Genomic DNA, 115343 nt, shown 5'->3' on the forward strand with positions numbered 1-115343 from the left:
TGAGCGGTCACGATGCGCCAGAATGGTCGGTCACGATAGACCAGAATCGGTGGTCACGATCGGCCAGAATACCCATCAGAGATATACAAGTAAATGATGCAGTCGGTACCACGCTCCGTATCGATATCTGGATGGATTATAAAGTGTCGGATGCCCGTAAGAGCATGTTCGCTATAGAGTCCTGGCGTACGGCGCTGAATCAATTAGTACCTGATGTGCTGATGACCCAGACCGGACGTGTACGTTTAGAAAATCTGCTATCTGACCGTGAGAGTATCGCTGAATCCGTATTCGAGGGAGTTCGCACTGAAGCGCTTAAATGGGGTGTTTCTATTGCGTCTCTATTTATTCAGGATGTTCGGGTATTGCCAGATATTTCTCGCCAGCTGTCTAGTCTGGTAGCGGCACAGATAGAAATGAAAAAGTCGCATCTGGAAGAAGAAGGCCGCATCAAAATTCAAGTATTGGACGCACAAACGGAGGTTCGCGTTGCAGAACTTCAGGCGCGCGCTAAATCAATGCACCCTATCGGCGTGGCCCGCGCTTACAGTAAGATGGCAGACCATCCAGGCCTGCTGGAAAGATTTCAGGAGCTGTACCAACTTTCCCTTTTGCCTTCAGGCCGGGTCGTTTCTTTTGTCGGTTTTGAGGGCAGTGAAATTGGCCCACTTGATGCAATGATGATTCCCGTAGAGGACAACGCTGCGAACCACATGGCGCAGGTCTCTAATTACTCTCGCTAAGCACTGCCATACCTGTCGGACCTGCACGGTGTAAAACCTCTGTCCGCCTCTCAGGTTAAAAATAAGAGGCGGACTACCGATAAACCTGAAATGCCGTATAGAGACTTCAAAGTAAGACAAATACTTCGATGCGGTGCTTAGGGCGTCCAATACGAACAGATTTTCTAGCACCTACATGACAAGTTGCCGTCAACAAGAGCAATAACTTAAGCTTTTGCCAGTTCTACCGCAATAGCCGAAGTGATTCGGGCATCTTCAACGCCAATATGCGGTGCAAAACGGCCAACTACCTGACCTTGTCGGTTAATCAAAAACTTTTCAAAATTCCATAAAACCTGTGGCGCTGGTGCCAGATCCAGGTTGTGTTTTTTCATCATCTCAAGAAAATCATCAGCGCCTTCAGTCTCTGGGAATGCCTCAGTTAGTGCAGCATAAAGCGGGTGCTGATCCTCACCGAGTACAGATATCTTGGAGAAAATAGGGAAACTGACACCATAGTTGAGTGAACAAAACTCTGCGATTTCTTTATCGGTTGCCAACTCCTGCTCGCGGAAATTTCCTGCAGGGAAGCCAAGAATAGACAGACCCGCTTCGTGCTTGTCGCGGTACATTTTTTCCAACTCAGCATACTGAGGCGTCAATCCGCATTTGGAAGCTACATTCACCACCAGGACAACCTGTCCCTGATAGTCTGACAAAGAGGCAGAACTGCCATCTGGACGTGAGAGGGGGATCTGCGTCAACGATTGCGTATTGTCCATCTTGTGAGAATCCTTTTTGGCGATTGTAGAGTAATGCTTTACTCAGGTTGAGGATGTCGTACGTGTCTCTGCTGATTTTAGCGCAGAATACCAAAGAGCGTCTTGCTCAGAGCCCTACGGAATAGTCGCCGATAAGGTGCTGGATAAATGGAGAGACTTAAACTGCGAGTGGAATTATGACTCGCCTTCGATGGTCGTTGTCTCATAGGCACATTGCACATAAGTCATGCGCCCACCAGCCAGCATGAGCGCACAAAACATATTCAGATCGACGATTTCTGGAACTGAAAACCATAACGCGAGTTCTGTAAAAACTGCGTCATTGATCGCCATATAATCTCCAGAAAATAATTCGGCATAACGTAACGCAGCGCGCTCCGATGCGTTAAAGCGATCACTGTCACTCGTCAAACAAGCGATGTCATCCTCAGATACGTTGTCAGTTTTGCGCGCTAACTGACAGGCCGTGCAGGTTGTGATAGAGGCGATCCGCAACCGAAACAGTTTCCGTAGGCGGCTGTCGAGCAGTGGATGATTATGTAGCTGATCAAGCGTACTAAGCCATGCCAGCGCAGCGTCTGGTCGGTGGCCCCATACTTGCACCGGGATCGTGGAAATCAGCATTCGACTTGCTTTGCCGCGCTCCCTGGCTTCGCGCAGCGGTTGTGGCAAATCATCCAACGATACCGGTGCAATCCGCGACATCTTTTTCTCTCTCGCTTTACGCCACTCGTTCGATGATCGTCGCCGTACCGTTTCCACCAGCGCAGCGAATGGTTTGCAAGCCAAACCGTGCATTGCGGCGCTCAAGTTCATGCAACGTACTAGCCATAATCCTTGCTCCGCTCGCACCGAGTGGATGCCCCAATGCAATCACCCCACCATTCACATTGAGACGATCATGTGACACACCAAGTTCACGCATCCATATTAACGGCACCGGAGCAAAGGCCTCATTCACCTCAAATAGGTCGATATCGTCCAATGTTAAACCCGCTTTTTCCAATACCTTGCGGGTTGCGGCAATCGGACCGGTCAGCATCAATGTCGGATCTGAGCCGACCGTTGTAACGGCACGAATACGGGCCCGGGCCTTGAGGCCAAGACTCTTCGCTTTATCGGCTGACATGATAAGCAATGCTGCTGCGCCATCCGAAATTTGCGATGCATTACCCGCTGTAATACGGCCGCCTTCTGGACGGAAGCTGGTCTTAGAGTCGTTAATGATGGTGGTCCTGGAGGTTACCTGCGCGGAGACTTCTCGCTAACAATGTTCGTCAGCACACCAATGCCCTCAACTGCTGCTTCTACAACATCCCCCGGATTGAGGAAACGCCCCGTTCCCATCCCAACACCTGCTGGTGAACCGGCGGGAAATTCATCCCGCGTAACGATCCACGGATCGACGCCGGTGGTGGCATCCTGACTTTTAGCGGCGGACAAATCCATACCGATACCGGGAGGCCCGCTATGCTGCAAATCCCGTGCGCTGACATCGTTGCCGACCGTATAACCCAATACGCTCGAAAGCGAATCGTCGTGATCGATCGTATCCGACCCAATCACCACCACCAACTCGACTTCATGATCGAGCTGATCAGTTAAAGGAGGGAACCGAATCTGATCTTGCGCGCCAATCAAAGCGCCATACGATTTCAAAAATGCGAAGGGTTGAGCGGGCGCTTTCAGGCCAAATTCAACCAAATGCTTAGCGTAATTTGCGCCTGCGACCCCGACCCGATTAACGCGCTCAATCGGTGGCAACAGAAGCACCGATGACAACGCCAGCACAGCGCCAGTAAAGCGCAGCGCCGACTGACCTTCCCCTCGCGTAATACGCGGCGCCCACTCGCTGAACTCGCCAGAGATGGGCGTGACAGTGCCCGTGCCCGTATCGACTAACGCCCAAAACGGCGCGCCACTATCCGTGCAGCGGGCGACCTTCATGCTGCTTTTACCAATGGCGTGACACTGCCAATTTTAGCTGGATCCAGATGCAATAACTCGCACGCATTTTTCCAGCGGATTTTGTCCAGTTCCATAGGTGACAATCTCAAACCATCTGTCAGATCATGGCGCACCACGTCGCCACCGCCAAAATTGCTGCCGTAGAGAATACGGTCAGGGCCGATGATATCGACCTTCGCCTGACGCATCGGCACTTCGTGCAATTCGACGTCAAAGTAAAAATTCTTCATGTGCGATAGCAACGGTTTTTTGTTGTACTTAACATCCAGATTTTGGTTGGTTTTTGCCAAACCACCTAGTTGGTAAGGAACGTAACCGCCACCGTGTGTAATGTAATTTTGAGGTTAGGGAAACGATTCAGCACACCGCCGCAAATCAGATTCCAGAAACAACGCGTCTCGTCATACTGCATACCGATGATAGCGGTGGTTTCGTAGTGGTCTTCGTTGGCTTTCTTGCCCCACGTGACTGACTGGTTATAGCCGTGAATAAACATCGGCAAATCCAGGTCGCACAATGTCGACCAGACGATATCCAGTTCCGGCGAATGGAATTCCAGGCCACCAAAGTTGGCGCCACCGGCGACCAGACCTTTAACACCCAGTTCGGTACAAGCACGACGTAATTCGATTGCTGCCGCCTCTGGCGCATTCAACGGAACGTGCGCCGAGAACATCAGACGATCAGGAGCGCGCGAGCAATATTCGGCCAGAACGTCGTTCACCTTACGTGCGAACGGCACTGCGAATTCGGCTTCGGTCCAGTACATGTAGCAATGCGATGGAACTGACACAACCTGCAAATTCTGACCCGCAGCGTCCATACCTGCCAGACGCGTTGTTGGATCGGCCCGGCGTGCCAGATAATCGGCCAACTTTGGTCCGGTGCCTGATCGTACAGCTGCCTTACGTTCTGGTGAACCGAGGCCAAAAATCCAGTCGCCGACGCGTCGTTTGATGTCATCATCTTCATGCTGCTCGAAAAATGGTCCCCAGTGCGGATGTTGGTCGTAATAACCTGGATGCGGTGCGTGCGCATGGAGATCGATAAGCATGTCTCGTGAACCGCTGCTAGTTGAGGAACAGTGCATCGAAGCAAAAAAGCGGAGAGGTTCAGTGCGATGTTGTGGCGTTATACCATCCGTCTGATTGAACACATATTTATTTTATGTTCTATATTTAGCCTTTTGCAGAATTAGTTGCAGTATAGAATAAGTCGTCATAATATAAAAATATGATTAATAATTAATTTGAACATATTTTTAAATTTCGTTTTTATTGATAATTCTTGGCGGTAAGAAATCGTTACGGGCCGGTTAAGGAGATCATCTTTAGGCATGGCATTTTGAGTAAATAGTTTTCATCTTACGTTGCTGGCAATCGGTCCATAATGTGTGCTTGGTTGTATCCGGGACAGCGTTTTTTGGCCGTGATGCAGGTGTTCGAAACAATAACCACGCATATTGGTGAATAAATGGTCATTCATAGTATTGAAGATGAGACCGGTGTCCATTGCGTCGACGTGGCGTTGGACGACAATGGCACTTTTACTTTTAAGGTGTTTCGTAAAGATCCGGAAGATCAGGGAAGATGGACGTTGGTTGCTGATTACGCTAAGACGACGTATGCGACTGAAGCTGAAGCGTTGGCTGTGGCTGGTGGGACAATACCATGGGTGAAAGATGTGCTTAATCTCCGCGGCAAGGATAGCTGATATTCAATGCCGTTTGTGTTTTGTGGTGATTTTGTGGTGTCGTCCGACAGTCGGTTATCTTTTCTTTTTCGTTGAATAGACTGGAAGCTCAGGCGACATTGGTTCGATGAAGAATCCTCGGTTCCTCGGTTTTAATTAACGAAAACCGATGAAGTGAGTGAGGCCGCGCTATCTATGACCCCACAAAAATAGCAAACTTATATCCGTCAAAGCCAGACCTCCCATCAAAGCCCCTTCCCCACCACAATCCCCCGAATCATCGTCCCTAACCGCAATGGCAAAAGCGACTTACCAACATCAGTCGGCACCAATAACTCACTAAGCACGTACCGAACCAGCAATTCACAAGCCAGATCGCGATCTATCTGGGTTGCCAACCGCTTGTCCCAATCATCAAACACAATTTCCAAAACCGATTTGTAACGCTCAACAGCGTCATCAAACATGCGTTGAAAAAAAGCAAAAGCATATTCCGGTGCTACCGCCAACAACCGCCGCACCTTATCCTGCCGTAAAAAATGATCAATATAACCAATCACCGCATTAAACCGATCATCAGGATCGGCATGCAACGTCGCCACTTCAACTAACCGTTGATGAAATTGCGCGCGCTGATGTTCGCTAAATGCATCAAGCAAAGCATCCTGTGAAGAAAAATAGCGATAAAAAGTCCCACGTGAAATACCCGCAACTTCACATACCGCCAGAATCGACACGCGCTCGACGCCCGAGACCAGAATGACCTCCTCAGCGGCTGCAATAATCTGTTGAATAGTCGTAACTGAGCGGCGATTGCGACCGGGCTCACGCGGCGGCGGGACGATTAATGCCACGCTTTTTTTACTTTTCTCGGCCGGTTTTACCACCATTGGTATATTTCCAATGTGTCCTTGTCGCTCTCCGATACTACTGATAAGCCTACCAATACGCTGCGGTAGCTGACGCCGATCACCCTCTCCCAACACTAATAATTCGCTCAGAACATACCGGATAATCATTTCGCAGATTAACTCACGGTCCAACTTTACCCCAAGGCGTGCATCCCACGCGTCAAACACGATCTTTAAGGCATCCTGAAAACGGTCAAGGGAATCAAGGAAAGCATGCTGAAAAAATCCGAACGCGTATTTTGGAGCAACCTGCAATAGGCGGCGTGCCTTGGTCCCTTTTAAAAAATTATCGAGATGGGCCACCAATGCGATGAAGCGCTCATCCGGGTCATCATAAGGCTCGGTCGCGCTAATCAATGCCTGATGGAATACGCCACGCTTATGCTGAGTATAGGCTTCTAAGAGTTCATCCTGAGACGAAAAATACCGGTAGAAAGTGCCGCGAGAGATACCAGCAACTTCGCATACAGTCAGAATAGAAACGCGGTCAACGCCAGATTCAAGAATGACCTGCTCAGTAGCGACCAGAATTTGATCAATGGTTTTTTCTGAGCGACGATTACGTCCAGGTTCATTGGTGGCATCACCGCGTGAGTCTCCTCCAGTTTCACTTCCACCTCGACGCTCATGGCGCAATTCGGTCTGCGCGGCGTCAGGATCAAATTTACTTAGATGGCACGATGCCAGCGGTTGAAGCAAAAAATCACCACCGCGAGAAATTGCGCCGATCAACTGGGTAATCCATGACAACAATTGACGCCGATCGCCTTTTCTCGGAACCAGAAGTTCGCTCAATACATAACGAATCAGCATTTCGCAAACCAATTCACGGTCAATACGAATTCCTAGCTTGGCATCCCACGCATCAAATACGATATCCAGTACTTCCTGAAAGCGATCTACAGAGTCATGGAAAATACGTTTGAAGAAGCCGAATGCGAACTCGGGTGCCACTTCCAGCAGCCGCCGCGCTTTGCTATGTTTGAGGTAATTATCCAGATAGGATATCAGCGCATTGAAACGATCTTCGGGCGTGAGGTAAGGTGCCGTCGCGGCATGCAGCGCAAGATGAAATCTGGCCCGCTTATGCTTGGAGAAAGCATCAAGTAGCTCATCTTGCGATGAAAAATAGCGATAAAACGTGCCGCGTGAAATGCCCGCGACTTCGCAGACGTTTTGGATAGCAACACGGTCTACACCCAACTCAAGAATCACTTGCTCGGCAGCGGCCAAAATTTGGTCGATTGTTTCTCCAGAGCGCTTGTTACGTCCGGGTTCACGGGGCGGTATTTCAGCTAACGTATTTTTAAGATCACTTTTTTTACTAGTATTTTTTTCACTGACTTTTGGGATGGTTTTTGCACTAATTTTTTTGTTCATTTTTTTACTTTCCACCGCCATTTTTTTGGCTCCCACCGACGTCAATTTCTGCTTACCATCAAGGCCAGCATTCAGCTTCACGGTTTGCTCTGTGGCCGAAATAGGCGATATACGCGATACACGCGATACACGCTCGTTACTTTTCATTGCCGACTCCGTTCTGTTTCTTTAATAGAAAAGTGTATTAAAACACATTGATAAATAAAAATTGCCATAGTCAAACCGATTATTCGAGGGTGTAAATAATTCTGTATTCCGATTTATATTCTAACCTTAATATTTAGGCATATCTAAAAATTTTGTTCTATTTATGATTATTATATTTACATATTTATTTAATTTGTACACTTTCAGAGAGAAACTGAAAAACGATGAAATAAGAAGGTTCTGTAAATGGATGTGATTTTTTGGAATTTTTTTTGGGGAATCAACGATTAACAAGTTACGGCGACATCAATCGAGAAAATTCCAGGCCAACATTGAAACGAGAGGAAATAACGCTGACGCCGAATTGCTGAACAAATCATGATGGCGGCTTACATGCAGTAAATCACCACCCAGTGCACAACCCCCAACAAGGTGTTGGCTGAACGGCACGCTTAGCGAAAATCGCTTTCATCTGGCATCGATTGGCAGGCCAGGTGCAACGTCTGCCTTTGAGGCCAAATCGCAGTGGCCTCTTCATACAAGAATAAAGTGAGGCCTGAAGTCACTGCCTATGTCGCGGTGAATGGCTTTATTTAAAAAACGCTATGCATGACTACATTGAGATGTTATGTAGATTTCGTATATCTCGTATGAGAACTAGAAATTGGAAATGCTTGGGACGTGCCCCCATACTGCATGCCATCAACACTTTCTTCGGAAACTACCATGACAGCGCAAAACATCTCACTATCCGCTAACGACTTCAATCAAGTCGCTGATACGGCAGCACATCCTGCTAATGATGTCGCTGTCAAACAAAGTCTGTTGCAGAAAATTTTTCTACTGTGGATTAAGCCTTACGAAAATGCGGGCGGTTTCATTCCACATATATAAGTCTTCACCCGATCACCAGCATAGTTGGTAATTCGGCCTAGTGATCTTATTTACAGATGTTCAGTAAGAAAGTTTGTTCAGGAAACCGCGAAATCACGCGGTTTTTTTTCGTTTTATTTTTGTCTTGTCATCAGTGGTTTGTGCTGGCAAAGCGCAAATACCAAATGGCACGTATAACGTCGCGCTCAACCCTTCTAAGGCTTCGGCTATCGATTGCTTCAAACCAGCTTTATATGCATTCGGCGAGCCACAGCATGATTGCTGGGGCTCGCCGAAATTATTTTAAGGGGCCAAAAGTATCGTGATATCAATTAAGACCATCGACTGACTGATGAATTAAACATTACACGTTTTAATGCCCATCAAATAGCTTCATGATGCTGCGCTTCTCGTCGTCTTCTGCTGTCGCGGGAGTGCCATCTTCATTTGTTCCCGATCCTCCGCCAACTCCCAATGAAGCAATGAAGCCGTTCCCTGGAGTGAAGTTATCGAAGAATAATTCATTGTTAATGGTAGTGATACCCTCGGGCATTGGCATCTGTACCTGTGGAACGCCACGCAATGCACGCCCCATATAACTGACCCAAATCGGTAATGCCAATTGTGCCCCAAACTCGCGGCTACCAAGAGTCTTCGGCTGATCAAAGCCCATCCATGCGACGGCGACCAATGAGTTTTGATAACCGGCAAACCAGCCATCGAAAGCGTCATTCGTTGTCCCTGTTTTACCGGCAATGTCAGTACGACCCAACACGTTAGTACCCGCACCCGTGCCACGCTGCGCCACGCTCTGCAACAAACTGGTCATGACATAGCTATTGCGTGCATCCAGTACTCGCGTTGCGTTCTGACCTGCTATTTCAGGCTGTGCGCGCGACAATGCTACGCCATGTGCATCCACGACTTCAGAGATCAAATACGGATTGACGCGATACCCGCCATTTGCCAGCACCGCGTAAGCTCCGGCCAGTTGCAGCGGCGTAGTCTGACCAGCACCCAGAGCTGTCGGCAGATACGGAGGAATTTTGTCCCGGTCAAAGCCGAAATGTGTGGTCACAAAATCTTGCGCATATTTAGCACCGATAGCATCCATCAGGCGCACAGTCACCAGATTCTTGGAGCGCTGTAAACCGGTCCGCATTGGCATTGGTCCATCCGGCGTATCGTCATCTTTCGGCTCCCAATTAGGTTGCCCGGGACCGCCCGGAAAAGAAACCGGCGAATCGTTAATGATCGACGCCGGACCGAAACCCTTTTCAAGAGCGGCGGAGTATATGAACGGTTTAAAAGTCGATCCCGGCTGACGCCATGCTTGCGTCACGTGATTGAATTTATTTTGATTGAAATCAAAGCCGCCAATCAATGTCTTGATCGCGCCGGTTTGCGGCGTCAGCGCCACCAACGTCGCCTCGACTGATGGTAGTTGAGTGATTTGCCATCCTTTTGGTGATTGCATGACGCGAATCACTGAACCAGGTTGAATGCGGTTATTTTTGGCAGCTTTTGGACTCAAGGCTGCAGCGGCAAAACGCAAACCCTCACCACTTACGGTGACCACGGTATCGTTACGCAGCATAACTTGCACTTGCTTACTGTCTGCGCTCAGTACCACGCCCGGCACAATATCATCGTTATCGGGCTTGTTATCAAGCGCATCACCGACGGCGTCATCGCGCTCATCGCCATTTGACGGTAATACAATCAATCCTTCCGGGCCTCGATATCCATGCCGACGATCGTAATCCATTACCCCTTTGCGCACCGCATCGTAACCAGCCTGTTGATCAACTGAGTTGAGAGTCGTAGTGACGCTTAGACCGCGGGTATAAATCTCATCTTTATACTGGGTATACAACATCTGACGGACCATTTCAGTCGCATATTCGGCATGTACGCTGTAAGTATTTCCGGTCGTCTTGACTTTGATATCTTCGGCGAAAGCCTGATCATATTCCGGCTGAGTGATGAATTCGAGCTGTAGCATGCGCTTTAAGATGTATTCCTGGCGAATACGCGCGCGCTTGGGGTTAACTACCGGGTTATAAGCTGACGGCGCTTTTGGAAGTCCGGCGAGCATCGCTGCCTGTGCCAGCGTGACATCTTTTAACTCTTTACCAAAATAAGCCCGAGCCGCTGCGGCAAACCCAAATGATCGCTGTCCCAGAAAAATCTGGTTCATATAGACTTCAAGAATCTGGTCTTTTGTTAAGGCATTTTCAATTTTGTAAGCCAGCAAAATTTCATAAATTTTACGCGTATAGGTTTTTTCGCTAGATAAAAATACGTTACGTGCAACTTGCATCGTAATCGTACTAGCACCTTGCGAAGCCCCGCCGTGCATAATATCAGTGCCAATTGCCCGCAGAATACCGATCAGATCGATTCCGCCATGTTGATAGAATCGCGCATCTTCAATGGCAAGCACGGCATTTTTCATGTTAGCCGGAATATCCTGCAACTTCACCAGGCTGCGGCGCTCTTCGCCAAACTCGCCAATCAAAACATGATCAGCGGTGTAAATGCGTAGCGGCACCTTGGGTCGATAATCGGTGATAGCGCCTAGATCCGGCAATTGCGGCTGCATCACCACCAGTGCGTAAGCTATCAGCAAACCACCAATGACTGCACCGGCAAGCACCACGCCGCCGATTGTGAATAACAATCCATGCAATAACGTGCCGTTTTGTTTTTTTGGCTGATGGAGGTGTGCCCTCGTCGATGTCAATTCCGCTAGTTTGGATTTGTCGGCAGGAGGTTTCAAATTGTTTTGTCGAGATTTTAATGTAAATAGCATAACGATATTGGATGGAATTAGCCCCATATCCTACAACATGCAGCGCGAACTACCCAGAATCGTCTGTAAGAAGAAGTAACTTTATTAAAAAAAGTAAAAATCTGGTTTAGGAAGTAGAGGGAAATTGGATAAAAAACCAATAGAATACGGTGCTAATTCAACAACAATTCAACAATAAGTCGATACAGATTCGATAGATCAGACAATAAGAAGTGATCGAATCATCTCGTCGGTAGCGCTGGCTGCCGCTTGCGGCGTCTGCAACGGGAACAAATGACCACCGGGAAGTAGTTTTATGTGGCTGCCAACCAATCGTCTGGTCGCTGCCATACCTGCTTGACGACACTCAACTGAATCAATCCCGCCGATAAAACCAACCGGGACCGGATAAGGTGGCCTCACAACCTGACCCAAGTGATGGGGTAAGGTCAAATAAACTGCTGTTTCAATTTCACGCTTAAAACGCAACGCTACACTTCCAGACTGCTCTACGGTGCCGTGCTCAACGTAATCGCGCAACACTTCTTCGGGCCAACTGGCGAACACCGGTTTAGTGGAGAAGTGCTGATAAACCGCCTCGGCATCGGGCCATTGAATACGACGGCGCTGCGAAAACCGTGCTGGAGACCAACGTCGGTCAATCCCCAGCGCTTTCGCCAATCTAAATACACCGGCTCGCCATCCTACGGTTACGGGCGCGTCTAACAGCACCACGCAACGTACCAGATCAGGGCGCTGTCTTGCGACCATTAAGGATAAAATTCCGCCCAGCGAATGACCGACCAAAATCACTGGCTGTTGATAGCGCACAAGCAATTCATTGACAAACTCTTGCACTAGCGCGGGCCAACCATCTGTTACCGGATAATCTGGATTATGGGCATGCATTTCCAGGGCATGGACATCGTAATTCTGACTTAACAGATCAAGAAAACGGCGATACGTTCCGGAAGGAAAGCTATTTCCATGCGCAAAATGCACAATGGGACGGGGCGACGGGATTTGGGAAACCATGGATGAAATATTCGTAAGTGTGCTTGTAACGGTATTTAATAGAGTCATTGCGGGCAGTGAAAAGTCCTTATCCACGCACACGCAGGATTTAATAGACTCTATTAAAAACCATAAGCGTTGTTTGTCACAAACCAAATTTTAGAGCCGACGCTCAATGATCGTCTCAGCGACCATACCAATAACGTTTATGTTGCTGGCGATACTCCGTCACATCAAGCGTGCTGCCAAAATGTAAAAGTATTGCACCAGATTGATCATTGCGTACATTGCGAATGCCTAATTGTTGATAACGTTCCAACACTTGCGCCTGAGGATGTCGAAATCGATTGCGATAACCCATCTGAAAAATTGCCACAGACGGATTAACCTCTTGCAAAAATGCGCTGGTTGAAGAGGTTCCACTACCATGATGCGGTACGAGCAGCACTGTCGATTTTAAACGACCGGGCGCATTCGGCGTCATGACGCTATCGGTGGCAATCGCTCCTTTATCCTGTATCAATTGTCGCTCCTGCGCCTTCTCTATATCGCCGGGAAGCAGGATCGACAAGTCACCGTTGGTAATTTTGAGCGTGCAACTCATGGTATTCGCCTTGCCCGATTTTCGATCCTTACGTTCGTTATTTTCATAATTATGCTTTGCAGGAAATAGCATATCAAACTGCACGCCATCCCAATTCCATGACTGTCCGTCCTGACACCGAGTGTGGCCCGGTGAGACAGCAACAATCCGATGATCAGGGGATAAAGATGAGTACACACGATCAACCTCAATCGCCTTTATCACGGACATTGCACCGCCGGAATGATCGCTATCCGAGTGTGAAATCACCATCGTATCAATCGCGGTGATCCCTCTGGCCTTTAGATACGGCACGATAATCCTGCTACCGCCATCGGACTCAGGCGAGTAATAAGGCCCCGTGTCATAAAGCAAGCGATGCCCGGAAGTTTCAATCAGCAGGGCCATACCTTGCCCGACATCAAACGCAGTAACCGTCATCTCACCCTCCGCGGGCCGCGTTGCGGAGTGTAACAATAACGGTAACCAGCCAATCAGGGCTAACCAGCGTAACGGCCAGCCGCGTGGCGCCAATAACCACAGCGTGGCAGCCATCGCGATAGCAAAAGTCCACGCTGGCGGCAACGGCGCTTGCCAGACAGCCAGCGGAAAACTGCTGAGCCATGTCAATACTGTTGCCAGCCAATCCACCAGAATATGCGCCAGCGTTAATACCCATCCCGATAAGGGTGCAGGCAACATACTGCCCATCAATGCCATCGGCGTCACTAACAGGCCAATCAACGGAATGGCAATGGCGTTCGCGAGCGGACTTATCAGGGATATTTGTCCAAACAAAAGGATCGTCATTGGCACTAATCCGATTGTCACGACATATTGGGTATAAGCGCCGTTTTTTATAGGATCGAGCCACACTCTGGCGGGAGTATTGGGAACCAAAGCGGACGCATCAATTAACTGCTTGGTGCGGCCAACGCTAGCATACAAAATCGTACCCACCGCGCCAAAAGATAGCCAGAATCCTGGAGAAAGTACCGCCCATGGATCGCGTAGCAATACCACCATTAGGGCGATACACAAAATATGAGAAACACTGGCAATCCGTCCGGTCCAGATGGCCAATGCGACCATCAATAACATATACAAGGTTCGCTGAGCAGGCAAGCCAAAGCCTGCCAATAATACGTACAACAAGGCCGCAGCCGCACCGGCTAATACTGCCGCTTTCTGGGCGGGTAGACGCAACGGTAAAGTGTTGCCGATAAAAAAAGACCGTCGCCATAACGCCGACATGATTGCGGCAAAAAGGCCCGCAATCATCGTGATATGAAGACCCGATATGGAAATCAGATGCCCCACGCCAGTACGATTAAAAATTAGCCAGTCGTTTTGATCTACGGCACGCTGATCACCGAGGACCAATGCGACTAAAACACCGACATATTTCTTTTCTGGCAAAGCCGCCAAAATACGTTGGCGAACCCAACCGCGCACCGCTTCTACACAATGACCGAAAGTGAAGACAAAGCGGTCTAATTGACGGTTGTTTAGTGACACATCTACTGACGAATCAACAGTTTCATCTGCGCTTAAAGAGGATGCCTTGTCAGCGCGAACATAGCCTGTTGCACGCAAATTTTGTTCGAGCAACCAAACTTCGTAATCAAATCCGTGGGGATTGGCATTGCCATGTGGTCGTTTTAAGCGAACTGTCAGCCGCCAGCGTGCGCCGGGTTCAATCTGACCAATGTCGCCAATCTGAACGCCGTCATTGGCTTGTTGCTTTGGTTGATGATTGAATGGGCGATACCAAGACAGCGCCAATTGGGATGGTATCGTTGGTGTTACGCCCTTTTGCGGTAAAACTTTTTCGACCGCAAAGTTAAACCGCACACCTTGTTCAAAATGGGTCGGCAAACTCGCAATGGTACCGATCAATGTGACGTCCCGCCCTTCCCACTCGACCGGCAACTCCTGTCGCAGATAATAGTGCGCAAACAGCGCCGCCCAGCAAAAGCCAAGTAACGCACCGCAAACAATCAGCCCCGTTATTTTTATCAGTCTATGCCGAAGTATCCCTGCGACTAAGCCAGCAAGAGCCGCCAACAAGCACACAATACCGATGAGAAAAGCGGACGGCAATGCTGCTTGAGTCTGTAAAAAAACCACACCGATTAAGAAACCAAGAATGAAACTCCGCACCGGCGACTACTTCAGCAGCGCAAGTCGTGGCAGCGCCGCGAGCGCGTTCGCGGTGGTTGCCTTGGCCAATTGCTCTGTTGTCATCCCGCGTAACTTTGCTAAAACTTCCGCAATCAAAGGAATTTGCGCCGGTGCATTCTTCTGTGGATGCAACCACGCTGGCGACATGTCCGGCGCATCGGTTTCGAGCACCAGTGCGGTCAGCGGCAACTCGGCCGCCAACCGTCGAATCTGCAAGGCGCGTGTAAACGTCATCGCCCCACCAAACCCTAGCTTAAAATGTAGTTCGATAAAGGCTTCAGCTTGTTGAAAGCTACCGTTGAAGGCATGCGCGATACCGCCTCTTACTTTGATCCTACGCAAGTATTTTAACAACGTATCCTGAGAGCGCCGTACGTGTAACAAAACCGGCAAGTCGAATTCACGGGCAAGTTTTAATTGTTCGACGTAAAAATGTTCCTGCTTTGCGCGCAGCACGCCTTCGCCCAAACCCGGAACGAAGAAATCGAGCCCTATTTCACCAATCGCGACAAATAAAGGATCATCCATCGCCAGCGTGATCGCTGCCCGCAGTGCCAATAAATCGGATTCTTCGGCCTGAGGAACAAAAATAGGATGAATACCAAGCGCGTAGGTGCAATTTGATTGCTCAGCCGCAACGGCCGCTACGGTGGCAAAGTTTGCCCGTTCAACCGCAGGAATGACGATCCACGAGACTTGATGCTGTAATGCCGCCTCGGCAAAGGTTGTCTGCTCGCCACCAAATTCGGCGGCGTCAAGATGACAGTGGGTATCGATCCACATGGGATGTGTCCTATAGAGCAATTTTTGATGGAGGTTTGCCAGCTATCTAGCGGGATTGGCAGATTAATATCGTAGCATGCGGTAATATCTGTCAACAGATCTAACACCTGAGTATTAGGAAAATTAGGGAAATTACGCATATTACTAATTTTAGAGAATGCACGTGTTTCGCGTTTTTTACGCTTTACCCGAACGCTGATTCTTTCGCATTTTTATATGGCGTAAAAATATTCATCCGTCTTCCAACATGCCATTAGCCCTATCAACCATATCAAACCATTCAGTGCGTCAGTTCCCCGCAATAGCCTGATAACATGCTGATCGAAGAAAATTGAATTAAATCAGATGGATATACAAGAAACTACTCCGCTTGCGGATAACCAAACACTTGCAAAAATATTTGACCAGCGCGAATATCGCAATGCATTAGGCACGTTCACCACCGGTGTGACCATCATTACCGCGTGCAACGACAGTGATCAGGGCGACGGCATCGAAAAGCGCGTTGGCATCACCGCAAATAGCTTTAATTCGGTTTCGCTCGATCCACCCCTGGTTTTATGGAGTCTGGCAAAATCATCAAGTAGCGCGCCGATATTCGAAACGGCTGAATACTGGGCCGTACATATCTTGTCGCACGATCAGGACGCTCTGGCAAACCGCTTTGCCAAGCGCGGCGTGGCTAAATTCGCCGGACTTGAAACCGAAAAAGGGCTAGGCGGCGTGCCGCTTCTGCCGGCCTGCACCACACGCATGCAATGCAAAACGGCCTATCGCTATGATGGCGGTGATCACATCATTATGGTTGGCGAAGTGATGCACTTCGATCATTCCGATATTCCACCGCTTGTTTATCAGCGTGGCAGTTATGCCATCGCGACGCGCAAGGAACTGGCCGATGAAGCGGAAGCATTGATCAAAGCAACGACAGGTGCACGTATTTTCAATACCAGCGCGATGAGCCATTTACTCGGTAGCGCTTACTTCCAGTTATACGGAAAACTACGTGAATATGGTGCGCAACAAGGTTTGAATGATACCGAATTTTTTGTACTCAATACGTTAGCTGCACGCGAAGGGCTGAGTATTGAAGAGTTCAACCGTCTATTCGCTTACGCCGGTCATTCGCCGTTAATTATCGTGCTCGATGACATGACCGCGCGCGGGCTATTGCAGGCTGTGGCTGATCAAGGCGAGAAAAATGGCAGCGGTCTTTTCTACCTCACCGCGCTGGGCCGTGACCTAACGCAAAAAATTGCCGCAGCGGGATCGGAAATTGAGGCCGATATGATGGGGAAAATGGGTGCTGTTGATGCTATCGCTTTGCGCACATTGCTACGTCGCTTCATTAACATTCCTGATGATCCCGTCGAATTTGACGAATAATCGCCATTTCAGTCGTCAGCAACCATCGCGGCGATCCTCTTATGATGGATCCCGCAGATAAGTTCTACAAACTATTTCTGCTGAACTTATCTTTTTTAACCGTCTAACAAATCTGGCTAAACCCTGCGAGCCGCACTCCGTCAATGATCCAGTGCAAGTCTTGCCACTTGCAAGACCTCTCCAGTCGTCGCATCCTGAACAAATGTCACTATTCCAAACTGATCAACCGGAACATCCCCTCCGATGCTATCGAGGGAGATGTTTTGCTGAATCTTTACCATGCCCGCTTTCAATGCAAACGGCCCCAACCAACGTCTTACAACAAACTCGTGATGGAGAGTAGCGCCGCCATTTTCGCCAGCGGCCACTTTTGACACTAACTTATTCTGATATACAGCAACAAAGGCATTTTGCGTTTGCTTAGGATCTGTTGTGGTGCTGGGACTAATAATGTCGCGGGCTATGGCAGTCAAATCATACGACCTTGGCCCCCGCGCCTCGTTTGAGGTCACCTTGATCATAATATCGACAGGCGATGCTTGCGCGTTAATATGCTGAAGTGCGCTCTCGGCGGCACTCGCCGTACTCCACTTTCTGAGCTCACGCCCGCCTGCAAAGACCTCCGGCGTGTACACGACTTTGGTGTTGGCATAGTCGGCTAATGCTTGCTGGCGCAGTGTAAATGCATGATCACCGAATCGATCTTTCCAACCCAAACTATCCCAATAGTCGACGTGCAATGCCAATGGAATCACCATATCGGCGCTGACTTTTGAACCGATTTTAGCCAGCCATGCATCAGCGGGCGGGCAACTGTTACAGCCTTCGCTTGTGTAAAGTTCAACCAGCGCCACACGGTGAGCGGGACTTTTTGCGGTCAACTCAACTGCTTGCGCGGTGGATATCAAGCCACCGGACAGTACGGCTAACAGCGCATATTTATGCATGATTGAGATGACGTTAGAGATAGTAGAGGCAAACACGCGCAACTCCAAAAAGATGATGATGTCCTTTGGTCGCTGAGTTGGTTACTTCCTTACAGACACCTCCTAAACATCTTTAATATTATCAATATAATAATATTAAACGACAATCCCCGGTCACAATACCAATACACACATTTAAGGATTATGAAACAGACGGAGCCCGATAGAGATTTACGACATCCCGATCCACCCGCACCAGGTTTTGTCCTGCATCGACAACAAACTCTGCACCATTGAAGGACGGACGCGTCAGCAATAAAATCGCCTCCGCAATATCAGACAGCGGCGCCACATACCCCAGCGGTGTTGAGCGCTCAGAGGAGTATTCAAAATCAGCTTGGGTCTGATCTCCGCTAGGCGTCATCAATCCAGGATAGAGGGCATTTACTCGCAGTACCGCACCACCAGATATGGCTAACATAGCGGTCATATTTCCTAGCGCAGCTTTCGCCACGGTATAACTAAAATCCTCAGGGTGGAAATTTGCGCGGACCTTTTGATCAACGACATTCACCACCACGCCTTGCTGACCACGTTGCTGGGCCTGCTGGAAAAAAGTTTGCGTGAGTAATAGTGGCGCACGGCAATTAATTTGCCAGGATCGCTCCAGATCCTCAAGTGCAAAATCAGCCAATGTGTCAGGAAAAAATATAGCAGCACAATTGACCAAGACATCAAGTCGCTCAAACGTGGCATAAGTGGCTAATATCATGGCCGACAATTCGACCGGATTAGATAGATCGGCGCGATGAGCGACGGCTTTATGTCCCGCTGCCTCAATCAACGCGACCGTCTCCTGCGCCTCAGCCTGCGAATTACCATAATGGACTACCACTGCATAGCCGGCCTGCGCAAAGCGCTCAGCAATCACACGACCGACGCGTTTGGCGGCGCCGGTTATCAGTACTACGGGTTGCGTCATATCGATGATCGTTCTAAATAGGTTTTTTATGCGTATTCGCGGCGGCGTGATCCATGAATTGCGCCATTCGCAAATCCAGTTCAGTGACGCCATTCGCATCGTGGGTTGCCAGTAGAACAACTACACGATTATAAACATTCGACCACTCAGGGTGGTGATCCATTTTCTCTGCCAGCAAAGCGACTTGCGTCATAAATCCAAACGCAGCATTAAAGTCGGCAAACAGAAAAGTCCTTTGAATGGCATCCCGGTCTTTCACTGCAGACCATTCGGGAAGACTCTGCAGGGCCGTAACTGCGCCGATATGTGATGGTCGTGTCATCGAATAATATCCATGTGTAAAACAGTAATTCTATCGTCAGAAGCGATACCGCGTCATCTGTCACGCCTACTACCTCGTTACGCCACGGTTGCATGTCATCCAAGAACTATGCGTTATAGGACGAAAACTTTGCTAACCCGCGCCAATCTTCGATTGCGTACATCGACATCATTGAACGTCATTACTCTTTATTATTGGTCAATAAACAATTACCTATTATAGGTTGTGTCTAAACGTACGCTAAGACGTGACTTTGTAACGAGTTGAATCGTTGCTTGTGGCAAATATTTTTACGGGTATAGTTTGCCTATATTCAACTTTTAGGGCACTTATGAAACGCTTCCTCTGCGCGGCAATGTTCGCCGCAATAAGCTGTACCGCGTTTATTTCAGCACAGGCAAACGCGCAGGTCGGGGTGAATATCATCATCGGCTCACAACCGCCGCCACCACGCTACGAACGCCCTCCACCACCGCGTGCAGGCTATATCTGGGCGCCAGGTTATTGGAACTGGGCTGGAGGTCGTCACGTGTGGCGACAAGGCTATTGGAACCGGGCACGTCCTGGTTATCAATATCAACGACCGCGCTGGGAGCAAGGTCGCGGCGGTTGGCAATTGAATCGTGGCGGCTGGGAACGAGGACATGGCGGTCGTCCCGATTATCGCGGCAATGGACGCCCAAATTACAACAATCATCGGGGTAACGGACGCCCGAACGGTGGGCGACATGACAACGGCAATCACGGCGGCCGAGACGATCACCGCGGCGGCAATCGCTAACAAGCAGACTAAAAAATAGTCGGCATAGCAATGATGTGCACCATGAAGCAATGAAAAATCCTTTCTCGCAAATGCGACAAAGGATTTTTTAAACGAACATCACGAACCTGATAATTACCACTATTTTTTGTGCTTGGTTCTGGTCTGGATCGGAAGAATCAGCCACGTGCGGCATGACCGAACGCCCCTTCCACTTACCTCAAATCGTTCATCAATATTACTAGCGTAGTGTCCTCACTGTTTTGTCACATCAACGCGATGTTGTGCTGTCGCTTTGCGTCCACCATGCGTGCTTGCTACTTCCACTGTTGCATCATAACTACCCACTGGCAAGGTTGACAGGCTCAGTTGTTGTTCGGCTCCTTGCAAAATGTCACGGCCAGCTTCGTTAAGAATTTTCCAGCGGTATGTAGGTCCCGCGCCGGAGGCTCCCGCAAAATTTGCACTCGCTTTCAAGTTAGCCACTTGCCCTTCGATAATTGACGAGTCTCCAGTAATACTAGCCTTTTGTTCTACTACGCTAACGTTAATAGTGGCACGACTTTGTTCGCCGTGTTGATTGGTAACTGTCAGCGCGTAGGTGCCCTCGCCGATTTGGTCTTTGCCAACAATCGCGTCAGCATCTGCTCTATCAGCATAACGCAGGCTAAACGGTCCGCTTAATTTTTCCCATTTATAGTGTGTGGCGTAAAGACTCTTGCTACCTTCGAGTTTGTAAGCAAAACCTGTACTGGTGGTGCTTACAGCATTAATATTTCTTCCAACCACGGCTTGCGGAGGATTCACCGGTGGCGTGATATCGACCAGCGGCGGATAAAAATTAGCAACTACTTCGCGTCTTTCATCCAAACGTCGAGCGTTGTTTTCATACCGTTGAGTGCCCATCTCAGCACCTTTGTACAAAATGTCTGGATTGGAAAAGTAATTTAATCGGGCACACGAAGGTGAGCAGTTATAAGCCATGATAGTGCGCCATCTGCCCCCGCCAGTGCCGGCGGTGTGCTTATAACCATGTTGATACTCAGGTGTTCTGGTCGGCACACCACCGAACTGATCGAGGTCGTGACTGAGGCCCAGGTTATGTCCGATCTCATGCGCGAAACTGTAATAACCTGTCGCATAACTATAATCAACAACTGAAAAAGCAGTCGCTTTTGATGCATTGACATACCCCGTACCTGCCGACGTATTTGATGTCGCCAGCATGACCACCACATCTGCGCGATGACTTTCTCTAAAACCATGGACCGGTGCACCTAATACCGGATCGTTCGTATTTTTAAGCTGAGATAGCATATTGGTGTACTTTCCCTTTTCGTCGTAACTGGCATCAAAGGTTCCGGCATATTCAAAAGTAATCGCGACACCGCTATTTTTTGCGCCTTGGTTTGCCTCGGCAAATGCGAGTTTAATCACCGCTTGCAGGTCCTTCGCTTTTGCGCGGGATTGATTCGTCGTCACAACCATGACGCGAATCGTGCTATGCGCACTTTTTAACTTTATACTATCGCTACCGTCAACAAACTGCGTATGCATGCCGTCGCCAGCTTCAGCGAGTATTTGCTGGAATTGGCGCTCTTGCTGGTCTTGCTGCGTATTATCGGCACTTCCATGTTCGGCGTGCTCGGCTTGATGTTCGACCGCGTCGTCTGCTTGATCGAGCTTACTGACATCGACTTTCACAATCGCGTGCCGTCCATTTTTGAGAGGCCAAATTTGATAAAGCTGGCCTTCATGGTGGAAGGAGCCAGTGATGTTTTCGCCATTGCGCACGAGGATGGCCTGGTTGGCAGCATCTGATGCATGTTCTTCGTCAGTCTCATCAGATGAGATTTGACCGCGCCATATACTGACGCCATCGACATCAGTTTCTGCTGTAAATTTTTTAAAATGTAATACATGACCATCATCTATTGGCAAAGCGATTTCGTCTTGCTGATCATTCACCAGTAAAGGTGTAGCCGTCGCCAGGCGCACTGATGCGGTCGCTGGCGCTGCCAATATTTCTGCCAAGCCGCTACTAGCCGCCGCAGCAGCCGTATTTATTGGAGAGTCGATATCGGTCTGTTCTAGTTGAAATAATTGGTTCTCCTCAATTGAATACGCCGATGCGCAGTAAATAAGGGACATAACTGTTGATATGGCTACCAATCGGAGTGTTTTTTTTATTGAGGTCATTTTACGGTCTGAAATAAATAGAAAAATCGAAGTAGAACGATTTAATCTGATGAAATAAAATTATAAAAATAAGAAGATTCTTGGCTTACATCTACGAATACGCTTGAATCAAATTTCCTGGCGAAAAAAACTGAAATTGACACGTTTCGAGAAGTGCAAAAACGGGCATAAAAGATAACGTCACCCATTATCGTGGGTGCGAATGAAGAAGGTAATGGGACAAACCCGGAGCGTGATAGAGACTATTCTTAGCTTATATAGACTCACCATAAGCAAAAAAATGAAACACAATCCTCTTTATGAGAATGAGTCGACATAGCGCGATTGATGTTTTTTTGAAGACATCTCTGGCGCAGTAATAACGTCATCACTTCATAAAAAAGTGACATCCCTCTTTTCTTGCGTTATCTTGGAATAAATACTCTTTTAAGAACCTGAGAATCTATCGCCAATACTCACTAGCGGGCGAAGGAGCAGCGCTGAAATTGACATTTAGATGCGTAAATGAATATCTAAAGCAACCTATCCGCCCCGGTTACGGTTGCTTTTAAAGAGATTAAGCAGGTTGCAATCGGTAAGACCAACCCGATTCATACACTTTTTTTTGTGAAGGATAATACTTGCTTTTACATACCATCTACCTGATAGCGATTGTTGCAGAGGCGATGTCAGGCGCGATCATGGGTATGCGCCGCGATATGGATCTTTTTGGAATTTGCATGATTGGCACAGTCACCGCATTAGGTGGCGGAACAATGCGCGATGTGTTGTTGGGCCACTACCCATTAAGTTGGATCGCCAATCCGGAATATTTACTCTTCACCATTAGCGCAGCGATCGTCACTGCGGTGGTGGCGCGCGTTCTCCATCATTTACGGACGGTGTTTTTAGTAGTTGATGGCTTGGGCTTGGTGGCATTTACGGTGATAGGGTGCAACGTTGCGATGGCTAGTGGTATGACGCCGGGTATCGTCATCATGGCTGGCTTGATTACCGGTGTTTTTGGCGGGTTGTTACGAGACGTATTATGTAACGAAATTCCATGGGTGTTACGACGCGAACTATACGCCACTGTATCGCTACTAACCGGTGCTTTATATGTTGGCCTACTTTGGATAAAAGTCGATACCAATGTCGCGTCCTTGATCGCGATCGGAACGGGCTTCTTGTTTCGATTATTGGCAATGCGATTTCACTGGCGATTGCCGCGCTTCAACGGTGACAGAATACGTGGGCTGGATTGATGCATGATGGCGTCGGCGCGGATATCAAAAGGTCCGCGCTGTCAGTAATTTATCAGAAAAAAATAACAACTCACGCATTGTTTCGTCGCAGAGTATAAACAGCATTTCAAGTGCAGCTCAACCCAATCGCTCAAGCAAGGCGATTGCGCCAGCCGGTGCACGTTCTTTGGCACCGTTGATAAAGAATACAAACACATCGCGTGCCACGTCTTGCTTCGTCTGGGGAGTGATGCGTGGAAACACATCCTGATCAACCGCACTACTCCCTACAGCAAGTTTGTTAAAGCGGGTCGCCCACGTATCAAGCGACTCGGGAGAGTAACCTGACTTTATTTCAGATTGACTACACATCAGTCTTGCATAGACAAAATCGGTACTGAAATCTGCAAAGGAAGGATAATCTCTTGAATCGGTGAAAACGCTCGCAATTTTGTATTTCCGCATCAATTTAAAAAAATCAGGGATCATAAAACTATCATGTCGCACATCCAGTACATGACGCAGTTTTATACCGTCAATTTTATTCGGAAGTAGTGAAACAAAAGCAGTGATGTCAGCAATATCACAGTGTTTGGTGGGTGGTAATTGCCATAAAACCGGGCCTAATTTTTCTCCAAGTTCCGCTATACCACTCTGAATAAAGCGCTCAACAGACTCACCGGCATCCGCCAGTATCCGCCGATTGGTGCTATAACGCGGTGCTTTCACCGAAAAGAGAAAGCCATCTGGCGTTTCTGCCGCCCATCGTGCGAACGTAGCGGGCTTTTGCGTACTGTAGTAAGTACCGTTTATTTCGATTGCAGTGACTTGGCGACTGGCGTATTCCAGTTCATGGGCATGAGCCAGACCTGCCGGATAAAAGTTGTCACGCCAAGGGGCGTAAGTCCAGCCACCTATGCCAACGCGTATGAAGCATTTACGGTTTTTCATCTTCGCTCCTTAGCAACGACGATGCTTTTATAATAACAACATATTAACGCAACGGAGAAAAAGGCGAACTGGAAGGTAAAAACGTTGATAAGGATGTGATTAACAGGGAAAATTCGGACTAATGAGGGTAACGCGGGCTAGTTGTTAAAAAACCGTTCTTAAAAAGCAAAAACCGCTGAGCAACAAAGCTGATCAGCGGTTTCGACTATTGGTTGCGGGGGCAGGATTTGAACCTACGACCTTCGGGTTATGAGCCCGACGAGCTGCCAGACTGCTCCACCCCGCGTCTGAGGAATGAGAGTATAAGCTGGTTTGATTAATATAGCAAACGTTATAGTCAGAAAGCGCATTTAGATGGTGCGGTGATACACTTCCATGTCAGGTAAAAAAAGCAGGCTAAATGAAACACCTTGTTTATAGTAACAATTCCTTTCAACGCATAATGAATGATGTGCCTTTCAAAACATTGTGCCCAGACCTTTAATTCGCTACCTATGAAATTTTGCTCCGAATGCGCGCATCCTGTATCCCTGCAAATCCCACCTGACGACACGCGTTCACGCTTTGTCTGCAGCAATTGCGGCACGATCCATTATCAGAATCCGAAGATGGTGGTTGGCTCAATTCCGGTATGGGAGCACGATGGAGAAATAAGTATATTGTTGTGCAAACGCGCTATAGAACCGCGACTCGGTTACTGGACGCTTCCGGCTGGATTCATGGAGAACGACGAAACCACTGAGGATGCTGCACGCCGCGAAACAGAAGAGGAAGCCGGTGCCAAAATCACCCTGCATGGGCTTTTCTCCATGATCAATGTCCCGCACGTTCATCAGGTACATTTATTTTATCGGGCGACTTTGCTCGACCTTGATTACGCGGCTGGCATCGAGAGTCTTGAAGTGGAGATGTTTACCGAAGCGCAAATTCCTTGGGAAGATATTGCCTTCCCAACTGTTGCTACCACGCTGAAGGCTTTCTTTAACGATCTCAAACTAGTGCAAAAAAATGGTGCCAGTTTCGGGCTCCATACCGAAGACATCTATAAGCCGATGCGCAGCAAGTAGTTTTCTAATCCGGCGCTAGATTAAGAAACTACTATCTACCTTAAAAACTTGTCGGGGTTAGACTTCGTTTATCCTGACAAGCCAACAAATGTTCGGTCTATCTACGTGGCAGATAGGAAGCAATCAACGCATCGAGCGGCATTGGCCGGCTTAATATAAATCCCTGAATTAAATTGCAACCGTATTGACGCAAAAAAACCAATTGATCATCCGTTTCAACGCCCTCGGCAATGACGCCCAATTTCATGTGGCGGCCAAGCTCAATCATGGCGCGTACGATCGCTCTATCTTCCCTTAAATGCGGTAGACCATCAACAAATGAGCGGTCGATCTTAATAGAAGAAATCGGCAATCTTTTGAGCCTTGAGAGCGACGAGTAACCAACGCCAAAATCATCAAGACTAATCCCTACACCGAGCTCACGCAGTGCCTGCATAACAGGAATCACCTTTTCGGGTTGCTGCATCAACATACCTTCTGTCAGCTCAAGGCAAAGATGATGGGTCCCGATGCCAAACTCTTTCAAGATGACGGTCAGCTCATCCGGCAAATCATTACTCGTAAATTCCGGCGCCGCCATATTGACATGCATTTCTAGGTTACTCAATCCCGAACGATGCAAATATGCAAGATCTCGGCACGCCTGACGCAACACCCAGCGTCCGATATTGATGATCAGACTGCTTTGTTCAGCAATCGGAATAAAAATGTCCGGCCTGACGATATCGCCGTTTGCCCTGCGCCAGCGGATAAGCGCTTCAACGGCGTGCATCTTCTGATCGCTATCATTAAATATGGGCTGGTATTCGAGAAAGAATGCATTATCAGTCAGCGCCTGATGCAGTTCGGCCTCCATGGTCATCCGTTGCGCTACGTCGGATTGTTCAATCGCTAAAGTATGGGAAGTACTATTCGAAAAAAAGCTGAGCGCATTTCTGCCATTCTTTTTAATACGATACATTGCGGCATCGGCGCTGCGCAACAGTTCCGGACTGGTCATCCCATTTTCCGGGAAGATGCTGATGCCCACGCTGGCCGACACCGTCATATCATTGCCGTCAAACAGAAACGGCATACACGCTGCTTGCAATACCTTCGATGCCAACGCATTCAATTGCTGGTCTAATGGCTGCGTGGCACCATCCGGTATCAACAAAATCGCGAATTCGTCCCCTCCAAGCCGCCCGACATAACTTCCTGATGGAACAAGTAGCTGTAACCGCCTTGCAAATTCCTGCAACACTACATTACCGGCTTCGTGACCGAACGCATCATTAACTGGCTTAAAACGATCCAGATCGATAAAGATTAAGCCAAACGATGTTCCCGCAATGGTCGAATTCTGACAAGTGTTATCGAGCATATGATAAAAATAGGTGCGGTTTGCCAACTCCGTCAATCCGTCAATCTGCGCTAACTGCCGAATGGTTTCCTGCTGCTCAAGTCGTTGTGCAGTCTGGGCGATCAATACACCTATTGTCTCGGAAAGAATCGGTAGCTGGGCTTCGTGCTGGCGGGAGAGTTTGCTATAAAATTCCAGCACCCCGGGACTATGCCGCTGACCGCCCTCCGTCACATACACGACCGGAAAGATGTAGCCAGACCGCAATCCGCACTTGACAGCGCCATTGTGACGCAAGAAGCCCGGCGCGCTTCCCAGATTTTCAATCCAACGCGCCTCGCCGGATTGCCACACCAAACCCACTGTGCCAATGCCCGCGGCCATCCTCAATGCGGCGCTTTCTTCGTTGAACGCTTCGAGCGAGTATTGGGGGTTGTGCCAGAAATGCTTACATAAAAGTTGCTGCGAGCCAGCCAGATCAGACTCCAATGGGCGATCTAAAGCCCAATAAGCACCCCATTCCCAACCTAAATTCTCACATACCACTTTAATAACTTTGGTGACAGCAACACCTAAAGTATCGGTACTTAACAAAAATTGGGTGCACTCAAAACTCAGCCGCTCACGTATCGCGACATGCTTTGAAGCAGTCGTTTCTAACAAAACGCCACTACGGACCGCGTGCTTCCTGGCGGACTGAGGCAATGACATCAGGCGGAACCAGTGCATACCATACTTCTCAGTGACAACGCGAAACTCACGGTCGACCGACTCGCCTTCCAGACTGTCCGTTTTGAGCGTCGCCTCCAAAACTTTTAAATCTTCCGGAGGCATGCTAATTAAGCAATTTTTTAGAGATGGATACCATCCCGCCTCGACTCCCAACATGCGCGCGGCATTAACCGACAATACCAACTGATCGGTCTTAACGTCGAACCACCAGCGCCCAAAGAACGCTGCTTGCTCACTAAAATCGGGAACAATGGCTTCGGAGAGCGGGGTTCGTAAGGAGGGCGTAACGCTTTCGTTATTCGGCCGTCCGAACACTGGGGCCGAAGATACCAAAGAGGAGAATTCATGCATAGTGGCTAATATCTCAATCTCTTGGATAATGTTAATTGTGACTAATTACAGCATATTCCATTACAGCAAATTTCGGGCCAACAAAAAGGTTCGACCATTAAGCGTCAATTAGGCGCGGCGTTCAACTATCAATATTATCGCGCACAAAAATGATGCAAGGCGCGTTCCTTGCACCATTTACTGCTCGGCAACATGCATTCTCATCCTTATAGGTTGGGCAGAAGTGGTTAATATGGCAAACTTGGATGCATGCATCTTCAGAACTCAACGTGTCATTACTTTTTTATCAAGAAAAATCAAACGACGAGGATGAGTTAATCAGATACATACTACCAGTTCAGTAAAATTTCCCAATAAGCATTCTGATGTAATAGTGCACAGGGAAAATTTTTGATATTCAAAAATAGTTGACTATGAGAAAAACGCGATTTAACGCTGCTCACTTCCTTAAAATGGTAATCAAAAGCGCCCACAAGACGGTCAGGGACCGACGATGATTCCCTGGTTAGAAATTGACACACCATTTCCAGACGTGTCAGAGGCATTGGGACCGGACGATGGTGCGCCCGGACTACTCGCTGCGGGGGCTAATCTTTCGCCGCAGCGGTTGCTTAACGCCTATCGACATGGCATCTTTCCATGGTTTTCTGAAGGCCAGCCTATCCTTTGGTGGAGTACAGACCCGCGCATGGTGCTGGAAACCGAACGCTTCAAATACTCTGCCAGCTTAAAAAAAACCTTAAAGAAAATCCACCGTAATCGCGCTGATCGTCGCTGGCAGATTCGCTTTGACTTTGCTTTTGAGGAGGTCATGCATGCATGCGCCGCGCCACGGCGAGATGGTCAAGGCACATGGATATCAGATGAGATCATTGAGGGCTATCGGGCACTTCACCACCTCGGTTATGCGCACTCAGTGGAAGTCTGGCTTGATGGCAAGTTGGTTGGAGGCGCTTATGGTGTCAGCATCGGACGGATGTTTTATGGTGAATCAATGTTCGCGCGTGTCACCGATGCCTCCAAAATTGCACTGGCCTACCTGGTTCACTTTCTGCGTCAAAACGGCGTTACGCTGATTGACTGCCAGCAGGAGACGCCGCATCTTGCTTCGCTAGGTGCGGTTCCCATTTCTCGCGACGCCTTTATGCGACATCTCACCGAAGCGATAAATCATCCACAAATTCACAACTGGCGACCGATACCATTGTTCCCATAACAAGATTAGTAAGCATGGACTTACTAGCTGGTAAGTAAATTTGGCAAGCTATTGCAGTTTTCGGGTTGGTGCCAGGAGCGCGCCACCAACACGACATTGCGCTTACGGTGTAAATTACAGCTATAGGAAATACGCAAAATGATCCCGACAACGGGTTTGTATCCTCTCCGGAAAAACACAGTACGTTAGTATCGGGCCGCATAGACGGCTAGGAAAGCTCAACGTTGCCGGAGCGGTTTGCGAAAGTCCGAACTATTGAACCGGTCAGGAATAGGTACATGACGCACTTAAAAGATCTCCCATTTTCAACCCTCCAATTTTACGCAACGGCACCGTACGCTTGTAGCTATCTGGATGGGCGCCAGGCACGCTCACTGGTAGCGACGCCGTCGCACCTGATCAATGCCGATGTCTATTCCGAACTAGTCAAAAATGGCTTTCGACGCAGCGGCATTTTCACCTATCGACCTTGTTGCGATGGCTGCCATGCCTGCACGCCTGTGCGCACACTGGTCAACGCGTTCATCCCTAATCGCAGTCAGCGCCGAGCTTGGGAGAAACATCGTCAGTTGACCGGCTTAGTCACCAATCTTGCTTACGTACATGAGCACTACGAACTCTATTTACGTTATCAAATTTCACGTCACGCAGGTGGTGGTATGGATCAGGACAGTCGGGATCAATACGCGCAATTTTTGCTGCAAAGTAAGGTCAATACCCGTTTGGTCGAGTTTCGCGAACCAGACGGCACGTTACGAATGATCAGCATCATTGACGTGCTCAATGACGGACTATCTTCGGTCTACACGTTTTATGACCCAGACGTGATCGGTGCATCCTTTGGTACTTACAGTATTTTATGGCAGATCAAACAGGCGCAACAACTCGACATGGCGTATGTCTATCTTGGCTATTGGATCAAAGATAGCCTTAAAATGGCATACAAAATAAACTTCCGACCACTGGAAGCGTTAAGGGAAAATGAATGGGGTACGTTAGAATAGTGAAATTCGCCGACGTAAACTAAAAAATGGGACCATTCCCTTGTCTTATTGCCGGCCCACCAACCAGTTCTATACAACCGTTACCGCTCAGCCTACCGTGCCTTCCAAACTCCTGTACAACCTTGCCCGCCCCGCCCTATTCTCACTCGATCCAGAAGCCGCCCATCATCTGACCATGGCAGGTTTACGTCGTGCTCAGTCAATGGGACTTACAGCACTATTACCAAAACCAGCCCCAGATCCGCGCATCGTCATGGGAATAACCTTTCCCAACCCGATCGGACTGGCCGCCGGACTGGATAAAGATGGATCTACGATTGACGGCCTGGCTGCGCTGGGATTCGGTTCGATTGAAATCGGCACTGTGACGCCAAAAGCCCAGCCAGGCAACCCGCGACCACGCATGTTTCGCCTCCCCGCTGCCAACGCCCTCATCAATCGCATGGGCTTTAACAACGGTGGCGTCGATGCATTTGTCAAAAACGTGCAATCGTCGAAGTTTTATCAGGAACGTACTGGTGTGCTCGGGTTAAACATCGGCAAAAATGCCTCCACGCCAATTGAAAACGCCGCAGACGATTACCTTTTTTGCCTGGAAAAAGTCTATCCGTACGCAACCTATGTCACGGTCAATATCTCGTCACCGAACACCAAAAACCTGCGTCAACTACAAGGTGCATCAGAACTCGACGCACTCTTGTCACAACTCAAGCATGCGCAGCAGAAGCTGGCGGACCAGCACAAACGTTATGTACCGGTCGTGTTAAAAATTGCCCCGGATATCGACGCAGAACAAGTTAAAACTATCGCAGATGCGTTGCTGCGTCACAAAATGGATGGCGTCATCGCGACCAATACAACCATCACGCGTGATGCAGTCAAAGGACTTGCGCATGAGAATGAAGCTGGTGGTCTATCAGGTGCGCCAGTGTTTGAATTATCCAACACCGTCGTGCGCCAACTGCGTGCTGAGTTGGGTGATGCGATCCCGATTATTGGCGTGGGTGGAATTTTGAGCGGTGCCAATGCGCAGACCAAAATGGCGGCTGGTGCAGCGCTCATACAGCTATATAGCGGACTGATTTATCGCGGTCCGGCTTTGGTTCGGGAGTGCGCAAACGCACTTAGGAAAAACGGGATAAATTGAAAAATGCATTGATAAACGCGTCTAAAAGTGACTTATAAAGTTACTTGAGAAGCGAAATGACCCATTCTTCCTGACCTCAAACGGCAGTTTCAACCGCTGCAACCATGGCGCAATTGCGTTATCGCGTCATGGCTCGCCGTAGCATAAAACTGAGTCCATCGACAGTGGCGACCATCGCTAGCATGGCAACAATCACGCTAGCCGCTTGCGGCATCTGAAACAGCGACAGATGATATTTCAACATTTGGCCTAAACCGCCCGCGCCCACAACACCCAATATAGCCGCCGCCCGAATATTATTTTCCCATCGGTACAGCGTATATGACATCATTTGCGGCAAGGTTTGCGGCATCGTTGCGTACAAAAATGCTGGGATAGCTCGCACGCCGTTGATGCGCAAAGTGGCCTCGGGCAGCGACGACGTATTTTCATACGCATCGGCAAACAGGCGACCAAGGACGCCTGAAGTATGCGCCGCCAGCGCCAGCGTACCGGCAAATGGTCCTAATCCTGCCGAAATTAAAAGAATCGACGCCCACACTAGTTCGGGAATTGCCCGCAAGACGTTCAACAGTGTACGGGTTGCGGCGCGCGCAGTACCACCGAAACGGCCGCTCGCCACCAAACCAAGCGCGACACCGACAATCGCCGCCAGAATCGTACCGAGGGCTGACATTGACAGCGTTTCTGCCATACCTACCGCAATCTTAAGCAAAAATGGCGTAGATAATTCCGGCGGTGCAAAACCATGCAAAAACTCAAACGTCGTCCGCACCGCTTCTTGTGTAAAAAAGGCGCTCCACGTTAAGGAAAGAGACAGAAAGCTCGCAACGACCAGCGCGAATAAACCGCACAACAACGCCACCGTCGAAAAACGCCAGCGCGGTGCTTGCGGCAAGCGATCGAGCGCAGACACGGGAGAAGCGTCAGAGTTGTGCGTCGCCCTTCTCATTCAAGCCTCCCGCGCAACATTTTGCTCACCGCGTCAGCGCCTGCGACCAACAACACAAACACCAGCAACATCGTCGACAACTCCGCACCGGCCATCATTTTCATCGATTCATCCATCCGCTGGCCGAGACCACCAGCACCGACGAAACCCATCACCACGGAGCCACGTATCGCACATTCCCAACGATAAACGGTATAGCTCACGAGCTCGGCCGCCGACTCTGGTAGCGCACCATAAAATAGTGCGGCCAGCCGTCCACTACCGTTTTTAAGCAAGGTATCGGATGCGTGCGAATCGGATGACTCAAGGATTTCTGCGTAGACTTTTCCTAGCATTCCGCAATACGTCAGCGCAATCGCGATCACGCCAGCGGTCGGTCCCAGACCAACAATCCGCACCAACAATAACGCCCATACCAGTTCAGGCACGCTGCGTAACAACACCAGCAACCAACGGACGATTTGTCGGACTGACTGCGCCAGCCAACCCATGCGCCCCGTACCTATGCGCGAAAGGGATAAGTGTGACGTGACCACTATCGTCATCGGTATTGCCACCACCATCGCCAAAGTCATACCAACGGTTGCCATGGCGACGGTTTCCCACGTCGCGGCCGCAACCATTTTTAAAAACGATAACGAGTGTGCGGGTGGTACAAAACTCGCCAGAAATTTTCCCGTTGCGCTTAAGCTTTGCGTGTCAAACAAGGTCCACGGCTTAAATTCGCTGAGCTGCAACATTGGCCACAACAGCAAAAGAGCAATGATCGTGACCACGACCCGACCACGCCAGGCGGGATCTCGGTATTGCTCAAGATGATGATCGCGTTTGGGCTGGATCGCGATAGCTGGTGGTGTGCGCATGACCTGCCTCAACAACGTGGAGTGAGGGCGGCCGGTATCGGCGCTGGCACAGCCGGTGGCGACTGATGATCCCGCTGCGCCGAATCCATATCGGGATCGGCTCCCGTGGCGCTCTGGATATCATTGCCGACTCCACGGCTCTGTCCCCGGCTCTGATACAGCGCGTCAATCATCGCATCGGTCACCTCATCGCGTGCGGCGTCGAATACGATACGCCCATCTCGCAGACCGATAATCCGCGGAAAATGCGCACGCGCCAATGCCACCTGATGCAGACTACATAGCAGCGTTGCACCACGCGCAGTGGCTTCCTGCTGGAGTACCGCCAGTGTTTGCAACGACAGAGTAGGATCTAACGCGGATAGCGGCTCATCGACCAAAAAAAAATCAGCACGACTAATGAGCAGCCGCGCGACCCCACAACGTTGCCGCTCCCCGCCCGACAAGCGGTCAACGCGGGCATATAATTTATCCTGGAGATTGACGCGCGCCAGAGCGTTGAACGCAGCAACTGGGTCGACCGGCTTCACTAATGACCGGATCGCTTGCCACACACTCCATTGCGGCAACAATCCCGCTAATACCGCACTTACCACGCGTTGGCGCGGCGGCAATGGTGGTGTTTGGGGTGCCAAAAAAAGTCGGGTGCGCATGGCGTGACGGGCGGCGCTGCTTAAGCGCCATGGATCATGGCCAAACAATGTAAAACCACCCTCATCCGGTTGCAGTGCACATGCTAACGTATGCAGCAACGTCGTCTTACCCGCACCGGACGGTCCGATCAGCGCGATTTGTTCACCCTGATCAATGGACAAATTCAAGTCACGCAAAGCCAACGCAGCATCGGTGGCGCTTGGGTGACGGACGGACAGGTTGGTGAAGGACAGTATCATACTGAAAGAATTAAACCGGAAAAATTAAAATGCAGTCCTACGATGACAGCTTGGCTTTTTTTACTTCAGCAAACCTGCGTTGCGAGCAGCAGATTCGATAGAAGTGTAATTCTCCACTTTGGTTGGTATAAAACGTGTAGTGCGCTGCAAATCCAGAATTTCTTTATCTTGTGGATTATCTTTATTCAACGCCAAAAACGCATCGGTCAATTTTTGACGTACTACCGGATTCATGTCCGAACGCACACTCCAGTTATAGTCGTAATATCCCGGCGTGGTATAAAACACGCGGACCACTTTTGGGTCGACCTTACCTTCCGAAACCAGCTTTTCCCATACTGAAATATTTAACGCACCTGCATCGACTTTTCCACCAGCGACCGCAGCAACAGTGGCATCGTGAGCGCCAGAAAAGGCAATGCGCTTCATATCAACATCAGGATTGATATGTGCAGCAAGCAAATAGAAGCGCGGCATCAAATGACCAGACGTCGACGACTCTGAACCGAAGGTGAAATTCTTACCCTTCAAATCCTCCAGTTTGGTGATCGACTTATTCGTGGTCACAAATACGGACTGAAATTTTTGATCCTCTTCACGCTGTACGATAGGAATCACTTTGCCGGCACTGCGGGCATTTGCCTGCACAAAGGTGAAACCGCCAAACCAGACCATATCGAGTTTATTATTAATCAAACCTTCGACCGACGCCGCGTAGTCCGTTACCGGAGTGAACTCAACTTTCATGTTCAGTTTCTTCTCCAGATAAGCCCCGAGCGGTTTAAATTTGCGCTGCAATTCGGTCGGTGCTTCGTCAGGAATCGCCGACACACGTAAAACCTGCTGCGCAGAGACCAACCCTGTAGCGCTCAGAGAAATCACTGCTGCCACGGTTGCGAATAGCGTTTTCATATTCGGCAAAGAAGAAAGTCGAATCATGGTGCGGCCTTAATTTATTTGATTGATTAATCGATTAAATACGTTTTCAGGACAATTGCTGGGTGAACGTTGTAACTTTAGTGCACCTTACTTAGCCCGAACATTCAGGAAATGCTCTCAGGCCAATACATGAATGCCAGCAACTCCCGCTTGCATCTCGCCCACGACAGCGGCATCGCCAAACCCTTCACGCTGAAAGAGTTTCAACACCGCATCAACCGCATCCGGCGCACAAGAAACCAGCAATCCACCCGATGTTTGCGGATCTGATAATAGTGCTTTTTGCACGGCACTAATGCCATGCCCTAACATGACTTCGTGACCATAACCATCCCAGTTACGTCCCGATGCGCCCGTGATATAGCCCCGCTCTGCCAATTGCTGCACGTCCGGCAACAACGGAATCTGATGCATGTTCAGCGTCGCAGTCAGCTTGGCGGCACGTGCCAATTCCAGCAAGTGGCCCAACAAACCAAAACCGGTCACATCAGTCAGTGCGTGGACACCGTCTAGTTCGGACAGCAGTTTGCCCGGCTTATTAAGCTTGGTGGTGTTCTCTATCAACGCCGCGTAGCCCTGCGCATCCAATGCGTCTTTTTTCAGCGCTGCCGACAGAATGCCGACGCCAATCGGTTTGCCTAAAATAATCTTGTCGCCCGCTTTGGCACCCGCATTGCGCTTGACCTTCGAGGGATGCACCAGACCGAGCACCACCAGACCATATATCGGTTCGACCGAATCAATCGTATGTCCACCAGCAATCGGGATACCGGCTTCAGCACAAATTGATTCACCACCCTTGAGAATTCTGCCGATCACTTCAATCGGCAACTTATCGATCGGCATACCGACCAATGCCAACGCCATGATGGGTGTGCCACCCATCGCATATACATCAGAAATCGCGTTGGTAGCGGCGATACGTCCAAAATCGTAAGGATCGTCGACTATTGGCATAAAAAAATCGGTGGTGGCGATCAGCGCTTGTTCGTCATTCAATTTATAGACGGCGGCATCATCGGCGGTTTCGATCCCGACCATTAGCTCTTTCGGCACCGCAAAGCCAGTTGAGTTTTTCAGTATCGCGGCGAGGACGCCCGGCGCAATCTTACAACCACAACCGCCACCGTGAGAGAAAGAAGTGAGTTTGATGCTCGGCTTAATCGTCAGTAAAGCAGCGGACGGAAGGCCTGGAACAGCGCTATCTACGATATTCTCGTTCATAGTAATCCTGCAGTAAGTTGTCTATCTTTTTAAAAAAAACATTATTTGCACCAATTTTAGCTATTGATGCTTAATTTTTTTGCTCGCAAAGTATCGTAATGGCCCAAGCAATCAGGTGGCCCGGTGCAGCGTTTGCGCCGCGCTTAAAAATGCTTCATCGGAAATATCCGGCAACTCCAGCACATGCGCCTCCCCGAACTGATCGAAGTTACGTTTGATCGACTGCAAATAAGCCGGATCATAATGCCTCACCAATAATTCCTCGACCAGTTCTTGCATATCACCATCGACCGCCATTTTTTGCCAACGATCAATCGTCTCGCGGCCATGTAACGCAGTCAGGCAACTAAGCTGCGTGCTCAATAAAGCAGGATCGGCCACAAAATGCAAATAGTCATCCATCAGCAACTTAACCCGGTCTGCCTGCGCTAGCCCAAGTGCAATGCAACGCGATCCGCGTATTTTTTCCATTAAGGCATCCGGAACGCGCAAATTACCGACTTTTTTGCTTTCCGACTCAACGAACACCGGAAGCGCCGGATCAAAATGGCGCAGCAGATTCCATATGCTACTTTCAAACGCTTTTTGCGATGGTTGCGGTGTCGTCGGCAAATTTCCCAGAACGGAGCCACGATGCGCGGCAAGTTGTTCCAGATCAAGAACCTGTGCACCTTGCGCAGCCAAGACCTGCAATAAGCGGCTTTTACCGCTTCCTGTTGGTCCGCACACCACGGTATAAGACAAACGCGCAGCGTGTTCAGCCAAGGTCGCACTCACGTGCCGACGGTATTCTTTGTATCCACCGTCCAGTTGAATCACCGGCCAACCGATTTTTGCCAATATGTGAGACATTGCCCCACTTCTGTTACCGCCACGCCAGCAATAAATCAGCGGCTTCCAATCCTTCGGTTTATCAATGAACAAAGCCTCGATATGATCAGCAATATTTCTGGCAATCAGCATCGCGCCTAACTTTTTGGCTTCAAAGGTATTCACCTGTTTATACATGGTACCGACGCGCACCCTTTGCGCGTCATCCAGGACGGGGCAATTTATGGCTCCAGGAATATGGTCTTCGGCAAATTCGGACGGGCTTCGCGCGTCAATAATCGCATCAAAATCATTTAATTGCGGCAGGATATCTGCAAACGGGAGAAGGGCTGGATACTTCATGCTGCGAATTTTTTACGAAGTAACGTTCTTGGGCGGCGATTATCTGGCATGGTCTGGCTCTGGACAAAAATATCAAAAAAATAAGCTATTACATCAACTCTTACATCAGCCATCAAGGCAGCTCGTACATCAGCGTCATAGCAAAGGGGCATTCTAAAGGGCCCAATCCTGCAGACTCCCAGTATAGAGACGTTATCCGTTTCCTTTGCACCACTTGCTTGGTGCACGCAGTATACAGTTTCCCAGCGCACGTGCTCGGGAGAAATCACCTGATAGTGGTCAATCAAATAAGGAAATGACGCGCCCCCGGAACAACGCGACCACTCAGCATGTCTATTACACTAGTCACATTAAACCGAGACGCCCGCGCCCCATTTTGTGCCACCACCAGAAAGCGACAACCACATGCAAGTAAAGCGACGTAACTTGATAAAAATAATGGTGACAACCGCTATCGCCGGAACCGGAACAGTGATCGGCATGACCGTCTCGCAAAAAGCAAACGCCGCCTATAACGTATGGACGAATGAATACACCTTGCCTTTACCTATTTTGCAAAGGGCTATCGAGCAACAATTCCCGAAAACGTTACAATACGCACAAGTATTTGAAGTCTATCTAAGCAAGCCACACTTGACGATGAACGTGGCAGAGAATCGCATTATTACGTTACTGAATTTGAAAGTCACAAGCAATTTTTTGCTGGTTGCCCCCGTAACCGGCACCATCACACTCAGTAGTCGCCTTAAATATGATGCGCCAACCAAAGCCATACGGCTAGATGCACCACGCGTTGATAACGTGAACGTAGGTGGTATCGGTGCGCAATATGAGCAACAACTCAACGCCATCGGCGCAGTCGTGGCAGAACAGATTCTGAACAATTATCCCATTTACACGTTCAAACCGGACGAATTGCGGATCGGGCAAAAAACATTTGAACCTGGCGCTATCACCATGCAATCCGACAGCCTCGTTGTACAGGTTAGAGAAACCTAACGCAGCCTGCAAAGTGACGCCTATAGGAAATAATTTGATGTCTTGCGGAGTCCGGTATTCTGCCGAACTCCTGTGTCTACACCATTATTCCATCAGCTTGCTAGCGCCGTCACCTAGCTTGTCGATGCGCAGCTCCGCAATGCGCGCCAGCATCTGAGCTGACGTCAATGCAAACCGCAGCAACATTTCGGTATCAGCAATATTTAGCGCTGACGTCGTATCGCTGTCTCTATCCATATTGCTGAAATGGGCTAAATTGGGATTGGGGTCGCGTTACCGCTCAGTAACCACATACACGCATTCCGACTGCGGTTTGATTTTCTGCCGGCTGGCCGTATAAACAAATGCATGCAGGCATTCAATCTTACGACCATTAATCCGGTCGAACTCGATCCCATTCCTGACGTACCGGAAAGCTACGGTCCGCGAAACGAGGAAGACCGGCGCGTGCTTACCTTGATGCTGGAAGGAATGTCGAGCGGTCCAGCGCTTCCTATAGACGACGCATTTTTTGCCGAACTCGACGCTATCGTCTCTCAACACTAACCGCCCTTGATTCGCCTCGAAATCACCCCATTTGCCCAATTGGAAGTCAAGGACGTGGTGCGTTACTACGTCAAGGAAGCATCGCCTGCCATCCCTGGCCGCTTTCGCGACGAGTTCCGGGATGCATGCCGGTTTCTCGCCGAGAATCCCGACGTAGGCTCTCTGCGCTTTGCCTATCTGCTTTCCGTAGCCGAAATCCGCACTTGGTCGCCGCATCGATTCCCATTTCGCCTGTTTTATATTGAGGACGGCGATGTTTTGCGTGTCCTCGCCGTAGATCACGAACGTCGGAATGTTACGCCGTCGCTGTTCGAACAAGTCAAACGCGGCAGCTAATCCAAACAAGGACGCTCATAGGCGCGTTTTGGCGATCGCAAAATTCTCCACTACATCACTTGCAGAACGTTAATACGCCCTTTAGCGCAAACAATGGACTCTGTCGCATCGTTGATGAATTCTGATTAATCGCGTGCCAGCCCGCAAGACCGCGTACCAACGCCATTTTGCTACCTCGGCAAAGCAATGAAAAGGGAGCACAAAACCCACCGGAAAAAGCGGGCGCGGCCGAATTAATTCATAATTAACGCACCCGCAAAGAAAACGGGTACAGCACGTTACTTACCAAATGAAGAGATATCAAATGACAACACCAATAAAGATAGATTTTGTTTCCGACGTTTCATGCCCGTGGTGCGTGATCGGGTTGAATTCTTTGCAAGAAGCGATCACCAGGATAGGGGATGAAATCGCTGTCGACATCCATTTTCAACCTTTTGAACTGAATCCGAAAATGCCAGCGGAAGGTCAGGATATCAATGAACACCTTGCCGAAAAGTACGGCTCGACGCCAGAACAGCGCGAGCAAATCGGTAACATGATCCGCGAGCGCGGCGCACAAGGTGGTTTTGTTTTTAACACGGATAAACGGAGCCGTATCTATAACACTTTCGACGCGCATCGCTTACTACACTGGGCCGAGTTGGAAAATAAGCAAATGGCGCTTAAGCGTGCCTTATTCACCGCGTATTTTACCGATGGCAAAAATCCAGGCGACCATCAGGTTTTGATAGCGCTGGCGGAAACAGTGGGATTGGATGGCGATAAAGCCAGAGAGATTCTATCGTCCGATACGTTTGCGACAGAGGTCCAAGCGCAAGAACGACTCTATCTTGATAATGGCATCCACTCCGTACCGGCCGTCATTATCAATGAGCGCTTCTTGATTCAAGGAGGCCAACCGACGGACGAATTCGAGCGCGTATTGCGAGAGATCGCTGTTGCCGGGTGACGTCACGTTTTTACATACCGTCACGTTAATGGCCTGGGATGGTTGTCCGAATCGGTGCCACATCTGACATCGTGATGAGCACCGTTAAGGCATGGGAACGTTCCATCTGACTGGCATTCGTTCAACCAAACAACAGAAGCAATCAGCCCTTGCGTGAAAACTTCGCGGTCAACTGGTTTAGCTTTTCGGCGCGTGCAAGCGCTTCGGCCTCAGCTACACGAGCCGCTTCTTCTGCGACGCGCTGGGCTTTGCGGTGATCAGCATTTTTCTTGAAACGCTCCCGCAAAATCTCGGAAGCATGCGTCCGATGGACGTCCGTTACGTCGTCTGAAGGTTTGCCGTCCAGATCAAATCTAACCGTCGCTTTTTCCATCCCTTTGAGATAACGCAATGAATTCACGTGCATCCCCAATGCCATCCGCATTACCTTGCGATTGAGTTCAGGACAACGTGCGATCAGTTGCTTGTCGATACCAATCGCCAACGGCATATATTCGCGAAAAGCAGCGAATTTTTCTTGCAATTCCTTGAGCAAAATACGGGCATTTTGGGCCGGAGCAAGCGTGGCAGGAACAACTGGATCAGGGGAAACACTAGGAACTGGACTTGAAGTAGGACTTGGCATATTTTCTGAAAGCAAAAAGACATTTATAATTTCAAGCGGAGAAGCATATCACGGAGAAGCACTTTCAATCGATTTCAGCTGCTTTTTGCCACAGTCGATATATCCGTAGGGCAACCTGGGCGTCATCAGCAGCATACAAAATCTGGCGCTCGGTAAGAGGTGAATTGGCCCAATTACTGGTAGACGTCTTCTTGGATTTTCTTAAACGCTGACCAAAAAATCGCGCCACCGCACTTTTAGCACCAACATCATTGCGGCCATCTTGCCGCAATGCACGGGATAAATCCAGCGTATGAGCCGACTCTATTCCCAACTTTTGCTGCAAACGCTTAACATCATCTCTCAGCCCAAATCCTACCTTCATTATTTCAGGCGATTCAAGTATGGCTTTCAACGCTGCCCGAAAAGAGGGAGGCACACCGCCGCGGCCTATCGGAAATAAGAAAACAACGTCGTTTGCGGCCAACTGAATCAAATGTGGTCCATCTGACAACTCGCCCTTATTAAAGGTCGGTTTGGACTCAGTATCAAATCCGATCACATCAGTCGCCATCATCACGGCAAGTGCTTGCACCGCGTCTGCTGAAGACTGAATAACCCGCACGTCCGAAAGAACAATTCCTTCGTAGACAGGCAGAACAGGAAGTACAGCAAGCAACGCTGCACCGTCTTCTGTCATCGGGTTAATCGTTAATGCATCATCATTTGACATGCGTAAAATTTCTAGTTTTAGTTTACTTGGTTCAATTATACGTCCGACGTTATCGAACACCGCCGAAGCGCCCTTGCAATAGTGACCGCACAAGCAGACGCATGAATAAAATTAAATTATCAAAATAGAAATATACAGCAAAAAATTACTTTTTAACTAACGAATACCCACATCTTGGTGTGGCCGATTAACCCCAACCACACCTTACCACTCAGCATTTATATATTCGCCTAATCAATGCGTCTCAGCTTGTAGCGCCTCGATAATATCCGCCCGCTTTAATTGTGGCGCGAACTGCAAAATAAAATCCATCGTGTATGACCGCAAATAAGCGCCGCGTCGGACCGCTAGCCGCGTCACATTAGATGCAAATAAATGTGACACTTCCAAAGTTTGCAACCCGTTTTGACGGGTATGTTCGGACGCCATGGCAGCCACAATCCCAACGCCCAACTCCAACGACACATATTGCTGGATCACATCGGAATCCATCGCCGTCAACACAATGTCGGGATTAATTCCAGCGGCACGGAACGCCGCGTCAATATGTCCCCTTCCGGTAAAACCCACATCGTAAGTAATCAATGGATATGCCGCCAGATCGCTAAGACTGATTGGGCGCTCAACCAATAATAAGGGATGATGTTGTGGCACCACGACCACGTGACTCCACTCGTAACATGGGAAAGAAATCAGTTCCTTAAATTGTGACAAACCTTCCGTCGCAATGCCCACGTCAGCTTTGCCTGAAATGACCCAATCCGCAATGTGCTCCGGTGAACTTTGTTGCAACGCAATGCGTACGTCAGGAAAACGCGCACGAAAGCCTTGCACCACGCGTGGTAATGCGTAGCGCGCCTGCGTATGAGTTGCGGCAATGGTCAGAGTGCCGGTCGTTTCACCCGAGTATTCCTTGCTGGCCTGACGAAGATTCTCAGCTTCTTGCAAGAGCTTTTCGACGATCTGCAAAATACCTTTACCGGGATCGGTCAACCCGATCAATCGCTTGCCATTGCGTACAAAAATATCGACGCCCAGCTCTTCTTCCAGTTCACGAATCTGGCGACTGACGCCAGGTTGTGAGGTGAACAGAACGTTAGCGACTTCCGTCAAGTTGAAGCCGCAACGTGCCGCCTCCCGGATCGATCTTAATTGTTGAAAATTCATCTTGCATCCTGGTTGTTGTGAGATGGTTGGTCCGCAAAGACGTGCAAACGACGCGGACGTACCACTAATATTTCACCCTCTTTTAAATCAAGCCGCTTGAAGCGATCTGAGGAAATAACTGCTTCGATCAGCCCTGCGTTGTCATCGCGTTCCAACTCTAATTGCGCCAATGGCCCAATCGCGTGCGCCCGTTTCAGCTGTACCACAATGCCTTCTGCCCCCGTCGTGTAGCGGTCAATATCAAGATCATGAGGCCGAACATAGCCGATTCCGGCGACATCTTCTGCCTCCGCATGATTCGGTGCATCGAAACGCACTCCACCGGTATCCAGCACACCTTGGTTGATGCGGCCATGGAACAGGTTGACGTTACCCAAAAAGCCATACACAAACGGCGAGGCAGGATGTTCGTAGACCTCTTGCGGTGAACCGATTTGTTCCACCTGCCCTTTGTTCATCAGCACGATCTGATCGGCCACTTCCAGCGCCTCTTCCTGATCGTGGGTCACAAAAATACTGGTCACATGCAATTCATCATGTAGACGCCGCAACCAACGGCGCAACTCTTTACGCACCTTGGCATCCAGCGCACCAAAAGGCTCGTCCAGCAACAACACCCGCGGCTCAACCGCCAGAGCGCGTGCCAAGGCAATCCGTTGACGCTGACCGCCTGACAATTGCGGGGGAAAACGATCCGCCAACCAATCCAGTTGCACTAATTCGAGTAGTTTTGTGACTTTTTCGCGGATCACACTTTCGGAAGGCCGCTGCGCCCGTGGTTTGACACGAAGGCCAAAGGCGATATTTTCGAACACCGTCATATGCTTGAATAACGCGTAATGCTGAAACACGAAACCAACCTGACGTTCGCGCACATGGCGCGACGAAGCATCCTCGCCATCCAATAAAACGCGTCCGGAATCCTGTCCTTCAAGCCCGGCAATAATCCGCAGAAGCGTGGTCTTTCCGCAGCCGGATGGTCCCAACAAGGCAGTCAACTCTCCCGTAGGAAAATGGAGAGAGACGTCATTCAGTGCGGTGAATTGACCAAACTTTTTATTGATATTCGTTACTTCAATGCCCATGACATTCTCCTGATGGTCGCGTCTGCGTTTGCGTTTTATTTACAGCGATGCAACTGCGGGTTGGACCGATACGCTGGTAGACTTTTCACCGCCAATTTCATCACGCAAACGCCATTCAATAAACGACTTGAGCGCCAGCGTTACCAATGCCAGAAATGCTAGCAATGAAGCCACGGCGAACGCTGCCTGAAAGTTATATTCGTTATACAAAATTTCGACTTGCAAAGGAATGGTGTTGGTTTCGCCACGGATATGACCGGACACCACAGACACTGCGCCAAACTCTCCCATCGCCCGGGCGTTACAGAGAATCACGCCGTACAACAGACCCCATTTGATGTTCGGTAAAGTGATGTACCAAAAAGTCTTCCAGCCCGATGCGCCCAATACCAGCGCGGCCTCTTCTTCCTCACTGCCCTGCGCCTGCATCAGCGGAATCAACTCTCGTGCAACGAAGGGGAAAGTCACGAATACGGTCGCCAGCACGATGCCAGGCACCGCGAACAAAATTTTGATGTCATGCTCGCGCAACCATGGTCCAAACCAACCTTGCGCGCCAAACAACAATACATAAATCAAACCAGATATCACTGGCGATACTGAAAATGGCAAATCGATCAGCGTCAGCAGGATATTCTTGCCGCGAAAATCAAACTTGGCGATGACCCACGATGCGGAGACGCCAAATACCAGATTTAGCGGCACAGCAATCACCGCCGTCAATAAAGTCAGCTTAATGGCGCTGACTGCATCCGGTTCTATGATGGCGGCAATATAAGCCTCCCATCCTTTTTTAAAGGCCTCAACAAACACCGACACCAGCGGAACGACTAAGAAAAACGTCAAAAATAATAGCGCCACTGTGATCAGCAACGTCCGCACCCAGAACGGCTCTTGCGTTGCGTGCGGCACATGAATTGGCTCACCTTTGGCGTGCAATCTAACCGCACCTTTGCTCAAGGACGCAGTTGGCGATGCGGTCAAACTGAGATTGTCATTTGATGGAACGGCACTCATAGCGGCTAAAACTTTCTGTTAAACTTTTTCCGACTGACCCCGCTTGCGGGTCCAGGCTTGCAAAATATTAATCGTCAACAGCATCAAAAATGACGCAGTAAGCATCACTACGGCAATTGCGGTAGCCCCCGTATAGTCGTACTGTTCCAACTTTGTGATGATAAACAAGGGCGTGATTTCGGAGACCATCGGCATGTTGCCAGCGATAAAAATGACAGATCCGTATTCGCCCGTAGCACGCGCGAAAGCCAACGCAAAGCCAGTCATCAACGCAGGTAGAACGGTAGGAAAAATAACGCGGGAAAAAGTTTGCCAGTTACTGGCACCAAGGCTGGCGGCGGCCTCCTCCAACTCCCGCTCCGCATCTTCCAGTACTGGCTGCACCGTGCGCACCACAAACGGCAAACCAATAAAGGTCAACGCTACCAATATCCCTAATGGCGTGAAAGCGACCTTAATCCCTAACGGTTCCAGATAGCGCCCAAACCAGCCGTTAGCCGAATACAACGCCGTCAGCGCAATACCGGCAACCGCAGTTGGCAATGCAAACGGCAAATCGACCAACGCATCAATCAGCTTCTTGCCCGGAAATGTATACCGTACCAAGACCCAGGCAACGATGCCACCGAACACAACGTTCAGCAACGCGGCCAGCAACGACACCCCAAACGTCAACCGATACGACGCCATCACGCGAGGGGACGTCACCGCAATGACAAAATCGGCCCACGTCATGGTGAAGGTCTTGAGAAACACCGCCGATAGCGGAATCAACACAATCAACGCTAAGTAAAATAGTGTGAAGCCGAGCGACAAACGAAATCCCGGCATAACCCTAAATGGGGTTGCAGACTTCACCGAATGCGGTGTCGATAAAGCGGCCTGACCAAGCATAAAAAATTCCCTTATTACAAATACAGCTAACGAAGGTCGATAATCGCATCTGATTGTTATAAAGAGAACGAACTTTTTTGCATGTAGATAGATTGATTCCGCATAAGCAGGCCGAGGACGTCATGACGCCATTAAAGAAAGAACAACGAAGGGGACGTATTTAACGTCTTGGAAGCGTTAAGGTCGATACTGTGGCACTTATAACAACCTATATTTAATGGCTGTGGATTAGCCAAGCAAAACTACAAGATGCATTATGATGCCCTGACGCGCTGTCCGTGATCGGTCGGAAATGGTATTAATTCGCTCTCACCGTCTGCACCAACCGCGCCAGCACGGCTTGTCCAACCTGCCAGTCGCCTAGCTGAGAATCGGCATTAATATGACCCAGCGCACCAACATCGACATACTCTGCGCCCCACAGTTTCGCCCACTTAACCGTTTCGCTGGCCTCCATCCAGGGATCATTCAGACTCCCGACTACGGTCGCCGGAAAGGGCAAACTTGCTCCCAATCCCGCACTCACCCCAAATTTTTCTGGATCAGCGGGCGCAACAAGCAAAGCCCCTGCAATCAGCTCTTTCACCAGCGGACCTTCAGCCAGCGCGCTATGAACCGTCGTCAGACAACCAAAACTATGCGCAATTAATAATATTGGCTTAAGCGGTTTGTTCAGCACCGCTTTTTTCGCCAATACATCCCGCAGACGTTGCGACCAAATCGCCAAATCAGGTTGATCCCAATACTTCTGTTCGATCCGTTCAAATGCAGGGTATAGGCGTTCCCAGCGGGATTGCCAATGCTGGGGCCCGCTGTTATTTAATCCAGGCACGATCAATACCCAAAAATCAGACAGTGAGCGCTTCAACGATAAGTTAGGCATAGTTAAGGAGGGAGCCCTTTTAATGGGGGACACCATTCAACGTTGATGCTGTGGCGAATTTGTCCGCGCGCTGAGTCGTTGAAAATGCATCCAATGAAGCCTGCGGCAGATCCCAGAAGAACCCTTGTGCCGAAATGCGCGCGCCATTTGCAACAAATGCCTGTTGCGCCAGTTTTTGTAAACTTTCAAAATCACGTAATTTTTCGAGACGCTTAAAAATAATATGAATCCCGTGTTGATGAGTAAGATCCAGCAAACGTCGGGTCGCATCGTCGTTCGTTACTCCGCGCCCATCAATCTTAAGGACGTCCGGTCGCACGCGCTCAAGCAGACTATGCGCCTCTGCTACGGTATCGGCATTGATTGCCAGACGAAATTGATTGCGGCGATAATTATCCATCACATAGTTTAATAACCAGCTTTGCGTGGGTGTAATCTTTGGCAATTGCAGAACAATATTTTCATACGGTAATCCCAACAATTTCAAAATTCGACGGAACGCAGTTCCATGATTACTATCGACTGCCGCTAACAGGCGTGCGTGCACACTGAGATAGAGAGCGGTATTTTGGGTCAGGTGAACACGCGGGTCGCCTTCCGGAGATTGACGGTAAAAGTTGATCGAATGCAGCATGCGACATAGGCGATCAAGTTCAATCGACTCGTCGTCGCTGGCAGCATGATCGAGTAGTTTCCATAGGTACAATCCGTTGTCATTGGGAGAGTAACTATGCGCGAAACCTTCGTAGCCGATAATCTCATTGACGTGCTTGTTTGAATTAGTGACTTCTAGTTCCGGGCCAACTGCTATCTGACGTATCGGCTGAAAGACACTGGTGAGAGCGGTGTTGAAATAACTTCCCTGCACGCGACCATCAGCATCAAGCCAGACGCGATGTGTCCGGTTTACGCTTATTGATGGAGACTGGCCTGACTGCACTGAAGCTCGCCCGTTGTGGGCCGAATTGTCATGCAGGCGAGCCAGGTATTTGTCCAAAGTAGGAAATAACATGGATTACCCAGGTTGAAATCTTAAAATATTAGATCTTGGCGATGGATACTTCGGTGGCCTTCACCAGTGCGACTACTTCGGTTCCAATGACTAGTCCGAGATCTTTTACCGAGCGCGTGGTGATCACTGAGGTGACAATGCCGGCAGGTGTTTCGACATCGATTTCGGAGACTACTGTGCCTTCAATGATGGCTTTGATGCGGCCTTTGAATTGATTGCGTACGTTGATGGCTTGGATGGACATGATGTTTCCTTAGATTAATTTCGTTTGATTAAGTGGTGCAATTGGTTTCTTCGTTCTTCGTTCTTCGTTCTTTGCTAACCAGTACGGCTACTGCTCCGTGGACGCTAGTCGGGGGTGGCCCGACAGCTAGTTACTTTCTTTTGCTTGGCTAGGCGCCCCTCCCCACCAAACGAAAGTAACCAAAGAAAAGGCGACCGCAGAGCCGCTGCCCTTCGGGTTCCCAAGTATTTCAGCCGCCAGTCGGATTGAAAGACCAACTCGCTAGGCTCAAACATGTCTTCCAATAATTCCCGACTGACAGCTGAAATACTTGGCAGCGCCAATGACGGGGTAGGTCAAGGACAAAGGCAACTGCAACTGCAACTGCAACTACAAACTACAAACTACAAACTACCGTTTGATTCTGGCTGGAAATTCTTGGCATTGACTATAGGTCTGTGTTTCTACAGATTAGTAACAACTAGGACAATTTTCCAATGGATACTTCGGTGGCTTTAATTAGTGCCACGACTTCTGACCCGATTACTAGTCCGAGGTCTTTTACTGAGCGGGTTGTGATGACGGACGATACGATGCCTATCGGGGTTTCGATATCTAGGCCCGAGAGGACCTCGTCTTCAACAATGCTGATAATTTTTCCTCTGAATTGATTGCGGACATTGATTGCTTGAATACTCATGACTTCTCCTGAATTTTAAAAATACGGATGGAATGCTGCGTGAGAATAGGCATTAATCTAAATTGCCCAGCTCACCTGACTTACCGTGCGATGGAAGGAAATATCGCCCAGTGTCTTGTCGATTTCTGGTGCGGGATGTTTTAATACGCGCGCTAGAATTTTTTCTTCCAGTTGGGCAAATATCAGATTCCCGCGTGTCCTTGGACGGGGTAAATCGATGCGTTCGTCTAGTGTTATTTCGCCCTCTTCAATTAGTAGCACGCGGTCGGCAAGCGCAATGGCCTCTTGCACGTCATGGGTGACTAATACCGCAGTAAAGCCACTGGTTTGCCATAGTGATTCGATAAGTTGCTGCATTTCAATTCTGGTTAAGGCATCGAGCGCGCCTAACGGTTCATCCAGCAATAACAGCGCCGGGTTATGCACCAACGCTCTTGCGAGGGCTACGCGCTGACGCTGACCACCGGATAACACTGCCGGCCATTCGTTGGCGCGATCTTCCAATCCGACCTGACGTAATGCTTTACCCGCTATCACGGTAGATGATCTGGATGGCAAACCTAATGCGACGTTGTTTAGTACTTTTTTCCAGGGAAGCAGGCGCGAGTCCTGGAACATAATCCGAATTTCGGGCGCTTGTTTAAGATTGGCTTCCACTCCAAACTGAATCTCGCCAGCACTCTCGGTTTCAAGTCCCGCTATCAATCGTAATAACGTACTTTTTCCGCAACCGCTACGACCTACAATTGCCACGAATTCGCCAGCACCGATCTCAACATCCAGTGATTTCAACACGTCGCGACCAGCGTATGATTTAGATACCGACTGAATGGTGATGCTAATGCCACCGCGTGGCGTGGCGGAATGGTCCACCACGGCTTTGACGTGAGCGTTTTCAACAGAGTCAATTTGCATATTCATATCCGTTTTTTTGGTGAATGTTTCTGCCAGTATTATTTCAACGCAGCGGTTAAGTGGCATCAGAAATCAGGTTTGACTTTTCACTGATAGCCCGGATGCCACCGCAACCAATAGCGCTCTAAGCCACGCGCCAGCATGTCAGCCAATTTGCCTAGTAACGCGTACAAAAGAATCCCTACCAATACGACATCGGTCTGTAAAAATTCACGTGCATTCATCGTCATGTAACCGATTCCCGCCTGTGCAGAAATCGTTTCTGCGACAATCAACAGCACCCACACCAAGCCTAGAGAAAATCGTACGCCCACCAAAATCGATGGCAATGCTCCCGGTAAGATCACGTCCCGATATAACGGCCAGCCGGATAGGCCATAACTTTTAGCCATCTCAATCAGTCCCCTATCGACCGAGCGAATGCCATGAAAAGTATTCAAATAGATTGGAAAAAATACGCCAATTGACACCAGAAACAATTTTGACGATTCATCAATCCCGAACCACAGAATGACCAATGGAATCAGCGCCAGAGCAGGAATATTACGAATCATCTGAATCGTCGTATCCAACAATGTTTCAGCAGTCTTGAACGTTCCGGTCAGCAAACCCAGCAACAACCCACAACCGCCACCGACGACAAAGCCTGAAATTGCTCGCCATGCACTCACCGATACGTGCTTCCACAACTCACCTGATAACGTCAACGACCATGCCGCACGACCTACTGCAAAAGGCTCGGGCAGAATACGGCTCGAAAGCCAGCCAACTCGGGCAGCTAATTCCCAGCCCGCGATGAGCAGCAACGGTACTAACCAAGGCAACAGTCCCGCACGCCATGCCGTAGCGCGAGCGCTGATGACAGTCCTCTTCTGCTTTGGATTTATGGTAGAAGCGGTGAATCTTGGTGCGGCTGATGGGCCAACAACGGTACTCATAGTGATATCCTTCCATCCAACGGATGTGGGGTGCTGCTTAGTGCTCATAAAATAGTGCTGATTACCTGTCGTGGGAGACCTGATAATCCTTTTTTGTTCGATCACATTGCCCGCAGTAGTTAATCAACACTAGTTGCTGTAAGGGTGGCCGTTTCTTGGTCAGCTACCGCCTGGGGCAATATATTGTTTGCCATCACTTCACCAAACGGACCACTTAAGGAATGCGCACCATCAGCGGCATGACCCTTGCCCAACAATGGAAAAACGAGTTCAGCAAAGCGATATGATTCTTCGAGATGCGGGTAACCGGACAAGATAAACGTATCGATCCCAAGTGCTTCATACTCTTTCATCCGCTCTACCACTATGGCAGCGTCACCCACCAGCGCTGTTCCTGCACCGCCGCGAACCAGCCCGACACCAGCCCATAAATTGGGGGACACTTCCAGCTTGTCGCGCTTGCCACCATGCAAGGCCGCCATACGGCGCTGACCTTCTGAGTCCATCTTCGAAAACGCGGCCTGCGCCCGCGCAATAATATCGTCGTCGACATAGCTAATTAACTCTTCAGCGGCTTTCCAGGCGGCTTCATTGGTCTCACGCACAATCACATGCAAGCGAATACCAAACCGAACGGTGCGCCCATATTTAGCTGCCCGGGCGCGCATATCGGCGATTTTTTCGGCAACCGCTGCTGGTGGTTCACCCCACGTCAGATAAACGTCAACTTGTTCGGCCGCCAGTTCATGCGCGGGTCCCGACGATCCGCCAAAATACAGTGGAGGATAAGGTTTCTGGATTGGTGGATAAAGCGTTTTTGCGCCTTTTACGGTGATATGTTTTCCGCTAAAACTGTAACCGGCAGCGCCGCCCTCGCCCGCCATCGTGGCACGCCAGACACGCAGAAATTCGTCTGAAATTTCGTACCGTTCGCTATGTTCGGCAAATACCCCATCAGCTTCCAATTCACCTTGATCGCCACCCGTAACGACATTAATCAGAAGCCGCCCATTGGACAGCCGGTCAAATGTAGAAGCCATCCGAACCGCCAAACCTGGACTGCTGAGACCGGGGCGAATAGCAACTAAAAATTTGAGCTTTTGGGTTGCACCGATAAGACTGGATGCAACCACCCATGCGTCTTCGCACGAACGTCCAGTCGGCAACAACACGCCGTCATAGCCAAGCGTATCGGCAGCCACAGCGACCTGTTTCATATAGTCGTAATTAACCGGGCGAGCACCTTGCGAGGTGCCTAAATAGCGACTGTCGCCATGCGTTGGGATAAACCAGAAAACATTCATTGCAGATTCCGTATTAAAAATGTGAATCAAATTGATGAGATTTGTTACTTTATTTAGCTATCGCGGGCGCAGCACAGGCGGCTGCCAAACGATATCGGCAACTTTGATCGCCTTAGGTATGAGGCCAATTTCTTTAAAACTGTCTGCGACACGCTGTTGATCTGTCACCATGGCTGCATGCAACACCGTGGTCGGCGATGGTCCGGGCCGCCGTGCCAAAAACAGATGAACCGTCGCCAGATTCAAACCACTTAGATCAGAAATAAGTTGCGCTACTTCTTTTCGATTTGCTTGCACGTACTGATCTACTTTCGTCAGCTCATCCAATAAGCGCAATACAGTATTCGGATAACTTTGGGTAAAGGAACGCGATGCCAGATAGAAAGAATTATTATTCGTTAGGCCTTTGCCGGTAGTCAATACGCGTGGCTTCAGCGCCAATTCGGCAGCACCATAATAAGGGTCCCAAATAGACCACGCGTCCACAGCGCCGCGTTCAAATGCTGCACGTGCATCCGCTGGCGCGAGATAAATCGGCTGGATATCCGTCCACGCCAATCCTGCTTTTTTTACGGCTTGCACCAAAAGAAAATGCGCACTGGAACCCTTTTGCAGTGCGATTTTTTTGCCTTTCAAATCCGCCAACGTCTTAATGGTGGAGTTGGACGGCACAATAATGGCCGAGCTTTCTGGTTTTGGCGGCTCTGCGCCGACATAGAGCAAGTCTTTATTGGCAGCTTGTGCAAAGACAGGCGGACTGTCACCAGTCAAACCGAAGTCCAGGCTACCAACTGATAACGCTTCCAGCAATTGCGGGCCGGCTGGAAATTCGAGCCAGACAATTTTGCTGTTCTTAAAGCGCTGCTCCAGAATATTACGCTGCTTCAAAATCACCAGGTTGACAGCACTTTTTTGAAATCCGATACGAATTTGCTCTGGGTCTTTTTTATCCACCGCCGCCATTGCCGACGTACCAAAGAACGACAAAATCGCGAACAAAGCAAAAGCGCGCAACACGTTAAAAGATGCGGAATAGTCGAAGCGCCGATGAATAACGGATTTTTTCATGGTCGTTTTCATCTAACCCTTCGGCGACGGAGTAGCCAGCATCGCATCACGCGTCGAGATTTTTTTAGGAATCAGCTTCAGTTCGAAAAAAGTATCGGCAATCTTCTGTTGTTCATCGAGTACTTTGCTATCGATAGGCTTGTAAATATGCGCGTAATTTTTCAAACCGATTTCAATAACATCCTTATCCAATCCTTGAATCGGCGCTAGTTGTACCGCCGCATCTTTCAAATTAGCGCGTATCCATTGTCCTTCTTTGCCCGCTTCTTCAAGGATGGCACTAATGATCGCTGGATTTTTTTCTGCGTATTTTCGTGCGCTCAAAAAGAACTGATGATGACTAACCACGCCTGCACCGCTGGCTAAAACACGGGCGTTTAGCTGTTTGATGGCAGCAGTCTGAAACGGGTCCCATATAGCCCACGCGTCAACCGCACCACGCTCAAATGCTGCACGTGCATCCGCAGGTGCAAGGTAGATGGGCTGAAATTCTGAATAAGTAATACCGGCTTTTTTCAATAAACTAATGACTAGCCAGTGCACGTCCGATCCTTTATTAAAGGCAATTTTCTTACCTTTTAATTCAGCGACGGTTTTGATCGGCGAATGTTGCTGGACCAATATACTTTCTGCTAATGGTGTTGGAATTTCATAGCCGCTATACACAAAATCGGCACCTGCCGCCTGCGCGATAATCGGCGGGGCTTCGCCGACATAACCAAAATCGACCGAGCCGACGTTCAAAGCCTCCAACAATTGCGGACCGGCTGAAAACTCCGCCCATTTAACCTCGATACCCAGCGGCGCCAGACGTTTTTCCAACGTCCCGTGCGCTTTCAATAATACGAGTGTGCTGGCTGCTTTCTGATACCCGATCCGCAGTAGACCTTGATTGGCTTTCTTGTCCAGTGCAAGTGCAAATTGCGGAACAAAGCTGGTGAGAACTCCGGCTCCGGCGGCAGATAACATTGCCAGCGCATGACGACGCGTAAGTGTTTTTTGCTTGAATTCGTTCATAACGCATCCTGAAATATCAATTTTTAAAAAAAACGCTCCCCACCACGATCACGCGTGCTTATAAGCATCGCCGTACGATACGGTCAGGAAAATAATGTCCATGTTAATTAAGTTGGGCGAAGGCATCTTCTGGGAAACTTCTGCCCTCATAACCGTCACGTCGTTTAAACGCTACATCGAATTTGAGAAAATGGAATGGAGGTGAAGCGGTTCCCGTTTAATGCATGCAGCGCCAGCAGGCTGTTAGACAACTGATCAACACCCTCGTTAATTCGACTGACGATTTCTTCTGCCAGCACCAGACCTCCCTCTTCCGACCAACCGACCTGTACTTCTGTCGCATAAATACTTTGCAATACGTGCCGTGGACCCAGCGATGACAAGACCGGACGTAACGCATAATCCAAAGCCAGCATATGTGACTGACCGCCGCCCGTGGCCAAAGGCAACACCAACTTGTCTTGCAACCCGAATTGCGGCAACAAATCCAAAAATGCCTTTAATGCACCGCTGTAAGCCGCCTTGTACACTGGCGTTGAAACCACCACCGCAGTAGCGGCCGCAACTTGTGCCAGTGCGGTTTGAATTGCCACATTTCCAAAATCGGCGCGCATTACCGCATCGCCCGGCAAATCCCGCACATCGAGCTTCGTATACCGATGTCCCAACAATGCCAGTTTCTGTCCAATGTGATGCAAAACCCGGGTCGAGCGAGAAGGTGCCGAGGGGCTACCGGCCAATAACAAGATAGTCATTTTTAATCGTACTTTTTAAACGATGTTCTAAAACAGGGAAGACGTGACTGACAGCAGCTAAAAAAATCGTATGCCGCTGCGGTCCGTAACGCTATCAGCGATAAGAAAAATAGACTTTACTTAGCACTTGGCTGATAAATTTGATCGAATACGCCACCATCGCTAAAGTGTGTTTTCTGCGCTTTTTGCCATCCACCAAAAACCGTATCGATAGTGAATAAATTCAACTTCGGAAATCTTGATGCGTACTTGGCCGCGACCTTTGGATCAGTAGGACGATAAAAATTGTGCGCGGCGATTTCCTGACCTTCAGGCGAATATAAATATTGCAAATAAGCCTCCGCAATCTTGCGAGTGCGGCGCTTGTCTACCACTTTATCCACGACGGCAACCGGAGGTTCTGCCAAAATACTGCTGGACGGAAACACCACGTCAAACTTGTCTTTGCCAAACTCCGCTTGCACAAGATAAGCCTCGTTTTCCCACGATAACAAGACATCGCCTACGCCACGTTCAGCGAAGGTGACGGTTGATCCGCGTGCGCCAGAATCCAGCACCGGAACGTTTTTATACACGCGGCTAATGAAATCACGTGCTTTGGCATCGTCATTATTGTTCTTTTTGAGTGCGTAGCCGTAAGCTGCCAGATAAGCCCAACGTGCACCCCCGGATGTCTTTGGATTGGCGACGATTACTGATACGCCGGGCTTGGCGATATCATCCCAATCCTTGATGCCTTTCGGATTTCCCTTGCGTACAAGCAGGACGATAGTCGAGGTATAAGGTGTGCTGTTGTGTGCGAGACGCTTTTGCCAGTCGGGCGGAAGCAGTTTGGCTTTAGCTGAAATTTCGTCAATATCATAGGCCAGCGCCAGCGTCACGACGTCTGCATCCAGACCGTCAATGACGGAACGTCCTTGCTTGCCAGAGCCACCGTGGGACGCTTTGATCGTGACGTTATCGCCGGTTTTTTCTTTCCAGTATTTGGCAAACGCTTTGTTATATTCCTGATAAAGCTCGCGGGTCGGATCGTAGGAGACATTCAAGATCGAAAAATCTGCTGCATGGGCGATGGGGGCGACGATGCCCACTTGCGCGACCAATGCGATAGTAATGACTGACCGGACGATTTGTTTCAACATGATCTGCTTCCCTGAGCTTTTTTTGTTTTGGAGAAGACAGATTAATCAGAGTGGAAAGAAAAAAGAACGAATTCTTTCTTCTCTCGTTATGCGAAAAACAGATATGCATGAACAACCCTAATGAATAAGGGAGGGCCGTTACTACTACAATAAAGGATAAAGGATCACGACCCACGTCGCGACGGCGACAATGCAAGTCAGCAAAACCGCCGCACTACCAAAATCTTTTGCATTTTTTGATAAGGGATTTCGCTCTAATGAGACCCGATCTACAACCGCTTCGATAGCTGAGTTGATCAGCTCAATGATAATGATCCAGACCAGAACGGCAATCAGCAGCAATTTTTGAATGGCTGAGACCGGCAAAAAAAAGGCGATGATAATGCCTGGAATGACCACCATCAGTTCTTGCCGGAATGCGTTCTCGTTTTTCCAGGCGGATTTCAATCCATCAAAAGAATAAAAGAGCGCGGAAAATATTCGCTTGAGACCCTTGGTGCTCTTAAATTCGCTGATAGGTTGTTCTGCAGTCGCTGATGTTCTTTGACCGAGCGGTTTGGATTTAGGCATTTCTCGCGAAGTGGGTGGTCGGATCTGGGATTTTTTACGCATGCTGAACTTCGCTTCAAATCTGATTTTTCGGAAAAGGTTGCCGATGACATTAATAGGCGTTTTGGTGCTGCTGACGAATTTTAACAGCCTCATATGACAAGCTTACCCTTTAGCCTACGAAAACATCGGCTTTGAGATCGAAAGATCAGCACCTTGGCAAAACGAGGCGACCAGATCGAATAACCTCAATTCGCCGTTTCAACCGGCGAAGGATTGGTCACCGGTTCGTGCCAGTCACCTTCATCGGCGACGGTCCAGTCAATCTGTACTTTCCCAGGCGCGTTCTGATCTTTTCTCTCCCACAGTCGAAATCCGCCAAGAAAGGCAAATGCGTTGTCTCCGCGGCGTGTGTGCGGCGGCAGTCGCTTCAGGTGCGCGATATTGCCGCCACCCAACACCACGTAATCGGGCAACAATGCTTTGCGAAAACCCTTCACGACATCCTCGACCATGCGACGCCATTTCTTGTTTCCCATCTTTTCACGTCCCAATTCACCTAGATAATCCTCGTACGTTTGTCCATCCGTGTAGGGCAAATGTCCCAGTTCCATTGCCGCTATGACGCCATCGACGATGAATGCTGAACCCAGACCCGTTCCCAGGCCAAGAAATAGCATTTTCCCGCCTTCATAGCCGCCCAATGCTTGCATTGCAGCATCATTGATGACCTTCACCGGCAACCCGAACGCGGCTTGAAAATCGAAGCCAACCCAGCACGGACCAAGATTCTCTGGCTCTCGCACCACGCGACCACGTCGGACCACGCCGGGATAACCCATCGAGACCGCATCGAATTTCCAGCCCTTTGTGATCTTCAGGACATTTTCCACCATTTGTTCGGGCGTCATCTTAGGGCCAGACTCAAATCGAACGGGCGTTTTATGATCAGTAGAAACACATTTAACGTGAGAGCCGCCAACGTCAATGACAAGTATTTTCATCGGTTTGTCCTTTAACAGTTTTTTGGTACTCATGATGTCCGCGTAACGGCCCCGGGACGCTCCGCTTTCTCGCCGACGCGGGTAGCTTGTTGTACTGGTATCGAGAGCAATCTGGCGGTATTAATCAACGCCATGTGGGTCAGCGCCTGCGGGAAATTACCCAGCATATGTTGACCGTGCACGTCGTATTCCTCGGATAGCAATCCAACATCGTTGCGCAAGGCCAGCAAGCGCTCAAACAATGCCTCGCCCTCTTCACGACGTCCCATTAACACAAGGCAGTCCGCTAACCAGAATGAGCAAGGCAGAAACACACCTTCGCCCGGTGGCAGTGCATCTACATTACTACCTGTTGAATAGCGCAGCACTAACCCGTCCACTAAAAGGTTGCGCTCAATCGCTTCCACTGTTCCACGCACGCGCGGATCGTCGCAAGGCAAAAATCCAACCTGCACCATCAGCAGTAAACTTGCATCAAGATTTGACGCGCCATAAGACTGAACAAATGTATTATTTTGCGCGTCGTATCCCTCGGCGCAAACCTGTGCATGGATTGCGTCGCGCACCTCGCGCCAACGCGCAACCGGGCCTTCCAGACCAAACACTTCAACGTCCTTAATTGCGCGATCAAAGGCTACCCAAGCCATCACCTTAGAGTGCGTGAAATGCAGGCGCGGTCCACGAATCTCCCAAATACCCTCGTCCGGCAAATACCAGTTCGATTCCAGATAGTGAAGCAAACTGACTTGTATTCCCCATGCTGCAAGATCCGACTCCATCCCTACCGATCTTGCCAGATGCAGCGTGTCCATCACTTCACCATAAACATCCAGCTGAAATTGCCTGGACGCCGCGTTGCCGACGCGCACTGGTGCCGCATTGCCATATCCGGGTAGCCAATCCAACTCCGTTTCATCGAGCCGCCGCTCACCGGTAACGCTATACAGTATTTGTAAGTCTTCGGGACTGCCGGCAGCAGCGCGCAGCAACCATTCACGCCAGGCAATCGCCTCTTCATGGTAACCGGCCAATAAAAGCGCGTTTAACGTGAAGGTCGCGTCACGCAACCAGCAATAGCGATAATCCCAGTTGCGCACGCCGCCCAGTTGTTCGGGTAACGAAGTCGTAGGCGCTGCAATGATTCCACCAGTAGGCTCGTAAATAAGCGCCTTCAGCGTAATCAAGGACCGCACCACCTCATCATGCCAGCGCCCCTCGTAAGTGCAGCGTCCGGACCACTCTCGCCATCCGTTTTCGGTTGCCTTTAGCGCAAGTTCCGGATCAACCACCTTTTGCGTCGCTTCGTAGGAAGGTCGATAGTTGAGCGAGAACGGCACACACTCGCCCTCGCTCACGTAAAACTCAGCGACTGTTTTCATATTTTCGCCATGGACCGGGATTTTCGTTCGTAGTTCCAACGTGTGTGGTCCAGCTGTTGCTAACAATAGATCATCGACTTGTTGCACCCAAGGCACGATAGACCCGTAGTCGAACCGAATGATGAGCTCCATGGACATCGCCACCCGTCCACTCACACCTTGAACGATACGCAACACATCCCAGCGTTCATCCGACACCGGCATGCAATCGACAATGCGAACAATGCCTTCAACGGTCTCGAACTCGGTTTCTAAAATCAGGGTACCGTCGCGATACTGTCGTTGGGTGGACCGAATCTCGGCTTTTGGTGCAATCAGCCAGCGACCGTGTTCCGGCGCGCCCAGCAACGCTGCAAAGCAAGCGCCGGAATCGAAGCGCGGCAAACAAAGCCAATCAATGGAACCGTCACGACCGACCAAGGCAGCGGTATGGCAGTCACCAATCATTGCATATTCTTCAATAGGAAGTGGCATCAGCAACCTTCATGTTGGTTTAGCAGCCTTCGCTGCGGGCATCATTCTGTTGCGTGGGCCTGCTTCTATGACAGCCCGGCTAGGTGGTGATGGTCGGAGGCAAGCTCATTTCATGATACGCCGGTTTCAAAAACGGCATCATTACTCGGGTAGGACAAACTCGACAGTGACGATCTGACAAGTAGTGAACAGTGTCGTTTAATAGGTGCTGAACCATCCAACATATCGGAGGGTAATCAAGTGGCCAGGGGAAAAAATAGGTAATCTAAAAAAAACTCCGGAAGATTCAATAATCCAAAAGTAAAATCAATCGTTCGATTGTTTAAAGATAGGCAGTACAAGGCAGCAAGCCCTTAAAAAGCCTGATTAGCCATTTTTTACTATGGCAACATTACGGGTAACTGTTGTGAATATGAGAATAGCATTTCTCAGTTTTTCACATTGTGATATAACGTATCATTGCAGTGCAATATTTTAACTACTCACCCGAAACCAGAAATCCCGATGAAACCAGCTTCCGCAGACGACCTTGGCAAGACCTCGATTCAGGTCATTGAACGCATGATGTCATTGCTGGATACGCTCGCGCTTTATCCCGATCCGGTTAGCCTGAAAGAACTCTCGGCGGCAACCAACCTGCATCCTTCGACCGCACATCGCATTCTGAATGACTTGGTCCTGAAGCGTTTTGTTGATCGCTCCGAACCGGGAACCTATCGACTCGGCATGCGATTGCTGGAACTTGGAAACGTGGTCAAAAGCCGTCTAAACGTGCGCGAAGCAGCGCTTGATTTTATGCGTACTCTTCATCGCAAAACCAATCAAACCGTCAATCTTTCGGTACGTCAAAGTGACGAAATTGTGTATATCGACCGAGCATTTTCGGAGCGTTCAGGAATGCAAGTAGTTCGTGCAATCGGAGGCCGCGCACCATTGCATCTGACCTCAACCGGTAAGCTTTTTTTGTCGATAGATGATCCGAAACTGGTGCGTGCCTATGCGACACGGACAGGTTTAGCAGGTCATAATAAAAACTCGATAACCGATCTGAGCAAACTCGAACGCGAACTAGGATTAGTACGCTCGCTCGGCTATGCACGTGATAACGAAGAGCTCGAACTCGGTGTGCGCTGCATGGCCGCCGGTATCCGTGATGATTCAGGCAAACTAATAGCCGGCCTGTCGATCTCAGCCCCAGCCGATCGTCTGCAAGAGGAATGGGTAGAAGATTTGATGACCACCGCGCAACAGATTTCAGCAGTATTAGGCTACGCCGCAACGGTCCCGTAAACTGCGCTTCGCAAGATTCAAATACGTATCCACCGGAGTTGCAAAAAACCGTCCCAGCAAAGCGTGCCGACGAAGACAGTACGAATGTGCGGGGCCGCGTACGTCGAGCCACGTTGGCGGCAAGGAGAGCACAACGCAGCTGGGGCGATTTTTCGCAGCTCCGGGCCTTAGTGCTTTTCGTCTGGTTGCTCATCCAATGTCTCAAACAATGCAATTTGCAATTTCGAGTGAAGTTTCACAAACCGCTGCCACAATAGAAACGCCAATCCAGCTGCAGCAATCAATACTAAAATAAGTAAATTGGTTGTCGGCAAAATTCTACTGCTCAAGATCACGATCAATAACATAATGCCGATGATCGATAATGCTGGAATCACCTCGGCGATCACACGCCGGACCGCGTATGTATGCAAACCGGCGTGCTCTGGTCGTACTGCCATTTCGGCTAACAACATACTGAGCGCCTGTAATTTACGATACGTCGCAATCAAAAATGGTAACGAGATGAGCAGTGCGCCGCCCCAAACGACTGCTTTTTGAATTTGCAAGTCCGCAATCCAGGCGGACATAGCGTTACCCAATGTGTCAGAAAAGTAACCGCTGATAATGAAAATTGCCGCAACCATCGCCAAATTGACCGTTACCTGTAACAAAATACGTCGAATAATTTTTGACAGCTCGGCGCGATCACCTTGCGGTTGCAGACTCTCCAACCAGGTTGAATACATACCGAAGACTGCTGACAATTTGACCGGCATCGACTTGGCCAAGCGTGTTGACAGTGGGTCTGCCAGCTTAATCAGATACGGCGTAAGCAACGTCGTCATGACCGATACGGCGACGACCGTTGGATACAGAAAATCACTGGTCACTTTCAGACTGACGCCTAACGCCGCAATAATGAACGAGAACTCACCAATCTGGGCCAGACCCATGCCGACCCGCATGGAAGTCCTGCCGTTGTGACCGGACAAAAAAGTAGCGATGCCACAACTAACCAGTTTACCCAATACTACGGCAATCGTAATCACCAGGATAGGCAACCAATATTTCACCAGAACCGTTGGATTGACCAACAATCCGATGGCAACAAAAAAGATCGCGCTAAACATATCCCGTATCGGTTCAATCAGGCGCTCAATCTGTGGCAAATCCCGGGATTCGGCCATGACTGCGCCAATAATAAAGGCACCCAACGCGACGCTATAATTAAGCTTCATCACGAGCAGACAAAAACCAAAGCAAAGACCGAGGACAGTGACTAAAAAAACTTCTTTGTTTCGGAATTGCGCGACATAAGCCAACAGGCGTGGCACGATCAAAATGCCTAATACCAACGCTACAATCATGAATAATAAAAGACGCCCAACCGTTCCTGCGACATCGATTGCATTCACGGAACCTGTTGCCGCAATTCCCGACAACAAGGCAATCATGCCGATCGCGAGGATATCTTCGATGATCAGAATACCGAAGATCAACTGCGCAAATTTCTCCTCTTTCATCTTCAGCTCGGTCAATGCCTTGACGATGATCGTGGTTGATGAGACCGCCAACATCGCACCGAGAAAAACTGCATCCATTGTCTTCCAGCCGAAATACATACCGATCTCGTAACCGACCCAGAGCATCAGACTAATTTCTGCCAGTGCCACTAAAAAGGCGGTTGCACCGACTTTGCCAAGCTTTTTGAGACTGAACTCAAGCCCTAAAGAAAACAGCAAGAAAATCACGCCAAGCTCTGACAGGATATGAATCGTGTGCTCATCCTGAATTAACTGGAAAGGCGGAGTGTAAGGCCCGATGATAATCCCGGCCACGATATAGCCGAGAACGACCGGCTGCTTGAAGCGGTTGAATACCACCGTGACCACTCCTGCGATCAACATGATCACTGCCAAATCCTGGATGAACAACTCTACTGCCGGCATGTTGATAGTCTCCTAAAAAAAATTGCTATGGGATGAGTTGCGCTGAGGTAATGGCGCGACCATTCGGCATCCATTCGGATGTAATCAAGCTTGGGATGATCCAACTATCAACCAACTTGACCATCCTGCCGAACTGCTTCATCCGTCGCTGCCAATCAACAAAGAGATACGTTTTCAGCAGGGATTAGGAGATACTTTCCTAAAACCAACTATAGATTCCGCATAATAACGTATCGGCCAGTGTTGATTCAATCGAGAACGCATTTAAGTGCTGGCTAAACGATGATTTCGGCGCCCCGAGACGCGATCATTCCAATGATCCAGCAAGCGTTAAGCGGCATCTTGGTAATGTGAAAAGCGGATGATAAAATCGGCTTCACTCCGAATAACTCAGCAGAGTTCTACCTCAACCTTGATTTTGACGCCGACGTCGGCGTTGATACATTTCCATCAATGGTGTTGCGGAAATGCCATGCATGACGATAGACATTGCTACTACCGTCAACACGATAGAACTGACGTGCGGGACTAATGCTGCCGCCTGATAACCGGCTGGGGCAATCCATTTATATTGCAGTGCAAATGCAAGATAGTAAATAGAACCGATTCCCTTTATACCAAACCATGCCATCAGACGTCGCTGCAAGGTTGTGACCTTGGCACCTGTTAAAGCGATGGCGACCGATAGCGGTCGAATGACAAAAAAGAGGAGTAACGCCAACACGACGCCGACTGCCGAAAAGCCGATATGCGATAAGAGAATGCCGGTAAGTATTACCATCAAAAACTCTGCAAAATTTTCGAGTTGCTGATTAAAGCCTAATACCGTCTCAGTCATGTATGCAGACGCTTTCACTGGATGCGTGGCAAGTTCTTCGCCACCTTTGCCAGGCGCCTCATCCAGCGCTTCACCGTCCTCACGATCGGCGCTGCGTTGACCGCTGTTGGTAGACTCAATGCGGCGCATCGCCAAGCCGGCTGCAAAGACGGCCAAAAAACCAATGCCGTGAATCAGTTCGGTAGCACCATAAGCCAGCGCGATTAACCCAATCCCGAGAAATTCTTCCATACCCAAAGCCAAACGAAAGCGTCGACGTAGCCCAATCACCAATCGCCCCACCAACCATCCCAAAATCCAACCACCACCAAGCCCGACAACAATACTCCACAGCACATGCGGGACCGTATAGGCATTCGCAAAAGAGGCGGCAGACGGTACGCCAAGCAAGGCCAGCCCAAGCATCACAAAGGGAAAAGCGGTACCGTCATTGAGACCACCTTCGCCGGTGAGACTGAATCGAATTCGATCTCGATCACCGATATCTTTGATCTGGACGTCCGAAGCCAATACAGGATCAGTCGGCGCCAAAATTGCGCCCAGCAAAATCGCCGCACCCAATGGCAAATCACATAAAAAAAGTCCCACCACCGCCACGAGCGGAATAGTGACCAACATTGCCAGTACGCCTAAACGCATCGGTAAGCGCCAAATGCTGTCACGAAAAGGCATGCGTAACTTAAGGCCGACAGTAAATAACGATAGAAGCAAGGCGATTTTGGCCACCGTTGTCAGCAACAAAGCGTGTTCAGTCGGGACGAAGTTAATCAAACCGCTGACGGCGGGCCCTAAAATATAACCAACCGGCAAATAAAACATCGCAGGACTGACTGGCAAACGCTCTAAAAGCGATGCCAATAATCCCATTGACAGTAACAAGGTGCCGACGATCAGGTACCAGATAAGAGAGTAATCGATAGCAATAACTCCTCGTAATTAGCGTGACCTCCTGATAATTTTATCAATATATCAGATAAGGAAAACGACTCAACAAGGGTTTATAGAACGTATCAAACCATGTTTGCGAAGCGATAGACTAGAACCCATTGAGTATCTGCAGCATCAGCGCCACCAACTTTGACGCATTTAGTCGAACGACGACGCGAAACATCTTCATGGTCTTGGGACCGTGAAGATGACGAGTACAATTTATTGTCAGCGTTGATCTTCAGCGTGTACGGGCCGCGTTTAGCAAATATCAGGCTATCAGATAAAAACTGGCTCTATAACGTAGAGTCGATTTGTCAGACGAAGTTCAGCGCATCGGGAATCACAACCGCAAGCTTCATGAGTGACAATAGTTACTGTGTTTTAGGCCTGACATGACCAGTCAACGCGTTTCCGGCATCCAGCGGCAAGCGACGAGCGATGGGTATCGATGCCAGCGAGAATAAGGCAATGACGATAAATGCAGGCCAAAAATCGGCAGCGACAACTGTCGCATGTCCTTGCAGACGGCTTGAAAAAATGATCGCTAGCCCACCAATAGTGACGCCAAGACCCAGAGAAATTTGCTGTACCACACTCGACAAGCTTGTAGCGCGACTGACGTCAGCGCTGTCGAGATCGGCGTATGCCATCGAGTTGAAACAGGTAAATTGCATTGACGGAAAAAAACCGCCCAACAACACCACGGCAACCATTACCAAATAGGGGGTTGTTGGCGTGAATAGGCCGTAGGACGCCAGTGCTAATGCGGCAAGGAATGCATTCCAGATCAGTACCGAACGGAACCCAAAACGACGCAACACCGAGCCGCCTATCGCTTTCATGAAAATGGCACCAAAAGCCGATGCGCACGTGATCGTGCCGGCATGAAAAGCTGTCATTCCCAAACCGATTTGTAATGATAGCGGTAACAAAAATGGCACCGCTCCAAGACCAATCCGGAACAATGAACCGGCCAGCACACTGACACGGAAGGTAGGAATTCTGAGCAAACTCAAATCCAGCAGCGGGAATGGTGCAGTACGCGCATGACGTAAGTACAGCAATAAAAAGATGATGCCAATCACGCACATGCCGCCCGCAAGTTTTGCCGAGACCAACTCGCCATCAATCAGCGACAACCCCAGCATCAACAGCGTACTGCCGATAGCAGACAAAATAAAACCTTTTACGTCCAACGGTTGTTGTTCATCAGCCCGAAAATTTTCGATGAAACGACCCGCCAGATAAATGCCGAGAAGGCTAATCGGCACGTTAATAATGAAAATCCAGCGCCAGTGAAAATACGTTGTAATAAAGCCGCCCAACGGTGGACCGATTACCGGTCCAAGCAATGACGGTATGGTCAGGTAACTGATGGCCGTCACCAGATCCGAACGTGGCACGGACCGGAAAATCACAATCCGCCCAACTGGTACCATCATCGCACCTCCTATTCCCTGCAAGAAGCGTGCAGCGACAAATGCTAATAAGGAACTCGATGCGGCGCACAACAACGATCCGGCCATAAAGACGCCAATGGCGGCACGAAATACGGTCCGCGCCCCGAAACGATCTGCCACCCAACCACAAATGGGAATAAAGACACCGAGTCCAACCACATAGGCAGTGAGTGCCAGTTTGAGTGTAATGGGTTGCTGCCCGAGATCATGGGCGAGTACCGGTAATGACGTCGTAATCACAGTCGCGTCCATGTTTTCCATGAACAACGCACAGGCTACGATAAGTGGAATAAGAAAGGTACGGCGCACTGCAATCAAGGTAGAAAGAGGCTATTTAATAAAGCTGATTAAAAAAAATAAAGCATTCTGTTAATGTCACCAAATATCACAAGATGTAATGTAAGGGCGCATATTAAAACTCACAAACAATCACAACTATATTTTATAGACAGTCGCGCCAATAAGAATACGAACAAGAACAAGCGCGCATGAGAACCGCACATAAAAAAGCGCTCTGTGCAAAGAGCGCTTTCTCCAAAATTCTATTACTTAGCTTTGACCTGATGCAATCTTGGAGCCTGTCAATGTAGGTAGCGGGGAATTATTTTCTGCTAACCATTTTTTGATCCGATCGGCATCCCCCTGACGCGAATATTTTCCACGTCCATCGAGAAATACCATCACCATAGAGCGACCTTCGATATTTGTTTGCATGACCATGCAACGACCAGCTTCGTTAATGTAGCCGGTTTTCTGAAGGCCAATTTGCCATCCTGGATTTTCAACCAGATGGTTCGACGTATTGTATTGCAATGGACGACCACCCGGCTCTACGAGGTATTTGGAATCGGTAGAATATTGACGAATAATGGGATGCTGATAAGCCGCAATCACCAACTTGGCCAAATCACGCGCGCTTGCCACGTTAAGATGCGATAAGCCAGTGGAATCAACGTAATGAGCGCCAGTCATGCCCAGTTGTTTGGCCTTGGCATTCATTGCGACGACAAATGCTGGCAATCCACCGGGATAGTTACGTCCCAATGCCGACGCAGCACGATTTTCAGAACTCATCAACGCGATATGCAGCATATCCGTGCGACTCAGTTGGGAGCCAATACGCAAACGTGAACTGCTATGCTTTTCGCGATCGATATCATCATCCGTGACGGTGATGATCTCATTCATATCCTGCCGCGCTTCGACCACGATCATACTCATCATGAGCTTGGTCAACGAGGCAATCGGCAAGGACACTTGCGAATTTTTGTCAAACAGAACCTGACCGGTGGTTTGATCAATCACCAATGCAACGTTCGACTTCAACTCAAGCGGATCGTGCGTTAAATTTAAACCTGCGATTTCACCGGCTGTTAATATCGGCGGGATGATGACGGCTGGCGGAGTGTAAGCGGTCCGTTGAAAGACAACCTTCCGATGGCCTTTGACATACACCACTTTTCGGACCAAACCTTCGCGCTGCTCAAGTGAGGCGAGATTATGCTGGCCTGATTTTTTGCCGGATGCACGGTTAGCGATACGCTCACGTTTATTTGGGGCGCTGGCGACATCACCTTTGGTATTTTTAGACCGATGAGATTTGGTCGCAATTGTTTTTTTCGATGCAGCCTTGGCGTTTTTGCTCTTCAAGCTTTTAGCAGAGGAGGCCTTTCCTGCTTTGGATGTGGTCGAATCGTTATCCGGCGCCGCAGATGCTGTTGCAACTGCAAAGAATAATGATAATAAAATGACAAGCGCGGATTTGGCCATGGACGGCTCCTGATTCAACAAGCAAATAATCTGTCAAAGTGTAGGCATATCAAGCAAAAATCGCAAGAGAATTAAGGAGTTAGCAGTCGTATTTAAACACTTTTCTCATTGCGCATATCGACAGCACTCAAAATCCTCTTGAATAGTTGTCAACATAACCACCCATTAGTTGTATTTTATGTAAACTTGTCTATTTTTCAACTACAATCATCACGGAATCTATCGAAAATGAATAATCAGCTTCCCGCTGAAAGTAGCTGCACACTTCTGACGGCGCGCTGTCCCACAATGACTTAATAGCAACTACGCGCTCACTTGGCGTTCGCATTCTGGCAACCCAACTATCGAATTGCAAAGGCAACTTCCAACCTTTATCGGACATGACTTTGAAGCCTGCCTGGCTTAACAATTCTCGCCAGGCTGGCAAACTGCGATTGCGCACATGCGAAGCGTCGCGCAGCAACTCGATAGATTGCAGGTAAGTGTCAGCCAACACGTTATCCGGCGAAGCGGTATCAACAACAATGCACTTTCCGCCCTGCTTTAAAACACGCGCCATCTCGGCTAGTGCTTGCGGCAGATTTGTCCAATGATGAGCGCTGTAGCGAGTACACACTAAGTCAAATGTCGCATCAGCGAAAGGCAGAAGATCGGCACTGCCCTGTTGCACCTCAAGATTCTCCAAACCGCGCTCGCGGGCAGCGCCAGCAACCACGCGCAACATTTCTTCCGCCAAGTCGTAAGCGATCACTTTTGCAACGTGGGGTGCCAGCGCAAAGCTGGCGTGGCCGCCACCGCAGCCAATGTCAAGCGCAACTGGTTGATGGAATGCTTGCGCGTAAGCAGCAATATCCTGCAAATCGACACCTTGCGAATGAACGGTGCTCGTTAAATAGGCCGTGGCCGTGCTGCCAAACTGTTCGGTAACCAATTGATCGTGTTTACGCAGAGTTGCGTCAGGGCTGTTGGTGTCAACACTTTTCATTCTTATCTCTCTTGAAAAGAAGGTAATAACATCGATGTACGCGATATACGCTTAACGGCTACAAATTCTTTTCCAAAATAGCCGCGGTCCCGAGATTATTTTTTCACTACAAAGACGACCCCAGCAATGGCCACCAACATACCAATAATTCCTAACAAATTAAACGCCTCACCAAACATCAACCACGCCATTACGGCGGTCGTCGGCGGGGTCAGATATAGCAGACTGGTCACGCTAGTGGCAGCGCTATTACGAATTAACGTAAAGAGTAAAAAGATCGCCCCAATTGATAGCGCAAATATTGACCACAACAGCGCCCCGATAAAACTGGGAGTCCATTGCACCGAGGACAATCCTGGCGAAAGATGTTCATAAAAAATAGCAAACGGCAAGATCACAATGAATGAAGCGCTAAACTGAATGATGGTGCCGGTGCGCAAATCAAAATGCGGGCAGTGATGTTTTTGGTAAAGCGTTCCCATCGTTATAGATATAAGCGCCATGACAGCGAAGGCAATGCTGGACAAAGACAATCCCACCAGACTGATTTTGGCCGCCACGACTAAACCGACACCGCCAAGTCCAAGTAACAGACCGATCCATTGGCGTGGACTGACCGACTCTCCAATCCATCTTGCGGCAACGGCAGTCAGTATTGGTTGCATGCCAACAATAAGTGCCGATAATCCCGCTGGCATGCCTAATTTGATCGCGCACCAGACGCCAGCAAGATAACCGGCCTGTAGCAATATTCCTGCCACAGCGATATGCCTAATTGTCCCGACTGGCCACGGTGCTTTCAGGATGAGTACCAGCGGCACTAACACTATCAGGACGCCCGCAAACCGCATTAATAAAAAAGTGAGTGGCGGTGCGTAAGGCAAGCCAAATTTGGCGACAATAAAACCGGTACTCCACAGCAGCACAAACACCATCGGCATCACAAAAAGTAAGCCTCGTAATAAGCCACTTCCAGATTTAAGATTTGTTGATTGCACCACCGTAGAAGTCGCTAAAGAGGGAGGATTAACTGGCTGCATAAAAAGAAATATCTATCCTGAAGTAAAGGGCGATGCATTGTCCGAGGGCATCGCCAGATAAGTGACCTGGCGACTCGCATGCTGCGCCGCCAGAGCGACCGTTTGTAAATGAACTGCTACCGTGTCCTGTATGTTTTTGCCATAACCGCCAGCCATTGTGACCGCTAGTGGAATTGCGCGCTGACCGGCTGCGGAAAATACCATTTGATCGCGTCGCGCCAAGCCATTTAAAGTGAGTTTTAAACGTCCCAACCGATCGCCCTCATGGGGATCTGCGCCAGCGAGGTAAATGATTAATTGCGGCATAAAAAGACGAAACATCTGATCAAGCGCATCCTGTAATACTTGTAAATATTCAATGTCTCCGGTACCGTCCGGCAATCCGACATCCAGATCGCTGCACTCTTTACTAAACGGATAGTTAGCCGCGCCGTGAAGCGACAAGGTAAATATGGAGTCGTCACGTGCCAGGATTGACGCAGTACCGTTGCCTTGATGCACATCCAGATCAACAATAGCCACCCGCTGAACATGGCGCTCAGCCTGCATCAGGCGCGCCGCTATTGCTGAATCGTTAAACACGCAAAAACCACCACCATGATCGGCATAGGCGTGATGCGTTCCACCAGCCAAATTCACCGCAATCTGATCACTGGAGCTTAGCGCAGCACGACAAGCAGCAATCGTCGCACCGACCGAGCGTCGAGAACGTTCAACCATTTTTGCTGACCAGGGGAAACCTATTTCCTTTTGTGCTGCCGTGGATAAACTACCTGCAGAAACGGCCTCGATATAATCAGGATGATGCGCCAGCGCAAGAACGCCATCAGTGGTGGATGGCGCTTCGTGCAACGTAATGCCACCCCCGCTAGCACTAGTTGCCTGTACACCTTCATGTATCAATCGATATTTCTGCATTGGAAAGCGATGTCCAACCGGCAGAGGCAATACGAAATGGTCGCTGTAAAAGGCTTTCACGTTTAAACCATGGCCGTAACAATAAGGCATTCAGTTTATCAGCTTAAGCGATGCTCTTCAGATTCAAAACCATGAGAAGATTTCACGTGAGAAATGCCTTGTACCACATTGCGTGATGACTCCCCTATTTCAAACTTTCCATCCATTTGCTGCGTCGCACCAACAATTACTTGACAGGCAAATGCAATGAGAATAAATTTAATTATTGCATCGCACAAGGCGTATTTTGCTCCGGCACACACGGTGGTTACTACGCATCAGTCAATAGCGCTTGCAATATCCATTTGTTCCTCACTCACACTGTATAGCATCTCTGGAGAAGCTCTTATGTCTACACCCGCCGAACAATTTTCCTCCGCAGCTAAAGCCAATTTTGAAGCCAATCTGGCACTCTTTACTGATTTCACAGCTAAAGCATTTGGTGGCATGGAAAAACTGGTAGAACTCAATGTGACTGCTGCAAAAGCATCTTTTGAGGATTCGAGTGCTGCGACAAAAAAACTATTTTCAGCGAAAGATCCTCAGGAATTTTTGTCGTTGAGCCTGGCTCATGCACAACCCAATACTGAAAAAGTCATTGCGTACAGCCGTCATTTAGCGACTATAGCTGCGTCAACTAAAGCTGAACTTAGCAAAACGGCAGACGCACAAGTTGCCGAAACCAAGCGTAAGGTCATGGAGTTATTTGAACAAGCATCGAAAAGTGCTCCGGCAGGCAGTGAAAGCGCGATTGCTTTCATTACAACTGCGATCGGAAATGCCAGCGCCGGATACGAACAATTCACTAAAAGCGCAAAGCAAGCGATGGACACGATGGAAAGTAATGTCAATACCGCAGTCGATCAGCTATCACAAACCGCAGCCAAAGCATCTGCCGTCAATATCAAGAAATAAGTCCCACAGTTAAAGTAGCGAATGGCACCAAGGGGAAACGTAAAAAGCGCGAATGAATGGCAATAAATGTAAATGAAAATGAAAAATGAGGAGGTGCCAGGTGAAAGCCCGGCCCTCCTCATTTGTTATGTTCATCAAGTCGCGGTTACGCCGTTCCCAAACGGCGTAACCAGTTTTAAGCCTTTGCCACTTCTGCCCGTCCTTTGACTGACATAATCAGATGCTCGGCCCGTTCCCGCGTTACATAATCCATTAATGCTGGCAAACCACATGCACGCAATAGCTGATCGCTGCTACTCAGCCCTGAAGTACCGGCTTTCAATGCTGCTTGCAGTACTTCTACCTGCACCTGCAAACGTTCGCGCGTCAGCGTCGCAGGACTATCAACACCGGTAATAATTTCTGCCCGCAATAGCTCTTGCAAGAGTTTTTCGCGATTGTTTTCAAGCGTCATGAGATAGGCATCTATCGCGGGCCGCTCCGCAACCCGATGTAATTGAAGAGCGGTATCAAAACGGCTCCGCATTGTTTTTTCAAACACACTCGGTAACGTCGGCATCGCTTGCCAATTGGCATCCCAACGATCTGGATTGCCTTCCGGTTCGGCATCGCCATCCAACCCCAAACTAACCTCGACCAACTGGCAAAGCGCCAATTTGTCACACAGTGCATGCGCCTCGGCGATCACGGCATTATGTCTGGCTTGATCGATGTGCGCCTGCAAGCTGGCAACCGCAGCGCTAAGGCGCGCTTCTATTTGCGCTTCTGCACCGCGTGGGACCGCGCCAGTCCGGCTCCAGTCTTGCTGTGTCTGACGCAACATTCCGGTTAAAACACTCGGCACGGCAACTTCTATTTGGCTGATTGCCGCTTCAAGGCTGGTACACAACTCTTCTTTGACTTGCAAATTTTGTCGACGCTCAGTATCGGCGGTCGACGCGGCCTCTTTACGCTGCGTAAAAATCGTATCGCAAGCAATACGGAAGCGCTGCCACAACAATTGTTCATCCTGTCGCGACAAGGGCAGCGCCTTGGCCTGCTCTTGCCAACGTAGCTGCAATTCGCGCAGACGTTCGGCAGTATCACGCTGATTTACCGGCAGTTCAGAGGCTTCAGTAATCAGCTTTTCGCGATTGGTAATCTCTCGCTGCTGTTGCACCAACAACGGCGCCAGCAGTTGTTGACTTGCGTTGGCGAACGACTTATCGAGTGACTTCTTTTCACTCCGGTTAATTGCTCCGAGACCTCTCCAGGCTTGCTGCTTCTGCTGACAGAATTGTGCAATGGCCTTCCAATCCGGCAGTCCAGCAACAGAACCGGTGCTGCGATCCGAATCAGTATTGTTCAGTGCTACCGCCGCATATTGTTGTATCTCATCAATCAACAGCAGCGCCTTGATCTGATTACGTTGACGCTCTTCAGCCAGCAGCTGAAAATGTGCCGCTACCGGTAAATAGGCGGCTGTACACGCTGCATCAAAACCATCCCATAGCACTTTTGGCGCGGAGCCGGCCGAACTATCAAGTGACTTCCAGCGTGCCCGCAAACTGCCAATTTTTTTGGCTAATTCGATCACCGCTAAACCTTGATCAGACAACTCCTGCGCAGCCTTCATCAGCTCCTCGCGCGAGACATTACCGCCCCAACGCGCCCAGCCTTGCAAGCGTCCTAACTCACCACGTGCCTGCACTAATCGTGCATTTTGTGGTGGCGTGATTTTTAGCGCTTTGAAATCCATCGCGCGTAACGTCTTGTCGTAATCCATTGCGACTTGCAAAGCACCCTCTTCCAGCGCGGCCTCCAAGCCCTCTAACGCAGCAACAAACTGCTGATGCGAGGCGACTTTATCCGTATCAGTCGGCTGCTCAACACCGACAAGTGGCTGTGCGCTTTTAGGTAAAACTACTGGCTGAGCTGAAGCAATACTCAGTTTCAATAACGCTTCGTAACGTTGCTCAGCAATCTGATCAGATGCTTGACTTGCTGAAAGAACACCCAAGCTAGTCCAACTGCGGCGCAACAGTTCAGGCTTCAAGGTCTCGGCTGCCATTGACTCCCATTGCGTCAACAATGCAAGCCGTGCATTGAGTGTTTCCTGCGATTTCAGCAACGTCTGGAGGCGCTGTTGCAAGACTTGGAAGGCGACCGCATATTCTGACGCCAGTTGTTTCGGTAAAGTTATTGCCTCAACATTGGTCTGATGCTGCTGCATGTGCTCGGCTATTTGGGCCGCTTGGAATGCGACCTCATCTGCAGTGTGTGCCAACGGATCGTCGTTAATTTGCTGATTTAATTGCCGTAAACGCGCTAGCAAACCCAGCACGGCCCGCTGTAATTCAGCTTGCGCGGATAACCGACTCGCCAAAGCCGCACTGATTTGTCGGAATTCTTGCTGTTGCATCTCAAGCGGGTTTTCGATTTGCTGCCAGGCGCGATCCAGTTCTGCGACTTGATTCGGCAATAGCTGCTCTTGATTCAGCAATTCTTGCGCGGTTTGCAGGCAAAGAACTGCTTGCGCCGAGGTTTGTTGCTGACGACGCAATACATCGAGTCTGGATAGCATCAATTTTACGACACGACGATCGACGTTCCGCATCGCTTTCAACACTTGCTCCAGGCCGTTAGCGCTATGCACCCATTGCGCCGCTTGCAATCGCGCATCGGCAAATTCGGCTTTCAGGATAAAGACCACCGCCGAAGACTCTTCCGTCAAACTAGCCGCTTGTTTTAATGCCTGTTGGCGCGCACTATCGATGGCTTGCGCACTGGCAACGCGAAGTTCCGTTTGCTGAAGTGCTTTCTGTACCACCATTGATTGTGCCGCGGCGGCAGAACGACCTGCACGCTTAAAAAGAAAACCGAACATAAAATAGATACCAATCAAATAGAGGCGCAACTGATTTCTGACACAGTCTGAAATCCGAAAAAAGAAAATAAGAAAATAAGTACGGCGCCGATAATCAGCGCTTAACTATAATTACTTTAAGCATTAAGCGCTATTAACTAGCCTTCAAAGCGCTTAATTTACCGTTAAGCATGCCCAGCAGCAGTTTAAATGATCGAGCACCAATCGGCTTAAGAATTGTTAGCTTCGTACAATAAACCTCATCCGCAAGAACCCGAGTCAACTAACCAATTAACCGATAAGCTATGTGCAGCTGATCCAGTCCTGCCAACATCTTAATAAACGCCGCAGCACTTTGGGTTGGCTCGCCCTTGACACCGAGATCGATGTGGCGCTGCGTCTCAGCGTCGCCTACGTGCGGAAGACTAAACACCTTTACCAATGGAAATTCAATTTCAATCGCCTCCATCAAAGGCGTCAGAACAGATTCCATCGCACCGTACACAAATACCGACTGCTCAAGTTGCGGATTTTGATGGAATAAGTCTGCGTGATAGGTATCGAGCACCCACTCAAACATAGGCCATGCCATAACCGGAAACCCCGGTGCAAAATGGTGTATACCTTGCGCTTGGCCTGGCGCTTTTCCCTTGTTTTTGAATGAAAATCCAGGAATTTTGTTATACGGGTTAGGGATAATGTCGGCACCCAATGGGAACTCACCCATTTTAAGACGATGCAGGTTATCGGGCGTCTCATAGTCTGGCTCGAGACCCGCTTCACGTGCAGTATCGGCGACCCGTTCACGAATTTTTTCACGTGCTTCAGGATGCAAAACCAGTGGAACACCAAGCGCAGCGGCGGCACATTGACGCGTATGATCGTCGGGGGTAGCACCGATGCCGCCTGTACAAAACACTATGTCGTTACTAGAAAATGTACGTTGCAATGTGGCGATGATGCGCGCCGGATCGTCTCCAAGATACTCGGCCCAACTCAGGGTCAGGCCTCGCGCAGTCAACATTTCGAGCACTTTTGGAAAGTGCTTGTCAATCCGTTTGCCAGACAGAATTTCGTCGCCGATGATGATTAGTCCGATTGCCATAAGAGGTTCTTTTACGATGAGTAAGGGGGGAAATTACCGAAATCGATGAAAATTTACCGAGGTTTACCGAAGCCCACTGAAGTTTCCTGAAATTCACATTAAACGACGCGGCTCTTCATCGCCGATCGAAAGTCCGCTGTTAGCGCCATTTCCACTTGCAGCACCGCTATCGACGGCATCAGTTCCACGCTCGGCAATGATAATTGTAGCCAACTTGCCAGCGCGATACTTGCTCAGCGCTTCTAGACAATAATACTCAAACCACAAACCAGTAAACACAAACACCAGTACGTATAACCAAATTGATCCGGCAGCCATAAAAGGAAGGATAACCAACCAAAGCGCTCCTCCCAACCATAACAAAGTCGGTGCAGCGCCCAGCATGCCTGTAATAATACCGATTGTCAGGAGTGGCCAACGATGAATCTTCAAAATCGCCTTTAGTTCATCTTTATCGGCGTAATCAGAAAGTGCATCGTAAGCAATCACCCGATAAGTCAGCCAACCCCACAAAAGCGCCGGAATAATGAAAGCCAATGGGGGAATCAACCACAATGGCAGGGTGATCAGCCACAAGACGCAGAATAATAAAAACGATGAGCCTGAAATCCAAAGACTGCCGAACAAAGAGCCGCCCTTGCGCTGTGACAATGTGGCGTAGTGACGGCCACCGACATGGCGGGCAACAGCTGGCAATGCGAACAATCCAACAAATACCAGCGCGGTCAGAATCATCATCGGCAACAGCAACCACAATGCTACCCAAGGCACAATAACTGCCTTTAAGGCACCAAGACCAAGCCAACTCAAGGCGCCGCCCGCGGCATTCATCCCGGTACTACCAACCAAATAACTTTGCAGCCAGTCAAGCAAAGGTTGCAAACCCAGCCACAATGCCAAACCCCAAATTATCACGGATAGCAAAAATGGTAAAAAAGTCAGTATCAACATCCGAAAATGCAGTTGCGACAGCAGCGCCCGACCGAATGCGACGATGACGGGGCGCATCAGCGACGGGGCTTTCTGCCAAATTCAACCATATGTTTTAATCCCAGCCATTGCTGCTCCCAAAAACCGCTGCCATAGTTACGTTCTTTGCCGAGCGGAATTGGCAACTGATCCCGGATGCCGGTGCGTTCGAACGTTTTTCCAAAAAAAGCAGTGCGAAATAGCACATCCCAAAAGGAGAATAAGACACCAAAATTATGACCGCCTAATGATCCTTTACCTTTACTTTCATGACCGATTCCAATCGCATGATGCCAACGATGAAAGCGTGGTGAAACTACGATAGCATCGCCCAACTTGCCGAAATGAATCCTGACGTTGGCATGTTGCAAACTTTGAAGCATGCGGGACGCGGCCACCAAGAGCACATATTGCGATGGCTCGACGCCAATCGCGATGGCGATCAGGGCCATGAAAATATCGCGAATTAAGTCGTCTAACAGATGGTTACGATCATCCGACCAAAGGTTCATGTTTTGCTGACTGTGGTGCAAACTATGCAAACCCCACATCCAGCCAAAACTATGCTGAGCCCTGTGGTACCAGTAATCGAAAAAGTCGAGAACAACCAAATACACCAAAAAAGTGACCAATGGTCGATCAGTGATGCCAGGCCACAGATTCTCTAAATTGAAAGGATGTATGCCTTCCAGATGGAACCACTCGGTCACCTGCGCAACAACCGGATCGATCAGAAAAAATATTAGAACTGAAAATGCGCCCAGACGCTGAATCACGGTGTACAAAAAATCAATCCGACGAGCCCGTTTGTCGCTTATTGGATGGACCGGGATAGCAGATTCCAATGGCCGCAAAATGATGAATAAGACAATCAATTCGCACACCCCGATCAAAAACCACTCGACGCCATCAAACGCGTCTTCAATGTATTCACTGAAACCTAGATGAAACATCAACGGTTGCACGGCAACCTGAAATATCCATGCCTGCACATTGGAAAACAGATTAATCAGACTATCAATCATGATGCTGGCTGCTTTCTACCGATACTAGCGCTTGCGGCAATGTCATAAGGACCGGGGCTTTTGCCTCTCGCTTTTTCTGCTGAAATTTTATAGGCAGGATGCTCTCTTAAGGTAGCAAAACAAAACCCTTTTTTCTCTAATCCAGTAATAAGTGGTTCGAGGACCGCGGGTGCCCATGGATCTTTGCGCGACCAGATACCCAGATGCGCTATAAGGATGTCTCCGTCCTTGACGTTTTTTAACTCACGCTCCAACAACAGTTTATTGGGCCATCTGTCGCTGGGGAGTTCGTCGCCTGAAAATCCGGCATCGGCCCAGGCCACGTGCGAATAACCACAAGCTTGTCCCGCAGCCAAGGTGTGTGGCGTCAGGTGGCCGCCAGGAGCGCGCCAGAATGGATCAAGATGGGCACCCGTCAAACTATGAAAACGCTGCTCAACACGATTGATTTCTTCGCAATATTGCTGAGGCGTCCATGATAACAATTTGCCACCATTAGCGCCAAACTGGGGCTTCATTTCAATGTTTCCATCTGCCAAGTCACGCTTCGCGTACACATGATCGAAAGTATGGCTGCCGAAGGCATGACCATCCGCTACCAATGACTTCCAAAAAGGTGCCCACGATGGATCAAGAGAATAGTCGCCGTTGATGGTTTTTTCATTTGCCATAAAGAAAGTGGCTTTAATGTGATGACGACGCAATGTCTGGGCGATAAATTCTGCCTGCGATTGGCTACCGGTATCAAAGGTCAGGTACAACGTACCCTTGCAGGCGGTGGCAGGAATGGTCCCCTGCGCTTGCGCTTGTGACAAGAACAGAAGGCCAGCACAACTTGCCACCGTCATTATGGTAGCCAACCGGGTACGAGGCCTGCCGGACTTTATCGAAGAACGGGTCATCACAATTCCGAAGCGCGGTTGGTAAAATAAATACCATGCGGTGACCGACCTACCGGGATCGTTTTAATCACTTTACGGCTAGCAATATCCACCACCGAAACCTGCTTGACCCAGCGCTGCGTGACCCACATCGTCTTGCCATCAGCCGTCACTTCCATGCAATCCGGACCGCCTGGCACGTTAATCACACCAACATTTTCAAGTGTCTCTAAATCCAGAATATTGATCGTACCGGCAACCCGGTTCGATACAAACACGTGACGCTTATCGCCTTGTGGGCGGAAGTTATGCGCGCCATCGCCGGTCTTGATTTTCTTGACAATTTTTTGCGTACGCCAATCCACTACGGCGACATAATCGCTACCCATGACACCCACCAACAGATACTTATTGTCAGGCGTCATGTAGATACCAGCCGGTTGCTTTCCAATTGGCATGGTCCACTTGACCGTTTGGGTGGCCAGGTCAACGGCTGCAATCTCATCCGTGCCCTGTAGTGTAATGAAAGCCAACGTACTATCCGCACTGAAGGTCATATGACTTGGCATTTTAGGCAGCGGCAGACGCTTGGCCAGCTTTAGCGTTTTACCATCGAAGCCATAAATATCAATGCGATCCAGACGTAAACCGTTAGAGATAAACCATTTTTGATTGGGCGAAAAACCGATTTGATAAGGATCAGCAATATCTTTTACGAGACTCTGTATTTTCCCCGTTTTAGGGTCCAAAAAATACAATTCATTACCGGTAGCAGCAGCGACGATCAGTGACTTATTGTCTGGCGTCGGCATCAGGTGGTGTGGCTCCTTTCCAACCGGAAACGATCCGATTTCCTTAAATGTATTCTGATCGATCAAACTAATAGTCGCATCACGCGAATTCAGGACAACAACGACAGTAGGAGCAGTTGCGAGTGGAACAATGGGGGAAACAGCGCCCGGTGGCACCGCAAGTGCGGGCAATGCAAACAATACTGTCAGCAATCCGCAGGCGGTGGCTAGTGACCGGATAGAAAATGTAGAACGCGTGGTAAGGCCAGCAAAATCGGACATGGCAACATTCAGAAGAGCAAAAAAGATATTTTACCGCGCAAGCCGTAACGATGCTGCGCCCTTTGACTTAAATCACAATATAAAGAACGTTACAAAACAAAGCTTGAATACTCAGCCTGATCTCAAGGTGACATACCAAAGCGTGGCAACCAGACTAAATATCAAACCCTGGTACACCTATTTGTAGACTACTACTACAATACTTCGTTCTGTTAAACCGTTGATTTTGGTTTACACTGCCATCCATATTAACCAATCAAAGAGGAAAGCAATGTCAACTACTACCGTTTCTGGCTTGCAATACGAAGATACCACTGTCGGCACAGGCGCAGAAGCCAAAGCTGGCGACCACGTCAGCGTTCATTACACCGGCTGGTTACAAAATAGCGACGGCAGCGCAGGCAAAAAATTTGATTCAAGCAAAGATCGCGGCGATCCGTTTGAGTTTCCGCTGGGCGCTGGCCATGTCATTAAAGGTTGGGACGAAGGCGTACAAGGCATGAAAATCGGTGGTGTTCGCAAACTGGTGATTCCTGCGGCAATCGGCTACGGTGCCCGTGGAGCTGGCGGTGCGATTCCACCAAACGCAACGCTGATTTTTGAAGTAGAACTGCTCGGCGTATAAATAATACGCTAGGCCACTGACTACATCGTATCGAATCCACTTATTCCACTTATGCAACATACGTCTGGTATTGCGTTTAGCGCTATTTTAGCGTCGGGCCTATTTGCGGCAATTACGTTGAGCGGATGTACTGTGGTCAGTGTGGCAACAACTGTCGTTGGCGCGACGGTGGCAGTTGGATCTGCTGCCGTTAGCGTGGCAAGTACGGTTGTGAGTGGCACAGTGAAAGCTGGCGGCGCAGTGGTAGGTGCAGTTGTTGATTAAGTGTTTGCACGCCGTAGAGCAAAAAATATGCCTAAAATGGTAACTTTAATTTAGCCAATCAGTTGACCAGGCTATCTCAAAAACAATCCATGGCACAGCCTATGCGTCCTGCGACCCATCCACCGTTTACATTCTCATCAATCTGCCTGCTTCAGGCATTTCCATTTTTTACCCAAATATCTTATGACTCTGCAAACTGAATTCGACCAGGCATTAGCCGACTCCAAGAACCTCGCTGAACGTCCTGATAATATGACTTTGCTAAAGATGTACGCCATTTACAAGCAAGGTAGCCTGGGCGATGCAACTGGAGATCGTCCCGGCATGACAGACTTTGTTGGTCGCGCAAAATGGGATGCCTGGAATGCATTGAAAGGCACATCCCAAGAAGTTGCAAAACAACAATATATTGATTTTGTAAAAGACTTGCAAGCGTAACCATGCCTCCCATCTTCTGACAGTTTATTGGGTTAATTCCCACGCAAACCGATCATGCAGAAAAAAGGCCGTACGACTATAAATGTGGTGCGGCCTTTTTTTTATTTCGGTAGTGCATGTTTCAACCCCTTCTTGTTTAACCCCTTCTTACCTCTGGGTTAAGCAAATTCGGTGGCAAAGCCCCAACCGTGGCTGGCAACAATGCTGCCAGTAAATTGGCCGCTGCGCATAGCGCCATTGCGCGCCGCGTTGGTTCTGAGGCGCTGGCGATGTGCGGGGTGAGTACAACATTAGACAGCGTAAGAAAGTCGGGATGCAAGGCCGGTTCGTTCTCAAACACGTCCAGTCCAGCCGCCGCAATTTTTTGGGCGCGTAATGCCGCGATCAGTGCCACGTCGTCCACAATCCCGCCACGCGCCAGGTTGACCAACGTAGCGCCGGGTTTCATCATCTCCAGTTCCTTAGCGCCAATAGTGTGGTGCGACTCTTTCGAGTACGGTAGCACCAGAACCACATGATCGGCCTGACGTAGTAATTCTTCCTTACTGACAAAACGGGCATTGTTGGCACGCGCTTCCAATTCCGGCGTTACGCGGGAGCGATTATGATAAAGCACTTGCATGTCAAAACCGATTGAGCGCCGGGCTATGGCTTGACCAATCCGTCCCATTCCAATGACGCCGAGTGTCGCACCATGCACGTCAGCGCCTAGGAAACTGTCGAAGCGCCATTGCTTCCAGTTACCAGCTCTTAACCAATGCTCCGATTCTGTAATGCGACGCGCCGTCGCCATCAATAACGCCCAACCAAAATCGGCGGTCGTTTCGTTCAGCACGTCCGGTGTATTAGTCACCATGACACCAGCTTTGGTAGCCGCTGCTACGTCGATATTGTTATAGCCAACCGCCTGATTGCACACTGCCTTGAGGCGGGGACAGGCGCTTAGTACCGCAGCCGAAACAGGTTCGCTGCCGGTAGCGATCAAACCATCCTTATCCTGCAGTTTTTCAATCAGTTCTGCAGGAGAAAAAATACGATCGATCTGGTTCGATTCGACTTCAAAATATTGCTCCAGATGCGTGATGATTTCCGGAAAAATGGCACGGGCCAGCAAAATTTTTGGCTTATTTAATGCATTCAATGTATTCCCCATGACAACGTCCTTAATGTTTGTTCGGTTTCAATGCTTGGTCGCGCATAGTTTTATGCGCGGAAGAAAATAAAACTCATAATAGCGAAAAGTGGCAACAGCACGACACATGCCCATGCCATATAACCGAAGAAGGAAGGCATACGGATACCACGTTCTTCGGCAATCGCCTTGACCATCAGGTTAGGTGCATTACCGATATAACTATTGGCGCCCATAAACACTGCACCGCAAGATATTGCCGCTAAAGTGCCGGCCAATTTACCCATCAATTCGATAGCATCGCCAGACGCCGTATTAAAGAATACGAGATAGGTCGGCGCGTTGTCGAGGAATGATGACAATATTCCTGTGACCCAAAAATACATCATGTTATTGGGCTGTCCGTCCGGTCCCGTCACCGCCGCCACAATCGCGCCAAATGGGCCTTGTACGCCAACCCGTAACATGGCGATGACTGGCGCAATCGTAATAAAAATCGCAGCAAATAGCTTACCAACTTCCAACATTGGCTCCCATGTGAAATTATTACCTTCTCTGGCAATTTTCGGGGTTAGCCACAACGACGCGACAATCACGACCAGCAACAATCCATCGCGCAACAAATTTTGCAATTCTACCGGCGTGCCGTAAATGTCGTACGTAATACCCGACTTCCACAACCCACTCATCAATACCAGACCAATCACAACGATCAACAATATAAAATTAAATTTCCCCTCGAAACGCAATTTCGGATTGTCAGGCGTTGGATCTTGGACCGGCGGCAATTGTTCTTCGCGATTGTTGAAATAATGACGATCCAGAAAATAAAAAATCACCAGCAGAGCAACCCACATGAAAATGGTTTCGGAAAATATATTTTTAAAGGTCCAGGTAAAGTCGACGCCCTTCAAAAATCCGAGGAATAGCGGTGGATCGCCTAATGGTGTCAGTGCGCCACCAGCGTTTGCGACCAAAAAAATAAAAAATACAATAATGTGGACAGCATGCTTACGATTGTCGTTCGCTCGAATCAACGGCCGAATCAACAACATCGAAGCGCCTGTGGTCCCCATCAGACTCGCCAGCACGGTTCCTAGTGCCAACAATCCGGTATTAAGGGCGGGCGTGCCGTGCAAATTGCCCCGCAAACAAATACCACCCGCCACCACAAATAACGCGGTCAGCAAAATGATAAAAGGTAAATACTCGGCCATAAAAGCATGCACCACGCCTGCCGCCGCCAATGGGACACCGAACCAGATAGCGCAGGGAATCAAAAATGCCGCTGACCAACCCAACGCGATTTTGCCAAAATGATGATGCCAAAATCCTGGTATCAGTAGCGGCCCCATGGCAATTGAGACCAATAAGCCCATGAAGGGAATCCCCCACCATACGGATAATTGAGCGCCATCAAGTTCGGCGGCGTGGGCTGCAATAGGAAGAAAACTGGCAAGCGTGATGAGGATCTTTTTGAGCAATTGCATCTTTCGAATCAGATAAAAGTGCACTATTTTAAGCGGGTTTAAATTACACAAAAATTTGTGATTAAAATAACATTGTCTGACATTAACTTAATTCATTATTATAAATAACAATTATGAATTTTTAGCAACGTCGGGAATTTCAAATACTTGCCGCAAATAGTTCACATACGCCGCATCATCGCACATGTTTTTTGATGGAGTATCCGACAATTTAGCGACAGGTTGCCCATTACAACGCACCATCTTCATGACAATTTGCAGCGGGGTATAACCCAAATCATTAGTCAAATTGGTACCAACCCCAAACGCAATCCGCGTCCTGTCCTTGAAGCGTAAATACAAAGCTGTCACTTTGCCAAAATCAAGACTGTCCGAAAACACCAAGGTCTTCGTCGCAGGATCAACACGATTATCTTTAAACTGTTGGATCAAGCGCTCTCCCCAATCAAACGGATCGCCAGAATCGTGGCGCGCACCATCGAAGAGTTTGCAAAAATACATATCAAAATCGCGAAGAAAAGCAGTCATTCCATAGACGTCGGACAAAGCAATACCCAAATCTCCGCGATATTCTTTACTCCACATTTCAAAGGCATATATTTGCGAATCACGCAGTCTCGGCCCAAGTGCCTGACACGCTTGCAAGTATTCATGCGCCATCGTTCCAAGCGGAATCAATCCGAATTTCATCGCGAAATGGACGTTCGATGTACCGGCCAGATGCTCAACAAAATCGCGTTGCATGGTCTGCACCACTTCTTCGTGCCAACTCCGTGAAAACCGGCGTCTGGTTCCATAGTCCGCCACCTTACAACCAGACATGGCAGGATCGTCGCGGATGAGCGCCATTTTGTTGTGCAAACGCTTTCGCCCTTCTTCAACGTCAGGATTTTTTTGAGTAGCGCGGAAATACACCTCATTGACAATCGCAAGGACCGGCACTTCAAACAATATCGTGTGCAGCCATGGACCTTTTACCAAGATATCAATTTCGCCGTTGTTCAATGGCGAAGGTTGCACCGTAATATATTTTTGTTGCAGATGAAATAAACTTAGAAAATCGACAAAGTCACTTTTGATAAAGCGCAGACTCAGCAAATATTTCAGTTCTTCGTCTTGAAAACGCAGTCGGCACAATCCGGCAATTTCATCCCGAATTTCGTCGACATACGGCGTCAGATCAATCCCGTCATTACGACATTTATACCGATACTCAACTTCTGCTGCGGGGAAATGATGCAATACCACTTGCATCATGGTGAATTTATACAGATCGGTATCGAGAAGGGAGCGAATGATCATGGTGTGCCAAATATAAATAGTGTGTGAGCCATCGGGACAACTCGTAGTATCGACTTTGCTAATATCACTTCGATATTACGGTTAATAGTTAATGGCTTAAGGCTTAAGGAGTTTTTTTAACATCATTTTCGGCACGCTACGGATAGCTGGACAATTCGGTCTCCGTTACCGCTGCAGGCGGCTTCTTCCGGTCCGGCTCAAAAAAGCACCAGACCACTTGCGGCCAGCGTGACTGGATGTCAGCTTCAATAGCATTGATAGCATCGACCAGCGCGATATCCGATGTCTGCGGCCGCATTTCGGCCTGGACTGCGATCATTATTTGGTGACCCCATTGCATCGATATCAGGTTCATTACATGATCGATTTCCGGATGCGCTGCAATATGCGTTTCAATCGCAGCATGCAGTTCGGGGGCGGCTGACTCTCCGGTCACCATCGCCTTAACTTCCCGCATCACGATGACCGCGACGATCATCAGCAATAATCCGACCGCAATCGAACCGCAGGCATCCCATAATGGATTCCCGGTCAAGACCGTCAGGACCACTGCGACAAATGCTAATGCCAACCCAGCCAGCGCGGCAATGTCTTCACCCGCTACCACCATGAGTTCAGACTGGCGCGTTTCACGGAACCATCTAAAAAAAGACTTCCCGTGTGAAATTTTACGGATTTCAATCATCGCGCCACGCAGGGAAAAAGCTTCCAATACGACCGAAATGCCTAATACCCCTAAAGCAACCCAGGGATTATTAATTGGCTCGGGGCTTCTCAGATGCTTGATTCCCTCCACAACCGAGAACGCGCCACCGACAAAAAACAACAATATCGCCACCATCATCGCCCAGAAATACACCACCCGCGCGTATCCCATCGGGTGAGAGTCATTCGCCGGCTTTTTGGCCTCTTTCAATCCTATCAGGAGAAAAACCTGATTGGTGCAATCAGCGAGCGAATGAATTGCTTCCGCCAGCATCGCTCCGGAGCCAGTCAATATAGCCGCGACAAATTTGGCGAGAGCAATACCGCCATTAGCCCCTAAAGCGTAAAAAATCGCCTTGGTTGAACCTTCGTTATGGGATGCCATATTTTTTTGACGCCATGGGTTAACGGTTAAAGGTGCTGCAAAAGTTGACACACTAGCTAATTTTTTGCCCTCACGCAACCGCGATTGGATTTTATTGTTATGCTCCGTCAAAGCATCGACAGAGAGAAGTTCAACACTTAAAACCCGATAAGTTGCAGCATAACGGCATATCTCGCTATGGAAAAGACCCGCCAACGCCGTCTTAAGCAGAATTGTGAATTTGCTTATATGAATTCTATATAACCGCCGTTTGTAGGAAATACCGAATTACCTTAAAATACAGTGCTTTGCAACTAAGAGCGCGCCAAGATTATGCTCTGGTGGCTAACACCGCCATCTAGCCTGACCTTTGACTCGTTGCCGCTTCAAGTAATACTTACAGATTGGACTGTTGTTATGACCCACGTTGTGACCGAATCTTGCATCAGCTGTCGCTATACCGATTGCGTAGATGTTTGCCCGGTTGATTGCTTCCGCCAAGGCCCGAATTTTTTATCAATCGATCCGGATGAGTGCATTGATTGCGCCGTTTGTGTCGCTGAATGTCCTGTTAATGCGATTTACGCAGAAGAAGACGTTCCCGCTGATCAACAGCAATTCATTAAATTAAATGAAGACCTGTCGCGCTTCTGGCCGTCGATCACCAAGACAATTCCACCGTTGCCCGACGCTGACGACTTTAAAGACGTTACGGAGAAGTTGCATCTTCTTCAGCGTTAAATTTAAATAGCATTAATAGTATTGCGAAGTATTGCAAATGAACGCCCTAAAGTGTTTTCCGCATTTTTCGCCAAATGCGCTCAGGTACGAAGAAAAAGTCCTCGTAGCTGATTGCTAGCCAAAAAAATGTGATCGATATACGTCGCAAGCAACTCAGCGTCGCTTGTGCCGCAAACAGGTCAATGCCATTCGTTATTGCTCGCAGTAACGATTGGGGGACCCAAACCAAACAGGAATCAGATAGTCGTATGGAAACCAGCGCCAAGATTGATGCATCTACTCTCCCCGTTATCAACAATAGCAACAACGCACCGATAGAAGCGGACGCCGTCATTATCGGCGCTGGTCCAGTCGGTCTGTTCCAGGTATTCGAACTGGGTCTGCTTGAGATTAAAGCTCACGTGATCGACTCACTGCCAGTTGTTGGCGGCCAATGCGTCGAACTCTATCCCGACAAGCCGATTTACGACATCCCGGCTGTGCCTGTCTGTACCGGACAAGAGCTAACCGACAACCTGTTAAAGCAAATTGCTCCTTTCGATCCGACCTTCCATCTTAGCCAGGAAGTCACTGTGGTCGAGCGTCGTGAAGACAATCGCTTTAATGTCGAAACATCGGTCGGCACCCGCTTCATCACCAAAACCATCTTTATTGCGGCCGGTGTCGGGTCATTCCAACCAAGGACGATCAAAAGCGAAGGTATTGACCAGTTCAACAATTCTCAATTGTTTTATCGGGTCAAAGATCCACTCCAGTTTCACGGCAAAAATTTAGTCATTTGTGGCGGCGGTGACTCCGCACTGGATTGGGCCTTAAATCTGGTCGGCAAAGCAGAATCAGTCGTGCTGTTGCATCGCCGTGAAGACTTCCGCGCTGCGCCTGCCTCGGTTGCTAAAATGAAGCAGTTGTGTGAAGAATTTGAAATGCAATTTCTGGTCGGTCAGGTCACTGGGCACGAAGTTAAAGACGGCAAGCTATCAGAGATCAAGGTAACCGGTCCTGATGGCGTAACCCGTCGTCTGCCATTGGATACGTTATTGGTTTTCTTTGGCCTGTCGCCAAAACTTGGCCCTATCGCCGAGTGGAGCCTGGATATCGAACGCAAACAATTAAAGGTCGTCGATACTGAGAAGTTCGAAACCAATATCCCTGGGATTTTTGCGGTCGGAGATATCAACACTTATCCGGGCAAGAAAAAGCTTATTTTGTCTGGTTTCCATGAAGCCGCGTTAGCTGCGTTTGGTGCTGCACCGTACATTTTCCCTGACAAGAAGATTCACATGCAATACACCACTACTTCGCCTAAATTGCACAAAATTCTGGGTGTTGAGTCACCAGTCTTTGATTGATTATTAGTTGATTACTCGTTGATATAGCGCAATAACTGGGGTGAATTCTGGCTTTATAGCCCTTCTCTTCGAGATATAAAAAAACCGTCAAGGTAGTTTACCTTGACGGTTTTTTATTTTTTATTTTTTATTTTTTATTTTTTATTTTTTATTTTTTATTTTTAACTCTTACTACTTTGACTGGGCTTGTGTCACTTTAGCTGATTCACAGGCATCGCCGAAAGTTAACGGTTGAAAATCGAGAGGGCTAAAACAGCCTTCATTCCGCACCATTGATCATTGATGGAGATCAGCAGGTGACAGTGCGCGAGGATCGTCAATGATTGAAACGAGAAAATCGCGCCATTATTCTCTCACCAGACAATAAAAAAACCGTCCGACATGCAATCAGCATCTCGGACGGTTTGTTCAAAGCTAAATTAAATCAGCTTATTGTGCGGCAGGCGCAGCTGGAGTCGATGCAGCAACATGCGCAACCGGAGCAACATCACCGGCTTCTTGTGCAGCTTTCATTGACAGTTTCAAGCGACCACGGTCATCGGTTTCCAACACTTTGACTTTGACTTGCTGGCCTTCTTTCAGATAGTCGGCGACCGCATTGACGCGCTCGTTGGCAATCTGGCTGATGTGCAACAAACCGTCTTTGCCTGGCAACACTTGCACAATCGCGCCGAAGTCCAGCAACTTCAATACTGTACCTTCGTAGATCTTGCCCACTTCAACGGAAGCTGTCAGTTCTTCGATACGACGCTTCGCTTCTTGACCGGCAGCTGCGTCGACAGAAGCGATGGTGACAACACCTTCATCGCTGATATCGATCTGTGTGCCTGTCTCTTCAGTCAGCGCACGAATCACAGCGCCGCCTTTACCGATCACGTCACGGATTTTTTCCGGATTGATCTTAACGGTGATCAGACGTGGAGCGAAGTCAGACAATTCCGATTGAGTGCCGCTCGGAACAGCTTTTTCCATCTCGCCCAAAATGTGGATACGGCCGACTTTAGCCTGCGCCAAAGCGACTTGCATGATTTCCTTGGTGATACCCTGGATTTTGATATCCATTTGCAACGCAGTGATGCCGTTTGCAGTACCAGCGACTTTAAAGTCCATGTCGCCAAGGTGATCTTCATCACCCAAAATGTCTGTCAACACCGCAAACTTACCGCCGTCTTTGATCAAACCCATAGCGATACCAGCAACGTGTCCTTGCATCGGCACGCCAGCGTCCATCAATGCCAGGCAACCGCCACAGACCGAAGCCATTGACGATGAACCGTTAGATTCGGTAATTTCCGATACCAAACGGACGGAGTAGCTGAAATCTTCCGGTGCTGGCAATGCTGCCAACAGCGCACGCTTAGCCAGACGACCATGGCCGATTTCGCGACGCTTTGGTGTACCGACACGACCTGTTTCGCCAGTAGCGAACGGAGGCATGTTGTAATGCAGCATGAAGCGATCCGAGTACTCCCCCATCAATGCATCAATTTTTTGCTCGTCGCGGGCAGTACCCAAGGTAGCAATCACCAATGCCTGTGTCTCGCCGCGTGTGAACAAGGCTGAACCGTGCGTACGTGGTAAAACACCAGTACGGATGCTGATTGGACGCACAGTGCGTGTATCGCGCCCGTCAATACGTGGCTCGCCATCCAGAATTTGCGAACGAACGATCTTGGCTTCCAGATCAAACAAGATATTGCCGACTTCGGAGCTATCCGGTGCCGCAGCGTTAATCGACAAAGCTTCAGCAGCCAACGCAGCGATAACTTCGCTAGTCGCATCTTTTAGCTTGGCAGTACGCGCTTGCTTGTCTTTAGTTTGATATGCTTCACGCAATTTAGCTTCTGCAAAATGCGCAACGCGAGCGATCAGCGCATCGTTCTTTGGCGCTGGGCTCCATTGGATTTCTGGTTTGCCACCGTCACGTACCAGATCATGAATCGCGTTGATAACCGCTTTCATTTGATCGTGACCGTAGACAACTGCACCCAACATGACTTCTTCAGACAATTGCTTGGCTTCGGACTCAACCATTAACACTGCTGCTTCAGTACCGGCAACAACCAGATCCAGCAACGATGTTTTCAATTGTGTCGTGGTCGGGTTCAGGACGTATTGACCGTCGATGTAACCAACACGGGCAGCGCCGACCGGACCAGAAAATGGCACGCCAGAGACTGACAATGCAGCAGATGCACCGATCATCGCAGCGATATCTGGATCGATTTCAGGATTGACCGACAGCACGTGAATGATCACTTGCACTTCGTTCATGTAACCCTCTGGGAACAACGGACGGATCGGACGATCGATCAGACGCGATGTCAGTGTTTCTTTTTCCGAAGGACGACCTTCGCGCTTGAAGAAACCGCCTGGTATACGACCAGCAGCGTAAGTTTTTTCAACATAATCTACAGTCAATGGGAAAAAATCTTGACCTGGTTTAGCATCTTTACGTGCAACCACGGTAGCCAGAACAACGGTATCTTCAATCGATACCAATACTGCGCCAGAAGCTTGACGAGCGATTTCGCCTGTTTCCAACGTGACTTGATGCTGGCCGTACTGGAAAGTCTTAGTAACTTTATTAAACACGATATTTCCTCTCTAATTTTACCGACAGATTTTCAGGGGCTGTCGTTCACCTCACCACAGACGGTTTGATCACTTCATATTGAAGTAAAAAAATCGTCTCCTTACGAAATACTTCCGGATAAGACACGTCAGTCAACCAATGCGTTGCACTAATTTAGGCGCTAAATCCGGTTTCTTACAATTGCACTTATGAACAAATACGCTTCGCAAAAAGCAAAAATGCCTGCATCAGAGACTGACGCAGGCATTTTACCTATCGATTAAGCAACAATACAGTCACGAAATATCGAGACAAAGTATTGGAGATCAATGACAAGCCTATCAACAAGCCTATTACTTACGCAAACCGAGTTTTTCGATCAGCGAACGATAACGGCCAAGATCTTTACTTTTCAGGTATGACAACAGGCTCTTACGACGGTTAACCATCATAATCAGACCGCGACGTGAATGGTGATCTTTAGCGTGTGCTTTAAAGTGACCATTAAGGTCGTTGATACGTGCTGTCAACAAAGCGACTTGCACTTCTGGCGAACCAGTATCATTTTGCGCGCGTGCATTGTCAGCGACAATAGCGGCTTTAGCTGTTTTTTCGATAGTCATACTTACCTTTCACAAGCGGTACACAGAGTGGAAACCCCATATACCGTGATTACATAATTAAAAATGGCCCACATAGACCAAAGGCGCAGTATATAGCAAAACTTCTACGGATTCAATCACTTGACGCCGTTATCACGTCTGCCTATATATTATAAGACCGGTATTATCATATGGTTATTGCCAAACTACTTTAACCGGATCCAAATGATTGCATCGCGTACGGAATTAAGCCTCCTAAATGCAGTCCTAGCAAGGTAGTCCTTGCTCGCTCCTTTAGAGGTCATTCCGTACTTTTATCAATAAGGAATCATTATGAAAAACCTCGCAAGCGCCCTTATTATCAGCCTGGCAGTCATTCTGGCAGGCTGCGCTGTTCCAGTAAATCCGGGCGACCCTGAAACCCAAGTCATCAGTCGCCTCGGCAAGCCCACTGCTACATATCAAGACGGCAATGAACGCCTGCTTGAATACGATCAGGGTGCGTTCGGGCAGGAAACCCATATGGCGCGGATTAGCCCGGATGGACGCCTGATTTCCTATACGCAAGTCTTAACCCTGGAGCAATTCGCCAAAATCAAGGTCGGTCAATCAAAGAACGACGTCCTGCGCCTCGTCGGACATCCGCTTGATACCATCTTTTATAGCCGTGTCAAACTGGAAGGCTGGAACTACGGCTTTAAAGAAAGCGGTGTTTGGAACTCCTTGATGACGGTGTACTTTGATGAGGCTGGTATCGTCAAAAAGCTTGAAAATGGGCCAGATCCACGCTTTGAACACTCACGTTTTGGGCTATAACTGTCAACTTTAAGTAGGGTGAAAGCACTCGGTAAGCCAAATTGTAGAATTTGATAGGCTCTTTTCGTGAGGACTTGACTCTGGTAATAAATAAACACACCCAATGGAAGGCATTCCCTTAGGCAAAAAACCATGAAAATGAATCCAAAATTTCTGATTCCGCCTCGCATTCGTGCCATGCTTATCAGCACGGTTCAAGAATGGCTAAATCAACGGTCGGGCAGCAAAGGTGCCGCATTAGCCTTTTACACACTATTTTCCATGGCACCGGTCCTGGTTTTGGTAATAGCCATCGCTGGTGCCGTATTTGGACAACAAGCGGCGCAAGGAGAGATTGTCGGTCAACTATCCGGCTTGATCGGCCCCACTGGCGCAAGCGCGATTCAACTGTTACTAGCCGCCGTGCATAGCAGTCAGTCAGGTGTGATTGCGACCACTATTGCGTCCCTTGCTTTAATCGTCGGCGCAACCACCGTATTTTCTGAACTCAAGGATAGTCTGGATGAAATATGGTACGTGAAACGCAATCAGTCATCGGGACTCATGACGCTGATACAAACCCGCTTACTTTCATTCGGGCTAGTACTGGTCCTGGCGTTTTTGTTGCTGGTCTCTTTGGTAATTAGCGCGGCGCTGGCGGTCTTGCAAAAATATTGGAGTGGTTTTTTTGGCGATATCCCTATCGTCCTGCCGTTCATATCCTCGCTATTTTCGTTTGCCGTCATTGCGGCGCTGTTCGCGTCTATTTATCGGCTGTTGCCACAAACCAAGTTACCTTGGCGCGATGTCTGCATTGGCGCAATTGGCACTGCCGCACTGTTTATCGTAGGAAAGATGTTGATCGGAATTTATCTGGGTAACAGTGGCACGGCGTCGAGCTATGGCGCAGCCGGATCGGTGATGGCGTTACTTCTGTGGATTTACTATTCAGCGCAGATTTTCTTTTTTGGGGCGCAGTTCACACGCCAATATGCGCTGTATTTCGGCAGCCTTCGTGATCAGCAAGTCCCCAGCCCCGATCAAGCTAATGGTGCCGGGCGCGCTGATCATTTAGTCGTAGATCCAGACCGTTAAGCCCAGACCACTGATAAGACCTTAGTCGACGTAAGGCTCCAGGCCATTGTCGGACAAACGCAAAATACGACCGCAACGTCGCGCCAGTTCGATATCGTGGGTGACGATCACAAATGCGGTCCCCATTGTTTGCGACAATTCCAGCATCAGATCGAATGTCATCTGTGCCGTGGCCCGATCAAGGTTCCCCGTCGGCTCATCTGCAAGCACACATGCCGGTTGCGTGACCAAAGCCCGCGCTAACGCCACGCGCTGGCGTTCACCACCGGACAACTCACCCGGAACATGGATCACACGATTTGCCAAACCCACACGTGACAACACTGCATGCGCTTGCTCTTGGGCGTCCTTGCGACTCAGGCGTCGAATCATCAATGGCATGGCTACGTTGTCTAATGCCGAAAACTCCGGCAACAAATGATGAAACTGATAAACAAAGCCAAGCGCAGTATTGCGCAAATCGCCCCGCGCTTTTTCACCCAAATTACTCAAATCTTTACCTAGCAACGTGACGCCACCGGTCGTCGGTGTATCAAGACCGCCTAAAAGGTGTAGCAAAGTTGACTTACCCGAGCCAGACGCACCGACGATCGCGACTTGCTCACCCTTAACGACGTCGATATCGATACCATTTAGCACCTTGACGGAGTAGCTGCCTTGGGTAAAGGTTTTTCCCAAGCCGCGGCTCGACAAGATAATTTCGTTCATGCTGTTACCGTCATTGTTGGATTTCAGTGAGTTATTCATAGCGCAGCGCCTCCGCTGGTTTCACCCGTGCGGCCCACCAACTTGGATATAAGGTGGCAACAAACGCCAATATTACCGCAACACCGCCAATGGTATAGACGTCAGGCCAGCGCAAATCAGATGGCAACTCGCTGATCACATAAATACTTTTCGGTAAAAACTGGACATGCAGCGCGTGTTCTATCGCCGGGACGATGACATCGATATTCAACGCAATCAACACCCCAAACCCCACCCCGAGCGCGGTGCCGATCAATCCCACCAACGCGCCTTGAATCATGAAAATTTTCATAATCGAACCCGGTGAAGCACCCAGCGTGCGCAAAATAGCAATATCCGCCTGCTTCTCGGTAACTGTCATTACCAGCGTCGAAACCAGGTTAAAGGCCGCGACCGCAATAATCAGCGTGAGTATAATAAACATCATGCGCTTCTCGGTTTTAACCGCGGCGAACCAGTTACTGTTTTGCTGCGACCAGTCACGTAAATACAAATTAGCTGGCATTGTCTTCGCCAACTGCTGCGCGACTTCTGGCGCCCGCAACATATCTGTAATCTTGAGACGCAAACCGGACGGTGCAGTCAGACGAAACATTTTTTCTGCATCTTCCATCTGGATAAAAGCCAGCGACGAGTCAAACTCATAATGACCGGCTTCAAATATCCCGACGACATTGAATTGCTTCAGACGCGGCACTACGCCAGCGGGCGTCACCTGCCCTTGCGGAGCCAGCATAGTAACTTTGTCACCGATACCTGCGTGCAACCCACGCGCCAATTCACTACCGAGCACAATATTAAACTCACCCGGCTTCAATGCATTGAAATCGCCCTGTTTGATTTGCTTGGTGACATCCGAGACTTTTGGCTCTTCTGAAGGCATCACACCACGGATGCCAACCCCGCGCACTTCACCATCACGCGTTAACATGGCTTGCGCCTCGACGTATGGCGCAGCGCCAATGACCTCTTTGTTATTGAAAGCCTGCCTGGCGATCTCTTCCCAATTTGGCATTTCACCGGAGCCATCGAATACTTCGATGTGCGCCAAAACCGACAGCATGCGGTCCCGCACCTCTTTTTGAAAACCATTCATCACCGACAACACCACGATCAGCGCCGCCACTCCAAGCGCGATCCCAGCCATCGATATTAACGATATGAAGGAAATAAAACTATTACGGCCACTCCGCTTGCCAGCGCGGGTGTAGCGTATGCCGACCAACCACTCAAACGGTATATTTTTAAAAATGCTCAATGCAAGGCTCCTGAAATCAGCAAGCAGTTTGCCATAATTCAGAAGTCTTATAACGTTTTGTAACGAATTCAAACACTTAAAGGCGTTTGCCAAAGTATTTGGTGCAAATTTAATAAGTCAATTGAATCAACCAGCGATAAATAATGAAAGATGAATTATTAAATGCCGAGTTAGCGATATCTGACACATGCACCTAAATGCGGCGTCCCTAGACCAGAACCCAGTTCGATAGCGCAGTCATGCTCTGCCACCTTCATATAACGTCTTAATGAGCAAATCTTCGGTACTGAATCCGCCCGTTTCCTTAAAACCGCGCTGGTAAAAAAGCGCGCCAATGGCGATGATGCGATAAAGTTCATCTTCTGATAACTTATCGGAAATTTTAGCAATTTCTGTCGCTAACATTTCCACTAAGTCTTCAAAAGTAGCACGCGGTATTTGCCGACTGGTATTGCCCCACATATCCATTATCAGCTCTGGCCCCATGGTTTTCTCCTTGAAAATAAACAGTATAGGAAACTTCACAGAATTCGCCAGTGATGTTAACGGGCAGATAAACCCATAAAAACAACCGGCACTATCGATTAAAAATACCATTTACATCTCGAGATGTTGGGAGATGGATCTAAGCTCTTTTGTCAAAGAACTGCGGAGATGCACTTACCTTAAAAAGGTAAAGCAATCTAAAGATAACGGTTTTTCCACTTCCGCTACAGAGATGCCATACAATTCGGGCATGAAACATCTCGACATTCTTCTACCATTCAGCCTACCGCCCGCTGAACTGACACGCGACATATTGCGTGAAATAAAACTGCCTGCGCTGAGCACGCTTGTTGCTCGCGCCAAAGGCGGCAGTAAACAACAACAGATTCTAGATGAATTTGCCAGGGCGCTGCCGCATGAAGGGTGGTTATCGCAACACTTCGGTTTAAGCACCAACCAAAACATTCAGCCGCATAATTCGAACAACGCACCGACAAGCCCTCCAGTCGCAGTCGCTGCCATGCGCGCATGTGGTCTGACCGTAGACGACGGTTACTGGTTCATGCTTCACCCGGCCCACATTCACATTGCGCGCGACCATCTGGTATTGACCGATATTCGACAGGTAAGCCTGTCCGAAAAGGATTCTCGCGCATTATTTGAAGAGGCTAAATCCCTTTTCGATGGCGAGAACCGCATCTTGCTGTATGGCGATGCCAATACATGGTTTATGCGCGCCGATGACTGGCAGCAATTAAATACCTCAACACCGGATGCGGCATGCGGCCATAACGTCGATATCTGGATGCCGCACGGAGAAGGTGCACGCCCGTGGCGCAAATTGCAAAATGAAGTACAAATGCAATGGTTTGAAAACAGCGTCAACGAACAACGCGCTGCAACGCGTCAGCAAGCTGTGAATGCCTTATGGATGTGGGGCGGCGCCAGCGCACAGCCCGTTGATGGGTCAAGCGCCTTACCTTTTTATAGCCACACCTTTAATTTGCACGGTTGGTCGCGCGCTTTTGGGCAAGATAGCCAGCCTAACGCCAACGTGATGGGCGATGCGGAAAAGCTTATCGCCACTAGCGGCGAGCGTGGCCTGCTGTTACTGGATGATTTAATCGCTCCTGCGCTGACCGGCGAATGGTCAGAATGGATACAGGCATTTCAAGCGATGGAACGTGACTGGTTTGCCCCGCTCTTAAACGCCGTGCAACAAGGCAAACTGAAACAATTGACACTCACATTTACCGACAATACCCGGATCACCGAATTGACCACCACGCCGCTTTCCCTTAAAAAATTCTGGATAAAGCCTTCGTTAAACGAGGCCTTCACCACGACTGCGGAAGAGCCAGTGCAATGACGCGCATCACTACTCGGCCCTATCCATTTCGCGACTCCGAGCGTTTACGCCAAAGTGGCGTTCATCCGGTTCTGGCCCGCGTCTATGCGGCACGCGGTCTGCTCGACGTAAAAGAACTTGAAAGCGAATTAAGCTCTTTGATTGCACCGAGCGGGTTGTTGCATATTGGTGACGCCGCCATCTTTTTAGCTGATTCCATTGCAGCGAAAAAGAAAATGGTCATCGTTGCCGACTACGACTGCGATGGCGCGACCGCCTGTGCGGTCGGTCTGCGCGGATTGCGGTTGCTGGGTGCCAACGTCGACTTCATCGTGCCGAATCGTTTTGAATACGGCTACGGCCTGACGCCGGAAATCGTTGAACTGACTGCACGAGAAAAGTCGCCTGACATTATCGTCACCGTCGACAACGGTATCGCCAGCATTGATGGCGTGGCCGAAGCCAATCGGCGTGGCATCGAAGTTGTCGTCACCGATCATCACTTGCCTGCCGATACATTACCCGCAGCACGCGTGATCGTGAATCCAAATCAGCCCGAATGTGGTTTCCCCAGCAAAAATCTGGCAGGCGTCGGCGTGATGTTTTATGTGTTGCTGGCGTTGCGCGCAGAGATGCGCAAGCGTGGCATATTCGATGCACAAACCCAGCCTAAACTAGATGTGTTGCTCGATCTGGTTGCACTTGGTACCGTTGCCGACGTCGTTAAACTGGATGCAAATAATCGGATTCTGGTCGCCCAAGGTTTAAAACGGATGCGTGCAGGCAGAATGCACCCCGGGATTGCCGCCCTATTTCGGGCCGCAGGACGTGAGGCGCGCCGCGCCACGCCGTTCGATCTCGGATTTGCCGTGGGTCCACGCCTGAACGCTGCAGGACGATTGGCCGATATGGCGCTAGGCATCGAATGCCTGACCACCGACGATGAAGGCCGCGCCTGGGTCATTGCCCAACAACTCGATACCATCAATAAAGAACGTCGAGAAATCGAAGCTGGAATGCAAGACACCGCACTCGCATTACTCGATAATTTCAGTCCGGCTGACAGTAATACGATCAGTGTATTTGATGCTTCGTGGCATCAAGGTGTCATCGGGATTGTTGCCTCGCGACTAAAAGATAAATTTTTTCGACCAACTATCACCTTTGCCCCTGGCAGCGATGGCATGATCAAAGGCTCAGGCAGATCGATCCCCGGTTTCCATTTGCGCGACGCGCTGGATCTGGTATCTAAGCATGCCCCAAGTCTGATTGAAAAATTCGGTGGTCACGCCATGGCTGCCGGATTAACAATACGTGCGGATGCATTCGAGACCTTCTCAGCAGCGTTCGAAAAAGTCGGCAGCGCTTGGCTCGGCAAACATCAACTTGAACGAATCATCGAAACCGATGGCCCTTTAGAAGACGCCTATTACACCACGCAATTCATCGAGCAGATGGAAGGCCAGGTGTGGGGCCAAGGCTTTGCACCACCGGTATTCTGCGACGAATTCAAGGTCATCAGCCAGCGTATTCTCAAAGAGAAACATTTAAAACTCTTGTTAGAAAGAAATGGCACACGATACGATGCAATCTGGTTTGGGCACACCGACGCACTCGGTGGCAAAGCCAAGGTAGCCTTCCGTCTTGATGCCAATGAATACAACGGCGTTACCAAAGTACAATTAATGGTGGAGCATGCGGAGGCGCTTACTTAATAGCTTACTTAGTAGATAGTCGATCTGTCGACATTTAGCCGGTTCGAACTTTGGATAAAAACCTCTGTTAATATCATGGCAATTCTGGGGATTACCGCTGCGCTTCTATCACACAGTTAGCTGCGGTGATTTTTCGTTAGCTGGTAAGGCTAGTCAGGCCAGCGACAGTGTTTTGATACTAACGGACCAAATCACATCCTATGTCCCGTACACGCCCGCCACTCCACCGCATTCAAAAACCGTTGATGACGAGTAGCCGGTTGCGGTTCATTATCATCGGCAGTGTCGTGTTACTGGCTGGCTTAGTCTGGCTTGCAATTGCCATTGTGCAGCCAGCGGTTCAACGCACCATCGTGATCACCACCGGTGCAGATGGCGGCATTTATCGTGGTTTTGCCGAGCGCTATGCCAAAATTTTAAAACGTGAAGGAATTACGCTTGATATACGCAGTTCATCCGGAGCTGTAGAAAATTTTGATCGGTTGAAGAACCCCGATAGCGCATATGAAGTAGGCTTGATTCAGTCTGGTATTGGTGACGCTAACCGCGCGCCAAATCTACAAACGATTGCCGCCGTATCCTACGAGCCGATCTGGGTCTTTTACCAGGCATCCACCACCATTGAGCGTTTATCCCAACTGCAGGGGAAGCGGGTCTCCATCGGCGTTCCCGGCAGCGGGTTACGTATCGTGGCGGCTGATCTGCTAAAGCAAAATGGGCTTAACAAACAAAACACCAAGCTACAAGAACTGGGTTCGGCTAAAGCGTATGAGGCATTAAAAAACGGTACACTCGATGCCGCTTTCTTCATAGGACGACCAGATTCCGAAATGATGCAGAGGTTGCTCAAAAGCGATCTTAAGCTGATGAATTTTGTTCAAGCCGATGCATTGGTACGTCAATTTCCATCGCTATCCAAAGTCACCTTTCCACGCGCCTCAACCAGTCTCGCGGACGACCTTCCGCATACCGACGTGACCTTGTTGGCGGCCACCGCACTACTCGTATCGAAAGATACGTTGCATCCGGCATTGGCTTATTTGTTATTGGACGGCGCCAATGAAATTCACGGAGCGCAAGATTACTTCACGCCACGCGGATATTTTCCCAATCAAAACGCCGAAGATTTTCCTATTTCTGACGAAACCAAACGCTATTTCAAATCTGGTCGTCCTTTCTTGCAGCGCTACTTACCGTTTTGGTTAGCTAACTTCATAGAGCGCCGATTTATTATTTTGCTGCCTTTTATGGCGCTGCTATTTGGCTTGCTACAAGTGATACCAAGAATCTATGCGGCCACGATGAGAAAGCGGTTGGTGGTGTGGTACCGAGAAATAAAATCGCTTGAAGATGAAATATGGGCGACCAAAAATCCGACTGTTGAAAGTGTCAATCAATGGCGCGATGAGATCGAAGAAATTGACGCCAATGCCAACCAAATCAGTATTCCACAACAATACTTTGGCGACGTTTACGCCCTGAAACAAGCCATCAGCGTGGTCCGCGCCCGTATCATGAGCGTGGCAACAACCGTTCGCCGCGATCCGCCAAACCCAGCTGATGCGGTCGCTACCGATCAAATCTAATGCGTGTACAAGTGCATGGTTTGTTGCCAGCTTCCAAGAAAGTAATCGTGACAAGCAAGCCGGAAGCGAAGTACTCAAATGAAGACGGAAAAAAATATTTTATCGCACAGGTAAAAATTGCAGGAATGTCCCGCCGAGCAAATTCTGTACATAGCTGATTCCGGCACGCCGGTATTTTTCGGTGATCACCACCGCCAACAAATCAATACGACCAATGATCTTGCCGAACTCCCGTTCAAAGCTTAGATTGTGCTCACCTTCAGAGATATCGTTAGACAGTAGCAATAGCTGGCCAGCAGGATTTCGTCGCGTGCCAAGTATCCATGAAGCAACTTCGAGGTTGCGGGCCGCGTTGTATAAAAACTGGGCGTTAAGGCCATCAATAAGATAAAAAGTGGTTTTACCACCATGCGCGGTAATGATCATGTCGGCCGTGGCATAAATAAACGCCGCTGCGCGATCGCCCTGAAAGCTTGGATCAAGGGCCAACGACAATGCCGCAATATCATGCTTCCCCTGCAACTCTGCCCAAGGCTGGCGCGCCTCTATCGCAACCCGTACACGTTTGATTGCATCGTCCCGACTAGTTGCCGTCTTTTTCCACTCGGCTGGGTTGCGTCGATACAACTTATCCAATAAGCGATATAAGCTGTCAAGATTGTCGCGCATCGCCAATGTTGCCACGCGGTTAACGTCCGACTGTGCTAACTCGCCCGCGCTGACCGATGCGCCTTGCACCTCTCCACGCGGCGCGGGGATCGGCGCAAAAAGTCCGCATCCGCTCAGTGATATGGCTAGTCCAACGCTGAGCGCCACACTACGGGCAGCCAGTTTTGATGATTGTTTTGACATGATTCTATTCAACTTAAATAACAGTAAAGATGCGGAGAAAGCATTCAGGAGCCGTTCTGATTGTAATTTGCTGATGCTCAGAGACTGGCGATTTAACAAAAGTTCACCTTGACCCAACGAATCGGGATGAAATCGCGCCTACAAATCGACTCCCCTTCATCGTTTTGCATTCGATAACCAATGGCTCGCGTATAATTTAGGGTTTATTGCAAGAGACATCATCATGGAAGCCGAACGCTTAAATTCCCTGCAAGCCCTCCTCTCAGACCTCACGTCACGTGAGATTGAATTACGGAGGTATCTTTGACTTCGATACCAAGGTAGAGAAACTCGATCAAGTCAATGGCGAACTCGAAGACCCGGACGTCTGGAGTGACCAGAAACGCGCCCAGGAACTCGGGAAAGAAAAGAAATCATTAGAATCAATCGTCGTCACCTTGACCAAGATTGAAGCCGACCTGCGCGATACCAGCGATCTGTTCCAGATGGCGCGCGACGAGCAGGACGAAGAAACGGTAGAAGCCGTGGAAGCCGATACCGAAGAGCTCAAAAAGCTGGTCGAAGGTATGGAATTCCGCCGTATGTTTAACAATCCGATGGACCCGAATAACTGCTTTATTGATATCCAGGCCGGCGCTGGTGGAACTGAAGCACAGGATTGGGCATCGATGTTGTTGCGTCAGTATTTGCGCTATTGCGAACGTAAAGGCTTCAAAGTTGAGATCATGGAGCAGTCTGACGGCGAGGTTGCCGGGATTAAAACTGCGACCTTGAAAGTAGAAGGCGACTATGCCTATGGCTTTTTGCGTACAGAAACTGGCGTCCATCGCCTGGTGCGAAAATCGCCGTTTGACTCAGCCAATGGCCGTCACACGTCCTTCTCAAGCCTGTTCGTTTATCCAGAAGTAGACGACTCTATTGATATTGACGTCAATCCGGCAGATGTGCGCGTCGATACTTATCGCGCCTCCGGTGCCGGTGGTCAGCATATTAACAAGACCGACTCAGCGGTGCGTTTGACGCATGGCCCGTCCGGTATCGTTGTTCAATGTCAAAACGACCGCAGCCAACACCGTAACCGCGCCGAAGCGTGGGACATGCTGAAAGCCAAGTTGTATGAGCTGGAGTTGCGCAATCGTATGACCGAGCAGCAAAAACTGGAAGATTCCAAAACCGACGTTGGTTGGGGTCACCAGATTCGCTCGTACGTACTGGACCAATCCCGTATCAAGGATCTGCGCACCAACTTCGAGAGCGGCAATACCAAGGCGATTCTCGACGGCGATCTGGATGACTTCATTGCGGCATCGCTGAAACAAGGCGTTTAACATGTTCAATGCGCTAATTATGCTGAGATGCTGAGATTGCGAACAGAGCAATTAAAGACTTAACAGCAACATGATAAGCGCCGACGTTGCGCCAGAAGCCAGTAACTATTTGGCGCAACGTGCTTATTGTGCGCAATGTCCACGTTCTCACGAGCGCATTGAACACCAACAATCAGTACCCGTTATTTCATCGTATTTATCAAAAAGAGCCTGACATGACGACAGATAATCAGCAGCAACCTGTCCCACAAGACGAAAACAAAATCATCGCCGAACGCCGCGCCAAATTAACTGCCCTACGCGCACAAGGCGTCGCATTTCCAAACGATTTCCGCCCCATCCATAAAGCCGCCGATCTGCACGCGCAATACGCCGAACTCGATAAAGAAGCGCTGGACGCCGCCGAGGTCAAGGTTGTCGTCGCCGGACGCATGATGCTGAAACGTGTCATGGGCAAAGCCTCCTTCGCGACCTTGCAAGATGCATCAGGTCCAAAAGCCGATGGCCGTATCCAATTATTCATCACCAAAGAGCTCGCTGGTGAAGCGGAATATGAAGCTTTTAAGCATTACGATCTGGGCGACATTCTTGGTGCAGAAGGCACATTGTTCAAGACCAAAACCGGTGAGTTATCGATCAAGATTAGCGTCCTGCGTTTGTTGACCAAATCCTTGCGCCCTTTGCCAGACAAGTTTCACGGACTGTCCAATCAGGAAACCAAGTATCGCCAGCGTTACGTTGACCTGATCATGAGCGAAGAAACCCGTCGCACATTCAAGGCACGCACTGCCACGATGTCATCGATCCGTCGCTTCATGGAAAAAAATGACTTCATGGAAGTCGAAACACCGATGTTGCACACGATTCCCGGCGGTGCTGCCGCGAAGCCGTTTATTACCCATCACAACGCGCTCGACATGCAAATGTTTCTGCGTATCGCACCAGAACTATATCTGAAGCGTTTGGTAGTCGGCGGTTTTGAACGCGTGTTCGAAGTCAATCGTAACTTCCGTAACGAAGGCGTGTCGCCGCGCCACAATCCGGAATTCACGATGATGGAATTCTATGCCGCATATGTCGACTACCAATGGTTGATGACCTTCACCGAACAAGTCATCCGACAAGCTGCAATCGATGCCCACGGTACCGCAACCCTGACCTATCAAGGCCGCGAACTGGATTTGAGCAAGCCGTTTGAACGGCTGACAATTGTTGGTGCGATCAACAAATATGCCCCACATTACGAAGATGCACAGCTGCACGATGCTGACTTCATCAAAACTGAATTGGCAAAATTCGGCGTCAAGCCATTCGCCACCGCCGGACTCGGTGCGTTGCAGCTGGCGCTATTCGAAGAAACCGCAGAAGCCCAATTGTGGGACCCAACTTACATTATCGACTATCCGGTCGAAGTGTCACCGTTGGCCCGCGCATCGGACACTGTACCGGGTATCACCGAGCGTTTCGAACTATTCATGACAGGCCGCGAAATCGCCAATGGCTTCTCGGAGTTGAACGACTCCGAAGATCAGGCAGCGCGTTTCCAGGCGCAAGTTGCCGCCAAAGATGCGGGCGATGAAGAAGCCATGTATTACGACGCCGACTATATTCGTGCGCTGGAATACGGCTTGCCACCGACTGGCGGTTGCGGAATTGGCATCGATCGCCTGATGATGCTCATCACCGATTCGCCGAACATTCGTGATGTTATTTTGTTCCCACATCTGCGTCGGGAAGATTAGTCCTTAGTAATAAGCAGACCGATTAAACCGGCGTATCAACCAATTGCCGCCAGCTTCACGCTGGTGGCAATTTGCGTTTACATCTGCACTGACGACACCTGTATTTTACTATTTAGCAAAGCACCTGCTGGGCTCAGGCTTGGAGTCGGTCATCAACTGTGCGCCTCACGCCATGGTGATTCGTTATTTTTCTGTTCGAAACCACATCGATCGTGAATTGGCGTCAGATAGCGCCATAAATATCTAAAATATTGCCCTACATAACTATAAAAATCACTTTTTGGTCAAAATCCAACATATTTGTACAATGTGTTACAAGCAATTACATCTGAAACATTCTGCTGCTAAAATTGCATGAAAGAATCATAGATAATGAAACCACTGAATAAAAACTGTTAGAGGAGATAAAAATGTCTGATCCAATCAAGCGCCGTATTCATCCCCTTGTCGCAACCGCCGCGGTTGCTGTCACGCTGGTTTGCCTGGTGGGCGTTGCGGCCATCACCGGCTTGATTCCCACCTCTAATAGCAGTGCGCCACCGGTAGCAGCGATGTCTGCACCAGCGCCTGGGGTCGACAATCAACCATCCATGAACAATTCGAATATTGCACCCACACCCGCACTAGCGGCGAATCAAAACAACAATCCGGCACCCTCATCACAATCTAATTATGTTGCTGAGCAACGCCATGCACCGCCTCCATCGCAACGTTATGCGAACGAGCAACAATCTCCTCCTCCCGCGCCCGTTTGTTATAGTTGTGGCCGCGTTGAATCGATACAAGCGATTCAACAGGCAGCTAAACCAAGTGGCTTAGGTATCGCCGCTGGTGCAATATTAGGCGGCGTCCTCGGGCATCAGGTTGGCCACGGAAACGGCAACACACTGGCGACTGTTGCCGGTGCAGTCGGCGGCGGTTTTGCTGGTAATGAGGTCGAAAGTCGGACCCGCACCACAACCAGCTACCGCGTAGAAGTGCGGATGGAAAACGGTAAATTGCGGAGTTTTCCACAGTCGGCACAAGAATGGCGCGTTGGCGATCCGGTACGTGTTGTGGATGGTCACCTGGAAGGACGCGGCTAAACGCTTAAAAGATTGCTACAAAAAAAACCGCTGTCACTACAAAATGTAGTGACAGCGGTTTTTTTAATGCCTTACCAACTTATCAGCCTGCGCTAACATGGGCCGATCAAACCATTTTTGAACTTGGTTCTATTACCTCAGGAATAAAGCGTACTTATTTGCCGTACTTACTTAGCCTCGTCTATCCACGCCAACTGAATAGCTTCCAGAATTTTCTCGCCTGACCGATTAGGATCATCGTCGAATCCATCCAGTTCGCAGACCCAACGGTGCAAATCGGTAAAGCGAATCGTCGTCGGATCAACATCTGGAAACTTGTCATACAAAGACTCTGCAATTAGCAGTGTATCAATCCATTTCATTACGCTCATCCTTTTAAAACTGCAAACCGGCGGCGTCGAAATATTATTTCAATCACACGTTGGGCATTTAATCCGTTGCCTGAACAGCCGATTGTCACTCTTCACTCATCGACTTTCAACCATAACCTTACCAATGTCCTTGGTCAACGCCGAACATCGATAAGCGCATCAATCACCGACATCAACCTATTAGTGATTTTCGCTCGCATGATTGATCGTATACTTTGGTATCTCGACCACCAGATCTTCTTCGCCGACAATCGCCTGACACGATAGACGCGATGTTGCTTCCAGTCCCCAAGCCATATCAAGCAAATCTTCTTCTTTATCATCAAGCGCATTGAGTGAAGCGAAGCCTTCACGCACGACGATGTGGCAGGTAGTGCAAGCACACGATTTTTCACAGGCGTGTTCGATGTCAATATCATTTGCGAGAAGGACGTCACACACCGTTTTGCCAGCAACGGTCTGCAACACAGCGCCGTCAGGACAGTAAGTAGGATGGGGCAGTACGACAATTTGAGTCACGGTAATTACCTCTACAATATTTGGGTGTTATGGACTAATTCAAAACTTAACGGCAAAAAATTATGAAATCTGATCGAGCGTCTTACCAGTAAGCGCATCGTGAACGCTACGATCCATGCGCCGCGCCGCGAACTCTTCGGTCCCACGCGCTAACGCATCGACCGCCGCCTTGATCGCAAGATGATCATCACCTTGCGCCTTGGCGCGCACCTCGACGATCAACGCTGCGATCGCCACATTTTCCTGCTCGGACAACAAGGCAGCATCGCTAGTCAGTGCCGACTCGGTCGCCAGCACGATTCGCTCAGCTTCTACCTGCTCCTCTCTCAGCGCCCGTAACTGCATGTCAACGTCGGCCGAGGTGAACGAATCCTGCAACATTTTTGCAACCTGATCATCTTCCAACCCATACGACGGTTTCACGTTGATCGACGCTTCAACACCGGATCGCAACTCACGCGCAGAAACAGATAGCAAGCCATCTGCATCGACTTGATACGTCACTCGAATCCGCGCTGCACCCGCGGCCATTGGCGGAATACCACGCAATTCGAAACGTGCGAGGGAACGACAATCGCTCACAAGCTCACGTTCGCCCTGCACAATATGTACCGCCAACGCGGTTTGACCATCTTTAAATGTGGTGAATTCTTGAGCACGCGCGCACGGAATCGTTGAATTACGCGGGATGACTTTTTCAGCTAATCCACCCATTGTTTCAATTCCAAGCGACAAGGGAATCACATCAAGCAACAACCAGTCATCGCCGGGAGCGCGATTGCCAGCCAACAAATTAGCTTGAATAGCAGCGCCCAACGCCACGACTTTGTCGGGATCGATATTCGCCAAAGGGATCGTCTTGAAAAAATCGCCCACCGCCTTGCGGATCGCTGGCATGCGCGTTGCGCCGCCGACGAGCACGACGCCATCGATATCATCCGCAGTGAGGTCCGCATCGCGCAACGCTTTTCTGGTGGGCGTCAATGTTTTGGCAACAAGGTGTGCAGTCAGCTCGCCGAAGATGCCCGCGGTCAACGTCAAATGTACTTGCTCACCAGAACTCAACGCAGCATCAATGGTGACTTCTGTTTTTGACGAGAGTAATTCTTTGGCTTCGCGGGCTTTGACCATCAAGACCCGCGTGTCGCTATCGGAGAGAGGTGCGAGTTGAGACTCCTGACTGATCCAGCAAAAAATACGATGGTCAAAATCATCACCGCCAAGTGCCGAATCGCCACCAGTTGCCAAGACCTCGAACACACCTTTGGTCAATTTCAGGATGGATATGTCGAAAGTACCGCCGCCCAAATCGTAGACAACATAAATACCTTCCGACGCGTTATCCAGACCGTAAGCAATCGCAGCTGCAGTCGGCTCGTTGAGCAATCGCAGAACATTAATACCCGCCAATTGCGCCGCATCTTTAGTCGCCTGACGTTGCGCATCATCGAAGTATGCGGGCACGGTAATCACCGCCCCAACTAAATCGTCGCCCAATGCATCTTCCGCTTGCTGACGTAACGTCGCCAGAATCTGCGCAGAAATTTCAACCGGACTTTTGATACCCGCAATCGTTTTGATTTGCACCATGCCCGGCATATCCTGAAAATCATAAGGCAGATTTTCAACATAGGCGATATCTTTGAGGCCGCGTCCCATAAAGCGTTTGACCGACAGAATCGTATTTTTTGGATCGCTGGTTTGCGCGGCCTGTGCCTTATAGCCGATGTGCGCGTGGCCGTTAGGCAAGTAACGTACGATTGACGGCATCAAAGGCCGCCCTTCTTCGTCGTTCAATACTTCTGGAATGCTGTTACGTACCGTCGCCACGAGCGAATTGGTGGTACCAAGATCAATCCCCACCGCCAGACGATGTTGATGCGGTGCGGTGGACATGCCAGGTTCAGAGATTTGAAGGAGAGCCATAGTTTTATTCCGGGAGAGCGATGCGGATACCGAGGGCGATAAACGCCGAGCCGGCCAATCGATTCAGGTAAGTGGCGGCCGATGCTTTGCGTTGAAAAAAAGCGCCGACCATTCCAGAGAAACAAGCAATCACACTAAAAATAGCGAGTGCCTGCAATATAAACACAGCCGCAAGCAACAGCATCTGCGCCGGAATATGGCCGGCACGTGCATTCACAAATTGCGGTAAAAATGCAATAAAAAATAAGGTAACTTTAGGATTTAACATATTCGCGATCACGCTTTGCCAATAAATGCGGGACAGCTTGATTGCGCTGGAGTCAGCCTCGGTCTGGATCGCGGCGGTCGACAGTAGCGTGCGAATTCCCAAATAAATCAAATAGCCAGCACCTGCATATCGCAGCAATGCGTAAGCAGACGGCGACGCTTTAATCAATGCCGCAAATCCGAATACCGCCAACATCGTATGAAAAATCAAACCAGAGCTAAATCCCAATGCTGCGACCAAACCAGCTTTTCTACCCTGCGCAATACCACGCGTTAGAACGTAGATATTGTCCGGACCGGGAGCCAGCGTCAACGTCATTGCTGCAAGTAAAAACAACCAGACTTCAGGCATACTTGCTTTCTGTTTGCGTTATAGACATGGTGAATTTCAGGACTCGAGAAGCGAGAACGTATTACCAATTTCTTCCCCAAACTTCTCCAGAAACATTAATTGCCTCACGTATTGCGCGGCCTTTTCAAAATCTTGTGCATCCAGCGTTGCGGCAATCTGAATCAAATCTTTGGTTCGAGCTAAACGTAATGCCTTATCGAGCCGATCCAAGGCTTCAATGTCCTTGGCGTCCCGCGCATCTTCCAAGGCCTCGCGCCACTCCATCTGCTGCATCAAAAAACTACCCGGCATTGCCGTGTTCGATTCAGCCTGCAAGTCAACGCCGTTTAGCTCGCACATATAGGCGGCACGTTTAAACGGATTTTTGAGAGTCTGATAGGCTTCATTGGCACGCGTCGCCCACTGCATCGCGACGCGTTTTTCAGCGCCGGTGGCATTCGCAAACCGATCCGGATGGATCTGATTCTGAACCTCGTGATACGCCTGCTCTAGCGCCGTAAGATCAAGCGAAAATTGCTGCTGAAGATGGAACAGATCGAAGTGATTTTGCATATTTACTTAAAACAAAAGCCTGTTCTACTGCAACAGGCTTAGTTAGTCCATGAGGGATACAACACGACAGACTTATTAATTAACCATCTGCACTCGCTATGGCTTCAAAATAAGCCTAACGAGCAGCAACACAATCTGCTTGGCCTGATACCCGACCGGTCACATCAAATGGTAAAGCTTTCGCCGCAACCGCACTCATCCTTAACATTCGGATTATAAAACTTGAAACCTTCATTCAATCCTTCACGGGCGAAATCAAGTTCAGTACCGTCAATGTAAGGCAAACTTTTAGGATCAACAAAAACCTGAATCCCGTGCGATTCAAAAACCGCATCTTCAGTCGTCTTCTCGTCAACGTATTCCAGCTTATAAGCCAGTCCCGAACACCCGGTCGTGCGCACACCAAAACGCAAGCCGATACCCTTGCCACGTCTTTCGATGTAGCGATTGATATGCTTTGCAGCTTTTTCAGTGAGAGTAATTGCCATAACCTGTCATCTCTTTCTGTTACTTTTTAGCTAGTTGTTGTCATTGTTCCGGCAACTACAACTACACGGAGAAGCTGCTCTCAGCCAGATCAACAACGACTAACTCGGACTTACGCAAAGCCGTCCCAGCAAGGCGTGCCGACGCAGACAGCACGTGAGTGCGGCAAGGAAAGCACAACGCCGCTGGGGCGACTTTGCGTAAGTCCGAAAATTAGGCTGCTTGTTTGTGTTCTACGATTCCATGCTTCGCTTTGTAGTCTTCAACTGCCGCTTTAATCGCATCTTCTGCCAAAATTGAGCAGTGAATTTTGACTGGCGGCAGTGCCAACTCTTCGGCAATTTGCGTGTTTTTGATCGACATTGCCTGATCGAGCGTTTTGCCTTTGACCCATTCGGTGACCAGCGATGATGATGCAATCGCTGAACCGCAGCCGTAGGTTTTAAACTTTGCATCCAAAATCACGCCATCTGCGCCGACCTTGATTTGCAACTTCATTACGTCGCCGCATGCTGGCGCGCCGACCATACCGGTACCGACAGTGTCATCGCCCTTTTCGAAGGCACCAACATTGCGCGGGTTTTCGTAATGATCGAGAACTTTTTCTGAATAGGACATTTTGCTACTCCTTGTTATGGATCTTGCAGCATAGTAGTCAGTCAACTACGAGCCGAAAAAAATACTAGAATCAGCTAACTTTTAGTGAGCTGCCCACTGGATCGAACTAATATCGATCCCGTCTTTATACATATCCCACAGCGGCGACAAATCACGCAGCTTAGCGACTTTTCCTTTAATGAGATCAATCGTGAAATCAATCTCTTCTTCAGTCGTAAAACGACCGATAGTGAAACGGATCGAGCTATGCGCCAATTCGTCGTTACGGCCAAGTGCACGCAAAACATACGATGGTTCCAGACTAGCTGAAGTACAAGCTGAACCCGACGACACTGCAATATCTTTGATCGCCATGACCAGCGATTCGCCTTCGACGTAATTGAAGCTGATGTTCAGGTTGTGCGGAACACGATGATCCATGTCGCCATTCACATACACTTCTTCCATCGTTTGCAAACCAGTCGCCAGACGATCACGCAGAGCGCGGATACGCACCAGCTCAGTCGCCATTTCTTCCTGTGCAATCTGGAACGCTTCACCCATACCCACAATTTGGTGTGTAGGCAATGTACCCGAACGCAAACCACGCTCATGACCGCCACCGTGCATTTGCGCTTCCAGACGGACACGCGGCTTGCGGCGTACGTACAACGCGCCAATCCCTTTAGGACCGTAAGTTTTGTGTGCTGTGAAAGTCATCAGATCGACTTTCCAGTTTTCCAGATCAATTTCAAGCTTGCCGGTTGCCTGAGCCGCATCGCAATGGAAAATAATACCTTTCTTGCGACACAATTCGCCGATTTCCTGAATTGGCTGAATCACGCCAATTTCATTATTCACCAGCATGACCGATATCAAAATGGTATCTGGGCGAATCGCCGCTTCCAATTGCTCGATGGTGATCAAGCCATTATCTTGCGGTTGCAAATAAGTTGCTTCAAATCCCTGGCGCTCGAGTTCACGGACGGTATCCAGCACCGCTTTGTGCTCGGTCTTGACCGTGATGATGTGCTTGCCTTTAGTTTTGTAAAAATTCGCGGCACCTTTTAGCGCAAGGTTATTACCTTCGGTCGCACCGGATGTCCAGATGATTTCACGTGGGTCAGCCTTCACCAGCGCAGCAACTTGCGCACGCGCATCTTCAACTGCTTTCTCTGCAGTCCAGCCATACATATGGCTGCGTGAGGCTGGATTACCGAATTGCTCGCGCAGGTACGGAATCATTTTATCGGCAACACGCGGATCAATCGGCGTCGTTGCTGAGTAATCCATATATATAGGGAAGTGCGGTGCCTTCAATGTATCTATCAGGCTTTTTTCCAGGGGTGCGTTCATACTTTTTCCAAGCTCCAATCAAGCAACCAGGTGGGAACGATGCATTACCACCACATTTTGTTCAGGGTTTTTCGGTTTTTGGTGCGCTTTTTGGTGCGCTTCTTGCTGATCCACCAAGTCTTTCAACGAAACCGAATCCAGATATTCAACCATTTTTGCATTCAACGTCGACCACAGATCATGTGTCATACATCGACCACCGCCTTGATCAGAGCTGTGACAATTTTCTTTCCCGCCGCATTGTGTTGCATCCAGCGGTTCATCGACGGCAATAATAATGTCGGCGACTGTAACGTCTTTTGCTGGTCGGGCCAGATTATAGCCACCACCAGGTCCACGTACCGACTCCACTATTTTGTGGCGTCGTAACTTTCCGAACAGCTGCTCCAGATAGGATAACGAAATTTCTTGCCTCTCGCTGATCGCTGACAATGTGACAGGGCCGTTACCTTGGCGCGATGCCAGGTCGATCATTGCTGTTACTGCAAATCGGCCTTTCGTAGTCAACCGCATGGAATCTCCGTTCGTAGAACACTCTTTCATTCTTTATTCGGAATACCTGAATAATTTTGTCTAGTATAACAAACTTGAGTGAATCCGTCAGGTATTACCCTATTTTCAAAAATTCATATAAACTTCAATCACTTGCACGATATTTCTATAGCAAAATCTATTCTAATTTGCGCACTATTTGACGATATTTCTTTCAGTCACTCGGATTATTCTGCCTTGCAATGATCACATTCACAGGATACCGCCGGGCAAGACAAAAAAGATCAGCATTTCTTTTAAACGAGGCCGCAAGCAAGCCATCGATAGCACTATAATATCGCCCCTTCCGGTATAAATATTTAGAAGCACAGACGCATGGCCACCCGCAAATCCAAAACACCGCAGTCACCGACCCATAGAGCTGAGAAGAAACGCGCCGATATTTTAAAATCGGCCGGAAAATGCTTCCGCAAAACTGGCTTCCATCAAACCTCCATGCAAGAAATTTGCAACGAGGTCGGCCTTGGACCGGGTGCCGTCTATCGCTACTTCACCGGCAAAGACGCAATTATCGCCGCCATGGCCGAGGACGAACGACGTCAGGCACGCACGATGCTGAGCGAATTTCATGACACCGATAATTTGCCGCAAGCGCTATCTGCCATTACCCAAGCCTTTGCCTTACGCTACGCGGCAACCAGCGACGCGGGGTTGATGACAGAAATCTACGCCGAAGGACTGCGCAACAAAAAAGTCGGCGCCATCGTTAAAAAAGCAGAATCAGAATGGGTCGACGGCCTCGCTGACATGTTGCGCACGGCACAAAAACGCAAACAAATTGATCGCAAACTTGATGCAGGGCAAGTCGCACTACTGTTGACTGCCATGTGGGACGGCCTTGTTATACGGCAAGCCTACACACCAAACCCGCCAGAAGCGTTATTAGCCCTGTTTGACAATATGCTCACAAGCTGGCTGACCCGCGACCCAAGCCAGGACAAATCACCTAAAACAACAACAGACCAAAAAACCAAACTACCGGTTGCGCGTCCCGTGACGGAAAAAGCAGCCCAAAAAGCCGAAGACGATCTCCGCCAATCCAATCTGTTCAAACCAGAAAAAAAGAAAGCCGGAAAAAAATCTAGCGAAACAGAAGGGTTGCCAGCTTTGCCATCAATGTTCCCAGAGCCAGACGACACATCAGAAACCGACGAAAATACGGTTGAATTAGACCTTCGCCAAATGAGCCTAATTTGAATGATCATTCAATATTAAGGCCACCTAAAACAAGAACGTAATCAAGCCTTCCGCAACAAGTGCATCGGCCCAAACAGGCCCTGCATACGCGCATTTCCGATAAAGCTCAGATTATAAGGATGCTCTGCCATCATCTTCGGGAATTGCGCAGCCACAGCCAGCGCATTGACTTGCTCGGCAATCTTTCCCCACAACACCAGCGTCGGTAATTCAGGCGACGCATTCACACTATGATCTGCCAGTCCGCGCAAAACAACTTGCAAAAACGGCAACCACGGCTTAGCCTCCTTGACCGGCGGCACAGAAGATCGAAACACCAAGGTCGCGTTGAGCAACAGAAATCCCTTTGCAGTCAGATTTTTTTGTAGCTCAGCCAGAGTCTGAATTGTCGCAGAAGCACTATTTTGCGCTTGCAATGCAACCCCCACCATCGCATCACCCGCGGTCCTCTCAATATTTAACTGACCGTCCGCGACCAGCAACATTTTCATAAAGTTACGCAGCGACGTTGCACGATTGACGGGCTTTGACAGGCCCTTTTCAGACCACAACGCACCAACCGCACCATCCATAAAACAGACCCCCGTTGCACTCGCATCCCGCGGATAAGGCCCTTCGCCGACCAACACATACTCAACCTCATCCAAAGGCAGCGCAAAAGCAGCAAACAAACGCCCTTGCGTCGGCAAAAAGTCAGACCTTACCAAATCAGGCAGATAGTCAGGATATAGCGCCGCCATCGCCGACAAACCCTCCAACAAAATTGGACGCCAGGAGGGATCAGCAACCTCTAACGCTACATGGATATCCGAAGGAATAACAGCATCAGATGGATCAAGCTTCATCATTTAAAATCAATTTCATCAAGTTGCCTAACGAGACAATATTAAGGCCCAATAAGGTGCCTTAATATTGCGCTTAATAACATGCCTAATAATGCATAAAAATTATTTTAAATAACAATTTTTCACTCTAATTTTTGAATGAATGCTCAAATTTATATTCAGTCTTTTTACAATCTGATTCAAGCTCAAATATCGACGCAATTTAAACATAAAGCATATCAAGTTGGCACCACATTATCCACTCCCGGCGCACCAAACAACTGCTGCTTCAACTGATGCATTTGATCCCGCACCTGCGCCGCCTTTTCAAACTCCAAATTTTTCGCATGATCACTCATCTGCTTCTCCAGTCGCTTGATTTCTTTACTCATTTGCTTTTCACTCATCGACTCATACTTCACGCGATCTTGTGCCGCATGCAACTCCTCCCGCGCGCCCGAAGGACTGTACACGCCATCGATCAGGTCACGAATTTCCTTCCGAATACCAACCGGCGTAATCCCATTTTCAAGATTGAAAGCAACCTGCTTGGCACGACGTCGTTCGGTCTCATCTATTGCACGGCGCATTGAATCCGTCATCCGATCCGCGTACAAAATCGCCGTACCATTCAGGTTACGGGCGGCGCGACCAATTGTTTGAATGAGGCTTCGTTCAGAGCGCAAGAATCCCTCCTTATCCGCATCCAGAATAGCCACCAACGATACCTCTGGAATATCCAGACCCTCGCGCAACAAGTTAATCCCAACCAGCACATCAAACGTACCCAAACGCAAATCACGGATAATTTCAACGCGCTCGACCGTTTCAATATCACTGTGCAAATAACGCACCTTGATACCGTTATCACTCAAGAAGTCAGTCAACTGCTCCGCCATGCGCTTGGTCAGCGTCGTCACCAGAACCCGCTCACCCTTTTTAATGCGAGCGTTCGCTTCGGTCATCAGGTCATCCACCTGACTCAACGCTGGGCGCACCTCGATCAACGGATCGACCAAACCGGTCGGACGCACCACCTGCTCCACCACCTGATCAGCATGCTGTTTTTCGTAATCGGCGGGTGTCGCCGAAACAAAAATCGTCTGCCGCATCTTGCCCTCAAACTCATCGAACCTCAGCGGCCGATTATCCAACGCGGATGGCAAACGAAATCCATAATCGACCAGATTGGTCTTTCGTGCGCGATCGCCGTTATACATGCCATTAAGTTGCCCAATGAGCACGTGCGACTCATCCAGAAACATCAATGCATCTTTTGGCAAATAATCAACTAAAGTCGGCGGCGGATCACCCGCTTTCGCACCGCTTAGGTGGCGCGAATAATTTTCAATTCCTTTAGTGAACCCAATTTCCTGCATCATCTCTAGATCGAATCGGGTGCGCTGCTCAATACGCTGCTCTTCGATGAGCTTGTTTTCACGCCGGAAAAAATCCAGCCGCTCACGCAACTCATCCTTGATAGTCTCAATGGCGCGCAACACCGTACCGCGTGGCGTCACATAAT

Annotated in this window: 110 protein-coding genes, 1 tRNA gene and 1 pseudogene (1 of these 112 running past the window's edge); 31 read left to right on the top strand and 81 right to left on the bottom strand. The window is 49.3% G+C overall.

Going from position 1 to position 115343, the window contains the following annotated elements:
- A partial coding sequence (locus QN379_RS07645) for an SPFH domain-containing protein (protein ID WP_323506396.1) occupies nucleotides 1-743 on the top strand: 743 nt, incomplete at its 5' end.
- Between the two features lie 206 nt (nucleotides 744-949).
- Here the strand turns inward: QN379_RS07645 and QN379_RS07650 are convergent.
- The 7 genes and pseudogenes from QN379_RS07650 to QN379_RS07680 form a co-directional block, all read right to left on the bottom strand.
- Complete coding sequence (locus QN379_RS07650; protein WP_322239846.1) at nucleotides 950-1504, bottom strand: glutathione peroxidase; 555 nt, start codon at nucleotides 1502-1504, stop codon at nucleotides 950-952.
- A 174-nt stretch (nucleotides 1505-1678) separates the two neighbouring features.
- A complete protein-coding gene (locus tag QN379_RS07655) occupies nucleotides 1679-2209 on the bottom strand; it encodes a carboxymuconolactone decarboxylase family protein (RefSeq protein ID WP_323506397.1) in 531 nt (176 codons plus the stop codon).
- Between the two features lie 16 nt (nucleotides 2210-2225).
- The gene (locus QN379_RS07660) at nucleotides 2226-2633 is read right to left on the bottom strand and encodes a hypothetical protein (protein ID WP_322239850.1); all 408 of its coding nucleotides are present in this window, start codon (nucleotides 2631-2633) and stop codon (nucleotides 2226-2228) included.
- Nucleotides 2634-2636: 3 nt separating this feature from the next.
- Nucleotides 2637-2732: pseudogene (locus QN379_RS07665) on the bottom strand (hypothetical protein); the annotation flags it as partial.
- 14 nt (nucleotides 2733-2746) lie between these two features.
- Nucleotides 2747-3451, bottom strand: a complete 705-nt coding sequence (locus QN379_RS07670; protein WP_322239852.1) for a fumarylacetoacetate hydrolase family protein — start codon at nucleotides 3449-3451, stop codon at nucleotides 2747-2749.
- Nucleotides 3448-3762 carry a hypothetical protein gene (locus QN379_RS07675; RefSeq protein ID WP_323506398.1) on the bottom strand — a complete coding sequence of 105 codons (315 nt, stop codon included), beginning with the start codon at nucleotides 3760-3762 and terminating at the stop codon, nucleotides 3448-3450. Before QN379_RS07675 ends, QN379_RS07670 begins: the two co-directional genes overlap by 4 nt.
- A gap of 5 nt (nucleotides 3763-3767) precedes the next feature.
- Nucleotides 3768-4526, bottom strand: a complete 759-nt coding sequence (locus QN379_RS07680) for an amidohydrolase family protein (protein ID WP_323506399.1) — start codon at nucleotides 4524-4526, stop codon at nucleotides 3768-3770.
- A 419-nt stretch (nucleotides 4527-4945) separates the two neighbouring features.
- On the opposite strand from QN379_RS07680, the gene QN379_RS07685 reads away from it, so the two are divergent.
- Nucleotides 4946-5185 carry a hypothetical protein gene (locus tag QN379_RS07685; protein WP_323506400.1) on the top strand — a complete coding sequence of 80 codons (240 nt, stop codon included), beginning with the start codon at nucleotides 4946-4948 and terminating at the stop codon, nucleotides 5183-5185.
- Nucleotides 5186-5409: 224 nt separating this feature from the next.
- Here QN379_RS07685 and QN379_RS07690 read toward each other — a convergent pair whose 3' ends face one another.
- Nucleotides 5410-7602, bottom strand: a complete 2193-nt coding sequence (locus QN379_RS07690; protein WP_323506401.1) for a TetR/AcrR family transcriptional regulator — start codon at nucleotides 7600-7602, stop codon at nucleotides 5410-5412.
- A 726-nt stretch (nucleotides 7603-8328) separates the two neighbouring features.
- Here QN379_RS07690 and QN379_RS07695 point away from each other — a divergent pair.
- Entirely contained in the window at nucleotides 8329-8496 is a 168-nt protein-coding gene (locus QN379_RS07695) for a hypothetical protein (RefSeq protein ID WP_322239862.1), read from the top strand.
- A gap of 352 nt (nucleotides 8497-8848) precedes the next feature.
- Here QN379_RS07695 and QN379_RS07700 read toward each other — a convergent pair whose 3' ends face one another.
- The 4 genes from QN379_RS07700 to QN379_RS07715 form a co-directional block, all read right to left on the bottom strand.
- Nucleotides 8849-11167 carry a penicillin-binding protein 1A gene (locus QN379_RS07700; protein ID WP_323506452.1) on the bottom strand — a complete coding sequence of 773 codons (2319 nt, stop codon included), beginning with the start codon at nucleotides 11165-11167 and terminating at the stop codon, nucleotides 8849-8851.
- A 321-nt stretch (nucleotides 11168-11488) separates the two neighbouring features.
- Nucleotides 11489-12304 (bottom strand): alpha/beta hydrolase, encoded by an 816-nt coding sequence (locus tag QN379_RS07705; RefSeq protein WP_323506402.1) that lies wholly within the window; start codon nucleotides 12302-12304, stop codon nucleotides 11489-11491.
- A gap of 163 nt (nucleotides 12305-12467) precedes the next feature.
- Nucleotides 12468-15029, bottom strand: a complete 2562-nt coding sequence (locus QN379_RS07710; protein ID WP_323506403.1) for a DNA internalization-related competence protein ComEC/Rec2 — start codon at nucleotides 15027-15029, stop codon at nucleotides 12468-12470.
- A 6-nt stretch (nucleotides 15030-15035) separates the two neighbouring features.
- Nucleotides 15036-15833: a TatD family hydrolase gene (locus QN379_RS07715; protein WP_323506404.1), complete on the bottom strand. Its 798-nt coding sequence runs from the start codon at nucleotides 15831-15833 to the stop codon at nucleotides 15036-15038.
- 345 nt (nucleotides 15834-16178) lie between these two features.
- Between QN379_RS07715 and QN379_RS07720 the strand changes: the two genes are divergently transcribed.
- A complete protein-coding gene (locus tag QN379_RS07720) occupies nucleotides 16179-17219 on the top strand; it encodes a flavin reductase (RefSeq protein WP_322239870.1) in 1041 nt (346 codons plus the stop codon).
- 140 nt (nucleotides 17220-17359) lie between these two features.
- On the opposite strand, the gene QN379_RS07725 is transcribed toward QN379_RS07720, so the two are convergent.
- The 3 genes from QN379_RS07725 to QN379_RS07735 form a co-directional block, all read right to left on the bottom strand.
- Complete coding sequence (locus tag QN379_RS07725) at nucleotides 17360-18202, bottom strand: DUF1223 domain-containing protein (RefSeq protein ID WP_322239872.1); 843 nt, start codon at nucleotides 18200-18202, stop codon at nucleotides 17360-17362.
- Nucleotides 18203-18347: 145 nt separating this feature from the next.
- Nucleotides 18348-19127, bottom strand: coding sequence for an SDR family oxidoreductase (locus tag QN379_RS07730; RefSeq protein ID WP_322239874.1), 780 nt, complete (start codon nucleotides 19125-19127; stop codon nucleotides 18348-18350).
- 13 nt (nucleotides 19128-19140) lie between these two features.
- Nucleotides 19141-19449 (bottom strand): 4a-hydroxytetrahydrobiopterin dehydratase, encoded by a 309-nt coding sequence (locus QN379_RS07735; protein ID WP_322239876.1) that lies wholly within the window; start codon nucleotides 19447-19449, stop codon nucleotides 19141-19143.
- A 331-nt stretch (nucleotides 19450-19780) separates the two neighbouring features.
- On the opposite strand from QN379_RS07735, the gene QN379_RS07740 reads away from it, so the two are divergent.
- Nucleotides 19781-20230, top strand: a complete 450-nt coding sequence (locus QN379_RS07740) for a hypothetical protein (RefSeq protein WP_323506405.1) — start codon at nucleotides 19781-19783, stop codon at nucleotides 20228-20230.
- A gap of 234 nt (nucleotides 20231-20464) precedes the next feature.
- On the opposite strand, the gene QN379_RS07745 is transcribed toward QN379_RS07740, so the two are convergent.
- Nucleotides 20465-22360 (bottom strand): M12 family metallo-peptidase, encoded by a 1896-nt coding sequence (locus tag QN379_RS07745; protein WP_323506406.1) that lies wholly within the window; start codon nucleotides 22358-22360, stop codon nucleotides 20465-20467.
- Nucleotides 22361-23028: 668 nt separating this feature from the next.
- Between QN379_RS07745 and QN379_RS07750 the strand changes: the two genes are divergently transcribed.
- Nucleotides 23029-23652 (top strand): trimeric intracellular cation channel family protein, encoded by a 624-nt coding sequence (locus QN379_RS07750; RefSeq protein WP_322239882.1) that lies wholly within the window; start codon nucleotides 23029-23031, stop codon nucleotides 23650-23652.
- Nucleotides 23653-23769: 117 nt separating this feature from the next.
- On the opposite strand, the gene QN379_RS07755 is transcribed toward QN379_RS07750, so the two are convergent.
- Complete coding sequence (locus QN379_RS07755; RefSeq protein ID WP_323506407.1) at nucleotides 23770-24582, bottom strand: DUF72 domain-containing protein; 813 nt, start codon at nucleotides 24580-24582, stop codon at nucleotides 23770-23772.
- 209 nt (nucleotides 24583-24791) lie between these two features.
- A tRNA-Met gene (locus QN379_RS07760) sits at nucleotides 24792-24868 on the bottom strand.
- A gap of 208 nt (nucleotides 24869-25076) precedes the next feature.
- Between QN379_RS07760 and QN379_RS07765 the strand changes: the two genes are divergently transcribed.
- Nucleotides 25077-25649, top strand: coding sequence for an NUDIX hydrolase (locus QN379_RS07765; RefSeq protein WP_322239886.1), 573 nt, complete (start codon nucleotides 25077-25079; stop codon nucleotides 25647-25649).
- Nucleotides 25650-25746: 97 nt separating this feature from the next.
- On the opposite strand, the gene QN379_RS07770 is transcribed toward QN379_RS07765, so the two are convergent.
- Entirely contained in the window at nucleotides 25747-28074 is a 2328-nt protein-coding gene (locus QN379_RS07770; protein ID WP_323506408.1) for a putative bifunctional diguanylate cyclase/phosphodiesterase, read from the bottom strand.
- Nucleotides 28075-28567: 493 nt separating this feature from the next.
- On the opposite strand from QN379_RS07770, the gene aat reads away from it, so the two are divergent.
- The 3 genes from aat (at nucleotide 28568) to QN379_RS07785 (ending at nucleotide 31441) form a co-directional block, all read left to right on the top strand.
- The gene (gene aat / locus QN379_RS07775; RefSeq protein ID WP_322239890.1) at nucleotides 28568-29290 is read left to right on the top strand and encodes a leucyl/phenylalanyl-tRNA--protein transferase; all 723 of its coding nucleotides are present in this window, start codon (nucleotides 28568-28570) and stop codon (nucleotides 29288-29290) included.
- Between the two features lie 278 nt (nucleotides 29291-29568).
- Nucleotides 29569-30294 carry an arginyltransferase gene (locus QN379_RS07780; protein WP_322239892.1) on the top strand — a complete coding sequence of 242 codons (726 nt, stop codon included), beginning with the start codon at nucleotides 29569-29571 and terminating at the stop codon, nucleotides 30292-30294.
- Between the two features lie 97 nt (nucleotides 30295-30391).
- A complete protein-coding gene (locus tag QN379_RS07785; protein WP_323506409.1) occupies nucleotides 30392-31441 on the top strand; it encodes a quinone-dependent dihydroorotate dehydrogenase in 1050 nt (349 codons plus the stop codon).
- A gap of 118 nt (nucleotides 31442-31559) precedes the next feature.
- On the opposite strand, the gene phnE is transcribed toward QN379_RS07785, so the two are convergent.
- The 6 genes from phnE to mnmH all read right to left on the bottom strand — a co-directional run bounded on the left by phnE (nucleotide 31560) and on the right by mnmH (nucleotide 37485).
- The gene (phnE, locus tag QN379_RS07790) at nucleotides 31560-32393 is read right to left on the bottom strand and encodes a phosphonate ABC transporter, permease protein PhnE (RefSeq protein ID WP_322239896.1); all 834 of its coding nucleotides are present in this window, start codon (nucleotides 32391-32393) and stop codon (nucleotides 31560-31562) included.
- Nucleotides 32390-33256: an ABC transporter permease gene (locus tag QN379_RS07795; RefSeq protein WP_323506410.1), complete on the bottom strand. Its 867-nt coding sequence runs from the start codon at nucleotides 33254-33256 to the stop codon at nucleotides 32390-32392. Before QN379_RS07795 ends, phnE begins: the two co-directional genes overlap by 4 nt.
- A gap of 8 nt (nucleotides 33257-33264) precedes the next feature.
- On the bottom strand, nucleotides 33265-34149 hold the full coding sequence (locus QN379_RS07800; RefSeq protein ID WP_323506411.1) for a phosphonate ABC transporter ATP-binding protein: 885 nt from the start codon (nucleotides 34147-34149) through the stop codon (nucleotides 33265-33267).
- Nucleotides 34150-34209: 60 nt separating this feature from the next.
- Nucleotides 34210-35088 (bottom strand): putative selenate ABC transporter substrate-binding protein, encoded by an 879-nt coding sequence (locus tag QN379_RS07805; RefSeq protein WP_322239902.1) that lies wholly within the window; start codon nucleotides 35086-35088, stop codon nucleotides 34210-34212.
- A 117-nt stretch (nucleotides 35089-35205) separates the two neighbouring features.
- A complete protein-coding gene (gene selD / locus QN379_RS07810) occupies nucleotides 35206-36312 on the bottom strand; it encodes a selenide, water dikinase SelD (protein WP_322239904.1) in 1107 nt (368 codons plus the stop codon).
- A gap of 111 nt (nucleotides 36313-36423) precedes the next feature.
- Entirely contained in the window at nucleotides 36424-37485 is a 1062-nt protein-coding gene (gene mnmH, locus QN379_RS07815) for a tRNA 2-selenouridine(34) synthase MnmH (protein WP_323506412.1), read from the bottom strand.
- Between mnmH and QN379_RS07820 the strand changes: the two genes are divergently transcribed.
- Complete coding sequence (locus tag QN379_RS07820; protein ID WP_322239908.1) at nucleotides 37484-37642, top strand: hypothetical protein; 159 nt, start codon at nucleotides 37484-37486, stop codon at nucleotides 37640-37642. The two genes, mnmH and QN379_RS07820, sit on opposite strands and share 2 nt — an antisense overlap.
- Nucleotides 37643-37835: 193 nt before the next feature.
- Here the strand turns inward: QN379_RS07820 and QN379_RS07825 are convergent, their stop codons facing one another.
- Nucleotides 37836-37967: a hypothetical protein gene (locus QN379_RS07825; RefSeq protein ID WP_322239910.1), complete on the bottom strand. Its 132-nt coding sequence runs from the start codon at nucleotides 37965-37967 to the stop codon at nucleotides 37836-37838.
- Here QN379_RS07825 and QN379_RS07830 point away from each other — a divergent pair.
- Nucleotides 37966-38484, top strand: a complete 519-nt coding sequence (locus QN379_RS07830; RefSeq protein WP_322239911.1) for a DUF1439 domain-containing protein — start codon at nucleotides 37966-37968, stop codon at nucleotides 38482-38484. The genes QN379_RS07825 and QN379_RS07830 overlap by 2 nt on opposite strands.
- Nucleotides 38485-38568: 84 nt before the next feature.
- Here QN379_RS07830 and QN379_RS07835 read toward each other — a convergent pair whose 3' ends face one another.
- Nucleotides 38569-38721, bottom strand: coding sequence for a hypothetical protein (locus tag QN379_RS07835; protein ID WP_323506413.1), 153 nt, complete (start codon nucleotides 38719-38721; stop codon nucleotides 38569-38571).
- Between the two features lie 111 nt (nucleotides 38722-38832).
- On the opposite strand from QN379_RS07835, the gene QN379_RS07840 reads away from it, so the two are divergent.
- From QN379_RS07840 to QN379_RS07850, 3 genes are all read left to right on the top strand, one after another.
- Nucleotides 38833-39030 (top strand): hypothetical protein, encoded by a 198-nt coding sequence (locus tag QN379_RS07840; RefSeq protein ID WP_322239915.1) that lies wholly within the window; start codon nucleotides 38833-38835, stop codon nucleotides 39028-39030.
- A gap of 6 nt (nucleotides 39031-39036) precedes the next feature.
- On the top strand, nucleotides 39037-39366 hold the full coding sequence (locus QN379_RS07845; protein ID WP_323506414.1) for a type II toxin-antitoxin system RelE/ParE family toxin: 330 nt from the start codon (nucleotides 39037-39039) through the stop codon (nucleotides 39364-39366).
- Between the two features lie 304 nt (nucleotides 39367-39670).
- Nucleotides 39671-40318, top strand: coding sequence for a DsbA family oxidoreductase (locus tag QN379_RS07850; protein WP_322239919.1), 648 nt, complete (start codon nucleotides 39671-39673; stop codon nucleotides 40316-40318).
- Between the two features lie 142 nt (nucleotides 40319-40460).
- Here QN379_RS07850 and QN379_RS07855 read toward each other — a convergent pair whose 3' ends face one another.
- The 20 genes from QN379_RS07855 to QN379_RS07950 form a co-directional block, all read right to left on the bottom strand.
- Nucleotides 40461-40943, bottom strand: coding sequence for a ProQ/FinO family protein (locus QN379_RS07855; RefSeq protein WP_322239921.1), 483 nt, complete (start codon nucleotides 40941-40943; stop codon nucleotides 40461-40463).
- A gap of 64 nt (nucleotides 40944-41007) precedes the next feature.
- Nucleotides 41008-41655 carry a 3'-5' exonuclease gene (locus tag QN379_RS07860; protein WP_322239923.1) on the bottom strand — a complete coding sequence of 216 codons (648 nt, stop codon included), beginning with the start codon at nucleotides 41653-41655 and terminating at the stop codon, nucleotides 41008-41010.
- Nucleotides 41656-41889: 234 nt separating this feature from the next.
- Entirely contained in the window at nucleotides 41890-42822 is a 933-nt protein-coding gene (locus QN379_RS07865; RefSeq protein ID WP_323506415.1) for a CysB family HTH-type transcriptional regulator, read from the bottom strand.
- A complete protein-coding gene (locus tag QN379_RS07870; protein WP_322239927.1) occupies nucleotides 42819-43907 on the bottom strand; it encodes a sulfate ABC transporter ATP-binding protein in 1089 nt (362 codons plus the stop codon). The genes QN379_RS07865 and QN379_RS07870 overlap by 4 nt, the downstream gene beginning before the upstream one ends.
- Before the next feature lie 39 nt (nucleotides 43908-43946).
- Complete coding sequence (cysW, locus tag QN379_RS07875; protein WP_323506416.1) at nucleotides 43947-44924, bottom strand: sulfate ABC transporter permease subunit CysW; 978 nt, start codon at nucleotides 44922-44924, stop codon at nucleotides 43947-43949.
- Between the two features lie 18 nt (nucleotides 44925-44942).
- Nucleotides 44943-45818, bottom strand: coding sequence for a sulfate ABC transporter permease subunit CysT (gene cysT, locus QN379_RS07880; RefSeq protein ID WP_322239931.1), 876 nt, complete (start codon nucleotides 45816-45818; stop codon nucleotides 44943-44945).
- 298 nt (nucleotides 45819-46116) lie between these two features.
- A complete protein-coding gene (locus tag QN379_RS07885) occupies nucleotides 46117-46701 on the bottom strand; it encodes an alpha/beta hydrolase (protein WP_323506417.1) in 585 nt (194 codons plus the stop codon).
- 19 nt (nucleotides 46702-46720) lie between these two features.
- Nucleotides 46721-47713, bottom strand: coding sequence for an EAL domain-containing protein (locus tag QN379_RS07890; RefSeq protein ID WP_323506418.1), 993 nt, complete (start codon nucleotides 47711-47713; stop codon nucleotides 46721-46723).
- A 28-nt stretch (nucleotides 47714-47741) separates the two neighbouring features.
- A complete protein-coding gene (locus QN379_RS07895) occupies nucleotides 47742-47957 on the bottom strand; it encodes a TOBE domain-containing protein (protein ID WP_108442330.1) in 216 nt (71 codons plus the stop codon).
- 460 nt (nucleotides 47958-48417) lie between these two features.
- Nucleotides 48418-48636, bottom strand: a complete 219-nt coding sequence (locus QN379_RS07900; RefSeq protein WP_322239940.1) for a TOBE domain-containing protein — start codon at nucleotides 48634-48636, stop codon at nucleotides 48418-48420.
- Between the two features lie 57 nt (nucleotides 48637-48693).
- Nucleotides 48694-49551, bottom strand: coding sequence for an ATP-binding cassette domain-containing protein (locus QN379_RS07905; RefSeq protein WP_323506419.1), 858 nt, complete (start codon nucleotides 49549-49551; stop codon nucleotides 48694-48696).
- Nucleotides 49552-49637: 86 nt separating this feature from the next.
- Nucleotides 49638-50489, bottom strand: coding sequence for an aliphatic sulfonate ABC transporter permease SsuC (gene ssuC, locus QN379_RS07910; RefSeq protein ID WP_323506420.1), 852 nt, complete (start codon nucleotides 50487-50489; stop codon nucleotides 49638-49640).
- A 119-nt stretch (nucleotides 50490-50608) separates the two neighbouring features.
- Nucleotides 50609-51793 carry an FMNH2-dependent alkanesulfonate monooxygenase gene (gene ssuD / locus QN379_RS07915; protein WP_322239946.1) on the bottom strand — a complete coding sequence of 395 codons (1185 nt, stop codon included), beginning with the start codon at nucleotides 51791-51793 and terminating at the stop codon, nucleotides 50609-50611.
- Nucleotides 51794-51850: 57 nt separating this feature from the next.
- Nucleotides 51851-52861 (bottom strand): sulfonate ABC transporter substrate-binding protein, encoded by a 1011-nt coding sequence (locus tag QN379_RS07920; RefSeq protein WP_323506421.1) that lies wholly within the window; start codon nucleotides 52859-52861, stop codon nucleotides 51851-51853.
- A 12-nt stretch (nucleotides 52862-52873) separates the two neighbouring features.
- The gene (locus QN379_RS07925; protein WP_323506422.1) at nucleotides 52874-53878 is read right to left on the bottom strand and encodes a sulfonate ABC transporter substrate-binding protein; all 1005 of its coding nucleotides are present in this window, start codon (nucleotides 53876-53878) and stop codon (nucleotides 52874-52876) included.
- A gap of 164 nt (nucleotides 53879-54042) precedes the next feature.
- Nucleotides 54043-54633, bottom strand: a complete 591-nt coding sequence (gene ssuE / locus QN379_RS07930; protein ID WP_323506423.1) for an NADPH-dependent FMN reductase — start codon at nucleotides 54631-54633, stop codon at nucleotides 54043-54045.
- 116 nt (nucleotides 54634-54749) lie between these two features.
- Nucleotides 54750-55775, bottom strand: coding sequence for a sulfate ABC transporter substrate-binding protein (locus tag QN379_RS07935; protein ID WP_323506424.1), 1026 nt, complete (start codon nucleotides 55773-55775; stop codon nucleotides 54750-54752).
- Nucleotides 55776-55919: 144 nt separating this feature from the next.
- On the bottom strand, nucleotides 55920-56345 hold the full coding sequence (locus QN379_RS07940) for a diacylglycerol kinase (RefSeq protein ID WP_322240737.1): 426 nt from the start codon (nucleotides 56343-56345) through the stop codon (nucleotides 55920-55922).
- A gap of 227 nt (nucleotides 56346-56572) precedes the next feature.
- Entirely contained in the window at nucleotides 56573-57361 is a 789-nt protein-coding gene (locus QN379_RS07945; protein ID WP_322239956.1) for an ROK family protein, read from the bottom strand.
- The gene (locus QN379_RS07950; RefSeq protein ID WP_323506425.1) at nucleotides 57358-59181 is read right to left on the bottom strand and encodes a glycoside hydrolase family 15 protein; all 1824 of its coding nucleotides are present in this window, start codon (nucleotides 59179-59181) and stop codon (nucleotides 57358-57360) included. The genes QN379_RS07945 and QN379_RS07950 overlap by 4 nt, the downstream gene beginning before the upstream one ends.
- A gap of 504 nt (nucleotides 59182-59685) precedes the next feature.
- Between QN379_RS07950 and QN379_RS07955 the strand changes: the two genes are divergently transcribed.
- Nucleotides 59686-60471: an IclR family transcriptional regulator gene (locus tag QN379_RS07955; protein WP_322239960.1), complete on the top strand. Its 786-nt coding sequence runs from the start codon at nucleotides 59686-59688 to the stop codon at nucleotides 60469-60471.
- Nucleotides 60472-60638: 167 nt separating this feature from the next.
- Here the strand turns inward: QN379_RS07955 and QN379_RS07960 are convergent, their stop codons facing one another.
- The 7 genes from QN379_RS07960 to QN379_RS07990 form a co-directional block, all read right to left on the bottom strand.
- Complete coding sequence (locus QN379_RS07960) at nucleotides 60639-62402, bottom strand: cation:proton antiporter (RefSeq protein WP_323506426.1); 1764 nt, start codon at nucleotides 62400-62402, stop codon at nucleotides 60639-60641.
- A 406-nt stretch (nucleotides 62403-62808) separates the two neighbouring features.
- A complete protein-coding gene (locus QN379_RS07965; RefSeq protein WP_416348535.1) occupies nucleotides 62809-64107 on the bottom strand; it encodes a cation:proton antiporter in 1299 nt (432 codons plus the stop codon).
- A gap of 434 nt (nucleotides 64108-64541) precedes the next feature.
- Complete coding sequence (locus QN379_RS07970; RefSeq protein ID WP_323506428.1) at nucleotides 64542-65948, bottom strand: MFS transporter; 1407 nt, start codon at nucleotides 65946-65948, stop codon at nucleotides 64542-64544.
- A gap of 231 nt (nucleotides 65949-66179) precedes the next feature.
- Complete coding sequence (locus QN379_RS07975) at nucleotides 66180-67400, bottom strand: serine hydrolase (protein WP_322239967.1); 1221 nt, start codon at nucleotides 67398-67400, stop codon at nucleotides 66180-66182.
- Between the two features lie 190 nt (nucleotides 67401-67590).
- A complete protein-coding gene (locus QN379_RS07980) occupies nucleotides 67591-68349 on the bottom strand; it encodes a class I SAM-dependent methyltransferase (protein ID WP_322240739.1) in 759 nt (252 codons plus the stop codon).
- Nucleotides 68350-68480: 131 nt separating this feature from the next.
- Nucleotides 68481-69326, bottom strand: a complete 846-nt coding sequence (locus tag QN379_RS07985; protein WP_322240741.1) for a DMT family transporter — start codon at nucleotides 69324-69326, stop codon at nucleotides 68481-68483.
- Nucleotides 69327-69437: 111 nt separating this feature from the next.
- Nucleotides 69438-70403, bottom strand: a complete 966-nt coding sequence (locus QN379_RS07990; RefSeq protein ID WP_323506429.1) for a histone deacetylase — start codon at nucleotides 70401-70403, stop codon at nucleotides 69438-69440.
- A 327-nt stretch (nucleotides 70404-70730) separates the two neighbouring features.
- Between QN379_RS07990 and QN379_RS07995 the strand changes: the two genes are divergently transcribed.
- Nucleotides 70731-71297: a phasin family protein gene (locus tag QN379_RS07995; protein ID WP_322239971.1), complete on the top strand. Its 567-nt coding sequence runs from the start codon at nucleotides 70731-70733 to the stop codon at nucleotides 71295-71297.
- A 175-nt stretch (nucleotides 71298-71472) separates the two neighbouring features.
- Here QN379_RS07995 and QN379_RS08000 read toward each other — a convergent pair whose 3' ends face one another.
- The 6 genes from QN379_RS08000 to QN379_RS08025 all read right to left on the bottom strand — a co-directional run bounded on the left by QN379_RS08000 (nucleotide 71473) and on the right by QN379_RS08025 (nucleotide 79195).
- On the bottom strand, nucleotides 71473-73893 hold the full coding sequence (locus QN379_RS08000) for a DUF349 domain-containing protein (protein ID WP_416348536.1): 2421 nt from the start codon (nucleotides 73891-73893) through the stop codon (nucleotides 71473-71475).
- Nucleotides 73894-74425: 532 nt separating this feature from the next.
- Complete coding sequence (locus QN379_RS08005) at nucleotides 74426-75247, bottom strand: competence/damage-inducible protein A (RefSeq protein WP_322239975.1); 822 nt, start codon at nucleotides 75245-75247, stop codon at nucleotides 74426-74428.
- A 93-nt stretch (nucleotides 75248-75340) separates the two neighbouring features.
- Nucleotides 75341-76255 (bottom strand): EI24 domain-containing protein, encoded by a 915-nt coding sequence (locus QN379_RS08010; protein ID WP_323506431.1) that lies wholly within the window; start codon nucleotides 76253-76255, stop codon nucleotides 75341-75343.
- Nucleotides 76255-77241 carry a sterol desaturase family protein gene (locus QN379_RS08015; protein WP_323506432.1) on the bottom strand — a complete coding sequence of 329 codons (987 nt, stop codon included), beginning with the start codon at nucleotides 77239-77241 and terminating at the stop codon, nucleotides 76255-76257. The genes QN379_RS08010 and QN379_RS08015 overlap by 1 nt, the downstream gene beginning before the upstream one ends.
- On the bottom strand, nucleotides 77238-78089 hold the full coding sequence (locus QN379_RS08020) for a polysaccharide deacetylase family protein (protein WP_323518977.1): 852 nt from the start codon (nucleotides 78087-78089) through the stop codon (nucleotides 77238-77240). The genes QN379_RS08015 and QN379_RS08020 overlap by 4 nt, the downstream gene beginning before the upstream one ends.
- 53 nt (nucleotides 78090-78142) lie before the next feature.
- Nucleotides 78143-79195: a cytochrome D1 domain-containing protein gene (locus QN379_RS08025; protein ID WP_323506434.1), complete on the bottom strand. Its 1053-nt coding sequence runs from the start codon at nucleotides 79193-79195 to the stop codon at nucleotides 78143-78145.
- A gap of 271 nt (nucleotides 79196-79466) precedes the next feature.
- On the opposite strand from QN379_RS08025, the gene QN379_RS08030 reads away from it, so the two are divergent.
- The 3 genes from QN379_RS08030 to QN379_RS08040 all read left to right on the top strand — a co-directional run bounded on the left by QN379_RS08030 (nucleotide 79467) and on the right by QN379_RS08040 (nucleotide 80522).
- The gene (locus QN379_RS08030) at nucleotides 79467-79820 is read left to right on the top strand and encodes an FKBP-type peptidyl-prolyl cis-trans isomerase (RefSeq protein ID WP_205320177.1); all 354 of its coding nucleotides are present in this window, start codon (nucleotides 79467-79469) and stop codon (nucleotides 79818-79820) included.
- 51 nt (nucleotides 79821-79871) lie between these two features.
- Entirely contained in the window at nucleotides 79872-80084 is a 213-nt protein-coding gene (locus QN379_RS08035; protein ID WP_322239986.1) for a hypothetical protein, read from the top strand.
- Nucleotides 80085-80267: 183 nt separating this feature from the next.
- On the top strand, nucleotides 80268-80522 hold the full coding sequence (locus tag QN379_RS08040; RefSeq protein WP_322239988.1) for an acyl-CoA-binding protein: 255 nt from the start codon (nucleotides 80268-80270) through the stop codon (nucleotides 80520-80522).
- Nucleotides 80523-80658: 136 nt separating this feature from the next.
- On the opposite strand, the gene QN379_RS08045 is transcribed toward QN379_RS08040, so the two are convergent.
- The 4 genes from QN379_RS08045 to QN379_RS08060 all read right to left on the bottom strand — a co-directional run bounded on the left by QN379_RS08045 (nucleotide 80659) and on the right by QN379_RS08060 (nucleotide 85536).
- Entirely contained in the window at nucleotides 80659-81675 is a 1017-nt protein-coding gene (locus QN379_RS08045; RefSeq protein WP_322239990.1) for a D-glycerate dehydrogenase, read from the bottom strand.
- Between the two features lie 50 nt (nucleotides 81676-81725).
- Entirely contained in the window at nucleotides 81726-83144 is a 1419-nt protein-coding gene (locus QN379_RS08050; protein ID WP_322239992.1) for a sodium:proton antiporter, read from the bottom strand.
- Nucleotides 83145-83255: 111 nt separating this feature from the next.
- Nucleotides 83256-84446: a nicotinate phosphoribosyltransferase gene (gene pncB, locus QN379_RS08055; protein WP_322239994.1), complete on the bottom strand. Its 1191-nt coding sequence runs from the start codon at nucleotides 84444-84446 to the stop codon at nucleotides 83256-83258.
- A gap of 136 nt (nucleotides 84447-84582) precedes the next feature.
- Complete coding sequence (locus QN379_RS08060; protein ID WP_323506435.1) at nucleotides 84583-85536, bottom strand: cation diffusion facilitator family transporter; 954 nt, start codon at nucleotides 85534-85536, stop codon at nucleotides 84583-84585.
- 396 nt (nucleotides 85537-85932) lie between these two features.
- Between QN379_RS08060 and fdxA the strand changes: the two genes are divergently transcribed.
- Entirely contained in the window at nucleotides 85933-86256 is a 324-nt protein-coding gene (fdxA, locus tag QN379_RS08065; RefSeq protein ID WP_322239998.1) for a ferredoxin FdxA, read from the top strand.
- 248 nt (nucleotides 86257-86504) lie between these two features.
- Nucleotides 86505-87605: an NAD(P)/FAD-dependent oxidoreductase gene (locus QN379_RS08070; protein ID WP_416186894.1), complete on the top strand. Its 1101-nt coding sequence runs from the start codon at nucleotides 86505-86507 to the stop codon at nucleotides 87603-87605.
- Nucleotides 87606-88034: 429 nt separating this feature from the next.
- Here QN379_RS08070 and pnp read toward each other — a convergent pair whose 3' ends face one another.
- Nucleotides 88035-90200 (bottom strand): polyribonucleotide nucleotidyltransferase, encoded by a 2166-nt coding sequence (gene pnp, locus QN379_RS08075; protein ID WP_323506436.1) that lies wholly within the window; start codon nucleotides 90198-90200, stop codon nucleotides 88035-88037.
- 333 nt (nucleotides 90201-90533) lie between these two features.
- Nucleotides 90534-90803, bottom strand: coding sequence for a 30S ribosomal protein S15 (gene rpsO / locus QN379_RS08080; protein WP_205320164.1), 270 nt, complete (start codon nucleotides 90801-90803; stop codon nucleotides 90534-90536).
- Nucleotides 90804-91115: 312 nt separating this feature from the next.
- Between rpsO and bamE the strand changes: the two genes are divergently transcribed.
- Both bamE and QN379_RS08090 read left to right on the top strand, forming a co-directional pair.
- Entirely contained in the window at nucleotides 91116-91598 is a 483-nt protein-coding gene (bamE, locus tag QN379_RS08085; protein ID WP_323506437.1) for an outer membrane protein assembly factor BamE domain-containing protein, read from the top strand.
- 132 nt (nucleotides 91599-91730) lie between these two features.
- Nucleotides 91731-92672 (top strand): YihY/virulence factor BrkB family protein, encoded by a 942-nt coding sequence (locus QN379_RS08090; protein WP_323506438.1) that lies wholly within the window; start codon nucleotides 91731-91733, stop codon nucleotides 92670-92672.
- Between the two features lie 21 nt (nucleotides 92673-92693).
- Here QN379_RS08090 and lolD read toward each other — a convergent pair whose 3' ends face one another.
- The 3 genes from lolD to QN379_RS08105 all read right to left on the bottom strand — a co-directional run bounded on the left by lolD (nucleotide 92694) and on the right by QN379_RS08105 (nucleotide 95274).
- Nucleotides 92694-93419, bottom strand: a complete 726-nt coding sequence (gene lolD / locus QN379_RS08095; RefSeq protein ID WP_322240008.1) for a lipoprotein-releasing ABC transporter ATP-binding protein LolD — start codon at nucleotides 93417-93419, stop codon at nucleotides 92694-92696.
- A complete protein-coding gene (locus QN379_RS08100) occupies nucleotides 93412-94677 on the bottom strand; it encodes a lipoprotein-releasing ABC transporter permease subunit (RefSeq protein ID WP_323506439.1) in 1266 nt (421 codons plus the stop codon). The genes lolD and QN379_RS08100 overlap by 8 nt, the downstream gene beginning before the upstream one ends.
- A 237-nt stretch (nucleotides 94678-94914) precedes the next feature.
- The gene (locus tag QN379_RS08105) at nucleotides 94915-95274 is read right to left on the bottom strand and encodes a hypothetical protein (protein WP_322240012.1); all 360 of its coding nucleotides are present in this window, start codon (nucleotides 95272-95274) and stop codon (nucleotides 94915-94917) included.
- A gap of 139 nt (nucleotides 95275-95413) precedes the next feature.
- Here QN379_RS08105 and QN379_RS08110 point away from each other — a divergent pair, with 139 nt between their 5' ends.
- The 3 genes from QN379_RS08110 (at nucleotide 95414) to QN379_RS08120 (ending at nucleotide 99812) form a co-directional block, all read left to right on the top strand.
- Entirely contained in the window at nucleotides 95414-96532 is a 1119-nt protein-coding gene (locus QN379_RS08110; RefSeq protein ID WP_322240013.1) for a hypothetical protein, read from the top strand.
- Entirely contained in the window at nucleotides 96529-98226 is a 1698-nt protein-coding gene (recJ, locus tag QN379_RS08115; RefSeq protein WP_322240015.1) for a single-stranded-DNA-specific exonuclease RecJ, read from the top strand. Before QN379_RS08110 ends, recJ begins: the two co-directional genes overlap by 4 nt.
- A gap of 200 nt (nucleotides 98227-98426) precedes the next feature.
- The gene (locus QN379_RS08120) at nucleotides 98427-99812 is read left to right on the top strand and encodes a TAXI family TRAP transporter solute-binding subunit (RefSeq protein WP_323506440.1); all 1386 of its coding nucleotides are present in this window, start codon (nucleotides 98427-98429) and stop codon (nucleotides 99810-99812) included.
- A 99-nt stretch (nucleotides 99813-99911) separates the two neighbouring features.
- Here the strand turns inward: QN379_RS08120 and QN379_RS08125 are convergent, their stop codons facing one another.
- Nucleotides 99912-100664: a hypothetical protein gene (locus QN379_RS08125; RefSeq protein ID WP_323506441.1), complete on the bottom strand. Its 753-nt coding sequence runs from the start codon at nucleotides 100662-100664 to the stop codon at nucleotides 99912-99914.
- 223 nt (nucleotides 100665-100887) lie between these two features.
- Between QN379_RS08125 and prfB the strand changes: the two genes are divergently transcribed.
- From prfB to QN379_RS08140, 3 genes are all read left to right on the top strand, one after another.
- Nucleotides 100888-101992, top strand: a protein-coding gene (gene prfB, locus QN379_RS08130) for a peptide chain release factor 2 (protein WP_322240020.1) whose coding sequence is annotated in 2 segments (ribosomal slippage) — nucleotides 100888-100968 and nucleotides 100970-101992 — 1104 coding nt in all. Because the reading frame shifts where the segments join, the coding sequence is not laid out codon by codon here.
- A gap of 215 nt (nucleotides 101993-102207) precedes the next feature.
- Nucleotides 102208-103734 carry a lysine--tRNA ligase gene (gene lysS / locus QN379_RS08135; RefSeq protein WP_322240022.1) on the top strand — a complete coding sequence of 509 codons (1527 nt, stop codon included), beginning with the start codon at nucleotides 102208-102210 and terminating at the stop codon, nucleotides 103732-103734.
- Between the two features lie 410 nt (nucleotides 103735-104144).
- The gene (locus tag QN379_RS08140; RefSeq protein ID WP_322240024.1) at nucleotides 104145-104819 is read left to right on the top strand and encodes a glycine zipper 2TM domain-containing protein; all 675 of its coding nucleotides are present in this window, start codon (nucleotides 104145-104147) and stop codon (nucleotides 104817-104819) included.
- 167 nt (nucleotides 104820-104986) lie between these two features.
- Here the strand turns inward: QN379_RS08140 and iscX are convergent, their stop codons facing one another.
- From iscX to iscR, 9 genes are all read right to left on the bottom strand, one after another.
- Nucleotides 104987-105181: a Fe-S cluster assembly protein IscX gene (iscX, locus tag QN379_RS08145; RefSeq protein ID WP_322240026.1), complete on the bottom strand. Its 195-nt coding sequence runs from the start codon at nucleotides 105179-105181 to the stop codon at nucleotides 104987-104989.
- 189 nt (nucleotides 105182-105370) lie between these two features.
- The gene (gene fdx, locus QN379_RS08150; RefSeq protein ID WP_322240028.1) at nucleotides 105371-105709 is read right to left on the bottom strand and encodes an ISC system 2Fe-2S type ferredoxin; all 339 of its coding nucleotides are present in this window, start codon (nucleotides 105707-105709) and stop codon (nucleotides 105371-105373) included.
- 60 nt (nucleotides 105710-105769) lie between these two features.
- On the bottom strand, nucleotides 105770-107635 hold the full coding sequence (gene hscA, locus QN379_RS08155) for a Fe-S protein assembly chaperone HscA (protein WP_322240030.1): 1866 nt from the start codon (nucleotides 107633-107635) through the stop codon (nucleotides 105770-105772).
- A 4-nt stretch (nucleotides 107636-107639) separates the two neighbouring features.
- Nucleotides 107640-108254, bottom strand: coding sequence for a LysE family translocator (locus QN379_RS08160; RefSeq protein ID WP_323506442.1), 615 nt, complete (start codon nucleotides 108252-108254; stop codon nucleotides 107640-107642).
- Nucleotides 108255-108290: 36 nt separating this feature from the next.
- On the bottom strand, nucleotides 108291-108806 hold the full coding sequence (gene hscB / locus QN379_RS08165) for a Fe-S protein assembly co-chaperone HscB (protein WP_322240034.1): 516 nt from the start codon (nucleotides 108804-108806) through the stop codon (nucleotides 108291-108293).
- 164 nt (nucleotides 108807-108970) lie between these two features.
- On the bottom strand, nucleotides 108971-109294 hold the full coding sequence (gene iscA, locus QN379_RS08170) for an iron-sulfur cluster assembly protein IscA (protein ID WP_108442383.1): 324 nt from the start codon (nucleotides 109292-109294) through the stop codon (nucleotides 108971-108973).
- 211 nt (nucleotides 109295-109505) lie between these two features.
- Nucleotides 109506-109910: a Fe-S cluster assembly scaffold IscU gene (iscU, locus tag QN379_RS08175; protein WP_322240036.1), complete on the bottom strand. Its 405-nt coding sequence runs from the start codon at nucleotides 109908-109910 to the stop codon at nucleotides 109506-109508.
- An 81-nt stretch (nucleotides 109911-109991) separates the two neighbouring features.
- Entirely contained in the window at nucleotides 109992-111245 is a 1254-nt protein-coding gene (locus QN379_RS08180) for an IscS subfamily cysteine desulfurase (protein WP_322240038.1), read from the bottom strand.
- Nucleotides 111246-111263: 18 nt separating this feature from the next.
- The gene (iscR, locus tag QN379_RS08185; RefSeq protein WP_322240040.1) at nucleotides 111264-111758 is read right to left on the bottom strand and encodes a Fe-S cluster assembly transcriptional regulator IscR; all 495 of its coding nucleotides are present in this window, start codon (nucleotides 111756-111758) and stop codon (nucleotides 111264-111266) included.
- A gap of 354 nt (nucleotides 111759-112112) precedes the next feature.
- Between iscR and QN379_RS08190 the strand changes: the two genes are divergently transcribed.
- Complete coding sequence (locus QN379_RS08190) at nucleotides 112113-112994, top strand: TetR/AcrR family transcriptional regulator (protein ID WP_323506443.1); 882 nt, start codon at nucleotides 112113-112115, stop codon at nucleotides 112992-112994.
- A 41-nt stretch (nucleotides 112995-113035) separates the two neighbouring features.
- Here the strand turns inward: QN379_RS08190 and QN379_RS08195 are convergent, their stop codons facing one another.
- Nucleotides 113036-113842, bottom strand: coding sequence for a uracil-DNA glycosylase (locus QN379_RS08195; RefSeq protein WP_416348534.1), 807 nt, complete (start codon nucleotides 113840-113842; stop codon nucleotides 113036-113038).
- Between the two features lie 215 nt (nucleotides 113843-114057).
- On the bottom strand, nucleotides 114058-115343 hold the 3' portion of the coding sequence (uvrB, locus tag QN379_RS08200) for an excinuclease ABC subunit UvrB (protein WP_323506444.1). It continues 808 nt past the right edge of the window; only the last 1286 of its 2094 coding nucleotides appear in the window; its start codon lies beyond the right edge, outside the window — the gene reads right to left on this strand; it ends in the stop codon at nucleotides 114058-114060.

The organism is Glaciimonas sp. Gout2 (genome assembly GCF_035018905.1).
Taxonomy (GTDB): Bacteria; Pseudomonadota; Gammaproteobacteria; order Burkholderiales; family Burkholderiaceae_D; genus Glaciimonas.

Excerpts from the sequence above, each read along its gene's own strand:
- mnmH (WP_323506412.1), bottom strand. The coding sequence starts at position 37,485 with ATGAAGTATCCAGCCCTTCTCCCGTTTGCAGATATCCTGCCGCAATTA.
- QN379_RS07950 (WP_323506425.1), bottom strand. The coding sequence starts at position 59,181 with ATGCCACTTCCTATTGAAGAATATGCAATGATTGGTGACTGCCATACC.
- QN379_RS07870 (WP_322239927.1), bottom strand. The coding sequence starts at position 43,907 with ATGGGCATTGAAGTAACGAATATCAATAAAAAGTTTGGTCAATTCACC.
- QN379_RS08125 (WP_323506441.1), bottom strand. The coding sequence starts at position 100,664 with ATGTCAAAACAATCATCAAAACTGGCTGCCCGTAGTGTGGCGCTCAGC.
- QN379_RS07660 (WP_322239850.1), bottom strand. The coding sequence starts at position 2,633 with ATGTCAGCCGATAAAGCGAAGAGTCTTGGCCTCAAGGCCCGGGCCCGT.
- QN379_RS07655 (WP_323506397.1), bottom strand. The coding sequence starts at position 2,209 with ATGTCGCGGATTGCACCGGTATCGTTGGATGATTTGCCACAACCGCTG.
- QN379_RS07755 (WP_323506407.1), bottom strand. The coding sequence starts at position 24,582 with ATGAAAAACCGTAAATGCTTCATACGCGTTGGCATAGGTGGCTGGACT.
- rpsO (WP_205320164.1), bottom strand. The coding sequence starts at position 90,803 with ATGACTATCGAAAAAACAGCTAAAGCCGCTATTGTCGCTGACAATGCA.
- iscR (WP_322240040.1), bottom strand. The coding sequence starts at position 111,758 with ATGCGGTTGACTACGAAAGGCCGATTTGCAGTAACAGCAATGATCGAC.
- QN379_RS07740 (WP_323506405.1), top strand. The coding sequence starts at position 19,781 with ATGAAACGCTTCCTCTGCGCGGCAATGTTCGCCGCAATAAGCTGTACC.
- QN379_RS07695 (WP_322239862.1), top strand. The coding sequence starts at position 8,329 with ATGACAGCGCAAAACATCTCACTATCCGCTAACGACTTCAATCAAGTC.
- QN379_RS07935 (WP_323506424.1), bottom strand. The coding sequence starts at position 55,775 with ATGTTGAAACAAATCGTCCGGTCAGTCATTACTATCGCATTGGTCGCG.
- QN379_RS08025 (WP_323506434.1), bottom strand. The coding sequence starts at position 79,195 with ATGTCCGATTTTGCTGGCCTTACCACGCGTTCTACATTTTCTATCCGG.
- QN379_RS08195 (WP_416348534.1), bottom strand. The coding sequence starts at position 113,842 with ATGATGAAGCTTGATCCATCTGATGCTGTTATTCCTTCGGATATCCAT.
- QN379_RS08030 (WP_205320177.1), top strand. The coding sequence starts at position 79,467 with ATGTCAACTACTACCGTTTCTGGCTTGCAATACGAAGATACCACTGTC.
- fdxA (WP_322239998.1), top strand. The coding sequence starts at position 85,933 with ATGACCCACGTTGTGACCGAATCTTGCATCAGCTGTCGCTATACCGAT.
- QN379_RS07925 (WP_323506422.1), bottom strand. The coding sequence starts at position 53,878 with ATGAACGAATTCAAGCAAAAAACACTTACGCGTCGTCATGCGCTGGCA.
- ssuE (WP_323506423.1), bottom strand. The coding sequence starts at position 54,633 with ATGACTATCTTGTTATTGGCCGGTAGCCCCTCGGCACCTTCTCGCTCG.
- QN379_RS07900 (WP_322239940.1), bottom strand. The coding sequence starts at position 48,636 with ATGAGTATTCAAGCAATCAATGTCCGCAATCAATTCAGAGGAAAAATT.
- QN379_RS07835 (WP_323506413.1), bottom strand. The coding sequence starts at position 38,721 with ATGGATAGAGACAGCGATACGACGTCAGCGCTAAATATTGCTGATACC.
- QN379_RS07855 (WP_322239921.1), bottom strand. The coding sequence starts at position 40,943 with ATGCCAAGTCCTACTTCAAGTCCAGTTCCTAGTGTTTCCCCTGATCCA.
- iscX (WP_322240026.1), bottom strand. The coding sequence starts at position 105,181 with ATGAAATGGATTGATACACTGCTAATTGCAGAGTCTTTGTATGACAAG.
- selD (WP_322239904.1), bottom strand. The coding sequence starts at position 36,312 with ATGAACGAGAATATCGTAGATAGCGCTGTTCCAGGCCTTCCGTCCGCT.
- QN379_RS08040 (WP_322239988.1), top strand. The coding sequence starts at position 80,268 with ATGACTCTGCAAACTGAATTCGACCAGGCATTAGCCGACTCCAAGAAC.
- QN379_RS07830 (WP_322239911.1), top strand. The coding sequence starts at position 37,966 with ATGACCGTCTCGCAAAAAGCAAACGCCGCCTATAACGTATGGACGAAT.
- QN379_RS07955 (WP_322239960.1), top strand. The coding sequence starts at position 59,686 with ATGAAACCAGCTTCCGCAGACGACCTTGGCAAGACCTCGATTCAGGTC.
- bamE (WP_323506437.1), top strand. The coding sequence starts at position 91,116 with ATGAAAAACCTCGCAAGCGCCCTTATTATCAGCCTGGCAGTCATTCTG.
- QN379_RS07795 (WP_323506410.1), bottom strand. The coding sequence starts at position 33,256 with ATGCGCACACCACCAGCTATCGCGATCCAGCCCAAACGCGATCATCAT.
- phnE (WP_322239896.1), bottom strand. The coding sequence starts at position 32,393 with ATGAGAAGGGCGACGCACAACTCTGACGCTTCTCCCGTGTCTGCGCTC.
- iscU (WP_322240036.1), bottom strand. The coding sequence starts at position 109,910 with ATGTCCTATTCAGAAAAAGTTCTCGATCATTACGAAAACCCGCGCAAT.
- QN379_RS07940 (WP_322240737.1), bottom strand. The coding sequence starts at position 56,345 with ATGCCTAAATCCAAACCGCTCGGTCAAAGAACATCAGCGACTGCAGAA.
- QN379_RS07965 (WP_416348535.1), bottom strand. The coding sequence starts at position 64,107 with ATGGGATTATTGGCATCGCTTTTAGAGCGTTTGCCAGTCAGTCCTGCG.
- QN379_RS08140 (WP_322240024.1), top strand. The coding sequence starts at position 104,145 with ATGTCTGATCCAATCAAGCGCCGTATTCATCCCCTTGTCGCAACCGCC.
- QN379_RS07650 (WP_322239846.1), bottom strand. The coding sequence starts at position 1,504 with ATGGACAATACGCAATCGTTGACGCAGATCCCCCTCTCACGTCCAGAT.
- QN379_RS07715 (WP_323506404.1), bottom strand. The coding sequence starts at position 15,833 with ATGTGGATCGATACCCACTGTCATCTTGACGCCGCCGAATTTGGTGGC.
- QN379_RS07735 (WP_322239876.1), bottom strand. The coding sequence starts at position 19,449 with ATGACACGACCATCACATATCGGCGCAGTTACGGCCCTGCAGAGTCTT.
- QN379_RS08090 (WP_323506438.1), top strand. The coding sequence starts at position 91,731 with ATGAAAATGAATCCAAAATTTCTGATTCCGCCTCGCATTCGTGCCATG.
- QN379_RS07995 (WP_322239971.1), top strand. The coding sequence starts at position 70,731 with ATGTCTACACCCGCCGAACAATTTTCCTCCGCAGCTAAAGCCAATTTT.
- QN379_RS07770 (WP_323506408.1), bottom strand. The coding sequence starts at position 28,074 with ATGCATGAATTCTCCTCTTTGGTATCTTCGGCCCCAGTGTTCGGACGG.
- QN379_RS07730 (WP_322239874.1), bottom strand. The coding sequence starts at position 19,127 with ATGACGCAACCCGTAGTACTGATAACCGGCGCCGCCAAACGCGTCGGT.
- pncB (WP_322239994.1), bottom strand. The coding sequence starts at position 84,446 with ATGATCATTCGCTCCCTTCTCGATACCGATCTGTATAAATTCACCATG.
- QN379_RS07945 (WP_322239956.1), bottom strand. The coding sequence starts at position 57,361 with ATGAGTACCAAAAAACTGTTAAAGGACAAACCGATGAAAATACTTGTC.
- QN379_RS08060 (WP_323506435.1), bottom strand. The coding sequence starts at position 85,536 with ATGGCATCCCATAACGAAGGTTCAACCAAGGCGATTTTTTACGCTTTA.
- cysW (WP_323506416.1), bottom strand. The coding sequence starts at position 44,924 with ATGAGTGCCGTTCCATCAAATGACAATCTCAGTTTGACCGCATCGCCA.
- hscB (WP_322240034.1), bottom strand. The coding sequence starts at position 108,806 with ATGCAAAATCACTTCGATCTGTTCCATCTTCAGCAGCAATTTTCGCTT.
- recJ (WP_322240015.1), top strand. The coding sequence starts at position 96,529 with ATGACGCGCATCACTACTCGGCCCTATCCATTTCGCGACTCCGAGCGT.
- hscA (WP_322240030.1), bottom strand. The coding sequence starts at position 107,635 with ATGGCTCTCCTTCAAATCTCTGAACCTGGCATGTCCACCGCACCGCAT.
- QN379_RS07905 (WP_323506419.1), bottom strand. The coding sequence starts at position 49,551 with ATGCAAATTGACTCTGTTGAAAACGCTCACGTCAAAGCCGTGGTGGAC.
- QN379_RS07765 (WP_322239886.1), top strand. The coding sequence starts at position 25,077 with ATGAAATTTTGCTCCGAATGCGCGCATCCTGTATCCCTGCAAATCCCA.
- QN379_RS07825 (WP_322239910.1), bottom strand. The coding sequence starts at position 37,967 with ATGCCGATCACTGTTCCGGTTCCGGCGATAGCGGTTGTCACCATTATT.
- QN379_RS07960 (WP_323506426.1), bottom strand. The coding sequence starts at position 62,402 with ATGCCGGCAGTAGAGTTGTTCATCCAGGATTTGGCAGTGATCATGTTG.
- aat (WP_322239890.1), top strand. The coding sequence starts at position 28,568 with ATGATTCCCTGGTTAGAAATTGACACACCATTTCCAGACGTGTCAGAG.
- QN379_RS08180 (WP_322240038.1), bottom strand. The coding sequence starts at position 111,245 with ATGAACGCACCCCTGGAAAAAAGCCTGATAGATACATTGAAGGCACCG.
- QN379_RS08035 (WP_322239986.1), top strand. The coding sequence starts at position 79,872 with ATGCAACATACGTCTGGTATTGCGTTTAGCGCTATTTTAGCGTCGGGC.
- QN379_RS07865 (WP_323506415.1), bottom strand. The coding sequence starts at position 42,822 with ATGAATTTTCAACAATTAAGATCGATCCGGGAGGCGGCACGTTGCGGC.
- QN379_RS08160 (WP_323506442.1), bottom strand. The coding sequence starts at position 108,254 with ATGCCTGAAGTCTGGTTGTTTTTACTTGCAGCAATGACGTTGACGCTG.
- QN379_RS08050 (WP_322239992.1), bottom strand. The coding sequence starts at position 83,144 with ATGCAATTGCTCAAAAAGATCCTCATCACGCTTGCCAGTTTTCTTCCT.
- iscA (WP_108442383.1), bottom strand. The coding sequence starts at position 109,294 with ATGGCAATTACTCTCACTGAAAAAGCTGCAAAGCATATCAATCGCTAC.
- QN379_RS08190 (WP_323506443.1), top strand. The coding sequence starts at position 112,113 with ATGGCCACCCGCAAATCCAAAACACCGCAGTCACCGACCCATAGAGCT.
- QN379_RS07820 (WP_322239908.1), top strand. The coding sequence starts at position 37,484 with ATGCTGCGAATTTTTTACGAAGTAACGTTCTTGGGCGGCGATTATCTG.
- QN379_RS07745 (WP_323506406.1), bottom strand. The coding sequence starts at position 22,360 with ATGTCCCTTATTTACTGCGCATCGGCGTATTCAATTGAGGAGAACCAA.
- QN379_RS07680 (WP_323506399.1), bottom strand. The coding sequence starts at position 4,526 with ATGCTTATCGATCTCCATGCGCACGCACCGCATCCAGGTTATTACGAC.
- QN379_RS07690 (WP_323506401.1), bottom strand. The coding sequence starts at position 7,602 with ATGAAAAGTAACGAGCGTGTATCGCGTGTATCGCGTATATCGCCTATT.
- QN379_RS07885 (WP_323506417.1), bottom strand. The coding sequence starts at position 46,701 with ATGCCTAACTTATCGTTGAAGCGCTCACTGTCTGATTTTTGGGTATTG.
- QN379_RS07985 (WP_322240741.1), bottom strand. The coding sequence starts at position 69,326 with ATGCCGATGGTGTTTGTGCTGCTGTGGAGTACCGGTTTTATTGTCGCC.
- lolD (WP_322240008.1), bottom strand. The coding sequence starts at position 93,419 with ATGAATAACTCACTGAAATCCAACAATGACGGTAACAGCATGAACGAA.
- QN379_RS08070 (WP_416186894.1), top strand. The coding sequence starts at position 86,505 with ATGGAAACCAGCGCCAAGATTGATGCATCTACTCTCCCCGTTATCAAC.
- QN379_RS07890 (WP_323506418.1), bottom strand. The coding sequence starts at position 47,713 with ATGTTATTTCCTACTTTGGACAAATACCTGGCTCGCCTGCATGACAAT.
- lysS (WP_322240022.1), top strand. The coding sequence starts at position 102,208 with ATGACGACAGATAATCAGCAGCAACCTGTCCCACAAGACGAAAACAAA.
- QN379_RS07720 (WP_322239870.1), top strand. The coding sequence starts at position 16,179 with ATGGATATACAAGAAACTACTCCGCTTGCGGATAACCAAACACTTGCA.
- QN379_RS07800 (WP_323506411.1), bottom strand. The coding sequence starts at position 34,149 with ATGATACTGTCCTTCACCAACCTGTCCGTCCGTCACCCAAGCGCCACC.
- QN379_RS07780 (WP_322239892.1), top strand. The coding sequence starts at position 29,569 with ATGACGCACTTAAAAGATCTCCCATTTTCAACCCTCCAATTTTACGCA.
- ssuC (WP_323506420.1), bottom strand. The coding sequence starts at position 50,489 with ATGAGTACCGTTGTTGGCCCATCAGCCGCACCAAGATTCACCGCTTCT.
- QN379_RS08020 (WP_323518977.1), bottom strand. The coding sequence starts at position 78,089 with ATGACGGTGGCAAGTTGTGCTGGCCTTCTGTTCTTGTCACAAGCGCAA.
- QN379_RS07705 (WP_323506402.1), bottom strand. The coding sequence starts at position 12,304 with ATGGTTTCCCAAATCCCGTCGCCCCGTCCCATTGTGCATTTTGCGCAT.
- QN379_RS08105 (WP_322240012.1), bottom strand. The coding sequence starts at position 95,274 with ATGGTATTTTTAATCGATAGTGCCGGTTGTTTTTATGGGTTTATCTGC.
- QN379_RS07685 (WP_323506400.1), top strand. The coding sequence starts at position 4,946 with ATGGTCATTCATAGTATTGAAGATGAGACCGGTGTCCATTGCGTCGAC.
- QN379_RS07895 (WP_108442330.1), bottom strand. The coding sequence starts at position 47,957 with ATGTCCATCCAAGCCATCAACGTACGCAATCAATTCAAAGGCCGCATC.
- QN379_RS08120 (WP_323506440.1), top strand. The coding sequence starts at position 98,427 with ATGTCCCGTACACGCCCGCCACTCCACCGCATTCAAAAACCGTTGATG.
- QN379_RS08045 (WP_322239990.1), bottom strand. The coding sequence starts at position 81,675 with ATGGGGAATACATTGAATGCATTAAATAAGCCAAAAATTTTGCTGGCC.
- QN379_RS08010 (WP_323506431.1), bottom strand. The coding sequence starts at position 76,255 with ATGCGCCCCGTCATCGTCGCATTCGGTCGGGCGCTGCTGTCGCAACTG.
- QN379_RS07920 (WP_323506421.1), bottom strand. The coding sequence starts at position 52,861 with ATGAAAAAATCCGTTATTCATCGGCGCTTCGACTATTCCGCATCTTTT.
- QN379_RS07670 (WP_322239852.1), bottom strand. The coding sequence starts at position 3,451 with ATGAAGGTCGCCCGCTGCACGGATAGTGGCGCGCCGTTTTGGGCGTTA.
- QN379_RS07840 (WP_322239915.1), top strand. The coding sequence starts at position 38,833 with ATGCAGGCATTCAATCTTACGACCATTAATCCGGTCGAACTCGATCCC.
- QN379_RS08110 (WP_322240013.1), top strand. The coding sequence starts at position 95,414 with ATGAAACATCTCGACATTCTTCTACCATTCAGCCTACCGCCCGCTGAA.
- cysT (WP_322239931.1), bottom strand. The coding sequence starts at position 45,818 with ATGCTTGGTCAGGCCGCTTTATCGACACCGCATTCGGTGAAGTCTGCA.
- QN379_RS07860 (WP_322239923.1), bottom strand. The coding sequence starts at position 41,655 with ATGTCAAATGATGATGCATTAACGATTAACCCGATGACAGAAGACGGT.
- QN379_RS08000 (WP_416348536.1), bottom strand. The coding sequence starts at position 73,893 with ATGCGGAACGTCGATCGTCGTGTCGTAAAATTGATGCTATCCAGACTC.
- QN379_RS07850 (WP_322239919.1), top strand. The coding sequence starts at position 39,671 with ATGACAACACCAATAAAGATAGATTTTGTTTCCGACGTTTCATGCCCG.
- QN379_RS08005 (WP_322239975.1), bottom strand. The coding sequence starts at position 75,247 with ATGGCAATCGGACTAATCATCATCGGCGACGAAATTCTGTCTGGCAAA.
- ssuD (WP_322239946.1), bottom strand. The coding sequence starts at position 51,793 with ATGAATGTTTTCTGGTTTATCCCAACGCATGGCGACAGTCGCTATTTA.
- QN379_RS07805 (WP_322239902.1), bottom strand. The coding sequence starts at position 35,088 with ATGATTCGACTTTCTTCTTTGCCGAATATGAAAACGCTATTCGCAACC.
- QN379_RS07975 (WP_322239967.1), bottom strand. The coding sequence starts at position 67,400 with ATGGCCAAATCCGCGCTTGTCATTTTATTATCATTATTCTTTGCAGTT.
- QN379_RS08015 (WP_323506432.1), bottom strand. The coding sequence starts at position 77,241 with ATGATTGATAGTCTGATTAATCTGTTTTCCAATGTGCAGGCATGGATA.